Raw genomic sequence first — 113,821 nt, forward strand, 5'->3', positions numbered from 1 at the left:
GGCCAGCCTGAAGGCGAAAGGTTACGATATCGAGACCGCCATTATGGACGTCACCGACACCAAACGGGTGGCGGAGGTGGCGAACGATCTCGTTGCCCGCCACGGCAGGGTCGACGTCCTCGTCAACAATGCCGGAATTGCCCGCAGCGAAACGCCGGCTGAGACGGTGACCGACGAGCACTGGCTCAATGTCATCGACGTCAACCTCAACGGCACCTTCTGGTGCTGCCGCGAGTTCGGCAAGCACATGCTCAAGGCCAAGAGCGGCGCTATCGTCAATGTCGGCTCGATGTCCGGCTTCATCGTCAACAAGCCGCAGGAGCAGTGCTTTTACAATGCCTCGAAGGCCGGCGTGCACCATCTGACCAAGTCGTTGGCCGCCGAATGGGGCGCCCGGGGCATCCGCGTCAATGCGGTGGCGCCGACCTATATCGAGACGCCGCTCAACGCCTTCGTGAAAAGCAACGCCAAGATGTACGACGCCTGGATCGGTGGAACCCCCATGGCGCGGATGGGGCAGGTCGAGGAGATCGCCTCGGTCGTCCTGTTCCTGGCATCCGAGGCTGCCAGCCTGATGACCGGCAGCATCGTGCTGGTGGATGGCGGCTACACTTGCTGGTAGGCTTGCGTCAAGACTGACGGAAGCGACCGGGAGCGACAATGCCGCGAGCGTATATCGGCGTCGACGTAGGGACCACGAGCACGCGGGCAGGGGTGTTTGACGAAGCGGGAACGCTGCTTGCGACCGCCAGGCATCCGATTCGGATCTGGCACGAGGCCGGCGACATCGTCGAGCAGTCGTCGGAAGATATCTGGGAGGCCTGCGTCAAATCGGTACGGGCGGCGATCGCGGAAGCAGCGATTGCGCCTGAGAGCGTCGGCGGCATTGGTTTCGACGCAACCTGTTCCCTGGTGGTGCTCGATATCAGGGGCCAGCCGGTTACGGTCAGCGCCTCCGGCGAGGCGCAGCGCAACGTCATCGTCTGGATGGATCACCGTGCCATCGCGGAGGCGCGGCTGATCAACGAGACCGAAGACGCCGTGCTGCGCTATGTCGGCGGCTCGATCTCGCCCGAGATGGAGATGCCGAAACTGTTGTGGCTCAAGCGGCACATGCGTGCGAGCTTTGACGCCGCCGGGCATTTCTTCGATCTGGCGGACTATCTGACCTGGCGCGCCACCGGATCGCTGCAGCGCTCGACCTGCACCGTTACCTGCAAATGGAACTACCTCGCGCATGATGGCGGCGGCTGGAGTGCCCCGTTCTTCAAGCGCATTGGCCTGGCCGACTTCGTCAGCGAGAACTACGCCCGCATCGGCACCGAGATCGTCGCACCCGGCACACGGCTCGGTGCTGGTCTGACCCGCGAGGCCGCCGCCGATCTCGGCCTGTCCGCAGGCATTCCGGTTGGTGCTTCCTTGATCGATGCCCATGCCGGCGGCATCGGCGCGATTGGCGGCCGTGACGGGTCGGGCGGAACGACCGATGTCACGGACCGCCTGGCCTACATCATGGGGACGTCGGCCTGCATCATGGCGACGACGAAGGACCCCTGCTTTGTGCCCGGCGTCTGGGGTCCTTATTATTCGGGCATGGTGCCGGACTTCTGGCTCAACGAGGGAGGGCAGTCGGCCGCCGGCGCGGCGATCGACCATCTCCTGAACTCGCATCCGGGACACGCGAAGGCGAGCGCGGCGGCGAAGACCGAGGGTGTCGACCTCATCGAGTTCCTCGAACGCCGCATCATCGCGCGTGCCGGCGATGCCAGCCGCGCAGCGCTGCTCGCCCGCGACGTCCACGTGCTCCCCGAATTCATCGGCAATCGCTCGCCTTACGCCGATCCCGATACGCGCGCGGTGATCGCAGGCCTTGATCTCGACACCGATGTCGGTTCGATGGAACGGCTGTTCATCGCGGGTCTGTGCGGGCTCGCCTATGGGCTCGCGGAGGTGATCGAGGCCTTTGCCGCACATGGCGTGCATGCCGGCATCATGATCATGGGCGGCGGCGCCAGCCGCAGCCCGCTGGTGCGGCAGATCATGGCTGATACCACCGGCCTCACCGTCGCGTTGCCCCAGACGAAGGAGCCGGTGCTGCTGGGTGCAGCGATGCTCGGCGCGGTCGCCGGTGGCGCCTATGCCTCGATCGGCGAGACCATGGCAAAGATGTCGGCGCTCGGGCGCAAGAGCGAGCCGACGACGCCTGAAATGGCGGCGTTTCACACGAGGAAGCGCGAGGTATATAAGCTGCTGCGCGACGTCGATCGCAGCAGCCGCGCGGCGATGCGCGATATCGTCAAGGGTTGAGGGACATGCTGATTTCCTGCGGCGATGCGCTGATCGATTTCGTGCCGACGAGAAACGCGGAGGGACGCGAGGCCGTGATGCCGGCGGTTGGCGGCTCCTGTCTCAACGTTGCGATCGGGATGGCGCGGCTCGGCGCTCCGACGGGTTTCGTCGGCGGCATCTCGACGGACATGTTCGGACGCATGATCGCGGAGCACGCCGTGGCGTCGAACGTCGATCTGGGTCTCGCCACCCGCGGCGATCATCAGACCACGCTGGCCTTCGTGCGCATCGTCGCCGGCGAGTCCAATTACGCCTTCTATGACGCCGAGACCGCGACGCGGAATTGGAGGTTTCTGCGTGGGACCATTCCGTTCAATAAGGTGGCGGCTGTCCATGTCGGCTCGACCACGCTGGTCAACGACCAGGGCGCTGCCGAAACGAAGGCTCTGATTGCGGATGCGAAGGCCTCGTCGACGATTTCCTTCGATCCGAACTGCCGGCCCAACCTTGTCAAGGATAAACCGGCCTATCTCGCACGAATGAATGAGTTCGCTGCCAGCGCCGATCTCGTCAAAATGTCAGACGTCGACTTCGCCTATCTTTTCGGCGAAGAGTCGTATCAACAGCGCGCGAGCGCGATGTTGGGGCGGGGTCCGAGCCTTGTCGTGGTCACCCGCGGCAACAATGGCGCCATTGCCTGGCATGCAAAGGCCGGGCAGATCGAGGTCGAGGCGCCGAAGATTGAGGTCGCCGACACCATCGGCGCCGGCGACACCTTTCAGGCTGCCTTGCTGTTCGCGCTTTACAAGCAAGAGCGTATCGCCCGGGCGCAATTGAAGGACATCGGCCCAGACGAGCTCCGCCGCGCGCTGTCCTTTGCCGCCAACTGCGCCGGCCTGACCTGCACCCGCCCCGGTGCCGATCCGCCCTGGAGCCACGAGATCAGCTGGAGCTGGTAGTCCGCGCGATTCCCGGGATGTCCCGGCGGATTGCGGCCATGCGTCCGCCGAAATGGACAGGTGAGTTGCGCGCTGGCAAGGTCCGCACATCCTGACGCGAGCCTGTCCTGATGAGCGACGACCTCTGTTTCCTCTCTGCCACGGAACTGCGCGAACGTATCACCCGCAAGAAGGTGTCGCCGGTCGAAATCACCACCGCGGTGCTCGCGCGCGCCGAAGCGTTGCAGCCCGAGCTGAATTGCTTCATCACATTGTGCGGCGACGAAGCGATGGCCGCGGCGCGCGAAGCCGAGCGCAAGGTCATGTCTGACGAGCCACTCGGCTTGCTGCATGGGCTGCCCGTCACCGTCAAGGACATCGTCAACACCAAGGGGGTGAAGACGACCTTCGGCGCCGTTCCCTACAAGGACAATGTGCCCGCCGAGGATGCTGTCGCGGTCGCAAAGCTGCGCAGCGCAGGTGCGATCCTGATCGGCAAGACCACGACGCCGGAGTTCGGGAGCAAGTGCCTGACCGACTCGCCGCTGTTCGGCCGCACCCGCAACGCCTGGGACGCGCGGCGCTCCTCCGGCGGCTCCAGCGGCGGCGCGGCGGTGGCCGTGGCGAGCGGCATCGCGCCGCTGGCGATTGCCACCGACGGCGGCGGCTCGACGCGGATTCCCGCGGCCTGCAACGGCGTGGTCGGGCTGAAGCAGAGCAATGGCGTGATCGCGCACAGTCAGGCGCTGGATGCGTTCGGAAACCAGACCTATGTCACGCCGACCACGCGCACCGTCGCGGACACCGCGCTGATGATGCAGGCAATGGCCGGCGAGGATGCCTGCGATCCCTGGTCGATTGGCGTGCCCGTGCCCGACTTCATCGGCATGGCCGCCCCGCGCGGCGATCTGCGCGGACAAAAGATCCTGTTCTGCGCGTCGCCGCCGGGCCGACCCGTGTCCTCGGATGTGACCACGGCCTTCAGGGCGAGCCTTGATCGCCTCGCGGGTCTGGGCGCGGAGCTCGAGGAGTTTTCGGGCGAGGGATACGACGTCGAGCCGATCTGGCGCGCTATCAACCACACCGTCTGGCGCTCGCGATTTTCAAAGCTGGTGGCCGAGCATGGTGACGTCCTCAGCGAAGCCTTCGTCAAGCAAATCGCGTTGGCGACTGATGTCAGCGGCGTCGACTACCAGGAGGCGATGTTCGCGCGCACCGCGTTGTTCCGTCGCGTGCAATCCCTGCTTGCGCGCGGGCACCTTCTGGCGATGCCAACCCTCACCCGCACCGCACTGCCGATCGACCAGGACCTGTTCGGCCGGATCGAGATCGACGGCCAGCAGTTTGACAGCGTCCGGCCGCACTGGTTCCCCTGGACGATGCCGTTCAACATGACCGGCCACCCCGCGATCAGTCTACCCTGCGGTTTTGGTCGCGACGGAATGCCGATTGGGCTCCAGCTCGTGGGCCGCTTCCGGGGCGACGCGGAATTGCTGCACGTCAGCGCGCTGTTTGAGGCCTCGTCCAGTCTCCTGTCCCGTCGGCCGGCCTAGGAGGGGACGATGGGCCGCAAAGGGCTTGCGTCCGGCGTCCGGACATGTTGATCGTGCCGCGGATGAGCCCTGAAGCTGAGCGCGCATGAGCGTATTTGTCCTCCGACGTGTCCTGACATTGCTGGCGACGCTGGTCGGCGCATCCGTCATCATTTTCCTGGTGTTGGACGCGCTGCCGGGTAATGCCGCGCAGATGCTGATGGGTGCCGATGCGTCGCCCGATGCGGTGCGCGCGCTCACCGTCAAGCTCGGGCTCGATCAGCCGCTGGCGGTTCGTTATCTGCATTGGATCACGGGTCTCCTCGTCGGCGATCTCGGCAACTCCTATGTCTACGGCACGCCGGTCGCGAGCCTGATCGCGGAACGGCTGGTGCTGACCGTTCCGCTCGCAATCATGTCGATGCTGATCACGGTGGTGCTGGCGCTCTCGGCCGGCATCTACACTGCCGCCAACCATAACAAGCTCGGCGATGTCGGGGTGATGTCGCTAACCCAAATCGGCATCGCGCTGCCGAATTTCTGGTTCGCCATTCTCCTTGTGCTGCTGTTCGCCGTTCGGCTGCAATGGCTGTCCGCCGGCGGTTTTGCCGGTTGGGACGACGGCATCTGGCCCGGCGTCAAGTCGCTGCTGCTGCCGTCGATCTCATTGGCTGTGGTGCAGGCCGCCATTCTTGCCCGTGTCACGCGGTCTGCGGTGCTGGAAGTGCTGCGCGAAGACTTTGTCCGCACGGCGCGCGCGAAGGGGCTCGGCAGGCGCGAGGTGCTGTGGAGCCATGTGCTGCGCAATGCCATGATTCCTGTCATGACAGTGATGGGCTTGCAATTCGCCAATCTGCTTGCGGGCACGATCGTGATCGAGAACGTGTTCTACCTGCCGGGGCTTGGCCGCCTGATCTTCCAGTCGATCGCCAACCGCGATCTGATCGTGGTGCGCAACTGCGTGATGCTGTTGGCGGCCATGGTCGTCATCGTCAATTTCGTGGTCGACGTGCTCTATGCCTTCATCGATCCTCGCATCAAGGTGCACGACCTGTGAGTGCGCCCCTGACCACCTCTGCCGACGCAACGGTCGCAACGCAACCCTTGTCGGCCCAGACGTTCTGGGGTCGCGCGCTGCGGCACCCCAGCTTTGTGATCGGCGGCGCGCTGAGCCTTTTGGTGGTCATCTCCGCGCTGCTTTCGCTGGTCTGGACACCGTGGTCGCCCTATGAGATCGACATCGCCTCGAAACTCCAGCCGCCGTCGGCGGCGCATTGGCTGGGCACCGATACGTTCGGTCGCGACATCGTATCGCTGTTGCTCGCCGGCGCGCGCTCGACCATCCTGGTCGGCGTCATCGCCGTCAGCATCGGTCTGACCTTCGGCGTCTGTCTCGGCCTGATCGCATCGGCCAAGCGCGGCTGGACCGAAGAGATCATCATGCGCTTCTCCGACTTCACTTTCGCCTTTCCGGCCGTGCTCTCGGCCATCATGCTTGCCGCGGTCGCGGGTCCAGGCATGGTGACCTCGATCATCGCGATCGGTATCTTCCAGATCCCGACCTTGACCCGGCTGACGCGCGGTTCGGCAAACGCGGTCTGGGCGCGCGAATTCGTGCTGGCCGCGCGCGCGTCAGGGAAGGGCGCCTTCCGCATCACCGTCGAGCATGTGCTGCCGAACATCCTGTCGATCCTGATCGTGCAGGCGACCATCCAGTTTGCGCTGGCCATTCTCGCCGAAGCCGCGCTGTCTTATCTCGGCCTCGGCACGCAGCCGCCGCAGCCTTCATGGGGCCGCATGTTGAACGATGCGCAGACCATGCTGTTCCAGTCCCCAATGCTCGCGGTGTATCCCGGTGCTGCGATCGCAGTCGCCGTGCTCGGCCTCAATCTGCTCGGTGATGGATTGCGAGATTTGCTTGATCCCAGACTGGCGCGGGAGCGGTGACGATGGTTGATCCCGCAACCCTGATCGAAGTCGCTGGTCTCGGCGTCCGTCTCAACACCAGCCGCGGTCCGGCACAGGCGGTCCGCGGCGTGAGCTTTGCGCTGAAACGCGGCGAGACGCTCGGGCTCGTCGGCGAATCCGGCTGCGGCAAGTCGGTTACGGCGCTGTCGCTGATGGGGCTGCTGCCTGACAGCGCCGTTGTCAGCGGCAGCATCAAGCTCGATGGACGCGAGCTCGCGCGCCTCCCGGACGCGGATTACTGTAAGCTGCGCGGCAACCGCATCAGCATGATTTTTCAGGAGCCCATGACGGCTCTGAACCCGATGCACACGATCGGCCATCAGGTCGCCGAGCCGCTGCGGCGTCACAAGAATTATTCCACAGCCCAAGCGCGCAAGGAGGCGATCGCCTTGCTCGACCGCGTCGGGCTGCCCGATCCGGCCAAACGTATCGATGCCTATCCGCATCAGTTCTCCGGCGGCCAGCGCCAGCGCGTCACGATTGCGATGGCGCTCGCCTGCGAGCCTGATCTCTTGATCGCAGATGAACCGACCACTGCGCTTGACGTTACCATCCAGGGCCAGATTCTCGATCTCATCGCCGATCTCGTCGAAGAACGCGGCATGTCGATGATCCTGATCTCGCATGATCTCGGCGTCATCGCCGAGAACGTGCAGCGCATGATGGTGATGTATGGCGGCACCGTCGTCGAGAGCGGGCCGACGGACCAGGTGTTTCGCCGCATGGGCCATCCCTACACGCAGGGCCTGTTCCGAGCGCGCCCGCGGCTCGGCGCGCGCAGGGGGACGCGACTGACGACGATCTCGGGCACGGTGCCGGAGCTCGCCGATCTGCCTGTCGGTTGCACATTCGCCGATCGATGTCCGCTCGTGATCGACGCGTGCCGGGCGGCGCTGCCGCCGATGGTCGAGGTCGGACCGCTGCATGGCGTGCGCTGCATCAGAACCGATGTCTCCATGGCTGCGAATGTCGGGGCGCTGTCCGCATGACCGCAGCGCCCCTTCTCGACGTGAGGAATCTCGAGCAGCGCTACACGCTGCCGCGCGAAAGTCTGTTCCGCCCGCCCGGGCAGGTCCGTGCCCTCAACGGCGTCAGCGTCCAGGTTGAGGCTGGCAAGAGCCTCGGCATCGTCGGCGAGTCCGGCTCCGGCAAATCCACGTTCGCGCGCGTGGTGATGGCGCTGGAGCGGCCGACGGCGGGCGAGGTCACGCTGCTCGGCCGCGATCTCAATCGCATCTCTCCCGACGAATTGCGCCGCGCCCGGCGCGATTTCCAGATGGTGTTCCAGGACCCTTACGGATCGCTCGATCCACGCCAGACCATTGCGCGCATCGTCGCCGAGCCGCTCACCGTGCTCGACGACGCCGACCGCAGGATGTTCCGCGCTCGCGTCTCGGCGGTGCTGAAGCAGGTCGGCTTGCGCGAAGCGGACATGGACAAATATCCGCACGAATTCTCCGGTGGCCAGCGCCAGCGCATCGCGATCGCGCGCGCGTTGATCACGCAACCGAAACTGATCGTCGCGGACGAGCCGGTCTCCGCGCTCGATGTTTCCGTCCAGGCGCAGGTCCTGAACCTGATGCAGGACCTCCAGGAGCAGTTCGGGCTGAGCTACATCCTGATCAGCCACGACCTCGCGGTGGTCGACCATCTCTGCGACGAGGTCGCGGTGATGTATCTCGGCCGTATCGTCGAGCAGGGGCGGCCTGAGGATCTGTTCGAGCACTGCGCACATCCCTACACGCGGGCGCTGCTGGATGCCGTGCCGCGGGCGCGTGCCGGTGGCGGCCGGCGCCGGCGCGGGGCCCAGGCGATCGCCTCGCAATCGGCGGTCGCGACGGGGTGCCCCTATGTCGCGCGATGTCCGCACGCCGACCAGCATTGCCGCGAGGTTCCGCCCTTGCTACGCAGGGTGGGCGAGGGACACCTTGCCGCCTGCCACAAGGCGGAGGCCGTGATGGCATCGCCGCAGGCGGCCATGGAAGGTTAATGTCGGCTACAGACTTGGCGTAGCCTCGAGAAGCAGAAGAAGGCCCGGGAGTTAGGCATGTTGAAGAAGCTATCGATCGTCGCTTTCGCCGCAGCGCTGGCCGCGGCGCCGCTGCCGGTGCTGGCGCAGAGCAAGAAGGACAGCGTCGTCATGGGCATGACGCTGGAGCCGCCGGGGCTTGATCCCACCAACGCAGCCGCCGCCGCAATCGCCGAGGTCACGCTTTACAACATCTACGAGACCCTGACCAAGATCAACGAGGACGGCTCGGTCTCGCCGTTGCTCGCCGAGAGCTGGACCGCATCGCCCGACCTGAAGACCTACACGTTCAAGCTGCGCAAGGGCGTCAAATTCCAGAACGGCGAAGCCTTCGATTCCGCCGCCGTCAAATTCTCGTACGAGCGCAACGCGGCCGCGAACAGCACCAACAAGGACAAGAGCCTGTTCCAGGCTTTCGAGAAGGTCGACGCGCCCGACGCCGACACGATCGTGCTCACGCTGAAATATCCGGAGCCGAACCTGCCGTTCCTGCTGGGGCAGGCGAGCGCCTCGATCGTCGAGCCGAAGAGCGCGGCCACCAACGTGACGCAGCCGGTCGGCACCGGCCCCTACCAGCTCGGCGCCTGGGTCAAGGGCTCCTCGCTCACGCTCAACAAATGGGCCGACTATCGGGGCGCCTCGGCGATCAAGCTCGCGAAGGTGACGATCCGCTTCATCTCCGATCCCGCCGCTCAGGCCGCGGCTCTCCTGTCGAATGACGTGGATGCGTTTCCGCGCATCGCAACCCGCGTTGTCGCCCAATTCAAGGCCGACCCGCGCTTCACGGTGCTGGTCGGCGGCTCCAAGGCCAAGACCATCGTCGCCATCAACGAGAAGAAGAAGCCGCTCGACGACGTGCGCGTGCGCCGCGCGATCCTCGCCGCGATCGATCGCAAGGCGATCATCGACGGCGCTGTGGAAGGTTTCGGCACACCGATCGGCAGCTTCTACACGCCGGGCTCGCTCGGCTATGTCGACACCACAGGCATCAACCCTTACGACCCCGAGAAGGCAAAGAAGCTGCTGGCTGAGGCCGGCGTGACCACGCCGCTCGAGCTCAGCCTGAAGCTGCCGCCGCCACCTTATGCGCGGCAGGGCGGCGAGATCCTCGCAGCCCAGCTCGCCAAGGTCGGCATCGTCGCCAAGATCGAGAACGTCGAATGGGCGCAGTGGCTGTCGCAGGTGTTCGCGCCCAGCGGCCCCCACAACTACGATCTCACCATCGTCTCGCATGTCGAGCCGTTCGATCTCGTCAAGCTGACGGAGCCCGACTTCTACCTCGGCTACAACAACGACGCGTTCAACGCGTTGTACAAGCAGATCGTATCGACCCCCGACGAGGCCGCCCGCGCAAAGCTGCTCGGCGATGCCCAGAAGATGCTGGCGACCGACGCGGTGGCCGGCTTCCTGTTCCAGCCGCAATGGCCGACGGTGATCAACAAGAAGCTGAAGGGCGTCTGGAAGGAAGTCCCGCAGTTCGAGAACGATTTCTCGGCCTGGTCCTGGGAGTAGGGCCAGTCGCTGAAGTCAGATCCAACACCAATGACCTCTCCCTGATCGGGAGAGGTCTTTTTTTGGGACGCATCAAAACAGAATCTGCAAAACAACCCCATGCACCGTAGCCGGGGGTCAGTTCTTTCAAGGACTTGCGCGACCGACCCGGATATTTGCGTAAAAACCGAAATATTTCTTGATCCGTCGGGCAAAACACTGGCATGATGCCATCATTGCAGTCGGGGTGACCGGGGCGCGAGATCGCGGGCGGCTCTCGTCAATGGTCGCGTCCAGCCATGCCACGTCCTTCGAGTTGATGCCGTCCGATCCGGCCCGTCCGCGTGCCGAGCAGAAGGCCGGCTGCGAAAGCCATGAGAGCGCCGACCGCCAGGGGCACGACGCGCGCCAGGGGGCCGTCGACGACGACCGCACGATCGTCCGCCTCCGCGCCGAAGCGCCCGCGCGTGCGGTGCAAAGACCGAACCGAATGCATCAGATTGTCGGGGCGTTCGGACCCCACGGGCTTGGGCGTTTCCTGCGCCGAAAACGCCACCTTCGCAAGATAGCGGTCGAGCCACGCCGGAAGCACGGTATTGCCCAGGATGACCTTGAGCGTGCTGAGTCCGATCCAGTATTCGCGGCCGGGACGGAGGACAGCCTGATAAACCGCATTCGCGATGACTTCCGGCTGCACCACCGGCGCGACCGGACGAGGTTCTCGCGGCATGTGGGTTCGCGCCCAGTCGAATTGCGGCGTGTTGACCGCGGGCAGCTCCATCATGGTGAGCCGGATGCGGCTCCGGTCGTGGATCAACTCGGTCCGCAATGAATCGGTGAAGCCGCGGATGGCGTGCTTGGCGCCGCAATAGGCCGATTGCAGCGGGATGCCGCGATAGGCCAGTGCGGACCCGATCTGGATGATGTGCCCGCGATCAGCCGGCCGCATGTGACGCAGGGCCGCCATCGTGCCATGCACGAAGCCGAGATAGGTCACCTCTGTGACGCGGCGAAACTCCTCGGCGGTCATCTTCCATACCGGCGAGAACACCGTGACCATGGCATCATTGATCCAGACGTCGATCGTCCCGAACGTCCGGACGACGCGGTCCGCCGCAGCGGTCATTGCGTCCGCGTCGGCGACGTCGGACGGCATGGGCAGCGCCGTTCCACCCATCTGCTCGACCTCGCGCCGGGTTTCCTCGAGCGCCTCCGCATCACGCGCGATCAGGCCGATGCGCCAGCCGTCGCGGGCGAAGCGATGCGCGATGGCCCGCCCGACGCCCGCCGAAGCTCCGGTGATGACGACGACCCGGCCCGAGTGAAGTGGCACCATGCTCATGATCTGTGCACCTCCGTTGAACGTTGATGGAGTGAGGTTCGCCGTGGGACGGCGGCGTCCCCGTCGCGCCAGAACGCGAATGCGGTCCGCGGTCCTGCAGGCGATCGCTTGAATCGTCAGTGACGGATTGGCACCTCCGACCGTCGGAAAGACCGAGCCGTCACAGATCCACAAGTTCGGAATGTCCCAGCTGCGACAGTCGGCATCGACGACGCTGGTCCGGGCGTCGCTCCCCATGCGCGCGGTTCCGTTGAGGTGGCAGGTATCGTCGTCCTGGATCCATATGTCGTGTGCATCGATCGCCTCCAACGCGCGGCCCATGAACTTGAGGGAGTGATCGATCAAACGCTTGTCGTTGTCGCACCAGGAATAGGTGATGCGGGGAATTCGTAAGCCATACTGGTCGACCTCGTCGGCCAGGGTGACCCGATTGGATTCCTGCGGCAGCATCTCGCCGACGATCTTGAGACCGACCACGTGGTTGTAGTCTTTCATGGCCTCGACCAGGCGCTCCCCCCAGAGCCCGCGAGCGCTGAACAGCGTGTTCGCCCAGAGCTGCGGTAGCGGGCCCTGGCTCATGTAGGAATAGCCGCCGAAGAAATCCTTGCCCTTGTCTTCGTAGTTCCAGTGCTCGGTAATGGCGAGCGACGGCGGCCCCTTGTAGGAGCGCACCTCGTGCTCCAGCCGCCCCCACACCGCCTGATTGGATTGCGCCATCAGGTTCTTTCCGACCAGGCCCGAGCTGTTGGCGAGGCCGTCCGGAAAGCGGGACGTCGCGGAATTCAAGAGAAGCCGGGGCGTTTCGATGGCATAGCCAGCGACCACGACGTTGCGGGCACGCTGAAAGCGCCATGCGCCGTCCCGATGATAGTGAACCCCGGACACGAGCCCCGACGGCTCGACCTCGACGCGACCGACCATCGCGAGATCGCGGATTTCCGCGCCCGCGGCGATCGCGCGCGGAATCCATGTGACCAGCGCGCTCTGCTTGGCGTTGGTCGAACAGCCGGTGACGCAGAAGCCGCGATAGACGCAAGGATGGGCCAGACCCCGGGGCGCCGACAGCGTCGCGAGCGGCGTCTCGGTCCATTGGATGCCCAGTGCCTCGCAACCCTTGGCCAGCGCTCGCGCCGCGCCGTTCAACGGATGGGCGCGGTAGGGGTAGCGCGGACGCGGCGGGCCCCAGGGATAGGTCACCGGACCCGATATCTTCAGGGCCTGCTCGACCTCGGTGTAGTAGTCCCACATCTCGCGCCAATCGAGTGGCCAGTCGGCGCCGTAGCCGAGCAGGGTGCGCGACTTGAACCATTCGGGGCGGAAGCGCAGCGAGACCATTGCGAAGTGCACCGTCGAGCCGCCCACGGCCTTGCCGCTGTTGTTGCTGCCGAGATGGAGCGGATTGGCGCCATCGACGATGCGGTCATCGGTCCAGTAAAGCTTGGTCTGCTCGGATTCGTCGGAGGCGAAATCCTCCAGCGGCCTGAAATAGGGGCCGGCGTCGAGGGCGACGACGGAGAAGCCGTATTCGGCAAGCTTGCAGGCGAGCGTTCCTCCGCCTGCGCCGGTCCCGACGATGGCAAAATCGACCGGCTCGCTCTCGCGGTATTGCCGCATCGGTATCCAGCCGCCTGGACGGAACACGTCCGGCGCCCGGCCATCGTGCGCCCGCGGCGCATGGAGGGGATCATCGGACACGGCGATTGCTCCGGCGGGCTGTGGCATCATTCCCGTCTTTCGCCTCGGCCGCTTCCCAGGGATCGCGCTCGTCGAGACCGAGGCGCACATAACCGCGCGGGCTCGCAGGGCCGCCCCAGCCGATCTCGCTCCAGGCGGTCGGGTGAGCGTAATAGGCGAATACGATGTCCCGCCCCATGCGCGCCTTGAAGAAGACGTCGCAGCGCAAGCCGCCCCATTCGGGCGCTTTCAACTCGCCGCATTGGGCGGCGCGCAGCAGCTTACCCTGTAAGGCTTCGGGCAACTGCGCAAAGCGCTTGCCGTATGCCGCGGCGGCCTCGGCGTTCAGCGCCTTCAGGCCGAGACGCCAGGCTTCGCCGTCCCGGGGCATATCGGGCACGCGAAACCCGTCCATGATTCCGTCGTGCAGCTTGCGGTCGACCAGCGCGGCAATCGGCACGGGCGGACGATCGGATGGCTGCGGAACGATGCGGCTCGCGATCGCCACGACGGTCTCGTATTCGTCGGGTGTGAAGAAGCGTGGTTCGGGCGCGATCGACAGCCGCCGCGTGATGACCTCGCGCGTCTTGTCGTTCCAGGATGGTCCCGACAATTTGGCGAGAACGTCATATTCGGGATAGCGGTCGCGACTGTCATGCATCGGGATGCGCCCTCATGAGACCGAGTGCGGCAAGGCCGGCCAATGCGAGGCCGGCGAAGCTCGGCGGCGCGGGGATCGGCGGTCCGTTCAGGATGTTCTGACTCCAGTTGCGCCAGCCGCCCATGTTTCGTGACACGCCGTATGCGTGGAAGCCGACACCGGCCACACCCATGGCCGTCAGCACACGCATCCACCAGCGGGTGAAGCGATGCGTCCCGCCGGAACCGCTCCCGGCCGCCGACAGCAGCAGCGCTGCGCCGATCGGCGGCAGCGTCACCGGCAGAAGCATGAAGGGGTTGTGATAGGCGCCCCGGAAATGCAGCAGGCCGGCCTCGCCGGTGGTGCCGAGCAGGCCCGCACTCGCCACCGCGGCGATCGTGCGTCCCGCCGGCAGACCGAAGATGCGCGGCCGCGTTCGGCTCGCCTCCCGCACCCGTTCGGAACAGAAGCCGAGCAGGCCCGAGAGCAGGATCGCCATCGGCGCGCCGATCGGCGCACCGTAAAACAAATTCTGCCAGCTGAAGCCGCCCACGCGCTTGCCGACGTTGTAGAGATGGAATCCGGAACCGACCAGCCCGGTGGCTGCCGCCAGCAGGTAGGTCGCGTCGCGCGCCTTGTGGGCGAGCGGACGCATATCGGCCGTGCCGTGCAGGCTCGTCGCCAGGGTCAGCGCCGAAACTGCAAGCGGGGTGTACATGGCCTTGTTCTTGAACGAGCCGCGGTAATGCTCGACGCTGGAATCGGCGAGCACGGAGGCGGCGAGCGTTCCCGCGGCCCGGTTGAGCTCCCGCGCTGTTTTGACCGTTGCTGCGCGGCTGGCACGAATGCGACGCGGCGCGAGGCGCGAGCCGGAGCTGCGAGCCGGCGCGGCTGCCGAAAGCAGTGAGACAAGCGCCATGCCGGATGCAGCGATCCCGGCCAGAGCAATCAGATTGCGCTCCGCGGGAAGCTTCATGCGGCCTCCGACACGGCGTAAGCGGCGGCATCGCTCCGCTTGAAGACCAACCCGTTACCCGGCACCGTCAGATCGGGGGCGATCCGGCCATCGCGCGGCTGCGGCGCGCCGTCGAAAAACATGCGCTCGATCCGGACATGGTCGTGAAACCATTCGAGATGGCGCATGCGGGGGGCAGCACAGGCAACGGCGAGATGCAGCGCCGGCGCGCAGTGACCGGAAAGGTCGACGTGAAAGGCGTCACACAGCGCCGCAATCCCGAGAAAGCCGGTGAAGCCGCCGCATCGGGTCGCGTCCGCCTGCTGCACGTCGACGGCACCGGCCGCAAGCATCGCGCGCACATAGTCGACAGTGTAGGCATATTCGCCGGCCGCCACGTCCATTCCATCAGGAGCGTGCTGCCGCACCATGGCCAAACCAGGCAGATCGTCCGACGACACGGGCTCTTCGAACCAGCTGACGCCCTGTTCACGGAAGATGTGCGCCAGCCGGATCGCCTGCCTGGGGGTGCAGGCGCCATTGGCATCGACGAACAGGTCCGCATCGCCGATCGCGCGCCTGGCCACCGCGACGCGATGTGGGTCCCGGTCCGGCTCGGAGCCGATTTTCATCTTGACGTAAGCGCAGCCGTCCTGCGCGACCCAGCCGCCGAGCTGATGCTCCAGCTCGTCGTCGGAATAGGTGGTGAAGCCGCCGCTGCCATAGATCGGAATGGAGGTGCGCCGCGCGCCGAGAGCAACGACGAGCGGCAGCGCGAGCAGACGCGCCTTCAGATCATGCAGAGCGGTATCCACCGCGGAGATGGCCGTCGCCGCAAGGCCCTCACGTCCCAGATTGCGGACTGCGCGCTGCATCGCCTCGAAACAGGCCTGCGGCGCCAGGGCGTCCTTGCCCGCGATCACCGCGGCGAGCGTGTCCCGGATCAGCGGCGCAATGCTGGCACCGGCATAGGTGTAGCCGAGGCCAACCTGCCCTCCGCCCTCGACCTCGACAAGCACGAGGGTGGTGGAATTCCAGGCGATGGTGCCGTCCGCCTCGGGGCGATCGGTCGGCACCGTGTACGCCTGCGCGCGCACGCTCCGGATTGGGACCTCGCACAGCATCAGTCTTTTCCGGGCAGAACACCCGTCAGCAGCTCTTTGGCGCTGTTCTTCAGCACGCTTCCCAACTCTGGCTCGGACGGGATCATGCTGACGAAATTCTTGGCGTCCTTCAGGGTGATGTGCGGCGGAAGCGGCGGCACGTTGGGGTCGGTATAGGCTTCGAGGATCACAGGCCGATCGGACGCCAGCGCTTCGTCCCAAGCCGCACCGACGCGATCGGGATTGTCGACGAAGATACCCTTCAGGCCGAGCAGCTCGGCGTAGCGATGATAGGGAAAATCCGGAATGCTCTGGGTCGACTCGGTCTTTCCGGCACCGAGCTGGATGCGCTCCTCCCACGTCACCTGGTTGAGATCACGGTTGTTGAGCACCAGCACGATCAGCCGCGGGTTCGACCAGCGTTGCCAGTATTTGGAAATGGTGATCATGACATTGAGGCCGTTCATCTGCATCGCGCCGTCGCCCATGCAGGCGATCACGGTGCGCTCAGGGTAGGCCATCTTTCCCGCGAGCGCGTAAGGCGTGCCGGCGCCGAGCGAGGCAAGGCCGCCGGACAGCGACGCTTTCATGCCGCGCCGCATCTTGAGATCACGGGCGTACCAGTTGGCGACGGAGCCCGAATCCGCGGTGATGATGGCGTTATCAGGCAGACGCGGCGACAACTCCCAGAACACCCGCTGCGGATTGAGCGGTTCGGCGGAATTCATCGCTCGTTGCTTCAGCGTGTCCCACCAATCGGCCATGCCTTTCTCGATGTCGCGCCGCCAGGACGACGGCTTCTTCTGCGTGAGCAGCGGCAACAATGCGCGCAACGTCGTCGCGCTGTCGCCGACCATGTTGACCTCCATCGGATAGCGCAGACTGAGCCGGCTGCCGTCGATGTCGATCTGCACGCCGCGCGCATCGCCCGGCTCGGGCAGGAATTCGCTGTAGGGGAAAGCGGAACCCACCATGAGGAACGTGTCGCAGTTCTTCATGAGATCCCAGCTCGGGCGCGTTCCCAACAGCCCGATCGAACCGGTGACAAACGGCAGATCGTCGGGCACCGCGGCCTTACCGAGCAGCGCCTTGGCGACGCCCGCCTGCAGGCGCTGCGCGACTTCGATCACCTCGTCCGTTGCATCGAGCGCGCCCGCACCGACGAGCATGGCAACCTTGCTGCCGGCATTGAGGACATCAGCAGCGGCACGAAGCAAAGCCTCGTCCGGCAGCTTCGCCGGCCCGGCATAACCGACGCCCGTGTGGGTGGCGCCATGCGCCACCGGCGGATCCTTGTAGTCGAGCTCCTGCAGATCGTTGGGCAGGATCACGCAGGTGACCGCGCGCTTGGTGTTGGCGATGCGTACCGCGCGGTCGATCAGATGGCGAACCTGTTCGGGAACGCTGGCCATCGCGACGTATTCGGTCACGCCCTGGAATAAGGTCTGGAGATCGACCTCCTGCTGATAGCTCGCGCCGATTGCGCTCCGCGCCTGCTGGCCGACGAGCGCGACCACGGGAACGTGATCCATCTTGGCGTCGTAAAGCCCGTTGAGCAGGTGAATCGCGCCAGGGCCCGACGTCGCGTAGCAAAGCCCGACTTCGCCCGTGAACTTGGCGTGGGCCGAGGCCATGAAGGCTGCCATCTCCTCATGGCGAACCTGCACGTACTCCATTTTGTCCTTGGCCTTTTCGAGGGCGACATCGAGGCCGCCCACCCCGTCGCCGGGATAACCGTACACGCGCTTCAAACCCCATTCGGACAGGCGATGCCAAACATAGTCGCTAACATTCATCGGAAAGGTTCCCGTATGTCGATCGGCGATGACCGGTTGGATATCAAGTCAAACGGGAAGCAACGTCGAATGTTGCAGGCTAAATGATTGTTTAGGTTCACGAGCGGCCGACAGCCGACAGATGCGGCCAGGCAAACGACGCCCGCTCCGCCACGCGAATGGAGTCACGTCACCGCAGGACAAAGCCTTTGCTTCCGCGAATTCATGCTGCGCGGAGTGCGATGGTTCCTAAAGAGGTGAGATAAAGCCTGAGATCGTCGGGGCCGATCTCGTCGATGCGAACGCGGAGGAGAAGCGGCTCGTCGAGAAGCGGCTGAAGTCGATGTTCCGTCCGAAAGGTCGAAAAACATCGCGGCGCATGGTCCGGAAACGATGCGCCGCTGCTCGCTCACGCCGCCTTCGACTCGACCTCGCTGATCCAACTGCGGGCCAGCGTCACGTCGGCTTGCGACAGCTGATGCCCTGCTGGAAGCACCTTATGGTCGACGCGCGCTCCTGCTTCGGACAACAACGCCGCAAGCTTTGCCGAATTGCTCGCAGGCACGATCGGATCAGCCTGCCCGGACAGCAACAGAACAGGCTCGCCGTTGAGCCCGGCCCTAGTTGGTTCCGAGAACGGCACCATGGCCCGCAGCAGGATCGCGCCGGCCAGCACATCCGGCTGCAGCAGCAGCAGCGCGGCGGCGATGTTGGCGCCGTTGGAGAAGCCGACTGCAATGGGTGCGGGGATGCAGTAGCGCTCACGTGAATGGGCGATGAATTCGCCGAGTTCGACCGTGCGCCGGCGCAAATCGTCCTCGTCGAACACGCCCTCGGCGAGGCGACGGAAGAAGCGCGGCATGCCGTGCTCGAGCACGCGGCCGCGCGGCGAGAGCAGCGCCGAGCCCGGTGAGATCATCTTGCCGAGCCCGAGCAGGTCGTTCTCGTCGCCGCCGGTGCCGTGCAGCAGCAGGAGCGGAGGGGAGCCCGCGCTGGTCGCGGGCTCGAAACGATGGATGAAGTCGGTCATGCGGCGGTCTCTTCCAGGTTCGGCAGCACGCCCTCGATCTGCTTGCGATGCTGTTCGAGGAAAACAGGCAGCTTCAAATCGCGTCCGAGCGTCTCGACGGGCTCGTCTACGGCGAAGCCGGGGATATCGGTTGCGATCTCGAACAGCACGCCGCCGGGCTCGCGGAAATAGATCGAGCGGAAGTAGTTGCGGTCGCGCTGCTCGGTCGGATGCAGGCCATGATTGCTCACGAGCTTTTGCGCCATCTTGCCCTGTTCGGCATCGTCGGCGGCGCGGAAGGCGATGTGGTGCACCGAGCCGCCACCCTGATGCCCGCGCAAAAAGCCCTTGGCCTCGTAGATGTCGACGACGCTGCCGAGGACACTGCCTTGGGCATCGCCTGATGCCTTGAAGCGGATTACCGAGCCTTCGCGCCCCGTCTCCTTGAAGCCGAACACGTCGGTGAGGACGGCAGCCGTCTTCGCCGCGCTGTCGAGCAGCAGGGTCACGCCGTGGAAGCCACGGATCGCGTGCTCGGCCGGTACGTCGCCATTGCTCCAGCCGGGCTCGTTCTCTGCGCCTGATATGCCGACCAGCGCGAGCGCCATGCCGTCAGGGTCGGTGAACGGCAGCACGGACTCGCCAAAGCGCTTCTCAAGCGCCTCGTAAGCGATGCCCTTTTCGATGAAGCGCTGCGTCCAGTAACCGAGCGAGCGCTGCGGCACGCGGAACGCGGTCTGATGGGTCTCGCCGACGCCGCGGCGCCCGGGCGACACGCCGGCCCAGGGAAAGAAGGTCAGGATGGTGCCGGGGCGGCCGGTCTCGTCGCCGTAATAGAAATGATAGGTGCCGGGATCGTCGAAATTGACCGTCTTCTTGACGAAGCGCAGGCCGAGATCCCTGGTGTAGAATCCGAAATTGCGGATGGGATCGCCGGCGATCGCGGTCACGTGGTGCAGTCCAGACATTGTCGTCCTCCAACTCAGGGAGCGGTCTTGCTCTGGGTGGAAATATCGTTCCGCTTTGGATTGGAGACAATCCATGCAAATATGACGTCTATGTCTATGATTTGGAAACAATCGGGACCGACCCTTGGATAAGGTCGCCAGCCTCCGCGCCTTCGTGAAGGTGGTCGAAAGCGGTAGCTTTGCCGAGGCGGGGCGGCAATTGCGGCTATCGCGCTCGGCGATCAGCAAATACATCGCCGACCTCGAGGAGAGCCTCGGCGTCCAGCTCCTGAACCGGACCACCCGCCACGCCAGCCCGACCGAGAACGGCCAGCGCTATTTCGAGCGCGCGGTCGTGATCCTCTCGGAGATCGAGGCCGCCGATCAGGCGGTGACGCAGGCGCAGTCGTCGCCGCGGGGACTGTTGCGCGTCAACGCGCCGATGTCATTCGGCACGATGCGGCTTGGGCCGGTGCTCGCGGACTTCATGGAAGCGTTCCCGGAGCTTCAGCTTCAGATCGTGCTCAGCGACGACCTGCTCGATCCCGTCCAGGACGGCTTTGACGTGACGCTGCGGATTGCGGAATTGGAATCGTCGAGCCTGATCGCGAGGAAAATCATGCCGGTGCCGCGCATGATCTGCGCCTCGCCTGATTATCTCGCGCGTCACGGCACGCCAGGGCATCCGCAGGATCTTCGTGAGCATGCCTCGCTGACCTACGGCTTCCTCCTGACGGGCAATCAGTGGAAGCTTACAGGCGTCGATGGCGACCACTGGATCCAGCCGGCCTGGTCGCTCTGCGTCAACAATGCGGAGGTGCTGCGCGATGCCGCGATCAAGGGCAGGGGACTCGCGCTTCTGCCTGACTTCATTGCGGCGGAGCCTTTGCGGAAAGGCGAGCTGCGGACGGTGCTGGACGATTATTCGGCACCGCCGCTTTCGCTCTATGCGGTCTATCCGCCGACGCGACATTTGTCGGTGAAGGTGCGGCTGTTCATCGATTTTCTGGTGGCGCGGTTTGGGCGGGAGGAGATGGGCTCAGCGAACGCGCGCGCTAGCTGACCGAACGCTGCCCTGCGGGCGCGCTTGCTGACGACCTGGCTGATCCCCGCGTATTTGAGCCACGCTCTCGTGCTGCGCGCCACGTCGGCGGTCACGACGATGATCCGCGGCATCGGTTGCAGCGGAAGCTGTCGATCCGGACGGTCTCTGCGGAGTGATGCGTGCGATCTGACTAGCGCCGTAGCGTGAATTCGCCCGCACCGCGCCGGTGTTCCCACTTCGCCCGTTCGAGCTCGGGCTGGTCGCACTCCTCCTCGGGATAGCCGATGCAGAGATAGGCGATGAATTTCCAGGCGGCGGGCACGTCGAGCACGCCGCGGATGTGCTCGGGATTGAGGATCGAGACCCAGCCGAGTCCGATTCCCTCGGCACGCGCGGCGAGCCACATCGCGGTGATGGCGGCGACCACGGAATATTCGGTGGTCTCCGGCATGGTCATGCGGCCGAGGCCCTGGCCGATGTCGCTGGCCTTGTCGGCGAACACGGCGAGATGGCCGGGAGCCTGTTCGAGGCCCGAGAGCTTGAGCGCCGCGTAGCGGCCGGCGCGCTCGCCGGAGTAGCAGCTGAGCGCCTCGGCGTTGCAGGCCTTGAAATCGTCGATCACAGCGCGCCGCCGTACCGCATCATCGACGATGACGAAGCGCCATGGCTGGCTCAGGCCGACCGAGGGCGAGAGGCAGGCCGTCTCGATCAACCGCTCCATGGCGCCGCCTGGCAATGGATCGCTGCGAAAGCGGCGCACATCGCGGCGCCACACGAACAGCTCGCGCAAGTGCTGGCGGAAGGCGTCGTCGAACGCGACCATGATCTATCCTCCCGTGTGAAGGAAGGCTGCGGCGACCAGCAGGATCAGGATCTCTCCGACCTGTTCGAACGCGCCGAGGATATCGCCGGTCTGTCCGCCGATCTGACCGATGGCGAGCCGCGTCAGGATCAGTCCGGCCAGCGACAGCAGGACCAGGCCGACCAGCGCCTTGGCCGGCCCGAGCGCCAGCGCCAGCACAAGGGTTCCAACCGCGAACGCGATGGCCACGCTGCGGCCCGGCGGCGATCCCGCGCTTGCCGACAATCCGTCTGGCCGCGCCGGCGGCACGAGCGACATGAACGCAGGCACGCCCGCGCGCGCCGCGGCATGGGCCGAGACGAGCGCGAGCATCACGGCCCACGGAGTGGCGATCGCGGCAAGCGCGCACCAGCGCAGACCGAACGACAGGATCAGCGCGCAGACGCCGTAGCTGCCGATCCGGCTGTCGCGCATGATCGCGAGCTTGCGCTCACGCGTCCGGCCGCCGCCGAGGCCGTCGGCGGTATCGGCGAGCCCGTCCTCGTGGAGCGCGCCGGTGATGAGCGCCGTCGTGCCGAGCGCGAGCAGGGCGGCCGTGCCTGGTGTCAGTCCCAGTCTGCTCGCGAGCGCGTAGACCGCGGCGCCTGCAACTCCGACCATCAATCCCGCAACCGGCAGCGCCCAGGTCGCGCGCGCGACGGCGCCGTCGCTGGCAGGCTTCGGCGAGGTCACCGGCACGATCGTGATGAAGGACGCCGCGATCCTGAGATCGGCGACGAGGTCTTTCAAAATGTGGGCGGGCGGCATCATTTCAGTTTCATCGGCAGGCCGGCAACGACGAACTCGACCTCGTCCGCAACACCGGCGATGGTCTGGTTCATGATGCCGGCGGCGTCGCGATAGCTGCGCGCCAAAGCGTTGTCGGGCACGATGCCGAGGCCCACCTCGTTGGTGACGAGGACGACAGGGCTTTTGAGCCGGGGCAGGGTGGCGGCGAGTTCACTCACCTCGTGCTCCCAGCCGCGTTCAGCATGCATCAGGTTGGAGAGCCACAACGTGAGGCAGTCGACGAGCCGGGCGCCGGCGCCATCGGTTGCGACCAGCGCGGGCACGAGATCGAGCGGCACCTCGCGTTCGATCCAGTCGGTTCCGCGCCGTGCGCGATGTTGCGCGATGCGCGCGTCCATTTCCGCATCGAGCGCCTCGGCCGTCGCGAGATAGACGGGTTGCCCGGGAAAGGCCCGCGTGCGCGTTTCCGCGCGCCTGCTCTTGCCCGATCGCGCTCCGCCCGTGATCAAGATGACGGCCATGAACTCTCCTGTTGGCCTGACTAATCACCAAACGCGGCCGAAGACAAAGCCGAAATCAGGCGGCGAGGGGCTTGCGCTCGCCCCGCGCTTTGCGCAACAGGGGCGGGACAGGAGGCAGGCGTGGGTTTTGCGGGTGCGATGGTGGTGGCGATGGCGGTAGATGCCCTCACGGGCTGGCCGTCGCCGCTATTTGCACGAATCGGCCATCCCGTGACCTGGTTGGGCCGGCTCATCGCTGCCATCGACAGTGGCTGGAATCGCGCGTCCGATCCGCCGGGCCTCCGCCGCGCGGCAGGCGTTGCCGGCGCGCTTCTGGTGATTGCGATGGCGCTTGTGCTCGGTTGCGTGCTCCAGTCCGCGCTTTCCCCGGGCTGGATCCAGATCGTGCTGGTCGGCATCCTGGCCTGGCCGCTGGTGGCGCTGCGCTCGCTGCATGATCACGTCGCCGCCGTCGCTGATCCTCTGCTGGGCGGTGACATCGCTGCGGCGCGCGGAGCCGTGTCGCGCATCGTCGGCCGCGATCCGGCTGCGCTCGACGAGGCCGGTATCGCACGTGCGGCGATCGAGAGCCTCGCCGAAAACGCCTCTGACGGCATCGTCGCGCCGGTGTTCTGGGGCGCGCTGTTCGGCCTGCCGGGAATCCTCGGCTACAAGGCGATCAATACGCTGGACTCCATGATCGGCCATCGCAGCGAACGCCACGAAGCGTTCGGCTGGGCCGCCGCCCGCATCGACGATGTCGCCAACTTCGTTCCGGCACGCCTGACCGGCTTTCTCTTCGTGCTGCTCGCGCCGCGACGATCGGAGGCGCTGTCCTGCATGACGCGCGATGCGCGGCGCCATCGCTCGCCCAATGCCGGCTGGCCGGAGGCGGCGATGGCCGGCGCGCTCGGCGTGCGCCTCAGCGGCCCGCGGATCTATCACGGCTGCGCGACCGATGAGCCCTGGCTCAACGAAGGCGCGCGCGATCCGCAGGCCTGCGACATCATCGAGGGACTGAGGGTCTATCGCCGCGCCATGGTGCTGCTCGCGGGCGTCCTTGCGATCCTCGCCTTCGCGTGAAAGAAGAAGGCATGCGCGAGCACGGTGGAAATCTCGATCTGGCCCGGCAGCGTTTCGGCGGACGCGCTGAAGACTGGATCGACCTGTCGACCGGGATCAACCGGCGGCCTTATCCCGTGGGCGAGATATCAGCACATCATTGGCAGGCTCTGCCGTCGCGTTCCGAGATCGAGGCCCTGCACCAGGCGGCTCAACGTGCCTATGGCACGATCGCGCCAGTTGTCGCGATGGGCGGTGCGCAAGCCGCCATTCAACTGCTGCCGCAGCTCGCGCCGCGCGGACGGGCGCGCATCCTCGGGCCGACCTACAACGAATATGCCCCTGTGCTGTCGGCCGCGGGATGGGAGGTCGAGGACGCCGGTGAACTCGATGCGCTCGCCGGCGCGAGCCTCGCCATCGTCGTCAATCCCAACAATCCCGACGGGCGCCGTGCCGCGCCGAAGGAATTGCTCGCGCTTTTGCCGCGCGTCGGTCATCTCGTCGTCGACGAGAGTTTTGCCGATGCTGTTCCCGAGCTCTCGCTCGCTTCGGAAGCGGGGCGGCCGGGGCTCTTGATCCTGCGCTCGTTTGGAAAGTTTTATGGGATTGCCGGCCTCCGGCTCGGCTTCGCGATTGGCCATGCGACTGACATCGCCAAGCTCGCGGCAGCATCGGGTCCGTGGCCTGTGTCGGGCGCGGCGATCGCGATCGGCTGCCGCGCCTTGCGCGATGACGCCTGGGCCAAGGCGACGACGGTGCGGCTTGCGCAGGATTGCGCGCGCCTCGATGAGATGGCGCAAGGGCAGGGCTGGCGGCTCGCCGGCGGCGCGCCGCTGTTTCGTCTCTACGAAACGCCTGACGCAATGGCCGCGCAGGGGAAGCTCGCGCGCCGCCAGATCTGGTCGCGCGTCTTCGCGCAAAATCGGACCTGGTTGCGCCTCGGTCTTCCGGGCGTCGAGTCCGAATGGATGCGCCTCGCCGGAGCCTTAGCGCGCTAGCGCGAGCAGGCCTTCGACGCCGAGATGCCTTTCGATGTGATCGGCCAACGCATCGAGCGCGCTCTCGACCCGGGCGCCATACGGGTCCTCACCCGCGGGAATGTCGAGCCCTGCAAGGAATGCCTTGCGAAAGGCGTCCGACGTGAACAGGCCATGCAGATAGCTGCCTTGCACGCGCCCATCGCGCGAGATCGCGCCTTCGAGCTCGCCATTCAGCTTGGCGAATGGACGCGCACGATCAGCCCCGTCGGTACGGCCGATGTGGATTTCGTAAGCGTGGATCGGTTGATCGGTCGCCGCGTGCACAGCCGCGACCCGTGTCAGCGTCTTCTGCGGGCTCATCACCGTTTCCACATCCAACAGCCCGAGGCCCGGCGTGTCGCCCGCGGGTCCTTCGATGCCGTCGGGATCAGCAACGCTGCGTCCGAGCATCTGGTAGCCGCCGCAGAGGCCGAGCACATGGCCACCCCTGCGGTGATGCGCGAGCAGGTCGATGTCCCAGCCCTGCGCGCGCAGGAACGCGAGGTCGCCACGCGTGGACTTCGAGCCGGGGATGATGACGAGACGCACGTCGCCCGGTATCGCTTCGCCCGGACGCACCATCACGAGATCGACTGAAGGCTCGAGCTTCAGCGGATCGAGATCATCGAAATTGGCGATCCGCGACAATGCGAGGCAGGCGATCTTGCGCTGGCCCGGCTTGCGGGCATCGCTTAGGCCCAGCGCATCTTCGGCCGGCAACTCGCCGGCCCGTGCGAACCACGGCAGTACGCCAAAGCCGCGCCAGGCGGTCCTTTGCTCGATCAGTCTGTAGCCGTCATCGAACAGCGTGGGATCGCCGCGGAACTTGTTGATGACAAAGCCCTGGACCATCGCGGCATCATCAGGTTCGATGACCGTCTTGATGCCGACGAGCTGGGCGATGACGCCGCCACGGTCGATGTCGCCGACCAGCACCACGGGCACGCCGGCCTTGCGGGCAAAACCCATATTGGCGATGTCGGCCTTGCGCAGGTTCACCTCGGCCGGGCTGCCGGCGCCTTCGACCAGCACCAGATCGCTGCGCGCCTTCAACCGCTCAAAGCTCTCCAGCACCGCGTCCATCAGCTGTGGCTTCATCGCCGCATAGTCGCGCGCGCGCGCGGTTGCGATGCGCTTGCCATGCACGATGACTTGCGCGCCGACATCGGTCTCGGGTTTCAGCAGCACCGGGTTCATGTCCGTGTGCGGCTCGACGCCCGCGGCGAGCGCCTGCAGCGCCTGGGCGCGGCCGATCTCGCCGCCATCGACGGTGACGGCGGCATTGTTGGACATGTTCTGCGGCTTGAACGGGAGCACGCGCAAGCCGCGCCGCGTAAACGCACGCGCGAGGCCGGCGACGATGAGCGACTTGCCCACGTCCGAACCGGCCCCCTGGATCATCAGCGCGCGTGCCGTCACGTTCAGAACTCGACGCCGGCCTGCGCCTTGATGCCGGAGCGGAACGGATGCTTCACCAGCGTCATCTCGGTAACGAGGTCGGCGATCTCGATCAGCTCGTCCTTGGCGTTGCGCCCGGTGAGCACGACATGCGTCATCGGCGGCTTCGACGTCTTGAGGAAATCGACGATTTCGCCGATGTCGAGATAATCGTAGCGCAGCGCGATGTTGATCTCATCGAGCACGACCATGCGCAGATTGGAATCGAGAATCAGCTCCTTTGCCTTCTCCCAGCCGGCGCGCGCAGCCGCGATGTCGCGCGCGCGGTCCTGCGTCTCCCAGGTGAAGCCTTCGCCCATGGCGTGGAACTGGCACAGTTCGCCGAAATGGCCGGTGAGCAGGCGTCGTTCGCCGGTATCCCAGGCGCCCTTGATGAACTGCACGACCGCGCAGGGGAAGCCATGAGCGACGCAGCGCACGATCATGCCGAAGGCGGAGGACGACTTGCCCTTCCCGGCGCCGGTGTGGACGATGATGAGCCCCTTTTCGCCGCTCTTGGTCGCCATGATCCTGTCGCGGGCGACCTTGATCTTCGCCATTTTTGCGGCGTGCTTCGCCTCGTTCTTCGCGTCTGTCTTGGCGTGGGTCTTGGCGTCTGTCTTGGCGTGGGTCTTGGCGTCGGTTTCGTCGGCCGTTTGGCTATCCGGTTCAGGCGTCATCTGACAGGGTCCTTCGGCTTGACAAGAGGCGGCCGGGGGCAAATGGTGGCCCGGCGTTGGTTCCTGTCCTATGACAGGCGAAGAGGGAATGCGATAGGGTCCGAATCGGCAAGATTGGGTCCAAAATGCAGCCGCCCCCGCGACCGTGACCGGAGAGATGCCCAAAGCCACTGACCCCCAGGGGATCGGGAAGGCGGGGATCGAAGGGCAAAGCCCTGCTCCGCAAGCCGGGAGACCTGCCAGCGCGGACGATTTTTGGACCGGCGGACGGGGTGTTCCGCGACGGGGAAACGAGCCTTCGCAAGAACGGTTCGTGGGCCTCTTCGCCTCCGGCTGATACTTCTGGAAGAGGCGATGACCGTCACACTGCATGTCTGCATCACCTGTCGCGCCGGCCAGACGCTCGGCGAAGGCGAGGTTACGCCCGGCAAGCGTCTGCATGGCGCGATCCTCGAGGCCGGTGTTCCCGACGGCGTCAAACTGGTTCCCGTCGAATGCCTCTCTGCCTGTAGCCAGGGTTGCTCGGTCGCGCTCAGCGCGCCCGGCCGCTGGTCCTATGTGTATGGCCGGCTCTCGGATGCCAACGCGCAGGAGGTCGTTGCCGGCGCCGCCGCGTATGCCGCCGCGCCAGATGGCCTCGTGCCCTGGCGCAGCCGGCCTGAAATCTTCCGCAAGCAATCGCTTGCCCGCATTCCCCCTGTTGTCACGTTGCCGGAGGCCGCCGAATGAACTCGCTCGCAAAAGTCCCGGTGACCGTCGTCACCGGCTTTCTCGGCTCCGGCAAGACGACGTTGATCCAGCATCTGCTCGGAAATCCCGGAGGCAAGAAGCTCGCCGTGCTGGTCAACGAGTTCGGCAGCGAGGGGGTCGACGGCGAGATCCTGAAGTCCTGCGCCGACGAGAACTGTCCGGAAGAGAACATCGTCGAGCTCGCCAATGGCTGCATCTGCTGCACCGTTGCCGACGATTTCATTCCGACCATGGAGAAGTTGCTCGCTCGCCCCGTGAAGCCCGATCACATCCTGATCGAGACCTCGGGCCTGGCATTGCCGAAACCGCTGCTGAAGGCATTCGACTGGCCCGAGATCCGCTCGCGCATCACCGTGGACGGTGTGATCGCGCTCGCCGATGCCGAGGCTGTCGCCGCCGGCCGTTTTGCACCGGACCCGGATGCCGTCGAAGCGCAACGCGCGGCCGACGGGAATCTCGATCACGAGACGCCGCTGTCGGAGGTGTTCGAGGATCAGATCGCCTGCGCCGACATCGTGCTGCTCACCAAGGCCGATCTTGCGGGTGCTGCGGGCATTGAAGCCGCCAAGGCCGCGATCACCGCCGAGATGCCGCGCCGCGTGCCGATGCTGCCCATTACCGATGGTGCGATCGACGCACGCGTCATCCTTGGCCTTGGCGCCGCCGCCGAGAACGATCTCGCCGCGCGTCCCTCGCATCACGACGGCGAGGAGGAGCACGAGCACGACGATTTCGCCTCTCTCGTGATCGATCTCCCTGAGATTGCTGACGTCGATGCGTTGCTCGCATCGGTCCAGAAGCTGGCGCGCGAGCAGAACGTGCTGCGCGCCAAGGGCTATATCGCGGTCGCGGGCAAGCCGATGCGGCTGCTGCTGCAAGCGGTCGGCGAGCGCGTGCGCCACCAGTTCGACAGGCCCTGGGGCGCAGGTCTCAGGCAATCAAAGCTCGTCGTGATCGGCGAGCACGGCGATATCGACGAGGCTGCGATCAAGGCGGGATTGGGAGTCTGATGCACGTCGTCTTCCGCGAGAGCCGCGGTCTGGAGGAGACCGCGACGCCAAGGGACATCGGCCAGGACCCGGCCGATCTCGTGGTGCTCTCGTTCTCGGATTCCGACCTTGCCGCCTTTGCAGCGGGCTGGCGGCGTGGCCGTGACAGCCTGCCGTCGTTGCGGCTCGCCAATCTCGCGGAACTACGTCATCCGCTCTCGGTCGACACCTATATCGAGCGCACGCTGTCGCAGGCGCGTGGCATTCTGGTGCGCTTGATTGGAGGCGAGTCTTATTGGCCCTACGGGCTCGCGGCACTCCAGCAACTGGCAAAAGATCGCAATATCGTGCTCGCCGTGCTGCCGGCCGATGGCCGCGACGATATCAGGCTCGACGCTTATTCGACTTTGCCGGTCTCGACGCTGCGCCGGCTCAAGGTGCTGTGCGACACCGGCGGTCCCGTTGCGGCGCAGGCGGCGATTGCGCAGCTTGCGCTGGCCTCGGGTCTCTATGCCGGGCCCGTCGTCGGCGAAATGACCGTGCCAGAGATGGGCTTTTACGATTCCGCGCGAGGCGTGATCGCCGCCGTCCCGAGCGGGGGGAAGCCGTCCGCGCTGGTGACGTTCTATCGCTCTTACCTCACTGCCGCGGACACTGGGCCGATCGACGCGTTGATCGCTGCGCTGCGCGAGAAGGGGTTTGACGCCTATGGCGTGTTCGTCACCTCGCTGAAGGCCGCGGGCGTCGCTGACTGGCTGCGAGACCATCTCGCCAGGAATCCTCCTGCCGCGATCGTCAATGCGACGGCGTTCTCGGCGAGGGGCGACGACGGCACGACGCCGTTCGATGCCGCGCCGTGCCCCGTGTTCCAGGTCGCGCTCTCATCGGCGCAGCGCGAGGACTGGACGGAGTCGCTGCGCGGCCTGTCGCCCGGCGATCTCGCGATGCATGTGGTGCTGCCGGAGGTCGACGGCCGCCTGTTTGCGGGCGTGGCGAGTTTCAAATCGGCCGGGATGCGCGATCCCGATCTGCAGTTCTCGCATCTGGCTCATCGGCCGGATGAGGAGCGCGTGAGGGCCGTTGCGGCACGTGTTGCGGCCTGGCATCGCCTGGCCGAGAAGCCCGCTGCGGAGAAGCAGCTGGCGATCGTGCTCTCGAACTATCCGGGACGACCGCACCGGATCGCGCATGCGGTTGGTCTCGATGCGCTGGCCTCGGTGGAAGCCTTGGCGTCTGATCTTGCCGATGGTGGCTTCAACCTTTCGCCCGTCGGAGCGCTTGGCGAGACGCTGGTCAAGCAAAAATTGACGTGGAGCGTTGCCGACTATCGCGCGGCGCTTTCGCGCCTGCCGCAAGCCTTGCAGGACGATCTCGCGCGAGCCTGGGGCGCGCCGGAGAACGATCCGAGCTGCCGTGACGGCGGCTTCCACTTCGCTGCGATCCCGTGCGGCCGATCGATCATCGCAGTCCAGCCCGAGCGCGGCGATGCGGCTACGCGCGATTCCGACTATCACGATCTCGCCCGCACACCGCGCCATGCCTATGTCGCGTTCCATCTCTGGCTCCGCGGGCAGGGGATTGATGCCGTCGTCCATATGGGCGCGCATGGCACTCTGGAATGGCTGCCCGGGAAATCCGTGGCGCTGTCCTCACACTGCTGGCCGGAGGCGCTGGTCGGCGATCTGCCCGTCATCTATCCCTTTATCGTCAACGATCCCGGCGAGGCCGCGCAGGCCAAGCGGCGCATTGGTGCCATCACCATCGGCCATCTGCCGCCGCCGCTGGAACAATCTGCCGTGCCTGACGGCTTGCGCCGGCTCGAACGTCTGCTCGACGAATATTCGACCGCCGATGGTCTCGATCCCGCGCGTCGCCAGCGCCTGATCGCGGCGATCCGCGAGGAGGCGCGTGCGGCGGGTCTCGAAGACGATCTCGGCCTGGATGCTTCGGCCGCACCGGCTGAAGCCATCCCTCGCATCGACCGCTTCGTCTGTGATCTCAAGGAAAGCCAATTCGGCGACGGCCTGCATGTATTCGGCCGCGGCGCCTGCGGTGACGCCGAGCGGGATGCGCTGTGCGCGGCGCTTGCAGGCCAGCGCATCGCGTCGGGCCCGGCAGGCTCGCCGTATCGCGGGCGTCAGGACGTCATGCCGACGGGGCGCAATCTCTTCGCCGTCGATCCCCGCGCGGTGCCGACATCGTCGGCGCATGCGCAGGGGATCAAACTCGCCGAAGAGCTGCTGCGCCGTCACCTGCAGGATCACGGCGATTGGCCGAAGGGTCTGGTCGTCGATCTCTGGGGCTCGGCCACCATGCGCACCGCGGGCGAGGAATTCGCGATGGCGCTGCATCTCGCCGGTCTCGCGCCGCGCTGGGATCATGCCTCCGGACGCGTCACCGGCTACGACATCATCGCGCCGGCCGAGCTCGGCCGTCCCCGCATCGACGTCACGCTGCGCGTCTCGGGCCTGTTCCGCGACGTCTTCCCGGGCCTTGCCCAGATGTTCGAAGCCGCCACCGAGGCGCTCGCATCGCGCGAGGAGGGCGAGGCGAATCCCTATCGCCACCGCGCCTCCCGCGTGTTCGCGCCGCGTCCCGGACAATACGGCGTCGGCCTTTCGGCGATCCCCGATGCCTTCTCGCCCGAGACGCGCGATGCCGCCGGTGAAGCCTGGCTGTCGGCCTCGTCCTGGGCGTTTTCCGCCGATGGCGAGATCAAGCCGGATCGCGCGGGCATCGAGCAGCGGCTCGCGTCCGCCGATGCGTTCGTTCACCTCCAGGATCTGCCGGAGACCGATCTGCTGCTCGCCGCCGACTATGCCGCGCACGAGGCCGGCATCGCCGCGGCGGCGGCGCATCTCGGCGCAGCAGGGCCATCGCTCTATCACCTCGACACCACGCGCCCCTACGAGCCGCACGCGCGTACGCTGACGGAAGAAATCTCCCGCGTCGTGCGCGCCCGCGCTGCCAATCCGGCCTGGATCGCCGGCATGATGCGGCACGGTTTTCGCGGCGCGGCGGAGGTCACTGCGACGCTGGAGCACATGGCGGCCTTCGCCCATCTCGCCGGCGCCGTACCGCCGCATCTGTTCGATCTGTATTATGACGCGACGCTCGGCGATGCCGATGTCCGCGCCTTCATGGCGCGCGAAAACCCGTCGGCGCTCGCCGCGATGCAGACCTGCTTCACCCGCCTGCACGAGGCTTCGCTCTGGCGAACGCGCCGCAACTCGATCGCGGCCGCGCTGAAGGAGGCGTCATGAGCGTGGCGTCAGTGAAGGGCTGGTGCCCCGGCGCTATCAGGCCGATGCAATCGGGCGACGGGCTCGTGGTCCGCGTGCGCCCGTTCGGCGGTCGAGTCGACGCGGAACAGGCCGCCGGGCTCGCGCGTCTCGCCGAGCGCCATGGCAATGGTCTGATCGACGTGACCAGCCGAGCCAATCTCCAGATCCGAGGCGTCAGCGAGAGCAGCCATCGGCGGCTGCTTGATGGTCTCGCACAGCTGGCGCTGCTGGACCCTGACGCCGACACCGAATCCCGGCGCAATATCCTGGTCACCCCGTTCTGGCGCCGCGGCGACGAGACCCAGGCGCTTGTCGCGGAGCTCGAAGAGGCGCTGGCGGACTCTGCGCTCGCGTTGCCGACGAAATTCGGCTTCGCCATCGATGACGGCACCTCGCGCGTGCTCGCGGGCAATTCCGCCGATGTGCGGATCGAGCGCGACGCGGCAGGCGGTCTCATGGTGCGTGCCGATGGCGCAAGGTTCGGCCGCTGCGTCGCGCGCGGCGAAGCGGTGACCACCGCACTTGCTGTCGCTCGCTGGTTTATCGCCTCCGGCGGACGCGGGCGGATGGCAACGCATCTTGCCGCGGGCGCAAAACTGCCTGAGGCGCTACGTGGCGAGGCGGAGCCGGCGCCGATCATGGCAGCTGTGCGCCCCGGTCTCTATCCGCAAGGGGCGATGGTCGGGATCGCCTTCGGGCAGGTGCCGCATACGACGCTCGACCAGCTCTCCGGCTGCGGGCATGCGCTGCGGATGACGCCGTGGCGGATGGTCTTGAGCGAGGGCAAGCGGACGATGCCGTCAGCCTCGGGCCTCATCACCGAGGCTGACGATCCGGCGCTGCGCGTCATCGCCTGCAGCGGCGCGCCGCGCTGCCGCGAGGCCCATGCCGATACCCGCGCGCTGGCCGCGGCGCTCGCGCCTGATATCGGGGCAGCTGCCCAGCTGCATGTCTCCGGCTGCGCCAAGGGCTGCGCCCATTCCGGCGCGGCCGCGATCACGCTGGTGGCGACGGCGACCGGGTTCGATCTCGTGCGCGGCGGCTCGACCCGCGACGTGCCTATACTGCGTGGGCTCGACCGCGACGACATGATCAGCGATCCCTCCATCCTGATGCGGGGCCACTGATGCCGCATGCTTACGAGACGGACGGCGTTGCGATCTATCGGCAATCCTTTGCGACCATCAGGGCCGAGGCCGATCTGGGGCGCTTCACAGCCGACGAAGAACAGGTCGTGGTGCGCATGATCCACGCCGCCGGCATGGTTGGTCTCGAAGCGCATATCCGCTTCACGCCCGGCATGGCGACCGCGGCGCGCGCAGCCTTGCAGAAGGGCGCGCCGATCCTGTGCGATGCGCGCATGGTGTCCGAAGGCATTACGCGCGCGCGACTGCCCGCGGCCAACGCGGTGATCTGCACGCTCGGCGAGGAGGCCGTTCCTGCGCTGGCGCAGTCGATGCGCAACACGCGCTCGGCCGCGGCGCTGGAACTGTGGCGCCCGCATCTCGACGGCGCGATCGTCGCGATCGGCAATGCGCCGACGGCGTTGTTTCATCTGCTCAACATGCTCGAGGACCGCGACTGCCCGCGGCCAGCGGCCATCATCGGCTGCCCGGTCGGCTTCGTCGGCGCGGCCGAATCCAAGGCCGCGCTGATGGCCGATCCACCCGTGCCGGCGCTGACGGTCGAAGGCCGCCTCGGCGGCTCCGCGATCACGGTCGCTGCCGTGAACGCGCTGGCGAGCCGGAGCGAATAGAGATGGGACGCATCATCTGCTGCGGTCTCGGACCCGGTGATCCCGATCTGATGAGCGTGCGCGCCGATCGTACCGTGCGCGGCGCGAAGCACGTCGCCTATTTCCGCAAGAAGGGCAGGCCGGGCCAGGCGCGGCGCATCGTCGAGGGGATGCTGGCTGCCGACGTCACCGAATATCCCATGGAATATCCGGTGACCACGGAGATCGCCTTCGATGGCCCGGAGTATGTCCAGCTGCTATCAGGCTTCTACGATGAATGGGCCGAGCGCCTGGCGCGGCTCTCGCGCGCAGTCGACGTCATCGTGCTGTGCGAGGGCGATCCTTATTTCTACGGCTCCTTCATGCACCTGCACACGCGCCTGCAGGGCCGCGTCGAGATCGAGGTGATCGCCGGCATTCCCGGCATGGTCGGCTGCTGGAACGGCGTGGGACAGCCGATTGCGCTCGGCGACGACGTGACGACGGTGCTGATGGGCACGCTCGCCGAAGAGGAACTCGAGCGGCGCATGCGCGATTCCGATGCCCTCGTCATCATGAAGACCGGCCGCAATCTCGCGAAGGTGCGCCGCGCGCTTGCATCCGCGGGCCGGCTGGACGATGCCTGGCTGGTCGAGCGCGGCACCATGCCTGGCGAGCGCGTGGTGCGGCTTTCCGAGATCGATACCACTGAGTGTCCTTACTTCGCGATCGTGCTCGTGCACGGTAAGGGCCGGCATCCGGCCGCCGCCGAATGAGTGGCACGCTCACCATCGCGGGCCTCGGCCCTGGCAGTGACGCGCTGGTGACGCCGGAGGTCTCGGCCGCGCTTGCTACCGCGACCGACATCTTGGGCTATGCGCCTTACGTTTCGCGCGTGGCGCCGCGGCCCGGGCTCACCCTGCATCCGTCCGATAATCGTGCGGAACTTCAACGGGCCGCCGAGGCTCTGCGGCTCGCGGCCGATGGCGGCGAGGTGGTTGTCGTCTCCTCCGGCGACCCCGGCGTCTTCGCGATGGCCGCTGCCGTGTTCGAAGCGCTCGAACTGGCGCCGCAATATCAGGACCTGCCGATACGCGTGCTCCCGGGGATCACCGCGATGCTGGCGGCGGCGGCGCGCGCCGGCGCGCCACTCGGCCACGATTTCTGCGCGATCAACCTCTCCGACAATCTCAAACCATGGGCGGTGATCGAGAACCGGCTGCGGCTCGCCGCGGAAGCTGATTTTTCGATCGCGATGTACAATCCCCGCTCGGCGAGCCGGCCGGATGGATTTGGTCGCGCGCTCTTGGTGTTGAAGGAAGCCGGCTGTGGTGAGCGCCTTGCGATCTTCGCGCGCGCGATCAGCGCTGCCGACGAAAAAATCGTGACGGTTACGCTAAACGATGCGACGCCGGAGATGGCCGACATGCGCACGCTTGTCATCGTCGGCAATTCGCAGACGCGCCGCGTCGGTCGCTGGGTCTATGCGCCGAGGCAGGTCCGATGATCGAGCCATTGCATCACCTCGGCGACGCTCTCGACCCGCAGCCGCTCGGGCAATTGCGGCCGCGAGATCATGATCACGGGCAGGCCAAGCCTGCGCGCGGCGTCGATCTTGGCGCGGGCGCCGTCGCCGCCGGAGTTGCGGGCGACGATCCATGCGATGCCGCGCGTGCGCAGCATCTCCAGCTCGCCCTCGAGCGTGAACGGCCCGCGCGATACGATGACATCGGCGGCGAAGGGCAGGGGCGCCTCCGGCGGATCGACGAACCGCAGCGTGTAGGCATGCTGCGGCCTGGCGGCGAACGGGGCGATGTGCTGGCGGCCGATGGCGAGGAAGACGTTTGCCGGCGCTTCGGGCAGCGCAGCCGCCGCAGCATTGACATCGCTGGCCTCAATCCAGATGTCGCCGGGCGTCTTGCTCCAGGGCGCGCGCTCCAGCGCGATCAGCGGCGTGCCGGTCTCAGCGCACGCTTCGATGGCGTGACGGCTCATCTCGGCCGCGAAGGGATGCGTCGCGTCGATCACATGGGTGATGCGTTCGCGCTTGATGTAGCCGGCAAGCCCGCTCACGCCGCCAAAACCGCCGATGCGGGTCGGCAGCGGCTGATCCGCCGGGACCCGCGTGCGGCCACCATAGGAATACACGGCGTCAATGCCCACGCGCGCGATCTCCGCGGCGAGCACGTTCGCATCGGCAATTCCGCCCAGAATGAGGGCGCGAATCATGGCTGAGTCCTTGGCTGATCCCTGGCTGAGCATCATCGGTATCGGCGAAGATGGCCTTGCCGGGCTGCCGGACGCAAGCCGAAAGGCGCTCGCCAACGCGGAAACCGTGTTCGGCGGCGAGCGCCATCTTGCACTTGCAGACGTAGGAAGCCGCGGCCGCGCGTGGCCGGTGCCGTTCGATGCCGACATCGTGTTGAGCTGTCGCGGCCGGCCGACGGCGGTGCTCGCCTCCGGCGATCCCTTCTGGCACGGCGCCGGCGCGGGCCTCGCCGAGAAGCTCGGCAGCGACGAGTGGATCGCATATCCGGCGCCATCGACCTTCTCGCTCGCGGCCGCGCGGCTGGGCTGGCCGCTCGAGTCCGTCGTCTGTCTCGGGCTCCACGCCGCGCCGTTCGAGCGTCTGATCGCCCATCTGGCGCAAGATGCGCGGATCATTTGCCTTCTGCGCGACGGAAAGACGGTCGGCGAACTGGCGAAATGGCTGACGCAACGAGGATGGGGTGCCTCGCTCGTATGGACCCTCGAGGCGCTTGGCGGCCCGCGCGAATACATCGAGCGGCACCGCGCCGATCGCTTTGCCGAGGATATTGCCGGCAATCTCGTTGCGGTGGCGGTCCTGGCGATAGGCGGGCAGGGGATTCCCCGCAGCTCAGGTCTTCGAGACGATCTCTTTGTCCATGATGGCCAGATCACCAAACGGCCGGTACGCGCGCTCGCGCTCTCCGCGCTGGCGCCGCGCCCCGGCGAGCGCCTATGGGATATCGGCGCCGGCTCAGGCTCGATCTCGGTGGAGTGGGCGCTGTGCGGGGGGGCGGCGACTGCGATCGAGGCGCGCGAGGATCGCGTTGCGAACATCCGCAGCAATGCGGCGGCGTTCGGGCTGACGCACAGGATCACCATCATCACGGGAACGGCGCCCGAAGCACTTACCGCGTTGGAGGCACCCGATGCCATCTTCGTCGGCGGCGGCCTCGATCGCGCGATGTTCGATGCGATCTGGTCGCGTGTTTCACCGGGCGCGCGGCTCGTCGCGCATGCCGTGACGCTGGAGACCGAGGCGCTGCTCGGCGGATTGCACCGGCAGCATGGTGGCGAGTTGATGCGGGTCGAGATCGCGCATGCCGCTCCGCTCGGCCGTTACCGCTCGTGGGAGGCGGCACGGCCGTTGCTGCAGTGGAGTACGGTCCGATGAAAATCGCCGGGCTCGGATTCAAGAGAGATGTGACGCTGGCCTCGTTGCGCGAAGCGCTGCTGGCAGCCGGCGGTCCCGAAGGGCTCACCGCTGTGGCTACTGTCAGCGAGAAGGCCGATGCGGAGGCGTTGATACTGCTTGCGCTGGAATGCGGCGTGCCGATCAAGGCGGTACCGGCCGACATATTGGCTCGTATCGACACGCCGACGCAATCGAAGCTCGTCACCGAAAAATTTGGTACGGGATCCGTCGCCGAGGCAGCGGCGCTCGCTGCCGCCGGCCCGCACGCGCGATTGATCGGGACACGCGCGATCTCGCAGGATCGCACCGCGACGGCTGCGATCGCGGAAGGAGACGGCCCATGACGGTGCATTTCATCGGCGCCGGACCGGGCGCTCCGGACTTACTGACGCTGCGTGGCCGGGACTTGATCGCGGCCTGTCCGGTTTGTCTCTATGCGGGATCGCTGGTGCCCGAAGGCGTGTTGGCGCATTGCCCGCCAGGTGCGCGCATCGTCAACACGGCGCCGCTGTCGCTCGACGATATCATCGCCGAGATCGGCGCGGCGCACGCGCAGGGCAGGGACGTCGCGCGGCTGCATTCGGGCGATCTCTCGATCTGGTCGGCGATGGGCGAGCAGCTTCGCCGGCTGCGCGCGCTCGGCATTCCCGTCACGATCACGCCGGGCGTGCCGTCGTTCTCCGCGGCCGCCGCCGCCCTCGAAGCCGAGCTGACCTTGCCTGGGCTCGCGCAGTCGGTCGTGCTGACCCGCACGCCGGGCCGCGCCAGTGCGATGCCAGAGGGCGAGAAGCTTGCCGCGTTCGCCGCAACGGGCGCGGTGCTCGCGATTCATTTGTCGATCCATCTGCTCGACCAGGTCGTCGCCGAGCTCACGCCGCACTACGGTGCCGGCTGTCCAGTCGCCATCATCTGGCGCGCGAGCTGGCCGGACCAGCGCATCGTCCGCGCGACGCTGGCAACGCTCGATGCCGCCGTCGGTACGGAGATGGAGCGCACCGCCTTGATCCTGGTCGGCAAGACGCTTGGCGCTGCGGAGTTTGACGAGAGCCGGCTCTACGCCGCCGACTACGATCGGCGCTATCGCCCGATCGGTGCCGAGCCGCGCTTCCCGGAGGCATCGTGATGGCGGCGGGCCTCGTCATATCCGCGCCAGCGTCCGGCGTCGGCAAGACCACGCTGACGCTCGCGCTGGCGCGCGCCTGGCGCAATCGCGGATTGAAGGTGCAGTGCTTCAAGAGCGGCCCCGACTATATCGATCCCGCCTTCCATGCCGCGGCCACGGGCCGTGCCTCCGTCAACGTCGACAGCTGGGCGATGGACCGCGCGACCATCGCGCATCTCGTCAGCCGCGGCAGCGATGCGGACATCGTGCTCGCCGAGGGCTCGATGGGCCTGTTCGACGGCGTTGCCGTGCGCGGTGTTTCCGGCACCGGCGCCACCGCTGACATCGCGGAGATGCTGGGCTGGCCGGTGGTTTTGGTGATCGATCCCTCGGGACAGGCGCAGACGGCGGCGGCGATCGCGGCGGGCCTGCGCGATTACCGCGCCGGTCTGCGCCTTGCCGGCGTCGTGCTCAATCGTGTGGCGAGCCCGCGCCATGAAGAGCTCGTGCGGCGCGCGCTCAACGACGTCGGCATCGCCGTCTTCGGCGCACTGCCGCGCCATGCCGAGATCAGCCTGCCGAAACGGCATCTCGGCCTGGTGCAGGCCGAGGAGCAGGCGGAGATCGGCAAGCTGATCGACGAGGCCGCGCGCTTCGTCGCCGAGCATGTCGATCTCGATGCGGTGCTGCGCTCGGCTGCCGACCGGTCGGTGCGATCAGCCAGCGATGGTCTGAACGTGACGCCGCCCGGCCAGCGCATCGCGCTTGCCCGCGATGCCGCATTCTCCTTCGTCTACCCGCACATGCTGGAAGCCTGGCGCGCGGCCGGCGCGGAGATCTCGACATTCTCGCCGCTCGCCGATGAAGCGCCGGATGCGGGCGCGGATGTCTGCTGGCTGCCCGGCGGCTATCCCGAGCTTCATGCCGGCAAGATCTCCGCCAATGCGCGCTTCCACAACGGCCTACGTGCCTTCGCCGAGACACGGCCGGTGCACGGCGAATGCGGGGGGTATATGGTGCTGGGCACCGCTTTGACCGATGCCGAAGGTATCCGTCATGAGATGACGGGTCTGCTCGGACTGGAGACGAGCTTTGCCAAGCGCCGCATGCATCTGGGCTATCGTCTCGCCACGCTCTCAGCGCCGATGCCGGGGCATCAGGCCGGTGCGCGGCTGCGCGGGCATGAATTCCACTATTCGACGATCCTCGCCCAGCCTGATACGCCGCTGGCGGTGGTGCACGACGCAGCCGGTGCGGTCATCGCCGAGACCGGCTCGCGGCGTGGCCACGCCACCGGCACGTTCTTCCATCTGATCGCGGAGGACCGGTGAGCGGCTTTGTCTCCTTCGTCTCCGCCGGCCCCGGCGATCCCGAGCTTCTCACGGTCAAGGGCGCCGCGCGGCTGCGCGAGGCCGACGTCGTGCTCTATGACGATCTCGCCTCCGGCGCGATCCTCGACCTGGCGCGGCCCGGCGCCAATCTCTTCGCGGTCGGCAAACGTGCAGGGCGGCCTTCGACCAAGCAGCACCACGTCAATCGGCTGCTGGTCGATTATGCCGCCACCGGCGTCCGCGTCGTGCGGTTGAAGTCGGGCGATGCCGGCATCTTTGGCCGGCTCGAGGAGGAGCTGGAGACGCTGCGCGAGGCGGGCATCGGCTACGAGATCATTCCCGGCGTCACTTCGGCCTGCGTGGCCGCCGCGCAAGCCGGCATTCCCCTGACGCGTCGCCATACCTCGCGCCGGGTGCAGTTCGTGACCGGGGCCGATGTCACCGGCGAGCTGCCGCCGAATCTAAATTGGGCGGCGCTGGCCGATCCGGATGCAACGACGGTGGTCTATATGGGCCGACGCACCTTTCCGGCGCTGGTCTCGAAATTGATCGAGCACGGTCTGTCACCTGCCACTCCGGCACTGTTCGCGGAATCGCTTGGCCGCGCCGACCAGCTGATAGTGCGCACCACGATCGCCGAACTGGCCGCGCAGCTGGCGCGCGGCGGCGCGGCGTCCACGGCGGCCGTCATCATGTTCGGCGCGCTGGCGGGGGGCGGATCATCATGATGACCCTCTCGCTGATCGGCATCGGTTGCGGCGATCCCGCGCAGCTCACGCGCGCGGCTGTTCACGCCATCAATGCTGCCGATCTTGTCCTGATCCCGCGCAAGGGCACCGCGAAGTCTGATCTCGCTGATCTCAGGCGAACGATTTGCGCGGACGTGCTCACCACTGCCACCACGCGCATTGCGGAATTCGAGCTTCCCGTGCGCGACGCGCTCGAAGCCGACTATCGCAAGGGCGTTGACGATTGGCACGATGCGGTCGCCGCCACGTGGTCGCGGACGATAGCCGATCATCTCGGCGGTGACGGCAAGGTCGCGCTGCTGATCTGGGGTGATCCGTCCCTCTACGATTCCTCGCTGCGTATTGCGCGGCGGCTCGCTCCCCAGCCGACCATTGAGGTCGTGCCGGGTATCACCTCGATCCAGGCGCTTTGCGCGGCGCATGCGCTGCCGCTCAATGACATCGGTGAGCCCTTTCTGGTCACGACGGGACGGCGCCTGCGCGAAGGCGGCTGGCCTGAAGGCGTCGATACGGTCGTTGTGATGCTCGACGGCGGCACCGCGTTCCAGTCGCTCGATCCTGACAGAATTCAAATCTGGTGGGGTGCCTATCTCGGCATGGCCGATCAGATCATCATGTCCGGCGCGCTGGCCGATATTGGTCCGCGCATCGTGGCGGCGCGGCAGGATGCGCGCGAGCGGCACGGCTGGATCATGGACTGTTATATTCTCAAACGCAGGCCATAAGCGAGGCAGCATGCTCCCTGAATGGATCACTCAAAACTGCCCTGAGCCATCAGCTGTTCATCGCGATGCGGCGATCGCGCGGCAGGCGCAACTGACAAAGCCGACGGGCGCGCTCGGCCGACTCGAGCAGCTCGCGATCGAGCTTGGCGGTCTGCAAGCGACCGAACGCCCCCGCGCGGCACGCGTGCCGATCATCATCTTCGCCGGCGATCACGGCATTGTCGCCCAGGGCGTGTCGGCCTATCCGCAGGCCGTCACCATTGCGATGATGGCGAATTTTGCCTCGGGCGGCGCTGCGATCTCCGTGCTGGCACGCGAGCTCGGCTCGACGCTTGAAGTTGTTGACGCGGGAACGCTGGCGCAAGAGCCGATGCCAGATATCGTCACGGACAAGCCGCGCCACGGCACGCGGGATTTCAGCATTGAGCCTGCGCTGACGCTCGCCGAGCTGGCATTCGCCTTCGAGGCCGGTCAGCGCGCAGTCACGCGAGCGAAGGCCAATCGACCCGATCTCCTGATCTTCGGCGAGATGGGTATCGGCAACACCACGACGTCTGCGGCGATCGCCGCAGGCCTGCTCGGCATCAGCGCCGAAGAGATCGCAGGCCACGGCACCGGCGTCGATGCGGCGGGGCGCGTGCACAAGGCGCGCGTGATCGATGCCGCGATCGCGCGTCATGGCGTGGCCGGCGCGGCGCCCGAAAAAATCCTGTGCGCCGTGGGCGGTCTCGAGATCGCGGCCATATCCGGGGCCATCATCGCGGCCGCGCAAGCGCGAATTCCCGTGCTGATCGACGGGTTCATCGTCTCGGTAGCGGCGCTCGCGGCGGTGCGGCTGAACCCGTCGTGCCAGCCGTTCCTGCTGCCGTCACACCAGTCGGCGGAACAGGGGCATCGGCTGGTGCTGCGGGCGCTGAACGTGCAGCCGCTGATCAGCCTCGATCTCCGGCTCGGCGAGGGGTCGGGCGCCGCGATCGCCCTGCCGCTGGTGCGTTCGGCCTGCGCGCTGCACAATGACATGGCGACGTTCGCGCAGGCCAATGTGCCGGACAGAGCTAGCTGACTTGCTGATTGACTGACACAACCCGCCATCCGGTCGCGAGCCGGTCGATCCGGGTCAGTGACAGCGGATCGATCACGAAGCGCAAGGCTGCTTGCGGCGAGAGATCGAGGGCGATGCAGAGGGCGGCGCGGATGGTGCCGGAATGCACGACGAGCGTTGCGGGGCCGGCACCTATCGGCGCAAGCCCGAGCCGGACGCGCGCGACCTGATCCTCAAAACTCTCTCCACCTGGTGGCCGTCGGCGTGCCGGATCACTCCAGAACTGCGCATAGGTTTCGCCCCCGCTGGCTGCGAGCTCGTCATGCCGGCGGCCGGTCCAGCCGCCAAAATCCTGCTCGCCGAATTCGGGCATCAGTTCAGGCTCAAGCCCCAGCGCCCGCGCCGTCTCGACCGTGCGGCGCGCCGGGCTGGCATAGCTCGCCGCCTTCGGCGGCAGAAGACGGCGCAGCGCCTCGAGCTGCGCGCGATCGTCGAGATCGGCCGGAGCGTCGGCCGCATGGATGGTCCCCGCGACACCGTCGACGCGGGCATGGCGTATCAGCCAAAGGAAGGTCTCGCCTTCCATGCAGATCTCCCAGGGAAGCTCGCCGCCGCGGCAATATCGCCGCATCCGGCACATTGACTCTGTCTTCGCCGTAATCCTAGATGGCGGTGACGGTTTCCCCGAAAGGGGATGAAAAGGGAATGCGGTGCGGGGACGTTGTCCCCAATGCCGCAGCTGCCCCCGCAACTGTAAGCGGTGAATCCTTCGTCGAAAAGCCACTGGGTCCTCGGTCCCGGGAAGGCGACGAAGCGGTCACGACCCGCGAGCCAGGAGACCTGCCGTCAGCCGTGGTCACACGCGAAGATGTCGGTCGGGGAGTACAGACATTCGGCTTCATCGGAAGGCTGACAGCCTGATGGTGGGACCTTGGTTCGCGGTGACGTGCCACTGACGTCACACCGAGGTCCAGGACCGTGTCTTCCATCCGTATTGTACGACCACGCCGCTTTCTGCTGGCGTCCGCCGCTCTCACATCTTTCGCTACCATCGACATGACGGCTGCCCTGGCGCAGCAGGCCCGCGAGCCCCTGCCGCCCGTGGAGGTGTCGCCGCCGCAATCGCGCAAGCAGGCCAAACCCAATGGCCAAAGTGCAGAGAGCGCGCGCCGTAGGGCCGTGCGGCGACCCTCGACCGCGTCGACCGCGTCCAAGCCGGTCGTGCCGAATTCCGCAGCGCCAACGCCACTCAACAGCAACGCGGTCGCGGAGAGCGCTTCGCGCCTCGGCCTGACGGTGCGCGAGACGCCGGCAACCGTCGAGGTCATCCGCGCCGAGACCATCCGCGAGCAGGGCTACCGCACCGTCTCCGACGTCGCGCAAGGCGCGGTCGGGGTCACTGCCGGAGACAATCCGGCCGAGCCGTCCGCGTTCTCGATGCGCGGCTTCACCAACAGCCAGATCAACACGCTCTACAACGGCATCAAGATCGGTCCGCAGAACATGACCTCGCGGATCATGGACACGGCCAATCTCGAAGCCGTGGAAATCCTCAAAGGTCCGGCCTCGCTGATGTCGGGCGAGGGCGCCGCAGGCGGCGCCATCAATTTCGTGAGCAAGCAGCCGCGCACGGGGCAGATCCAGAACGAAGCAGACTTTTCGTTCGATTCCTTGAATTCCTTCCGTACGCATTACGGTTCCGGGGGTAGCACCAACGTGCAGGGTCTGGACTACCGTTTCGACGTCAGCCGGTCCTCGCTCAACGGCTTTGCCGACGACACCAATACCAAGACACTCGACGTCTCCGGCCAGCTCAATGACCGCATCTCCGACACCCTCAAGGTCTGGGGGGCGATCGAGTATCGCGAGGACCGTTCCAAAGCCTATTGGGGCGCGCCGCTGGTGTCGGCGACCTTCAGCGGTTCGCACGCGACGAGCGGCATCGTCTCCGGCAGCTATTTCAACAGAACCGACCTTGGGGCCGTCACGATCGATGACCGTACCTTCAATACGAACTACAATGTCCTCGACGATAGAAACGTTGCGCAGGAAGTGTGGCTGCGCGGCGGTTTCGAGCTGAAGCTGGCGCCCGACCTGACGCTGAAGAGCCAAGCCTACGGCTATGACGCCGAGCGCAGCTGGTTCAACAACGAGATCGAGGCGTTCAATTCCACAAACAACCAGGTCTATCGCGAGCGCTTCTATGTCGCGCACAGCCAGCGCCTCGTCGGCAACATCACTGATCTGGTCTGGGACGCCAACATCGCGGGTTTCGACAACCGCATGGTCACGACGCTGTCGTCGAGCTACCTCGACTTCGTCCGGCCGGGCGCGGCAAACTTCCCGAACGATTTTGTCTCGCTGGTCGATCCCGACCGCGGCCTCTACGGCTTACTCACGACGCAGCAGCAGACAGCGCGGATCGACAACGAGGCGCTGTCGTTCGAGGACCGGCTGAAGCTGACGCGGACCTTCTCGCTCATCGGCGGCCTGCGCGTCGAGCATATCGGGCTCGATCGCAACTCGACCGACGTCAACGGCCTGGAGAAGGCGAGCTTCCCGTTCACAAAGGACTGGGCGCCCGTCACCGGTCGCATCGGCTACACCTGGGAAGCCGTTCCCGGCCTGACCTTTTTCAGCCAGTACGCCACCGGTGCCGACATCTCGGCCAACAACATCTTCTTGCTCACGCCGACCCAGAATCTGGATCTGACCACCGCGCGCACCTACGAGACCGGTGTCAAGCACGTGTTTTGGGACAACAGGGCGGAGTGGTCGTTCTCGGCCTACGACATCCTGCGCAAGAATGTCTATGCGGCGGCCGGCGGCATGACGCTCAACATCGCGGGGCGGCAGGAGTCCAAGGGCGTCGAGCTCGCCGGATCGATCCGCCCAATCGAGCCTTTGCATCTCTGGGGCAACGTCGCCTATGTCGATGCGCGCTATGCCGATTATGATTTTGCCGGCGGCTCGTTCTCCGGCAACACGCCGCCGAATGTGCCGCGCGTCGTCGCCAATGCGGGCGCATCCTGGCGCTTCGCGACGCCGTGGCCCGTGGAGCTCGGCATCGTCGGCCGCCATGTCGGCGACCGCTACAACAGCGATGCCAACGCCGTGACCATGAATGCCTACACGGTCGGCGATCTCTACGCCTTCGTCGACGTCCCCAAGACGGTCTTCTCTGCCGTCGACCAGGCTCGCCTGGCCTTCCGAATCCGCAACTTCACCGACAGGCGCTATGCGATCTGGGGTGACCCGTTCTATCCCGACCAGGTCCTGCTGGGCGCGCCGCGAACCTACGAAATCTCCGCGGCTTTCAAATGGTAGGGCGCTGACCGCATGATGGGCGCGATCGTGCTCTTGCACCGCTGGCTCGGGATCGCATTCTGCCTCCTGTTCGCGATGTGGTTCGCGAGCGGGATCGTGATGCACTTCGTTCCGTTTCCGTCGCTGACGGAAGCGGAGCGGTTTGCAGGCCTGGCGCCGGTCGAGCGCACAGGGCCGATCATGGCGGTTGCCGACGCGGTGGCCGCCAGCGGGATCGCCGAGGCCACGCGCGTTCGCCTGATCCAGCGCAGCGACGGGCCGGTCTATGTCGTATCAGGGCCGTCGCATCTGCGCGCAGTCCGCGCATCCGATGGGGCCGATGCATCGGTGGAATCTGCGGACCTCGCGCTCGCTATCGCCAGGGATCACGCCCGCAGCCGCGGCCTCGATGCTGTTCACGCCGTGGTTGTCGCACGCGCCGATTACGATCAATGGAGCGTGCCGAACGGCCTTGACCGGCACCGGCCTCTGTTCCGCATCACGCTCGGCGATGCTGCCGGAACCGAAGTGTATGTCTCCTCACGCGCGGGCGAGGTCGTGCTGGATACGACGCGCCGCGAGCGTGGCTGGAATCTTGTCGGCAGCGTGCTGCACTGGATCTATCCCACGGTGCTTCGCAGCAACTGGGCGCTGTGGGACCAGATGGTCTCGTCGATGTCGCTGATGGCCCTGATCGCGGCGATGTCCGGGGCGGTACTCGGAATTCTCAGGATCCGAATTCACAGGGACAGAACTCACGGGCGCCTGATCCCTTCGCCTTATCGCGGATGGCACGCCCTGCATCACGTCGTCGGTCTCCTATCGACCGTTTTCCTGTTGACCTGGATCTTCAGCGGCTGGCTCTCGATGGATCACGGCCGGCTGTTCTCGCGTGGGCACTTGACCGCAGCCGAAGTCGGCCTGGCGAACGCCGGGCCGGACTGGCGCGCGGCTCCAACGCTTGATCGGCAGCCGCTGTCGACTCCAGCCCGTGAAGTCGAATGGTTTGCTTTCAATGGCAGCGTCTATCGGCGCGACCGGATCGGACTTGGCAGGCAGAGCTTGATCAAACCGGGCGAGCCGGCCCGCTATCGGCAGACGGCGTTCCTGGATGGGCGGGACGTTCTCAACCTGACGGAGCGCCTGGCGGCAGGCTGCGGCGTGCCCTCCATTCTTGCCGACAACGACGACTATCCCGCTCGGTCCGCCGTCCCCGGAGCCCCGGTCTACCGTTCCCGCTGTGGCGGTCTCTGGTTCGACATTGACGGCGCCGACGGCAGTATCCTGCAACGGCTCGATGCCTCGCGACGGGCCTATCGCTGGGCCTACGGCGCGCTCCATACGTTCGACTTTCCCATTCTGATGGCGCATCCGCGCGTCCGCGATGTCCTGATCGTCGGGCTCTGCGCGCTCGGGCTGCTGTTCTCCGTCACTGGCATCGTGATCGGCTGGCGGCGCCTGCGCCTGTCGATCTGAGCCGCCCCTTGCGCATAGCTTCCGCGCTCGGCTGCGGAGTCATTGATCCCTTTCCGCCGGCCGCCTTTCAGTGTAGCTCTGCGCCCACCTAAGCGGCAGCCGTCAGTCGGGCCGCCGCAATCATGCAGGAGAGCCATGTACCCGAAAGTTCAGATGTTCATCGCCGGCGAGTGGACCGACGGCACTTCCGGCAAGTCGGAGGACGTCCTCAATCCCGCAACCGGACAGCCGATCGGCAAGACCCCGCACGCCTCGCGGGCGGACCTCGATCGCGCCCTGGAAGCCGCCAGGTCCGGCTTCGATATCTGGCGCAAGACCTCGCCTTTCGACCGCTACAAGCTGATGCGCAAGGCTGCGGACATCATCCGTTCGCGCGCCGCCGACATCGCGCCCGTCATGACCATGGAACAGGGCAAGCCGGTCGTGGAAGCGCAGGGCGAGACCATGCTGGCCGGCGACCTCATCGACTGGTTCTCCGAGGAAGCCCGCCGCGCCTATGGCCGCATCGTGCCGCCGCGGATGGGCAACGTCTCCCAGCTCGTGACCAAGGAGCCGGTCGGTCCGGTCGCCGCGTTCACGCCCTGGAATTTCCCGATCAACCAGGCGGTCCGCAAAATCTCGGCTGCTCTCGCCGCCGGCTGCTCGATCATCGTCAAGGGCCCGGAAGAAACGCCCGCCAGCTGCATGGAGCTGGTGCGCGCCTATGCCGATGCCGGCATTCCCCCCGGCGTCGTCCAGCTGGTGTTCGGCGTGCCCTCGGAAGTCTCGGAATATCTCATTCCGCATCCGATCATCCGCAAGATCAGCTTCACGGGCTCGACCGCGGTCGGCAAGCATCTGGCCGCGCTCGCGGGCCTGCACATGAAGCGTGTCACCATGGAACTCGGCGGCCATGCGCCGGCGATCGTGTTCGCGGACGCTGATCTCGACAACGCGGCGAAAATCCTGTCGACCAACAAGTTCCGCAACGCCGGCCAGGTCTGCGTTTCGCCGACGCGCTTCCTCGTGCACGAAAGCGTCTACCAACCCTTCGTCGACAAGTTCGTCGCCGCGGCCAGGGGCCTCAAGGTCGGCAACGGCCTCGACAAGGACACGCGAATGGGGCCGCTGGCCAATCCGCGCCGTGTCGATGCCATGGAAGGTCTGGTCTCCGACGCGGTTCAGCATGGTGCCAAGATCCAGGCCGGCGGCAAGCGTATCGGCAATGAAGGCTTCTTTTTCGAGCCGACCGTCATCACCGACGTGCCGCGCGAGGCCCGTATCATGAACGAGGAGCCCTTCGGACCTCTTGCCCCGATTACATCCTTCCGCAGCTATGACGAAGTCGTGGCCGAGGCGAACCGTCTGCCTTATGGCCTGGCGGCCTATGCCTACACCACCTCGACCAAGACGATGCAGGCGATCGGCGCCGACATCGAGAGCGGCATGGTCTCGATCAACCATCATGGCCTCGCGCTGCCCGAGGTGCCGTTCGGCGGCATCAAGGATTCCGGCTACGGATCGGAAGGCGGCCTCGAGGCGATCGAAGGTTATCTCAACACCAAGTTCGTGACCCAGGCGAGCGCGTAAAGCCCGCACCACGTTCATTGCAAGGCGCGTCACGGCATGCCGTGGCGCGCTTTGTTATGTCGCGGTCACGGCACGTGCGGACAGGGTGACGAGGCACATCATCGCGGCCAGCATCCAGAACGCCATTGGCAGGCCCACGGCGTGGGCGACAAAGCCGATGCCGGCAGGACCAACCAGAACACCAGCATAGCCGGCGGTCGTGATCGACGCCACCGCAAGCCCCGTAGGCATTGCGGTCTGCCTGGCGGCGCGCCGGAACAGCACCGGCACGAGATTCGAGGCGCCGAGACCGATGAGCAGAAAGCCGGCGATGGCGATCGCCGCGCCCGGTGCCAGCAGCAGCACCGCAAGGCCCGCGACCGCGAGCAGGCTTCCACCGACCAGCGTTGCACGGTCGCCGACACGCGCGACGACGACGTCGCCACCAAGCCGGCCTGATGTCATCGCGATCGAGAACACGATGTAGCCGATGCCGCCTTGCGCCGCGCTGACGAGGCCCTCGCCGATGACGAGCAGCGCGCCCCAGTCGAGCATCGCGCCTTCGATCAGGAAGGTGATGGCCGCCAGCAGCGCCAGCAGCAGCACGATGCCATGCGGCAGCACGAACAAAGGTCCGTCCGGCGCTTGTGACGAGCGTCGCAGCAGGCGCGGCCAGGCGAGCGCCATCGCGATCAGCATCAGGACGGAGCACATTAAAGTGCATGCGAGCGGGCCAAAATGGAACGACAGCAGCGCCGTCATCACCGCCGAGCCGGCAAACCCGCCGATGCTGAAGAGGGCGTGAAAGCCCGACATCAACGGTACCCCTGCCGCACGCTCGACCTCGACGGCATGGATGTTCATGGCGACATCGATGGAGCCGAGCGCCGCTCCGAATGCGAGCAGGGCAAGCGCCAATGTCACGGGCGTGCCGGCGACGACCAGAAGGGGCAAGACCAAAGCGAGGCCGATCCCGCCCGCGATGACGATCGGCTTGGTGCCGTGACGGGCGCTCAAGAGGCCGGTGGCGAGCATCGCGACGACCGAGCCGATGCCGAGGCTGAGCAGCAGCAGCCCGAGGAGGGCGTCACCGACGGCGAGCCGCTCCTTCGCGAACGGCACCAGCGGCGCCCAGCATGCGAGGCCGAAGCCGGCGACCAGGAACGAGAGGCGCGTTGCGAGCCGCGTCGCCGGCCGGTCGGCTGATGTCATCAACGAAACTCCGGGAGGGAAACGCGCGCGATTGCGGCGCAAGCGGGTGCTTAGATCATCAACCAAGAACGAACGCCAGAGTTCCGCCCGTGGCACGCGTTGACGAATTGTATCGTTGCATGTCAGCCATAATCCCTTCCGGTCCCGTCCGGGTGGCGGGCGTGCGGGGCGGGCAGCTTGGCGCGTTAGGAGTTGTGAGGAGTTGCAAGCATCCTCTAAAAAGGAGCACAACTTGTGACTTGCTCTGGGCCGCGACGCCGGCGCTATCTTCCAGGGCGCGGACGCCATCGGGCGACCGAACAAGCAAGGAGAACGACATGATCCGCAAGGCAAAAGCAGTTTGGCAGGGCACTGGCCGCGATGGCACCGGCCATCTGTCGAGTGAATCCGGCGTGCTCGCCGAGACGCCATATTCGTTCAAGACGCGCTTTGAGAACGAGAAGGGCACCAATCCCGAGGAATTGATCGCAGCAGCGCATGCCGGCTGCTTTACGATGGCGCTGGCCTTCGGTCTTCAACTCGCGGGCTTCACGCCGACCGAGCTATCCACCGAGGCCGCGGTCACTCTCGATCCCGAAGGAAAGGGATTCAAGATCAGCAAGTCGGCGCTGACCTTGCGCGCCAAGGTGCCGAACCTCGACGACGCCGGTTTCGCTCGCATTGCCGGCGAAGCCGAGAAGAACTGTCCGGTGTCGAAAGTGCTGAACGCCACAATCACGCTCGATGCCAAGCTGATCTGAGCGAACCCTGCGAACCGTTACCAGGACTTATTGCTCAGGACTTGCCAGCGTCGACCCGATGAAGGCAAAGTCCTGGGCGATACGCGGAGCAAAAGGAACCCATCACATGACGACAGAACGCGCAGTTTTGGCCGGAGGCTGCTTCTGGGGCATGCAGGATCTCATCCGCAAACAGACCGGCGTTGTCTCGACGCGCGTCGGCTATACCGGCGGCCGGGTGAAGAACGCCACCTATCGCAATCATGAAGGTCATGCCGAAGCGATCGAGATCATGTTCGATCCGGCGAAGACCAGCTTCCGGACCATGCTGGAATTCTTCTTCCAGATCCACGATCCCACCACGATCAACCGTCAGGGCAATGATCTCGGGACGAGCTACCGCTCCGCGATCTTCTACACGTCGGACGAGCAGAAGCGCACCGCCGAAGATACCATTGCCGATGTCGACGCGTCGGGTCTATGGCCCGGCAAGGTGGTGACGGAAGTCGCGCCAGCCGGCGAGTTCTGGGAGGCCGAACCCGAGCATCAGGATTATCTCGAGCGCTATCCCGACGGATACACCTGTCATTTCATCCGGCCCGACTGGAAGCTGCCGCGACGCGCGACCGTTGCGGGAGGCTAGGGACCAGCCGGACGTCGGAGTTCGACGATTCTGAAGACGAGGGAGGGACGCAATATGCTCAAAGGCATCAATCCGCTGCTCAATGCCGACGTGCTCTACGCCTTGCGCGCGATGGGGCATGGCGATCGCCTGGTGGTATGCGATACCAATTTTCCCGCTGACTCGATCGCGCGCCAGACCGTGTTCGGCGAATTGCTTCGTATCGACAATGTCAGCACTGCGAAGGCCATCGAGGCCATTCTTTCGGTGATGCCGCTCGATACGTTCGTCGAGGATGCCGCGATTCGAATGGAAATCGTCGGCCAGCCTCAGGAGGTGCCGCCGGTGCAACGCGAGGTGCAGTCCGCGATCGACCGCGCCGAGGGACGCTCCTGGCCGCTGGTCGGGGTCGAGCGCCATGCCTTCTATGAGAAGGCCAAAGCGGCGTATTGCGTGATCGCCACCGGTGAGCGCCGCTTCTACGGCTGCTTCCTGTTCTCCAAGGGTGTCATCGCGCCGGACGCAGAGTGACCTTCATCTCGCGGATCGGCGAACTTAAACCAGGGCCGCAGCGCCGGGTGTTCGCTCGGTCGTTTCCGCGTAGTTGCGATCGACGACCCGCAGCGTCTGCAGCACCATGCCGTCGACGATCGCCGCCGACTTGCTTGGACGGACATATATCGCGGTGGATTTGAGCAGCCACGGCAACACCGCCTCCTTGAGCCGCTCTTCGTAGGCGCTGCGCATCATGTCGAAGGCCTGCAAGCCGGGACCGGCCAGGACGACGTGATGCGGTCGCAGCACCGATATCGTTGCGGCGACGGCCTCGGCGAGCGCGTTGCCGGCCTGCCGGAATAACTGCTCGAGGTGGGGATCGCCGTTCCGTGCCCTGTCTCGCAGCAGGGCCATCTGTGCCTCCGATGGCTGTTGCGAGATCGCGGGGGGCAGGTCGATAAAGGTACGAGCGTCACGGTAGAGCGCGTAGTCGGCGAGATGAGCCTCGATGCAGCCCCGCTGACCGCACCGGCATTGCGGCCCGTTCGGCGCCAATTTGACATGGCCGATCTCGCTGCTGGCGCCGACGCCCCAACGTGCTTCACCGTCGACGACCACGCCCATCCCGACGCCGTGGCCGACCATGATCGTTGCCGCCACGCCCTCCGCCAGTATCGGTTCGACCGCCGCGAGAGCCAGCGCAACCGGGACGGCGTCGTTTGCCGTCACGACATCGGCCCTGAACAGCTTGCGGATCGGCGTCGCCAGATCGACGTCGGTGACCGACAGCGCGGGACTCCATAGCTGGCGGCCCGTGTCGGCATTGACGATGCCCTGCAGCGCAATTCCGATTCCCAGCAATCTATTCCGCGGGGTGTCCGTCGCGCCCAGCATGGCATCGATCTGCGCGATCACGATCTCGCAGAGAGCATCTGCGCCGAGTGCGCGGGTCTCGAGTGCGAGCCGCGATTGTGCCAGGCCAGAGCCACTGAAATCCGCCATCAGGGTCTCAATCAAGTTCATGCGCAGCGAGACCGCGATGATACGGCCGAACTCCGGATTCAGCGTCAGCTGTATTGCCGGTCGGCCGCGACGACGACCATTCAGGCCGTCCGGGTCGTCCTCGTTGGCATCATCCGGCCCGGACATCGCCGCATCCGTTTCGGACAGCAGATCCTCCGCCAACATTCGCGATGTCATGGCTGAAATGGCCGGGAAGCTCAGCCCCGTATTTCGTGCAAGCTCCACGCGCGGCATCGGCCCCTGACGCCGCAAGGCTTCGATGAGGCGGCCGCGATTCGATACGCGGGAAAGACTCGAGGCCCGCGCCGGCTTTGGCTCATCGTCCATTTGTCATCCTTTAATTCATCTATTGAAATTATCTCGCGTATTCGACTTTCGGTGCACGCAGTGCGATGCCGTCGTCGCACGGAAGGCAGGCCTCATTTTACCGCGATGACCCTTGCTGCGGGAAGCTGTCATGAAAATCACGCTTGACGAGCCGATTTCTGCTTCTTAATTTATTCACGCTAAAAATAAAATAAAGGCGCAACAAGCGCCGGACGTCAACCCCGGATATCGGCATGACGAAAGGGAGGTGCATATGAACAGTTCACTGAAGAAATGGATTCTGCCGTTCTGCGCGAGCGCAGCTGTGCTCGCGATGACCGCCAGCGTGACCCAGGCCCAGCAGAAAAAAACCATCGCGCTGGTGACCAATGCCGCGGCCGATTTCTGGACGATCGCCGGCCGGGGGCTCGAGAAGGCTCAGAAGGAGCATCCGGAATACGATATCCAGTTGATCGTCACCAACGATGCGACCGCGGCGGGCCAGCGGCGCGAACTGGACGACCTGCTGGTGCGCGGCGTCGCCGGCATCTCCATCTCGGTCGACGATGCACCGCACGCAACCGAAGAACTCAACAAGGTCGCGTCTCAGACCATATTGATCACCACGGACAGCGACGCGCCGCAAAGCAAGCGTCTCGCCTATATCGGCACCGACAACGTTGCGGCCGGGCGCCAGGCAGGCGAGGAGATCAAAAAGGCGCTCCCGAACGGCGGCAAGATCGCGTTGTTCGTCGGAACCATGGACGCCGACAACGCCCGCGAGCGGGTGCAGGGCATCAAGGATGCGATCGCCGGCACGAAGGTCGAATTGGTCGACGTGTTTACCGACCAGGTGGACTCCGCCAAGGCCAAGGCGAACATGGAGAACGTGCTGGTCAAATATCCCGATATTGCGCTGCTGTCCGGGCTGTGGAGTTACGAAACGCCGCTGATCTACGACGCGGTCAAGGCGGCCGGGAAAGCCGGGAAGGTCAAGATCGTTGGCTTCGACGAGGACCAGCGCACGCTGCGGGGAATCTCCGACGGCACCATCGAATCGACGGTCGTGCAGCAGCCGTACGAATTCGGGTATCTCTCCGCCACCAACATCATCAAGACGTTGAACGGCGACAAGTCCTGGATTCCGGCGGATAGCAAGCTGATCGTCCCGACCAAGGTGATCAACAAGTCCAACGTCGCGGAGTTCTCCGCACAGATGAAGGAATTGCTCAAGAAGTGAGTGCTTCGACATCCGGCGGTCAATGGCCGCCGGATGTCGTGCCGGAGGAAACGCCGGATGGCGGAGATGCTGCTGGAGCTTGCTGGGATCGGCAAAACCTATCCCGGCGTCAGGGCCCTCGACGATGTCAGCCTCTCGGTGCGCCGTGGCGAGGTGTTGGGCCTGATCGGCGAGAATGGCGCCGGCAAGTCCACGCTGATGCGCGTGTTGGGTGGTGTGATCGCTCCGACCCAGGGCGTGATCCGCGTCGGCGGCGTCGAGTACGGTCAAATGACCGTGCGCGAGGCGACGCGGGCCGGCATCGCTTTCGTGCATCAGGAACTCAATCTGTTCGAGAATCTCGATGTCGCAGCCAATGTGTTCATAGGCCGCGAGAAGCTCATGGGCGGCCGGCTGAAGCTGGTGAACAACGCACAGATGCGGGCCAGCGTTGCCCCGCTGCTGGCGCGACTCGGCGCCGATTTCGCGCCCGATACGCTGGTCGACAATCTGTCGATCGCGCAGCGGCAGATGGTAGAGATCGCGAAGGCGCTCTCGATCGACGCGCGCGTGATCATCATGGACGAGCCGACCTCCAGCCTGACGATTTCGGAGACCGAGCGGCTGCTGGAGGTGATTGCCGATCTGAAGGCGCACGGCATCTCGGTCATCTACATCTCTCACCGGCTGGGTGAGATCATGACCTGCGCCGACCGCGTCGTGGTGCTGCGCGACGGACGCACCGTGGGAGAGTTGGCGCGAAACGAACTCAGCCATGCCGCGATGATCCGGCTGATGATCGGCCGTGATCTGAAGTCGCTGTACACGCCGCCGAAGCGGGCGCCGGAAGCGGGCGGCTGTGATATCGCCAATCTTGTGACCGCCGCTTTTCCCGACAGGCAGATCAGCTTGTCCGTGCGTCGGGGCGAGATCCTCGGTCTCGCCGGGCTTGTGGGTGCCGGCCGCACCTCGCTTGCTCGCGCCGCTTTCGGCATCGACGCGATATTGGGCGGCGAGATCAGGATCGACAATGCGCGGGTCACTGTGGCCTCCCCGCGAGATGCGATCAGGCACGGGATCTATCTGGTGCCGGAGGACCGCAAGAAGTGCGGGCTCGTGCTGGAGCTGCCGATTCGCGAAAACATGACGTTGGCGAACTTGTCGAATTACGCGCGCATGTGGCTGATCGATGGAGCTGCCGAACGCAAGGTCGCGAAAGAACAGGCCAAAAGCCTGTCCATCAAGGCGCCGAGCGTCGACATCGAGGCGGTAACGCTCTCCGGCGGCAATCAGCAAAAGGTCGTGCTGGGCAAGTGGCTCTCGATGAAGCCGCGCGTGATGTTCTTCGACGAGCCGACCCGTGGCATCGACGTTGGTGCCAAGAGCGAGATTTACGCCTTGATGCGCGACCTTGCCGATCGAGGCGTCGCGATTGTGATGATTTCGTCCGACATGGAAGAGGTCATCGGCGTTTCCGATCGGGTGGCGGTGATGCACGAAGGGGGTATCAGCGGCGTGCTGGAGCGAGATCAGTTTAGCGAATACAACGTGTTGCGGCTAGCGATAGGGCAGACGCTGGAAATCACGGAAGGTGCCGCGACATGAAGAAGGAACTCTGGCTCTTCCTGCTGCTGGCGGTGATCTCCGTGATCACGGGCATGATCAATCCGGCCTTCCTGTCGCTTGTGAACCTGTTGAATTTGGCCAATCTGATCGGCCTGTTTGGCGTGTTTGCGCTCGGCGAGGGGCTTGTCATCATCACCGGTGGCATTGACCTTTCACTCGGCTCGATGTTCGCGCTCCTCGGCGTCGTTTTCGTCGATCTTCTGACGACGTACCAGGTTCCCTGGCCCTTGGCGTTGCTGGCCGTATTGCTGGGCGGACTGGTGCTGGGGGCTATCCAGGGGGTCCTGATCACACGGTTGAAAATGCAGCCCTTCATCGTGACCTTGTGCGGGTTGCTGATCTACCGCGGGGCCGCGCGCTACTACACGACCGACTCCACGCGAGGCTTCGGCTACGGTGACGAAGCCGCGACCCTGAGCAACATTGCTTCCGGCAATCTTGGGGGCATCCCGAATACCTTCATCCTCCTGATCATCCTTGCGCTGGTCCTTGGGGTGCTGCTGCACCGCTCGGTATACGGACGCTGGCTCTACGCCGTCGGCAAGAATGAGGAGGCGGCGCGCTTCTCGGGCATCAACACGGATTTCGTGATTGCGACCGCCTACATCATCAGCGGTGGTCTGGCCGGTATCTCGACCGTGATGTTCGTGTTCTACACCAACTCGGTCTCGCCGAGTTCCTTCGGCAATTTCTACGAACTCTATGCGATCGCCGCTGCCGTCCTGGGTGGGTGCAGCCTGCGCGGCGGCGAGGGCTCCATTCTCGGAATCGTGCTGGGGACGGCGTTGCTGCAGGTTCTGCAGAATCTCGTCAATATCCTCGGCATTCCCAACTCGCTGAACTTCGCGGTCATGGGGTCGGTCATTCTGGTCGGTGTGCTGGCAGATCGGCAATTGCAGAATCGGCGACAGCGCAAAATGGCGCTCGCCAGCCTGGCGCGGACGCCACCGAAAACGACGGTTTTGCAGGGAGAACCGAGCGCGCCACGCGGGTAGCTTGATCGCACTCGGGCTACTTGGGCTATTAGCGCTCGCCGATCTCACCGGCTTGGCGCGGCGATCCCCTCAGACCCAGCCGCCATCGACGACATAGTGCTGGGCTGTGCAAGCGGAGGCCTCATCGGACGCGAGGAAGACGGTGAATCTCGCGACCTCGTCCGGCACCAGCCGGCGCTTCAGACACTGTCGCTGCTGCAGCTCGATCTCGCCTGCCGGCGTCATCCATTTCTCGAGCTGGCGCTCGGTCATGATCCAGCCCGGCGCGATCGCGTTGACGCGGATATTGTAGGGGCCGTAATCGCGCGCCAGCGAGCGCGTCAAGCCGATCACCCCTGATTTGCTGGCGGTATAGGCGGCCATGCCGCCTTGTCCGGCCATCCACGACACCGATCCGAAATTGATGATGGCGCCGGCGTTCGCGGCTTTCATGTCCGGCAGCACGGCTTGCGATGCAAAGAACTGGTGCTTCAGATTGACTGCGACCCGGTCGTCCCAATATTCCGGCGTCATCTCCTCGGTGTTGTGCCGTTCGTCATGCGCCGCGTTGTTGATGAGGATGTTGATCGCGCCGTGCGCCTCCCGGGCTTTCACCACGCCGGCGCGCAATGCGGGGATGTCGGTCAGGTCGACCTGCTGGAAATGCGCAGCCAGTCCCCGGTCTGACAGTTCCCGCGACAGGCGGTGGCCCTCGTTGGTGTTGATGTCGAAGAACACGACCTTGGATTTCTGCTCGGCGAAGCGTCGAACGATTGCAGCACCAATTCCCGCGGCGCCCCCGGTGACGAGCACGACCTTGTCGACGAGGTCGGAATAGATCGCAGCCATGGGCACCTCTTCGTTTGTCAAGGGCGGCGCGATAGCTGCCCGATTCTTTTCGGGACCTTAGTCGTTCCTTCCGCGAGGTGCTAGGTCCTGCAGCGGCCTGGCTCATGCCGCAAATCGACGCGCGGCACGCGCCGAAGTCAAACTTCAATCGAAGGAACGAGAACACGGCTCAGAACCGCTTCGCCATCTCGGCGAGGCGGCGGTGGGCGGAATCGCGGGCCGCGCGGATCGCTTCGGCCGGACCCGCGGTCGGTCCGATCGGCACGAAGCGCACGTCACTGACGCCGATGAAGCGGAGCGCTTCGCGCAAATAGGGCGTTGCCATGTCGATGCGGCCGCGGTTCATGCCGGTGGCGAAGTCACTGCCGGAGGCGAGAATGACGATCGTCGGCCGGTCCTTCAGCAGCGGAAGATAGCCTTGCGCCGGGTCGAAACGAAACGTCAGGCCGGGCTGGATGACGACGTCAAACCATTGCTTCAGCTTGTAGGGGATGCCGAAATTCCACATCGGCGTCGAGATCAGCACGCGCTCTGCCAGCGCAAAGCGCAGTGCCATCCGCTCGGCCTCGGCAAAACCATCCCGCTGCGCGTCATTGAAGGCTTCGCCCTTCATGCGCGCGTATTTGGCCTGAACGATGGGACCGACAAATTCCGGCATGCGCTCGCGCCAGAGATCGACGACGTCGATGTCCCAATCGGGCCGGGCTTGGCAGAAGCCGTCGAGGAATATCCGCGCGCCCGCGCTCGACTCGGAATCGGCACGTGGCGAGCAGGAGAGGTGCAACAGCTTCGCCACCGCTCATCCCAGCGCTCTGATGACGGCATCCGCGCGGGTCACCACGGCCACGTTTTGCATGGCAAAGTTGATCGAGGCGGAGTGCCAGTCGGCATTCATGGTCGAGCAGCAGTCCTCCGGCACGATCATGAAATAACCCTTGTCGGCGCCGGTGCGCGCCGTGTGCTCCACCGACATGTTGGTCCAGGCGCCGGTATTGATGATCATGTCGCGGCCGGTGGCTTTCAGGATGGTCTCCAGCCGCGTGCCTTCCCAGGCGCTCATCCGCATCTTCTCGACCACGAAATCGCCGGGACGCGGCTCGAGGCCAGAAACCGGCGCCGCGCCCCAGCTTCCGCGCACCATGGCCTTGCTGTCGACGAGCCCTTCGAACAACGGCGCGTTCAGCGTCACGCCGGGCGCGCCGGGCTCGACCACGAACCAGACGTGGATGATGGTCACGCCGCGGGCTCGCGCAGTTTCCGCAAGGCGGCGGACGTTTTCGATCACGTGCTGCTGCTTGGCATGGCCCGGCGCGCCCGAGTCGGCGAACGCGCCGCCATCCATGATGACGTCGTTCTGCAAATCCTGGATGATCATGGCGCAGCGTTGCGGATCGAGCCGCAGCTCGCCGTCGGCAAGGAGGGGAACCGCAGCCGCCGGGCCTGCGCTCGTGGTTCCTCCGTGACTGCGCCTGCCGCTCATATAGGGCTCATGGCGTGGGCCGGTTTTTGTCGGGATGGCATAGACCGAATGCGTCGAGGTCAGATAGAGCGTGCGGAAATCCGGGCCGCCCCAGGCGAGGTTGGCAACGAGTTCGGGGACGCGGACTTTTCCGAGCAGCTCGCCGTGCGGCGAGTAGACCCAGACGCCACCGGGGGCGGTGACCCAGACATTGCCGTGCTGGTCGCATTTCATTCCGTCGGGCAGGCCGGGCTCCAGCTCCGACCGGATGCCGCTCGCGAACACCCGCGGATTCGACAGCGTGCCATCGGTGTTGACGTCGAACACGCGGACCAGCGCCTGAACGGTGTCGTTGACATAAAGCAGGCGTTCGTCGGGTGAGAAGCACAGCCCGTTGGGCTGGTCGAACAGGTTGCGCTCGACCACGAGCCTCGGTTCGCTGCCGGGTACCACGCGATAGACGCCCTGGAAGCCGAGCTGGCGCGGCCGCTCGACGCCATAGACCGGCATGCGCCCGTACCAGGGATCGGAGAAATAGATTGCGCCGGAGGAGTGCACGCAGACGTCGTTGGGGCTGTTGAGCTCCTGTCCGCCAAAGTGCGAGGCCAGCACCTCCCGGCGTCCGTCCGGCCGCTCGCGGATCAGCGACGAGGTCGCGTGCTCGCAGACGATCAGGTTGAGTTCGGCATCGTAGGTCATGCCGTTGCACTTGTTGGAGGGGCGCTTGACCTCGGCGACGCCCCGCCGCGCATCCCAGCGCCGACGCACGTCGCCGGGCATATCCGAGAACAGCAGATAGTGATCGACCGGATGCCAGATCGGGCCTTCCGTGAAATCAAAGCCCGTTCCGACCTGCGCGACCGGCGCGTAGGGGTCGATCAGCGTTTCGAATTCGGAGCGCAAGGTGACATGGGTCATCGGTCGGCCCTCACATCGTTTTCAGGCAGGAAACCAGTTGCGGGCGGGCAGGGACTGCACGACCGGGCCCGGGACCTGGTCGTGAAGCCGGCCTACGACGTTGCCGCCTTCGATCTTGGCAGGGCGATCGTGTACCGGCAGCAGATACCGCGAATTGCTGAGCAGCTTCTTGATCGAGGCCTTCTCGGCGCGCTTGCTGGTGCCGTGATTGCCGGTGGTGCGCGGCTCCGCGTCGTGGATCTCGTTGAAGGGCGTGACGATCTGGTCGTTGAAGTCGTAGATGACATCGCCGCAGATGGTGGCGATGCCGTCGGCGGTCTCGACGATGATGTTCATCGAGCCCTCGGTGTGGGCGTTGGCCGCGTCGCAGTAAACACCGGGCATCAGCTCGACGGGCCCGGTGATTTCGAGGTCGAGGAAGCGTAGCGCACTCTTGGTGTGCAGGCGGTCGATCAGGTGCTTGATGTCTGGCGCCGGGTATTGCGGATGCATCAGCCCGGAGACGGAGTATTCGAGTTCCTTGCGGTTGAGCACGACGGTCGTATTCATCGGGAACAGATCGTCCTTGCCGGCGTGATCGATGTGCAGATGCGTGTGACAGACGAAACGGACGTCGCCCATGCGCACGCCGTGGCGGGCGAGCTGGTTCTCGATCATGTTCTCGTGGTACTGCAAGCCGCGCATGCCGAGCGTCTCCATGATCTGGTTGGAGCGGTAGCCGGTGTCGACCACGACAGGATATTTGCCGCCGAGGATCAAAAAGCCCAGCGTGAGGACGCGGCGGGTGCGGCCGCAATCGCGGCCGAGCACGAGGAAGCTCGATTCCAGCTCGATATCGCCATAGTCCAGGATCTTGATCTCCAGCGCCATTCGTTTCGCTCCCTGTGCTGTCTTTATCTGCTAAAGCCCATAGACGCGCGTTGCGGTGCCTCGGAAGATCGCGGCCTGCTGCTCGGTGGTGAGTGGTGCGACGGCCGCGCGAAACGCGTCGACGAGTTCGCGATAGCTGGTCCATAATTTCTCGATCGGGAAATTGGAGCCGAACAGGCAGCGCTCGGCGCCGAAGATCGCGACGGTATCCATGACCACCATAGCGATATGCGCGGGGTCGTTGCGGTGAATGAAAGTGCCGAGTCCGGACAGTTTTGACACGACGTTCGGGCAGATTGCGAGCCGGGCCATCCCGGCGCGCCACGCGGCGCGACCCGCCGGCGACAGGTCTTCGAGCATGCCGGCATGCTGAAGGATGAAAGTCACCTTGGGGCAAGCCTCCGCAAGCCGGGCTGCGTCAGGCATCTGCGGCGTGAACACCTGGAGATCAAAGCTCCAGCCGTAGTCGGCGAGGTGCGCAACGTTGCGGCGGACCATGGGATCGACACAGAGGTCGGGCTTGGCCGCGAAGCGATAGAGCGGGTTCTCGTGCCAGTGCAGCTGCATGCGCACGCCACGCAGCAGCGGATAGCGCTTCAGCCGGTCGAGCTGCGGGCGCACGTCATCGACAGCGAAATTGGCATAGGCGACGATGCCGTGCGGCCAGCCATGCTCGTCGGCGGTCTGCTGCACCCAAGCCGCCTCGTCCTCGAAACGGTCGTTGGCCCAGTTGGTCTGGACGTAGACCGAGCGGGTGACGCCGCTGCCTGTGAGGTCATCGAGATATTCCTGAATCGGATAATCGCGCCTGATGGCCTCGTAGGGTCCGAAGATGCGCGGCTGCATCGGGCCGGCCAGCCAGGGCAGGTCGGCCTGCCGCCAGATGTGATGATGGCCGTCGACAATCCCGGTCACGCAACTCTCCTTCGTCCCAGTGCCAGTACATGCGCGACGATGGACGCGGTGGATCCACCATCGACGAGATCGTCGACGAAGCGCTCGACGGCAACGAGTGCTTCTGTCTGCGGACGGAACCCCGGTCCTGTCGCGAGCGGGGTCAGCCAGCTCACGCGCCAGGCCCGCCGCGACAGTTTTGCCACGGCATCGCGCAATGCATCTGGCTCGCCGCGCTCGAGCCCATCCGAGACGACAACGACCGCGGCCCCGCGTGCGTAGCCGCCGAAGCGGGGCACGGCGAGGAAGGCCTGCAACGCGTCGCCAATGCGGGTGCCGCCGTCCCAGTCGCTGACGAGATGGGCGGCCGCATTCAGGGCCTGCTCTCGGCGCTTCAGCCGCAGCGCGCGGGTGACGCGGGTCAGCCGCGTGCCGAACGTGAACACCTCGACATTGGGGGCCGCCTGCATCAGCGCATGCGCCAGCTTCATGTTCTCCTCGGTGCGGCTCTTCATCGAGCCGGAGACGTCGATCAGCAGCAGGAATTTTCGAGCCCGCCGGCGCCGCTTCATGTGGCCGAGCCGAAGGATCTCGCCGTCGCTGCGGACGGAGTCGCGCAAGGTGCGGCGGAGATCGGCGAAAGCCCCGCGGCGTGCGCGCATGCGGCGGTGGCCGCGTCGCCGCGGCAAACGGCGGGGAGCCTCGCGCGAGAGGCGGCGGAGCGCACCGTTGGTGGAGAGCTGTGCGAAGCGGCGCTCGACCAGCGCTTCGGTGCGCGTCGCGGTCAGGCCGGATTCGTTGGCGTCGTCGGAGAGGAGTGGCTCCTGCTCGCCGCGGCCTTCCTCCTGCAGCCGGACGGTCTCGTCGTCCTCGCCATCGTCGGCGTGCTCGATGGCCTCATGACCGCGAAAGTGCAGATCGAACAGGCGGTCAAAGGTCACGCGCCGCTCGGGCGGCGGGGCGAGGGTGGCCAATGCGGCTTGCCTGATATCCCCGAGGTCGCGGGGCCCGAGTAGCTCGATCGCGGTCAGGAACGCGGTGGTCTGCTCCGGCGCGACGGCAAAGCCATTGGCGCGCATCAGAGCGACAAAGGAGACGAACGCGCGCGCGGCCTGCGGCAGTTGAAGCTCGGTGCTCATGCAGTCACCTCCGCGAGCATGGCGTCGAGCCGCGGCGAGATGAAGTGCAGATCCTCCTCGTCCTTCAGGGCTACGCCGATCGACCGCCTGAACGCATCCGGCCAGCGCGCGCCGCCCTTGTGAAGGAGCGTCGCGGCTTCGGCCCAGTCGACGGCTTCGGCGATTCCGGGCGCCTTGCTCAACGGCTCGCGCCGAAGCCTGCCGACAGCGGCGACGACGGCGCGGGCGGTGGCTTCGGCAACACTGGAGGCCCGCAGCATGACGATCCGGGCCTCGCGCTCTTCGCTGGGATAGTCGATCCAGTGATAGACGCAGCGGCGACGCAAGGCCTCGTGCAAATCGCGCGTCCGGTTCGACGTCAGAACCACCACAGGGCGCTCGGCGGCGCGCACCGTGCCGCGCTCGGGGATGGAGATCTGGAAGTCGGAGAGGAATTCGAGCAGGAACGCCTCGAACTCCTGGTCGGCGCGGTCGATTTCGTCGATCAGGAGCACGGTGGAATCTGGCGCACGCAGCGCCGCCAGCATGGGACGCTCGATCAGGAACGTCTCGCCGTAGATGTCGATGGTCTCGTCGCCGGCCTGGCGGATCGCGAGCATCTGTCGCGGATAGTTCCACTCGTAGAGCGCGGCGGAAGCATCGATCCCCTCGTAGCATTGCAGGCGGATCAGGCGGCGGCCGAGCACGGCGGCGATGGCCTTTGCGGCTTCGGTCTTGCCAACCCCCGGCGCACCTTCGAGCAGCAGTGGCTTGCCGAGCGCAAGGCCAAGATAGGATGCGGTCGCAAGGCCGTCGTCGGCAAGGTAATAGGCCGCGCGCAGCGCCTTCTCCAGCGCCTCCGGGCTGTCGATGCCGACGATGTTGCTGCGGACCGCCATCAACGAGACCTCTAGCGCCGCGCTTGCGGCCGCGCGCCGCCTTGCGCCTTGATCGCACGCAGCACTTTTTCAGGCGTAATCGGAAGATCGTCGATGCGGACGCCGACGGCGTTGAAGATCGCATTGGCGACGGCCGGCAGCACGGGATTCGCGCACATCTCGCCGGGACCCTTGGCGCCGAACGGCCCGTCGGGGGCAGGACGCTCCAGCACGGCGATGTCGTGCGGGCAGATGTCTCCGGGACCGGGCATCAGATATTCGACGAAGTCCCGCGGACCATGCACCGGCTCGGGATAAGCAGGCTCCGTCGTCTCGTAGAGCGCGTGGCTGATGCCCATCCAGGCGCCGCCGACGAGCTGCTGTTCCACGAGGCGCGGATTGAGTGCGCGGCCGAGCTCATAGGCTGAATCCATCCTGATCATCGCGACTTCGCCGGTCTCGTCGTCGACATCGACCTCGGCGACGAGGCAGGCGTGGGCGTAGCAGGTCGCGGGCGACATCTCGCCCGTCTCCGGATTCACTTCGGAGAGCGGCACCAGGAAGATGCCGCGGCCCGAGATGGTCTTGCCCTGCTTGAATTGCGCGGCGATGGCGACGTCCTTGGTCGAGATCGAGCGATGCGGCGCGCCCTTGACGTGAATGTTGCCGCGGCCGTCGGTCTCGAGATCGGCGGCGTTGACCTCCAGCTCTTCGGCCGCGGCCTCCATCATCACGCCGCGCGCTTCCCGCGCCGCCGCCATCACGGCGTTGCCGACGCGGTGGGTGCCGCGCGAGGCGAACGAACCCATGCAGTGCGGGCCGGTGTCGGAGTCGGCTGTATCGACATAGACGTCCTCGACCGGCACGCCCAGCGTCTCCGCGCAGATCTGCCGCGTCACCGATTTCATGCCTTGTCCGAGATCGATCGACGACAGCGCCACCGTGAATTTGCCGCTCGGGTTTGAATGCACCAGCGCTTGGCTGGGGTCGCCGCCGAGATTCATGCCGATGGGGTAGTTGATCGAGGCCATGCCGCGTCCGCGATGCCGGGTCATCTAGCGCCTCCTGGTGCCGAAGACGGAGGAGAAACGGGTGGCGCCGTGTGAAGGCGCAGCCGGCCGCGGCGAGGGCGGCGGAGCAGGAGGTGGCGGTTCGCGCGGAGGTTCGCGGGTCACGGTCGGCGGGAGCCGATCGTAGCTGGTGCGCTGCTGCGCCGGCGCCATTGGTCGTGCGCGGGAAGAGTCCGTCGGGGTCGGCGGAATCACGGCGCGGCTTCCGCCGCCGTCCTTGCGTGACGACGCTCGCCTGAATTCGTCACGAAGCGGCCACTTGGCCTTTTCGGCCGCGACCTGGACGCATTCGATCAGCGCCGTGTTCTTGGCCTCGCGCCGGTGCGCCTTCATGTCACCGTCACGATAGGCGTTGAGGATGCGGAATTCCATCGGATCCATGCCAACGAGATTTGCCAGCTTGTCCATTTGGCACTCGATGGCAAAGTCCATCGCGGTGACGCCAAAGCCGCGCATGGCGGTCGCCGGCGTGCGGTTGGTGAAGACGCAATAGACGTCGCCATAGACGTTCGGGATGGTGTAGGGCCCCGGCAGATGCGCGGCGCATTTCACCGCGGCGTAGCTCGACAGCCGCGTATAGGCGCCGCTGTCGAAAAGCGCGCGGATCTTGCGCGCGACGATGCGGCCGTCGCGCATCACGCCGTCCTTGATGTAGATGCGCTCGGCGCCGCGCGGGGGGCCGTACTGCATCTCCTCCTCGCGCCCGAACACGTAACGCACCGGCTTTCCGGTCAGCATCGCGCCCAGAATGGCGAGCGGCTCGGTCAGCGTGTCGACCTTGCCGCCGAAGCCCCCGCCGACGGTGCCGCCGATGAAGTGGAAAGTGTTGGAGGGCACGTCCAGAATTTTTGCGCAGGTGTCGACGGAGAAGAACAGCGCCTGGGTTGAGGTGTAGACGACATAGCGGCCATTGGTATCCGGCGCGGCGATCGCCCCGTTGGTCTCGGTCGGCGCGTGCTCGATCGGCGACATCTGGTAGCGCTGTTCCAGCACGTGATCGGCGGTCGCCAGCGCCGCATCGGCGTCGCCGAAACGCAGCCGCTGGTGATCATAGGTCTCGTGATAGGTGAAGGTGTTCTTCGGGTAGGTCTCATTGACGACGGGCGCGCCGGGCTTAAGTGCGTCCTCGACGTCGAACACCGCCGGCAGCGGCTCGTAGTCGATCTTGACCTTGGCGACCGCCTCGAAGGCGTCTCGCTCACTGTCGGCAACGATGGCAACAACAGGTTCGCCCTTGTAGCGGACCTTGTCGACGGCCAGCGATGGCTCGTCGTCCTTGCCGAAATTGATCAGGCTGAGCAGCGTGTTGAGATTCACCGGCACGTCGGTGCCACGGATGATCCGGCGCACGCCGGCGGAGCGCTCGGCTTCTGACGTGTCGATGCGGCGAATTCGTGCATGCGCCTGCGTCGATCGCACGACCTTCAAATGCAGCATGCCTTGCAATTTGTGGTCGTTGAAGTAGCTTGACGTGCCCGTGACATGCCCGAGCATATCCTGGCGTTGCGTGCCCCTGCCGATTTCCTTCAAGTTATCGTCGCGCTCGTCGGCGAAGATGTCCTTGCGCAGTTCCAGCATGGTCGCGTTCCCTTACGCGCTGACTCGGCCGCCGGCGGCGGCGAGGATGGCATTGATGATCGGCTCGTAGCCGGTGCAGCGGCAGATGTTGCCGGAGATGGCCTCGATGACCTCGTCGCGGCTCGGCTGTGGATTGCGGTCGAGCAGGGCCTTTGCGGCCATCAGCATGCCCGGCGTGCAATAGCCGCACTGCGCGGCGAAATTGTCGGCGAAGGCGCGCTGGAGCGGGTGCAGATTCGGGCCCTGCTTCATACCGTCGAGCGTTTCGACCGAGCGTCCAGCCACGGTCTCCGCCAGCGTCAGGCAGGACAGGTGGAGCTCGCCGTCGACAAGCACGCTGCATGTGCCGCAACCGCCCTGGCCGCAGCCGAATTTCGGAGTCATGTCGCCGATCAGCTCGCGCAGTGCGACCAGCAGGTTGGTACCGCCATCGACGAAAATCGCTACGTCCTGGCCGTTGTGACGAAATTGCAGGGGGATTTTCGACATAGGCTCTATTCCTGTCCCGACAGCAGACGGCGCAGATGTACGCCGACGATCTCGCGGCGATACCAGGCGCTGCCGAGCGCGTTGTCGGAGGGCGTTGTTCCCTCGGTGGCAGCGGATGCCGCGGCGGCGATGGTCGCGGCATCCAGCGAGCGTCCCTCCAGCGCACGCTCGGCCGCGCGGGCGCGAATTTGGGTGGGGGCCATCGAGCCCAGCGCGATCCGCGCGCCTGCGATGCGTCCGCCTGAGATCGGCAGGTATGCGGCCAGCGTGATGACCGAGCCGCCCTTCGGCTTGATCCGGGCGATCTTGCGATAGCGGAAGGCCTCGGTGCCGGCAGGCCGGGTGCAGGAGACGGAAAGCACGAGTGTGCCGGCCTGCCGGTCGCGCGCCTGCAAGAATGCCTCGATGGGGATGTCGCGCGCGCCGAACCCGCCTGCGACGGCCACGGTGGCATCGAGCGCCAGCAGCGCGACGGTGAAATCGCCATAGGGATTGGGCGCGAACAGATTGCCGCCCACCGTCCCCATGTTGCGCACGGCGGGGCCGCCGATCGAACGGGCGGGGGCATGCAGGAAGCCGAGGTCGCGTTCGGCGAGGACGCGCGCGAAGGTGACGCCGGCGCCCAGCGTGATGCGAGGGCCGGAGGCATCGATCCTGGTCAGCGCCTGGTCCTGGGCGCGGACCACGGTTGAGATCGACACATCGCCCTCATTCAGCGCCCGCATCACCAGCGTGCCGCCGCCGAGATATCGCGCGGTGCGGTCCGAGGACAGCGCCCCGGCCGCCTCGCTGGCGCTCGCAAACGTCTTCACTGTCACGGCCATCTAGGCGGCCTCCTCGAGATGCCGGCGGATCGCTTCGAACCCGGCCTGATAAATGTCCTCCGCAACCATGTGGGTGATGCGGTCTCTGTCTTCCGGCCTGGTGGTGAAACGCGACTCCCAGTGCCAGAAGGTGCGGTCGCCGTCGGTGACCGGCAACAAGCGAACATGGGCGACGTAGTTGAACATCGGGATCGGGGTGTCGAGCAGACAGTAGCTGAAGCTCTGCTCGAGATCCGACAGCGCCAGCAATTGCTCGCGTAGCTCGGCGCCGTCCTTGAGCCTGAAGCGCCTGACGCAGCCGATCTTGTCGGAGGAATGCGCGCGCTCGATCGAGGAGGTCGCAACCGCCGGGTGCCAGCGATCATGCCCGTTGAAATCGCGCAGCACCGACCACGCCGCATCGGTCGGCGCGTTGAGAACGGTGCTTTTGACGATATGCGGCACCAGAGTCAGCCTCCAAACACGCGCTTCAGCGCATCGAAGCCGCCCTGGAACACGCCGGCGCCGATATGGCCGACGAGATCGGTCTCGCGCTCCGGCGCGCAGTCGAACTCGGCGGTCCACTCCACGAAGGTCTGGTCGCCGTCGGTGACGGGCGTCAGCCGCAAGGTCGCGACGTAGTTCTCGACGCCCATCGGGGATTCCAGGATCGAATAGGTGCAGAACATGTCGTAGTCCGAGAGGCCGAGCAGCTTCTCGCGGATACGGTCGCCGTTGCGTAGGCGAAAGTCCCTGACGCATCCGATCTTGTCGGAGGGCTCACCGCCCTCGATGCGGCTTTCGGCGATCGCGGGATGCCAGTTCGGCATTCCGTTGAAGTCGCGCACCCGCGCCCAGACGCGGTCGTTGCGCGCGTTGACGACGGTGGAGACGTAGACGCGGGGCATGGGTCAGACCTCAGCTCTTCTTGCGCGGACGGCGCTCGGCCGACGGCTCGCCGCCGCCCTCGGCAGCGGGCGGGGACGTGGCCTGCTTCTCGCCGCCGCCTTTGCGCGCGGACTCCTTGATGCCCTGCATGTCGCGGGCTTCTCGGATCAGGCCCGGCATCTTGGCGAGGCTGCCGCCTTCGACCCCGATGTCGGACAGGATGGAGTCGATCAGCGGCGCCTGGACGCGATAGCGCAGCGCCGAGTCGATGACCTCGTCGGTAGCGCTGCGGCCGCCATTGCCGCCGTGGCCATTGCCGTTGAGGCCGTCGACCTGGAGGATACGGATGCCCTCGATCTTCTCCATCGGCTTGACGCTCTCGCGCACGATGCCCTCGATCCGGTCGAGCAGTTTTCTACGGAACAGCGAGTAGCGGGCCTGATCGGTGAGCACGTTCTCGGCCTCGTTGAGCATCCGCTGCGCCTCGGCCTCGACCGCCGCGCGCACCCGCTCGGCTTCGGCGGCGATCCGGGTTTCCTCGGCCTGCTTCTCGGCGAGCAGCACCTCGACCGTCTTGCGGCGCTTTGCGATCTCGCTCTCGCGGGCGGTAATGACGCGCTCGCTCGCTTCCGTGGCTCGCATCCGCGCCTCCTCAGCCATTGCCTTGGCGGCGGACTCCTCCAGCGACTTCTGGTGAATGGCGATCGCCTTCTCCATCAAAACAGTCTCGACCTCCTTCTCGCGGTTGACCTCCAGCTTGCGCAACTCACGCTCGCGGCCGATACGGGCCTCATCCAGTCCCCGGTCGGAGGCGATGCGCGCGCGCTCCACTTCCTCGCGGGAGGCGATCTCGGCCTCCTGCAACGACTGGACGCGGGCGACCTCCAACTGTTCGATCGCGCGGCGGCGCTCGAGCCGGGCGGCTTCGAGAGCCTGCTCGCGCGAGACGTCGGTGGTCTCGACCTCCTTGCGGGCGACGATCTCGGCCTGTCGCACCTGGCGGTCGGCGTCGATTCGCTCGGACTTCTTGGCGGAGAGAGCGATGACGCGGTCTTCGTCCGCAATCTCGATCGCCTTCTTCTGCTCGATATTGAGCACCTCGCGCTTCTTGGACGAGTTGATCCGCTCGGCCTCCAGCGCGAGATCCACCACGATCCGTTGGCGCTCGATGGCATCGCGCCGCTTCAGTTCGGCGGCTTCCAACACGCCGGCTCGCTCGATTTCGAGCGAGCGTGTATCGCGCTCGGCCTGGATACGCTCGGCTGCCACCGCCTTCTCCTGGGCGATGCGCGCCGCCTCGATCGCCTCGCGGGAGGCAATGTCGGCTTCCTCGACGGCCCGGTTGCGGGCAATCTCCAGCGATCGGACGCGTTCCTCTTGTGCGATGCGCGAAGCTTCGGTGGTCTCGCGCGCGGCAATGCCGGCGACTTCGAGGGTCTGGTTGCGCTCGATCTCTAGCTGCCGCGTGTTCTGCTCGGCAGCGATGCGCTCGGCAGCGAGCGTCCGCTCGCGGGCGATGCGGGCGGCCTCGACCGCGCGCTGCGCTTCGATCTCGGTCTCCTGGATGGTGCGGACCTGCTGGATCTCCAGGGCACGGGTCCGTTCGTCGGAGGAGATGCGCTCGACATTGACGATCAAGGTCTGGGCGATGCGGGCTTTTTCTGTGGCTTCGCGGGCGGCGATCTCGGCCTCGTCGACGGCGCGGGTGCGCTCGATCTCGCGGCGGCGGGTCTCCTCTTCGTTGGCGATCCGGGCATCGGTCACGACGCGGTCCTGCTGGATACGGGCCTTCTCGATCGCCTCCCGGGCCGCGATCTCGGCTTCCTCGACAGTGCGCATCCGCTCGATCTCGCGCTGGCGGACCTCGCGCTCTGAGGCGATCCGCGTCGTATCGATCGAACGCTGGTTGGCGATCCGGGTCTTCTCGATCTCTTCGCGTGCCAAGAGCTCCTTTTCCTCGATGGTGCGGGTGCGCTCGATCTCCTTCTGCCGGGTCTCGCGCTCCGAGGCGATGCGGGCTTCCGCAATCGCTTGCTCGTTGGCGATCCGGGAGCGCTCGATGGCTTCGCGCGCGGAGATCTGGGCCTGCTCGGCCTCGGTCTCGCGCAGCGCGCGCTCGCGGGCGACCTCGGTGCGCTGAAGCGCGCGGCGCATCTCTATGTCGCGTTCCTGCTCGAGGCGCGCTGTCTCGCTTTCGCGCTCGATCTCGAGTGCCTGCCGCTCGGCCTCGAGATTGCGGGTGCGGATCTTGATCATCGAGTCCTGCTCGATGTCGTTGCGCAGCTTGCGTCTGGCCTCGATGTCCTCCATCAGCCGGGTCAGACCCTCGGCGTCGAAGCGGTTCGAGGGGTTGAAGAATTCGAGGTCAGTCTGGTCGAGATCGGTGATGGCGACGGATTCGAGCTCAAGGCCGTTCTGGGCGAGCGCCTCGGCGGCATTGGTCTTGACGCGCGCGACATAGTCGCCGCGGCGCTCGTGCATTTCCTCCATGGTCATTTCGGAAGCGACCGAGCGGATCGCAGAGATGAACTTGCCGGCCAGCAAGGCGTGCAGCTGCTCCGGCTCCATGGTGCGGCGTCCCAAGGTGGCGGCTGCGATCGAGACGGCGTCGCGGGTCGGCTGCACACGGACATAGAAGTCGGCTTCGATGTCGACGCGCATGCGGTCGCGGGTAATCACGGCGTCTTGCCGCGAACGCACGATGCCCATCGGCAGCACGTTCATGTTCACAGGCGTGTAGTCGTGGATGAAGGGCAGCACGAAGGCGCCACCATTGATCACCACACGCTCGCCGAGGAAGCCGGTGCGGACGAATGACACCTCCTTGGAGGAGCGGTGGTAGAGCCAGTTCACGATGTAGACGCCGACCACGATCACGATAACAGCGACGATCAGCCAGAGGATGAGCTCGCCGACCAGGATCCCTGACATGTTTCCCTCCCTCAATCTGACAGGCGTTATCGCGCGCCGATCGCCTTGAATTGACGTACCTGCTCCGTCAACGCCCGCTCCACCGGCAGCCGCTCCATCGAGGAGGCGCCGTAGAAGCCGTGGCAGTGGCGGGTGTTCTTCATGATGAAATCGGCGTCCGCCGGATCCGCGATCGGACCGCCATGAGCCAGCACCAGAATGTCCGGATTGACGCTGAGCGCGGCCGAGGCCCAGGTGTCGATCCGAGCTGGGCAGTCGTTCAGCTTCGGCGCGGTCTGGGCCCCGACCGTGCCGCCGGTGGTCAGCCCGAGATGGCAGACGATGATGTCGGCGCCGGCGATCGCCATCGCCGCGGCTTCCTTCTCGCTGAAGACATAAGGCGTCGTCAGCAGGTCCTTCTCACGCGCCTTGGCTATCATGTCGATCTCCAGCGCGTAGGACATGCCGGTCTCTTCGAGATTGGCACGGAAGATTCCGTCGATCAGACCAACGGTCGGAAAGTTCTGCACGCCGGCAAAGCCGAGCGCCTTGAGCTGATCGAGGAACATATCCATGTCGCGGAACGGATCGGTGCCGTTGACGCCGGCCAGCACCGGCGTCTTGCTGACCACGGGCAGCACCTCGCCGGCCATCTCGACCACGATGGCATTGGCGTCGCCATAGGGCATCAGCCCCGCGAGCGAGCCGCGACCCGCCATGCGGTAGCGGCCAGAATTGTAGATCACGATGAGATCGACGCCCCCGGCTTCCTCGCACTTGGCCGACAGGCCGGTGCCGGCGCCACCGCCGACGATCGGCTCGCCACGCTTCGCCATCTCGCGAAATCGCCGCAGAAGTGCTGCGCGTTCAAACCGGGCCATCGGTCACCTCGCTCCTCTCCGGCGCGCCCCGGCGCGTCCGAACAGCGTTCGGAACGCGGCTGTGATGGTCGAGGCGAACTCGGGATCGTTGATGTTCTGCTTGACGCGGATGAGCTGGCGATTGCCGTTCCCGCGAACGGTGCGCTCCAGCGCGCGGAACAGGGCGGCATCGGCCTCCTGATCCCAGAAGGGCTGGCCACGGGCATCGAGCGCGGAGACACCGCCCTCCGGCAGGAAGAAGCGCACCGGCCCGTCCATCTGGTTGAGCCGTTCGCCGATCCAGCGGCCCATGCGCTCGTTTTCTTCCACGGTCGTCCGCATCAAGGTCACCTGCGGATTGTGGACGTGGAATTTGCGTCCGCGATAGCGCTCGGGGATGGTGTCGGGCGCGCCGAAGTTGACCATATCGAGCGCGCCCACCGAGCCGATATAGGGCGCGCGGGTGCGGATAATCGCGCCGAAGCGATCCTCGGTTGCCGGAAACACCCCGCCCATCAGAAGGTCGCAGATCTCCGTCGTGGTGAGATCGATCACCCCGGCGAGCTGGCCGGAATCGACGAGCTTCTCCATCGAACGGCCGCCGACGCCAGTGGCGTGGAAGACGAGACATTCGAAGTCATCGCGCAGATCGGCCGTGATCTTCTGCACCGCGGGTGTGGTGACGCCAAACATGGTGATGCCGACCGACGGCAGCCCGGCGCTTGCTGCTCGCTCTATGGTCTCACGCCGATCCAGCCGTGCCTTGACCATGCCGGCGACAGCATTGGCGCCATTCGACAGCACCGCGCGCGAGATCGAGTTGAGGCCCTGCACGTCGGTAACAGAGTACATCATGGTGATATCGGCCGGACCGACATAGGGCGCGACATCGCCCGAGGCAACCGAGCAGACGATCAGCTTGGGCACGCCGACGGGAAGGACGCGCATCCCGGGCGCGACCAGCGACGCGGCGCCCGAGCCGCCGGCCGAGATCACACCGGCGATATTGCCTTGGCGCTTGACCCAGTTGGCGAAGGCCTCAGCCATCGCGGTGACGGCAGCACCCCGATCGGGGCCGAACACCGCCGCGCCGCCGCGACCGTGGTTCAGCGCGATCTCCTGGGCCGAGACATCGCAGGTTGCGTGCTTGCCGCTGGTGGAGACGTCGACGAGCCGCGTGCGCAACCCGCTCTCGGCGATGATGTCCCTGACAAAGCGGAGTTCCGTTCCCTTGGTGTCGAGCGTGCCGACGACCAGCACCGCGGGCGGTCCCGACGTCTGCGCCGTCACCGGCTCGCGCTTTCGCCGCGCGGTCTCGTCGAGGCGCGCGACTTGGGTCGAGAGCGTCCGCGCGGCGGCTTCGATGCGGCCAATCGGGACGGGCTGTGACCAGCGGGTCGGCGGGCTCGGATTGGAGACGTAGACCCGGATCGGACCGCTCGTGCGTGCAGGTTGTGGGGCTGCCTTGGTCTCGCCGCCCGCGGCCGGCGCATCGATGTCGGGGTCGAGCTCGGCATGCAGTCCGACACCAAGCAGGCGCTGCTGTAGCTCGCGGTCGGCGGACAGGCGCACCGAGTCGATGATCCGGTTGATGCGCCCATTGACCATGATCGCGACGTTGCGCGAAATCGCGGTGGCGACGCCGATGTTCTGCTCGATCACGAGGACGGACATGTCGCCGTCCTCGCCAAGCTGCAGCAGCATTTCCTCGACCTGGGCGACGATGACGGGCGCGAGGCCCTCGGTCGGCTCATCCATGATCAGCAGCTGCGGATTGGTCAAAAGCGCACGCGAAATCGCGAGCATCTGCTGCTCGCCGCCGGATAGTTGGCCGCCGCCATGATCCCGGCGTTCGGCGAGTCGCGGGAAAGTGTCGTAGATGCGCGCGACGGTCCAGGCGCCGGAGCGCATGCCGCCGGCAAGGCGAAGATGTTCGTCGACGCTTAGCGAACGCCAGAGCCGGCGGCCTTGCGGCACGTAGCCGACGCCGAGCCGCGCGATGTGCGCCGGCGGCCGCCGCGTGATGTCTTCACCGCGGACGCGGATCGAGCCGCCGCTCACCGGCACCAGGCCCATGATCGCCTTGCACAGCGTTGTCTTGCCCATACCGTTGCGGCCGACCACGGAGAACACGCCGGCGTCCAGCGTGAGGTCGACACCCTGCAGCGCGTGCGAATGGCCGTAATACACGTCGAGGCCCCGAACCTCGAGGGCGGCGGGGGCGCGGCGGGCCTCATTCATGGCCGCCTCCGAGATAAAGCTCCTGCACCTCGGGGTCGGACTGGATCTCCTCCGGCAGGCCTTCCTTGAAGATGCGGCCATTGTGCATCATCGTCACGCTCTCGACGACGCGCAGCGCTACGTCCATGTCGTGTTCGATGATGATGTAGCCGATATGAGCCGGCAGCGAGGTCAGGATCTCCACCAGTTCGGCGCGTTCGGTCGGCGACAGGCCGGCGGCCGGCTCGTCGAACAGCACGAAGCGCGGCGCGCCGGCGAGGGCCAGCGCGATCTCGAGCTGGCGCTGCTGGCCGTGTGCGAGTTCAGCGACGCGCTGGTCCTTCACGGCCGCCAGGTGCACGGCTTGGACCAGTCCGTCGGCCGCGTGCATCAGCGCGTCGTTCTGCCCCGGACGCAGGAACGAGAACCGGCCGCGCGAGACGCCGCGGCAGGCGAGATAGACATTGTCCTGCACGGTGAGGCCGGGAAACAGCGCAGAGATCTGATAGGTTCGTCTGAGGCCGCGGCGGATGCGCTCATAGGGCGGGTAGTGCGTGACGTCTTCGCCGAAGAAGCGGATTGTGCCGGAGGAGGGCGGGAAGTCGCCGGTGATGCAGTTGAACAGCGTGGTCTTGCCGGCGCCATTCGAGCCTAGCACGGCGCGCCGCTCGCCGGGACGCACGGTGATGGTGACGTCGGTCAGCGCCGCCAGAGCGCCGAACAGCCGGGTGACGCCGCGCAGCTCGAGTGCTGCACCCGATCCAACGGCGGAAAGGCGTTGCGCGACGCTATCCATGACCGCGCCCTCCGCTCGGGAGATCCGCCCGAGGACGCTGGTTCTGCCGCCAACGCTGCCACAGGCCGATCACGCCGTCCGACGACCAGAACACGATGGCGAGGAAGCCGAGCCCGATCAGTAGCCGGAAGCGGTTGCCGTCGAGCCCGATCTTGACCAGGAAGTCGAGCGCAAACGTGCGCAAGAGCACGAACACCAGCGCGCCGATATAGGGGCCGATCGGGCGGGTAATGCCGCCGACGACGGCAATGATGAGGATGTCGATGCAGGCGCCGACGCTCACCGAGCCCGGCGAGATCTGGCGATAATTCCACACTTGCAGCACGCCGGCGAGGCCGGCGATGAAGGAGGCGACGGCGTAAGCCGCGACGCGGTGGGCATTGACGTTGAAGCCGAGGGCGGCCATGCGGCGCGGATTGTCGCGCACGCCCTGTAGCGCCAGGCCGAACGGCGCGCGGGACATGTAGCCGACCGCGAAATAGCAGAGCGCGGCGACCGCGAGCACGACATAGTAGAAAGGAACGTCGGCCCGCCAGTCGACGCCCCAGAAATGCGGTGTCGAGACGTTGTTGATGCCGGTGTGGCCGTTGAAGATCGCCCAGTTCTGATTGGTGAAGTAATAGAACGCAGCTCCGATCGCGAGCGTGATCATGATGGTGTAGATGCCCTCGGTGCGCACCGCGAGCGCGCCGCCGAGCGTTCCGAAGATGGTCGCGAGCGTCACCGCCATCGGCACCGCCAGCCACCACGGCCAGCCCAGGCTGATATTGGCGTTGCCGCTGACGCCGAACACCGCGACCATGTAAGCGCAAAAGCCCGCGATGGTGAGCTGCATCAGGCTGACCATGCCGCCATAGCCGGCGAGCAACATCAGGCTGAGCGCGATGGTGCCGAGGATCAGCGTGGTCGCAAAGATCTCGATCAGGAAGAAGCCGTTGGCAATCAGCGGCATGATCAGGAGGATGGCCGCCACGATCCAGGCCGCGGGATTGTTGACGTCGGGCCAGCCACGCACGGACGGACGATGTGCCGCGGTGGCGGGCTTGTGAACCTGAATGCGGGCATCGTGGGTGACGGACATCTCAGCGCCTCGCCAGCAGGCCCTGTGGCCGAAGCGCAAGCACCAGCACCATGATCAGGAAGGTCACGACGATGGCGTAGGTCGGGATGTAGACCGAGCCGAGCTGCTCGGCGAGGCCGATGATGAGCGCGCCGAGCGCCGCCCCGGGGATTGAGCCCATGCCCCCGACGATCACGACCACGAGCGATGCGAGCAGGAAGCGGATGTCCTCGCCGGGCGAGAGCGACTGGAAGGTGCCGCCCACGACGCCCGCGATACCGGCAAGGCCGGCGCCGAGCGCGAAGACCAGCACGAAAACGATCTGGATGCGCACGCCGGTTGCGGCCAGGATGTCGCGGTCGTCGACGCCGGCGCGGATGATCATGCCGATCCGGGTGCGGTTGAGCGCCAGCCACATCGCGATGCCGATGATGACGGAAGCCAGGAAGATGACGAGCCGCACCAGCGGATAGCGCAAATAGACCGGCTCGCCCGAGGATTTCACGGCGGTGATGAGCGGCAGCTCGATCGGGCCGATCAGCCAGGTCGGAGTCTGGATCTGGTAGAAGTCGCCACCACAGGCCCACAGCATGAGATCGGCGAACACGATGGAGAGCCCGATCGTCACCATGGTCTGGCGTAAATCCTGTCCCTCCATGCGGCGGAAGACCAGCACCTGGAGCAGGACGCCGACCAGCGCCGTCAGGACAAAGGCCACGATGAAGGAGAGGATCCAGGACCCGGTCGAGGCGCTGATGGCGTAGCCGACATAGCCGCCGAACAGATAGAGCGAGCCGTGCGCGAGATTGACGTTGCGCATCAGGCCGAAGATCAGCGTGAAGCCGCTGGCCACGAGGAAATAGAGACCGCCGAGCGTGATGCCGTTGAACAGCGCGTTCAGGAACACCCGCTTGCGACCGATGGCTTCTTCAAGGCCGGGCGGCCACACCGCGAAGATCAACCAAAGTGCCACTGCGATCGCAATGATGACGACAAGTGCCCAGGCGGGATGACGCTCCACAAAGCGGGTCATGGCGTCGCCTCGCTCCGTTTGCGACGGTCGCCATCACACCTCGGATCCAGGTCAGACAGCCCCGTGCAGGCTGCGTACCTCGCCATGGATTTGCGTCCTCCCGGGACTGAAGCGATCCTCTTGCCGGGATCGCGTTCCACCCATCCTAGTGGGACGGCGCGGGAGGCACTTGATCGTGAGTATCTTTTCGCGCGCCCGTCAGCCGCGCAAAACCTTGGCCGCGCGGCGATAATCGGTTGGCGCCATGCCGACATTGGCAGCAAAGAAGCGGGTGAAGCCGCTCTGCGAGGAGAAGCCGAGATCGAAGCCGATATCGGCGATCGGCGCTTCGCTCGCGACCAGCGCCTCAAGCGCCTGCTCCATCATCAGCGTGTTGAGATAGAGGTGAGGGGTAACGCCGGTCTGGGTGCGGAATAGCCGGTAAAAATGCGGTCGCGACAACCCGGATTCGCGTGCGATGGTGTCGAGCTCGATTTCAGCGCCAGGGCTCTCCGACATCATCTTGATGCACTTGCGCACGCGAAAATCGGTAACGGAACCGTTGGCGCGTGGATCGCGCGCAAGTTCGGCCTGCTGCCAGCTTTCATCGTAGCAGACGTCGATCAATCGCCGCAGCTCGCCGTCGAGACTGTTCAGCGAGGGTGCGCCGCACACAAGGGCGGCGGCGTGTCTGATAAGCTTGTCCAGAGCGACCGATCGCCGGAATTGAGTGCGCCCGAAGCGCAAGCGTTCGGCGCCCGGCGCATCGGGGGCGAACCACTCCGGATTGACATAGAGCACGAAGAAAACGGCGCCGACGTCAAGGTCTGACGGCAGGAAATTATGCGGCTCCCACGGATTGACCGCGACGACGGAACCTTCAGCCAGTTCGTAACGTCCATCGTTGACATCGATGCATGCGGCACGGCCCCCGACATGGAAGATCAAATGACCTTCGCGATGCGCGTGGATGTTGAAAGGGCGGTTCAATTGGTAGACCGTCGCCCGGCCGAAGCGGCCGTGGAAGACGGCGAGCGCCCGGCTCATGCCTTCCCCTCCCTGGAGCTTTTTTCTTTTTTACAGCCTTCAACAACCTGGGAGAGAATGCAAGAGCGCGCGATCTCCGCGCTTTGCAAATCTCTCCCATCAGTCTCAGTGTCGCAGTAGGATTACGTCAGTACTTCTTACATTCTGGCACTGTACGGCTTGGCAAACCGATCTTGGCGAACACTGCAGGGTCGTAGCCCAGTGTCTGGTTGACGTTCGGGATCACCTTCACGACCTTCGAGAACAATGCGCCCTTGCCGTCGTCGACGACCTCGGTGACGAAGTTGGTGCCGATGGCCTGGCGGTTCGCGTCGAGCTTGATCTTGCCGTTGGGCGCGTCGAGCTCGATCTTGGCGAGGGCTTCCTTGTACTTGGCCTGATTATTCGACAGGTCGCCATTGACCTGACGCAGCGCCAGGATCAGCGCCATGGTCGAGCCGTAATAGTTGGTGGCGAGCAGCGATGGGCTGGGGAAGCGCTTGTTGGGCGGGAAGGCGTCCTGATAGTCCTTCACGAACTTCTGCCAACCCGGATCTTCCCAGGTGTCGGCCTGGCCGCTCGCCGCCAGCGTGCCGACCAGCGCTTGCTTGGCATTGCCCTTGGACGACAGGATGGTCTGGTCGATCATGATCGAGCCGCCCATCAGATGCGCCTTGCCGCCGGCCTGCTGGTACTGGTTGAGGAAGTTGACGGCGTCGGCGCCGCCGAGCCCGAGATAGATGGCATCGACGTCATCAGGCAGCGCTGCAATCACCGAGGCAAAGTCCTTGGTGCCGAGCGGCACCCATTGCCGGTTGGTCACCTGTCCGCCGGCACCGCAAAACTCGAGCACGAGGCCGAACACCTGCGTGTAGATGAAGGAGTAGTCCTCGCCGACGGTTGCGATCTTGCGATAGCCCTTGGTTTCATAGGCATATTTGCCGAGACCCACCTGCCACTGCGCGCCGTCCATGTTGTAGCGGAAGAAGTTCGGAGCCGGATCGACATAGGTCGTCTCCTGGGCGCCGGAGGCCGCATTGATGAACGTCAGCTCCGGATGGGTCTTTGCAAAATTCTTGACCGCGATGCCTTCGTCGCCCGAGAGCGGCGACAGCAGGATCTGCACCTTGTCCTGTTCGATCAGCTTTCGCACGGCACGGACGGCGGAGTCCGGTGTCGCATCGGTCGAGGCGATGACGAATTCGAGCTCCTTGTCGCCGACCTTCTTGCCGAGCACGTTGAGTGCTGTCTGAAAGCCGCGGATGCCATCCTCGCCGAGCACGGTGTAAGTGCCTTCGAGCGTCGCGGTGACGCCGACCTTGATCTTCTCCTGCGCGAAGGCGGTACCCGACAATAACAGGCTGCTCAACGCGATCAGTCCTAGACTGCTTTTCAACATTGGTCTCCTCCCTGGGGCGTTCTTGTCGCTGTTTTTTCCCGCTCCCCGCGCGTCCGCCGCGCGCTGCGGCGTCCTGGCGAGGCGACGGTTCTTCGACGGCTTCTTGGGATGAAGGCTAACCGAACTCGGATGCAGCGCACGCGTTGGAGCCCTGCGCGGCTTAACGGGCAGTCTCATTTTGAATGGTGCATTGCAAATCATCCCGCGGTGCAATCGCACGCAGATCGGACAACGCCACGAAGTTACGCGCCCCCACGATCGCGGTGCAGCAGTGGCTGTCCGTCGCGCGCACATGTTCGTTCCGGGAGCAGAGTAAATAACTGAAATTGGACGGCTATGCGCGTCCTACGACACTATCGGGAATCCTGCAGGAACTATCCGGGAGAGCTGCAATTGTCAGGCCGGAAGGGATTTGGAGGAGGACTGAAATGAGCCAATTAATCTATTTGATCGGCCTGATCGTAGTGATCCTGGCAATCTTGTCGTTTTTCGGATTGCGCTGAGGGCATCGACCATGACGATCGAAGCCCCCACACTCGTCGAAGACGAAGCGCTGACGATCTCCGAACAAGGGCGATATATCCAATGGACGCCTGTTGTCGCCGGGGCTTTCGCTGCGACGGCATTCGGCTTCGTTCTGGTAACCTTTGGCGTCACGATTGGACTTGGCGTCAGCTCGGCCTCGCCGACATGGCGAGATGCGTCTGCCGCGCTCTCGCTGCTATCCGGACTTTATCTGATCCTGCAAGCGATCGTCAGTTTTGGCCTCGGCGGCTACATCGCAGGGCGCGTTCGCCGCGGGGTGGTTGCAACGAACCCCACGGAACGGGAAGCGCGCGACGGGCTGCACGGGCTCACGGCATGGGCGCTTGCGGTCCTGCTGGGCGCGACGCTGGCGGGTATCGTGAGCGCTGCCACGGTGAACCGCCTGTCTTCGTCCGCGAGCGTGGGCAACAGGACGACCGCCGAGCCGCTTCTGAGCTACGAACTCGATCGGCTGTTCCGTGCGCCACGGCGAGCGGCAAATGTTGATATGACCGGCGAGCGCGCCGAGGCTGGTCGAATCCTCATGACGTCGTCGAGCCATAGCGGTGTCGCTGCGGACGACCGAACCTATCTGGTCCAGCAGGTCCAGGCGCTGACCGGATTGCCGGCCGGTGATTCCGAACGGCGCGTCGATCAGGCGATTGCGAACGCGAAAACGGCGATCTCTCACGCGCGCCGCAGCACGGTCATTCTCGCGTTCTCATTGGCTGCTGCCACACTGCTCGGCGCCATCAGTGCGTGGGCCGCAGCCGTCGCCGGTGGGCGACACCGGGATGGCGAACCGCTCCCGGCGTGGATGGCATTTCCTGATCACTTCGAGCCAAGGAAAACGGCGGTGCCTTAGCGCAAAGCCGCCGTTCCGCCGCAGCTGACCGGATGACGTATCGCTATTGGTCGTGAATTCCGCCGAAATGGCTGAAGACCTCGAAGTCTTGCCCGCGTGCGATGCCGATCAGCGTGATGCCGCTGGCCGCGGCCGTGCGTATGGCAAGCGCCGTTGGTGCCGAAACTGCAACGATGAATCCAGCGCCGATCGCGGCAGTCTTCTGGACCATCTCGACCGAGATCCGGCTCGTCAGGATGACGGCACCCGAATGCCCCGGTATTCCCGTTGCGGCGAGGGCGCCGGCGAGCTTGTCGAGTGCATTATGGCGGCCGACGTCTTCGCGGACGATCATGTCGTCGGCGTCAGGCTGGAAAAATCCGGCGGCATGGGTCGCGCGGGTCGCCTTGCCCAGGATTTGTGATGCGGCGAGGGTCTCGACCGAGCGACGAATGTGTTGCGGCGTGAGATCGATATGCCGCTCGAGGCGCCGAACCTTCGCACTGACTTCGCGCAAGCTTTCGATGCCGCACAGGCCGCAGCCGGTCGGCCCGATCAATCGCCGCCGCCGCTCTTTCAGCTGTCGTCCAGCCCTCGGCCGCAGCCATAGACGCAGCTCGATTCCGTCGGGGCCGGGAACCACCGTGAGTTCGTTGATCTCTCCCAAATCCTCGATGATCCCCTCGGTCAGGCTGAAGCCGATTGCGAAGTCGGCGAGATCGGCAGGCGTCGCCATCAGCACCGCGACGGTCGTGCCGTCGTAGACCAGTGCGATCGGGCTCTCCTCGGCGACCGAGCGGTGGCCGAGCATGTGGCCTGATGTGAGCCGAAGCATGTTGACGGAAGATGGGGAGGCGCGCAGGCGATCGCGCCAGTCGATTTGCGAGCCGTGCATGATTGTTCATCCTAGCGACGGTCTATCGACGCGCGGCGCGCGCCATGGTTCCGAAAGCTTAGGAACCAGCGATTGTTTCTCATGTTTTGCGAAAGGGGCTTGCAGCTGAAGGGCCCGGCATGCGGCAGAAAGCAAAAGTCGAGACTTACGATGCTCCGGCCGGCGGCTGGGGATCGGTCAACGCAGTCGTTCACATTCTCACGCAGGAAGAAGTCGCGATCCTCGGCAGCGAGATCCTGATGAAGCAGAACAAGCCGGGCGGCTTCATGTGCGTGAGCTGTTCCTGGGCCAAGCCCGCAAGTCCACATCCATTCGAATTCTGCGAGAACGGCGCCAAGGCCACCGCGTGGGAAGTCACAGGCAAGACGGTCACGCCGGAATTCTTCGCCCGGCATACACTGTCCGAGCTACGAACCTGGTCCGATCATCGACTGGAAGAGCAGGGGCGGCTGAGCCATCCGATGCGCTACGATTCGGGCAGCGACAAATACGTCCCGGTCGAGTGGAGCGATGCGTTTCGCGACATCGGCGCCGAGTTGAACAAGCTCGATCCGCATTCCGTCATCATGTACACGTCCGGCCGGGCCTCGCTGGAAGCCAGCTACATGTACCAGCTGTTCGGCCGGATGTACGGCACCAATAATTTCCCCGATAGCTCCAACATGTGCCACGAGACCACGTCCGTGGCGTTGCCGCAGGTGATCGGGGTGCCGGTCGGCACCGTGCAGCTGAAGGATTTCGACCACACCGACTGCATTTTCTTCTTTGGACACAACACAACGACGAATGCCCCGCGGATGCTGCATCCGCTCCAGGAGGCAGTCCAGCGCGGCGTCCCGATCGTGACCTTCAATCCGCTCCGCGAGCGCGGACTGGAGCGTTTCGTCAATCCTCAAAACCCGCTTCAGATGATCGCGGGAGGCACACGCATCAGCTCGCAATATCATCAGGTCCGCGTCGGCGGTGACGCCGCGGCGATATCTGGGATTTGCAAATGGGTGATCGACGCGGACGATCGCGCCGTCAAGTACGGTGAGCCGCGGGTGGTCGACGCCGATTTCATCGCGCAGCACACCTCCGGCTTCGAGGAATTCGCCGCGTTCTGCCGCGGCCAGGACTGGAACGAGATCGAGCGGGCGTCGGGCCTCACGCGGTCGGCCATGCTCGAAGCCGCGAACGTCTATATGAAGGCCAACGCCGTGATCGCTAATTACGGCATGGGCGTCACGCAGCACAAGCACGGCGTCGAGACCACGAAGATGATCGTGAATCTGCTGCTGCTGCGCGGCAACATCGGCAAGCCGGGAGCAGGCATCTCGCCGATTCGGGGCCATTCCAACGTCCAGGGCCAGCGGACGGTCGGCATATCCGAGAAGACGAAGCTCGTCCCGCTCGACAAGCTTGCGGAGCTCTACGGGTTCGAGCCGCCACGGTGGGACGGTCTGTCGACGGTGGATGCCTGCGAGGGCATTTTGAAGGGCGATGTCCGTGGCTTTGTCAGCCTGGGCGGCAATTTCGTGCGCGCAATTCCTGACCGCTCGCTGATGGAGCCGGCTTGGTCGGGTCTGCGGCTGTCGGTGCAGATCGCGACAAAGCTCAATCGCAGCCACATCGTGCCCGGCGAGGTGACCTATCTGCTGCCATGCCTCGGCCGGATCGAGATCGATGAGCAGGCCAGCGGCGCCCAGGCCGTGTCGATGGAGGATTCCACGGCCTGCGTTCACGGCTCACGGGGCCAGCGCAAGCCGGTGACCGAGCACGCCCTGTCCGAGCCGGCGATCATCGCCGGTCTCGCCAAGGCAACCCTCAAGCCGAATCCCTGGGTCGAGTGGGACGCCTGGGTCGCCGATTATTCGCTCATAAGGGACGCGATCGAGCGGACCTATCCCGACCAATTCAAGGATTTCAACCAGCGCATGTTCGAGCCCGGCGGCTTTCCGCGGCCGCTGGCGGCGCGCGAACGCAAATGGAAGACGCCGAACGGCAAAGCCAATTTCACCGTTCCCAAGGCGGCATTCGCGCCCCCGGGAGAAAACGATGGTGTCTATGAACTGATGACGATGCGCGCCGACGGACAGTTCAACACGACGATCTATACCGAGGACGACCGCTTCCGCGGCATCCAGGGCAGCCGTTACGTCGTGCTGATGAATCCCGCGGACATGGAGGCGGATGGACTGAAGGCGGGCGACACTGTCACGCTGGTCACGGAGGCCAATGACGGTGTGGAGCGCAGTCTCAGCGAGCTCCAGGTCGTGCCCTACGGTATCCCGGGCCGGAGTCTTGCCGGCTACTATCCCGAATGCAACGGGCTGATCCCGCTATGGCACTACGCAGAGGGCAGCAAGGTGCCGGCCGCAAAATCCGTTCCGGTGCGACTTTTCAAGGACATGGTGCCCGAGATCATCGAGGGCGGAGAGATGCCGATCTCGGCGACGTAGCCGGGACCGGAACGTGTTCGCAACGTCACGAAGCGGGGATTGAAATGAAATCGAAGACGTTCAACGACGGCGCGGAACGAACCTTTGTCCTGATTCTGGACCAAGGGGAGGAGGCCTTCAGATCGATCACGGAATTCGCCGAACGCGAGAAGATCACGGGCGCCTCGATATCGGCGATCGGGGCGTTCTCGCAGGCGAAAGTCGGCTGGTTCGATTTCGCGGCCAAGACATACAAGCCGATCGAGGTCCGCGAGCAATGCGAGGTGCTGAGCCTGCTGGGCGATGTCGCTCAAGGCGATGACGGCAAGGCCAGCGTGCACCTTCACGCCGTGCTCGGCTTGCAGGACGGCACTGTGCGCGGAGGCCATCTGCTGTCGGGATCGGTGCAGCCGACACTGGAGGTGACGATCACTGAGGCCGTGGTTCATCTCCGCCGCAAGAAGCGACAGGACCTTGGGATTGCGCTGATCAGCATCTAGTCCGGAAGGTCCGGGAGGCTGCCTTGATCGACGGGCTTGTCACTGATGTTCCGGTGGCAGACGAAGAGGGCGGTCGCGTCGTGCCGGCCGGCTATCCCGTTCAGGCCGTCGATAAGGGGGCTCGGCGCCGCCGCGGACGAGGTACGGCCCCGCTCGGGCAATTAGGAACATCCAAATCCGGCTTACGTTGCCTGCACGGGCCTGATGGATGTCCCATGCAGCGCAGAACATTTCTGGCACTCGCGGCCTGGCTTGTCGGCACGACGTCCCTGACGCGCGCGACCGTGATCCACAATCACGTGCCATGGTCGCCCCATCCGAACTCGCCGCCGGAGATCGTGCGGCTGGGTCCTTGGCAGTTCTTCACTCTGGATGAAGCCCGCGCGATGGAAGCGATCGTCGATCGCATCATTCCGCCCGATGCGGAGACGCCCGGCGGCAAGATCGCGGGCTGCGCCGTCTTCATCGATCGCCAGCTCAAGGGGCCGTATGGCTCCAACGAGGGGCTTTACACGCTTGCGCCTCACACCAAAGGCACCAAGGAGCAAGGCTCCCAATCGGCGCTGACCCACGCCGAGTTCTATCGCAAGGCGCTGGCCGCGCTCGACAAGCATTGCAAGTCAACGCAGGGCGGCAAGTCCTTCGCAGAGCTCGATGCCGCCGCGCAGGATGACGTGCTGCGCAAGATCGAGTCGGGCGAGGTCAAGTTCGAGACGGTCGACGCTCAGGGCTTCTTCTCGGCTCTGCTGAAGGACGTCCCGGAAGGTTTCTTTTCCGATCCGATCCACGGCGGCAATAACGACATGGTCGGCTGGAAGATGATCGGCTTTCCCGGCATCCGCTACGATTATCGCGACTGGGTCAATCGTCACAACGAGCGCTACCCGTATCCCCCCGTCAGCATCGCCGGGCGGGCCGACTGGACCCCTGCAAAATCGTGAGCGGCGCACATGGCTCGTAAGCTCCCGCGCAAGGACGTTGTCATCATCGGGCTCGGATGGACCGGTTCGATCATGGCCTATGAGCTCGCCGATGCCGGGCTCGACGTGATCGCGATCGAGCGGGGTCCCTGGCGCAACACGGCGACCGACTATCCGCCGGGCTACGCGGCCGACGAATTGCGTTATCGCATTCGTCATGAGCTGTTCCTGAGCCCAAGCCAGACGACCTTCACTTTCCGGAACAAGACGAGCGAGGCGGCGCTGCCGATCCGAAGCTGGGGGGCGTTCATGCCGCCGAACGGCGTCGGCGGGGGCGGCGTGCACTGGAATGCGGAGACATGGCGCTTCCTGCCCTCGGACTTCGTGCTGAAGACGCATTTGACCGAACGCTATGGCGCCGGTTTTCTGCCTGATGACATGACCATCCAGGATTGGGGCGTGACCTATGATGAGCTCGAGCCGCACTACGACCGGTTCGAATATCTCTGCGGCACGTCCGGCCAGGCCGGCAACGTCAAAGGCAAGATCATGGAGGGTGGCAATCCGTTCGAGGGGCCGCGCTCGCGCCCCTATCCCAACCCGCCGCAGGACCAGCCGTTCGGCCATACGCTGTTCGGCAAGGCTGCGCGCGAACTCGGCTACAAGCCGTTTCCGCAGCCCTCCGGCAACATGTCGCGGCCGTACCAAAATCCTCTCGGCGTACGCCTCGGACCATGCACCTATTGCGGCTTCTGCGAGTGGTTCGGGTGCGGCAACTACTCGAAGGCCTCGCCGCAGACCACGGTGCTGCCGGCGCTGGTGCGGAAACCCAACTTCACGGCGCGTGACAACAGCGAGGTCACGCGGGTCAACGTCGACCACTCCGGCAAGCGGGCCACCGGGGTGACCTTCGTCGATGCCTCAGGTGATGAATGGGAGCAGCCGGCTGATCTCGTCGTTCTCTCGGCCTACACGATCTTCAACGTCCAGCTGCTGCTGCTGTCGGGCATCGGCAAGGCCTATGATCCCGCTGCCAATACCGGCGTGATCGGCCGCAATTTCACTCACCAGACCATCTCTGACGTCGTCAGCTTCTTCGATCCGGCAAAATTCGTCTTCAACCCGTTCATCGCTTCCGGCGCGATCGGAATGTGCATCGACGAGTTCAATGGCGACAATTTCGATCACGGTCCACACGGTTTCGTCGGCGGCGGCTACATGGGGATTGTGCAGACCAACGGTCGGCCGATCGAGACCACGCCCGTGCCGCCGGGCACGCCGCTGTGGGGCGCCGAGTGGAAGAAGGCCGTCAAGGAAAACTATCAGAGCGCGATCAAGCCGGGGACCGGCGTGCACGGCAGCATGTACAGCTACCGCGACGTCTATGTCGATCTCGACCCCACCTACAAGGACCGCTTCAGCCGGCCGCTCGCGCGGATCACGATGGATTTCCACGATAACGAGATCAAGCAGAACAAATTCCTGACGGACAAGTTCGCCGAGATCTTTCAAACCATGGGCGCAAGGCAGGTCCACAAGGAATACCGCAAGGCGCCCTACGACATCACCAAATACCAGACGACGCATCTTTGTGGCGGAGCGATCATGGGTACGGATCCCAACACCAGCGCACTCAACCGCTACCTCCAGAGCTGGGACGTGCCGAACCTGTTCGTGACAGGCGCGAGCGCGTTCCCGCAAAACGCCGGCTACAATCCGACCGGAACGGTCGCGGCGCTCGCCTATTGGGCCGCCGATGCGATCCGCTCCAAATATCTCAAGAACCCGGGGCAGCTGATCAATGCGTAGAGCTGCGCAACTCGCCTTGGTGACGCTGACGCTTGCTGCCGGCGTCGGTCAGGCCACGAGTGCGGGCTTGCAGGACTTTGCCGCCGTCGAGCGCGGACGTTATCTGGCCGCCGCCGGCGATTGCGGGAGCTGCCATACGGTCCCGGGCAGCGACCATCCTCTGAGCGGCGGCCGTCCCATCGAAACGCCGTTCGGCGTGCTGGTCGCCCCCAATATCACGCCTGATCGGGAGACCGGGATCGGCGCGTGGAGCGACGAGGAGTTCGACGCGGCCGTGCGGAAGGGAATGCGCCGCGACGGCAAGCGGCTGTACCCGGCCATGCCATATCCCTATTTCGCGCGCATGACACGGGAGGACGTCAAGGACATCCGCGCCTACCTCGCGACGTTCGAGCCAGTCCACAATCCCGTCACCGTCAACCAGCTGCCGTTCCCGCTGAACCAGCGGATGGCGATGATGGTGTGGGACAAGCTGTATTTCACGCCGGGCGAGTTCTGGGAGCGGGCGGACAAGTCGAAGCAGTGGAATCGCGGCGCTTATCTCGTCGAAGGCCCCGGCCATTGCGGCGCCTGTCATACGCCGAAGACGGCTTTGGGCGGCGACAAATCCGGCAAGCGGCTCCAGGGTTACACGCTGCAGGGATGGGTCGCGCCTGACATCACCAGCGGGCAGGGTCCGCTTGCCGATTGGTCGATCGACGATCTCGCGCAATATCTCAAGACCGGGCACAACCGCTTTGCGGCCGCAGCCGGCTTGATGGGCGAAGTGGTCGAGCTCTCGACGTCCCGGCTCAGCGACGACGACACCAAGGCGATGGCCACCTATCTGAAGGATGTATCGGGACCGAAGCCTGCGGCGGACAGCTCGGCCGATGCCCATGTGATGTCCGCCGGCGGCGCGATCTATCAGGACCTCTGCTCGGCCTGCCACAAATCGGACGGGTCTGGCGTTCCCAATCTCATTCCGAACCTCAACCTCGCCGCGACCGTCAACACGGGAGATCCGACGACGGTGCTGCGCGTGATCCTGCAGGGCGCACAGAGCGTGGCGACAGACAAGGAGCCGACAGGTCCCGCCATGCCTGCCTTCGGCTGGCAATTGAATGACGCGCAGGTCGCGGCGGTCGCGACCTATGTCCGCAACCATTGGGGCAAGGCGCCGCCGGTCAGCGAGGCCGAGGCGAAGAAGGAGCGGACGGCGCTCGATGCGAGGACGAACTGACCGTCAGGTCCGGGTCAGGAAATCCATTGAACCAAGGTAGAGAAGTATCCCCAGCCAGAACAGTCCGGCGCCGGCAAAGACGAGTGTGAGGCCGCGCCGATGCCACAGCTCCATGAAGATGGTTGCGACGAGACCTGCCTTGATGGTAGCGATCGTGAGGGCCACGACGGCATTGCCCGCTCCGAGCGGCACGTAGGCGAGCGTGATCGTCAGCGCCAGCAACGCGAGCAAACCAAGCCAGGCTCCGATCAGGGCAAGCGGTGGTCGCCAGTCGGTCATGGTGTCGACCTTCCGGGCAGGTAGATCAGCGCGAACAGGAAGATCCAGACCACGTCGACGAAATGCCAGTACAGCGCTGCGCTGTGCAGGGCCGTGTGGTGACGCGTCGTCGGCGCCTTCCGGCAAAGGGTTGCAAGCGTGATCAACAGGCAGATCCCGATCAGCATATGCAGGGCGTGGATAGCCGTCGCGATGAAGTAGAAGATGAAGAACAGCTGGACGCCATTGGCCAGCGGTCCGGCGAAGACGAAGTCGATCCCGGGGACGAGATGCTCGTCATATTCCTTGCTGTACTCGATCCCCTTGAGCACGATGAAGATCAGCCCAAGGCAGGCAGCGCCAATGAGTAGCCATGTGACGATCCTTGCTGTGGCAGGCGAGAAGATCTCAACGGCCCATGCCACGAGAAAGCTCGATGTCAGCAGGACGGCCGTGTTGGCCGTTCCGATCACGATCTCGGTGTGCCGGCCGCCCTCGGCGAAACCTTGCGGCAATGCGTGCCGGTAGACGATATAGGCGAGGATCAGCCCGCCGAACAGAAGAACTTCGGTTGCGATGAACACCCACATGCCGAGTTCGGCCGTGTGATCGCGGTGAGGTATCGAAGCGTATTGCGGAGCAACGGCGGAGCTATCACGCATTCTGCGGCTCCGCCTGGAAGGCCTCGTTGTATTGATACGGGTCGCGTGTGACCACGGGCTGCGTCGTAAAGTTGTGTTCGGGGGGCGGCGAGGAGGTTTGCCATTCCAGGCCGGGCGCGTCCCAGGGGTTTGCCGGCGCGCGTTTGCCAAAGAATGCGGAGTAGCCGAGGTAGAACAGCGGCATCAGATAGGCGACGGCCAGGATTGTGGCGCCTCCGGATGACAGCACGTTCCAGACCTGGAACTCCGGGGGATAGACGTGGTAGCGCCGCGGCATGCCCTCCGCGCCGAGGATGAACTGCGGGAAGAACGTCAGATTGAAGCCGAAGAAGATCAGGACCGCGGCGGTTCGCGCCCAATATTCCGAGTAGAGCCGGCCGGTAATCTTCGGCCACCAATAGTGCAAGCCGCCGAAATAGGCCGTCACCATGCCGCCGACCATGATGTAGTGGAAATGCGCGACCACAAAGTAGGTGTCGGTCGCGTGCACGTCGTAGGCGAGGCAAGCCAGGAACAGGCCGGTGAGACCACCGACCGTGAACAGACCGATGAACCCGAGCGCATAGAGCATGGGCGCGTCGAAATGGATCGAGCCTTTGTGCAGGGTCGCGGTCCAGTTGAAGACCTTGATGGCCGAGGGCACCGCGACGATGAAGCTCATGAAGGAGAACACGAGGCTCGCAACCAGCGACTGGCCGCTGACGAACATGTGGTGGCCCCACACCAGGAAGCCGACCGCGGCGATGGCGAGGCTGCACCAGGCCACGAACTTGTAGCCGAACACCTGCTTGCGGGAGAAGCACGAGATCAGTTCGTTGATCACCCCCATGCCCGGCAGGATCATGATGTAGACAGCGGGATGCGAGTAGAACCAGAACAGATGCTGGAACAGCAGCGGGTCGCCGCCGATCCTGGGATCGAAGATGCCGACGCCGAAAAAGCGTTCCGTCGCCATCAGCAGCAGCGTGATCGCGAGCACCGGCGTGGCCAGCACCAGGATGACCGACGTCGCATAGAGCGACCACAGGAACAGCGGCAACCGGTACCAGGTCAGCCCAGGTGCGCGCAGGCGATGGATGGTGACGATGAAATTGAGGCCGGTCAGGATCGACGAGAAGCCCGCGATGAAGACGCCCGCAGCCGCGACGATCACGTAGCTGTTGGAATAGAGCGTGGAGAACGGCGTGTAGAAGGTCCAGCCGGTATCGACGCCGCCGGCGAAGATCGCGAACAGCGTGGTGCAGCCGCCGAGCATGAAGATGTACCAGCTCATCAGATTGAGCCGGGGAAAGGCGAGATCGCGCGCGCCGATCATCAACGGGACAATGAAATTGCCGAGCGTGTTGGGAATCGACGGGATCAGGAAGAACCACACCATGATGATGCCATGCATGGTGAAGAGGCGGTTGTAGACGTCGGAGCTGACGAGATCGGCCTGGGGCGTCGCAAGCTCGATCCGGATCACGGTCGCAGCCGCGCCGCCGATGAAGAAAAAGACGATCAGGCTCGCGAAATAGAGGATCGCGATCCGCTTGTGGTCCGTCGTCAGGAACCACGAGCGCAGCGTGAAATCGGCGGTGAGATAGTTTGGGTCGCTCATGATGGATGTCCTGCGAGCGATTTGATGTAGATCACGAGCCGCAAAAGCTGATCTTCGCTGACCTTGCCCTCGAACGAGGGCATTACAGGTTGATAGCTTGCGACCACCTGGCTGCGCGGCATCAGGATGGAGTCCCGGATGTATTTATCATCCGCGATCACGGTGGTGCCGTCAGAGAGCGGCACCGGCTTGCCGTAGACGCCTTCGAGCGGGGGCGCGCGGACTGTGCCGCCGCCGCCGTGGCAGCCGCTGCAGCCAAGCTCGCGGAAGAGCTGGCCGCCCTCGCTTGCGAGCGGGCTCGACGGCGCTTGCTGCGTCAGCCAGTTGGAGAAATCGGTCGGCTCCATCGCCACGACCTCGCCGATCATGCCGGAGTGGTCGGTGCCGCAATATTCGGCGCAGAACAGGTGATAGTGGCCGGGCTTGTCGATCTCGATCTCGAGGTCCTGGTAGCGGCCGGGAACGACATCATGCTTGAGACGAAGGGCGGGGATGTAGAAGCTGTGAATGACGTCCTGCGACGCCATCACCAGGCGGATAGGGCGCTTCACCGGGATATGCAGCGCGTCGATCTCCGCCTGGCCACCAGGATGCTGCGTCTTCCACATCCACTGTTTCGCCACGACGAACACGTCGTGCTCGTCGCTCTGCGTACGATAAATCTGGAAAAAAACGCTGGCTCCCCAAACGAAGAGGCCGAGGAAGCAGACGAACGAGGCGGCGGTCCAGCTCACCTCCCAATGCCAGCTCTTCTTGACGCGATGGTTCCTGTCGGTCCGGTTGCCCGCGCGATAGCGCGCGCAAAATAGCGTCAGCAGAAAGAACAGCAGGCCGACGACCAGTGCGCTCGCAATCAACAGGCCAGTGAACAGCAGATCGACGTCGCCGCTGTGCGGCGAGAGCCCGGGTTGCCAGAACGGAATCCATTGGCGCCACATCTAGCGGGACCTTCGGAGCGCACTCATGGAGACGGCCACCCCGGCAGTCCCCTGCGCAGGAGAATGTCGATCGCGCGGTCGATCGGAATGCGGACTTCGCCCCGGGTTTTGTCGGTCCAGCCGTAACCGCGCTCGATCTTCGCTTGCCCATCGCGCATCGCCTGCAGCGTCGCCCGAGGCGCCTCGTCGAGGGGCGGCGCGTCGGAGCTCAAGGCCGGACGACTCGCGGGCGTGATGGGTTTTGTGGATAGCGGAAACATCATCGGCAGCACGAGCGGCGTGACTGCGACGAAAGTCGCAAGACCTGCCGCCAGCCAGCCGACGAGGCGGAGTCCGACGTCCGACCGCTCGTAGTCGAAGCGTTTGCTGTCCGACATGCTGCCGCCCTCGATTGACGGGTGACAATGCTGCGAGGGGAATTGCGTTCCTACTTAGGAACCAATGTGCGAGGGCTCGATTGATGAGCCGACAGCTCGCCATCGGGGTCGCAGCGAGGATGGTGCAAATATTCTCCCCTGTGGCGGACACGTGGTTACGCCTGTTCCTGATCGGCGGCCTGTCGCTCGCCGGCGGCAGCATCGTGGCCGCCGTCGGCTTCGCGCATTCGGCGTACATGACCGAGACCGATATCCGTCCGCATCAGCCGGTGCCGTTCAGCCATCGCCATCATGCCGGCGAACTCGGCATCGACTGCCGCTATTGCCACGGCAATGTCGAGTCCGGGCCGCAAGCCGGCCTTCCACCGACCGAGACCTGCATGACATGTCACTCCCAGATATGGACCAACGCGTCGATGCTGGAACCGGTGCGGAAGAGCCTCGCCGACAACACGCCGATCCGGTGGACACGCGTCGCGAAGCTGCCTGACTACGTGTTCTTCCGCCACGACATCCATATCGCCAAGGGCGTTGGCTGCGAAAGCTGCCATGGCCGTATCGACCGGATGGCGCTGACCTATCGCGCAAAGCCCTTCACGATGCAGTTCTGCATCGATTGCCACCGTGATCCGGCGCCGCATCTGCGTCCGCCGGATCACATCACCGACATGGCGTGGACGCCGGCCGCGAATGTGCGCAAGGAGGGCGAGACCATCGCCGCTCATGAAGGCATTCGCGTCGGTGAGCTCACGCATTGTTACGTGTGCCACCGATGAAGCGCAGCATTGATCATCGACCGGCGGACGGGCCGCGCGTGTGGGCAGGCATCGAGGAACTGTCGGATGATCCGCGGTTTCAGGCCTTCATCGAGGCGGAATACCCTGTTGTCCACGAATTCTCCAGGACCGCGCGCCGCGAATTCCTCAAGCTGATGGGCGCTTCCTTCGCGCTGGCGGGGCTGACCGGTTGCGAGAAGAGCTCGTTCATTGCAGCGCTGCCTTATGTCGACCAGCCGCCGAGCGAGACGATCGGCCTGCCGCGCTACTACGCGACGGCCGTGCTGCTCGATGGCTACGCGCAACCTGTCATCGCCACGGCCCATGCCGGGCGTCCGACCAAGCTCGACGGCAATCCGGGGCATCCGGCAACGCAGGGCCGCAGCGACATCTTCATGCAGAGCGCTGTGTTGCAGCTCTATGATCCCGACCGCACGGCTGCACCCACCCGCCATGGCGAAGCGGTGAGCTGGGCCGATGTCGAGTCCGCCATGGGCGTAATGCGCGAAAACTGGCGCGCCGGTCAGGGTGACGGCGTCAGGTTGTTGCTCGGACCCACGACCTCGCCGACTTTGCTGCGGCAGATCGATGCGTTCCGGGCGCAGTTTCCGAAAGCGCGCGTCCACACACATGCCGCTACGGGGCATGAGGCGAGGCGACAGATCACCGCCGCGGTTTATGGTCAGGCACTCGACCTGCACTATGTGCTCGGCGAGTGCGACGTCGTCGTCGACCTCGACGATGACTTTCTGGGGCCCGGGCCCGATCAGGTCCGTCACGCGTTGGGCTGGTCGCAGGCGCGCCGGCGATCCAGCGACCGGCCGGGCAATCGGCTGTTCGTGGCCGAGAGCGTGCCGACGGCGACCGGGGCGATGGCCGGTCAGCGGCTGATCGCTGACGCCAGGCGGATGCCTGTTCTCGCCGAAGCGCTGGCCAGTGCGCTCGGTATTGCCGGCGCATCGAAGCCGGATCTCTCCGGCGCGGAAGCCGGCTGGATCGCGCGCATCGTGGCGGCTTGCAAGGACCATTCGGCGCGCTCGCTGTTCGTCTCGGGCTTGAGCGGCGGCGCGGCCGCGGCGCTCTGGGTTGCGCGGATCAACCAGCAGCTCGGCAATGCCGGCGAGAGGCTGAAGCTGACCGCGCCGATCGCGGGCCCGGCCGACGCGGGAACGCTGGCCGAACTCGTCTCCGACATCCAAGCGGAGCGCGTCACCTCTCTCCTCGTGCTCGATTGCAATCCCGTCTACAGCGCGCCCGGTGAGCTCAATGTCGGCGACGCCATCAAGCATGTTCGCTCCTCGATTCATCTTGGCCTGCACCGGGACGAGACGGCTGCGCTCTGCGAATGGCAGCTGCCTCTTGCGCATCCGCTGGAGTGCTGGAGTGATGCGCGCGCCGTGGACGGCACGGCGACGATCCTCCAGCCGGTGATCTCGCCATTCTACGACGTCAGATCCGCGCATTACGTTCTGGCAAAGCTGCTTGGGGAGGTTGACGAGACGCCGGATGCCGCAATCCGCCAAACCTGGCAGCCGAGCTTCGGCGACGCATTCGAGACGCGATGGAAGCAGGCGCTGCATGATGGTTTCGTCGCTGGTGCGGCCCAGTTCATCACCGCGTCGCCTGCGAGCGATGCGCCCGCGCCCCCAAAGACGACCGGGGAGCTCGACATCGTGTTTCAGCCGGACCCCACGGTCTGGGACGGCCAGTTCGCCAATGTCGGCTGGCTTCAGGAGCTTCCGAAGACGCTGACGACGGTGACCTGGAGCAACGTGATCGCGGTGAGTCCTGCGCTTGCGAAACGCCTCGCGGCCGCCAACGGCGATCATGTCGAGGTCACCGTCGGCGAGCGTCATGTCGAGGGGCCGCTCTGGATCATGCCGGGCCAGGCCGACAACACGGTCGCGCTCTATCTCGGCTACGGCCGGACCCGGGCGGGACGGGTGGGTGACAATCTCGGATACGACGCCTACCAGGTGCGGCCCGCTGCTGCAGCGTGGCTGGCGCAGGGGCGCCTGCGCAAGCTTGCGACCCGCGAGGAACTCGCGGTGACCCAGCTGCATCATCGGCTCGAGGGATTTGATCTCGCGCGCGAGATCAGTCCGGGCCAGGTCGAGCGGGCCAAGCCGGCGCAGGCCAGCCTTTATCCGCCCTGGCCGTCGTCGAAGAACGCCTGGGGCATGGTGATCGATCTCGACAGCTGCATCGGCTGCAATGCCTGCGTGACGGCGTGCACGGCCGAGAACAACGTGCCCGTGGTCGGCGCGGATCAGGTCCGGGCCGGCCGTGAGATGCACTGGCTGCGGATCGCCCGCTACTACACCGGCGATGTCAGCGATCCCCACAGCTTCTTCGAACCGGTCCCGTGCATGCATTGCGAGGACGCACCTTGCGAGATGGGCTGTCCGGTCCACGCCACGACGCACAACTCCGAGGGCGTCAACCAGATGGTCTATAACCGCTGCATCGGCACGCGGACCTGCTCGAGCTATTGTCCCTACAAGGTGCGGCGCTTCAATTTCTACGACTATCGCTCGCCCGCCGATTCACCCGAGCATGCTGCCCACAATCCGGACGTGACCGTGCGCGCGCGCGGCGTCATGGAGAAATGCACCTATTGCACCCAGCGCATCGAGGCGGCCCATGTCGCCGCCGACAAGGAGAACCGCCCCATACGCGACGGCGAGGTGGTCACCGCCTGCCAGCAGGCGTGTCCCACCAAGGCGATCGTGTTCGGCGACATCAACGACCCGAATTCGGAAGTGTCGCGGCTGAAGCGCGACGGTCGCCATTACGTGCTGCTCGAAGAGCTGGGAACGAGGCCGCGCACGACCTACCTGGCGCGCTGGCGCGACGATGAGACGGAATCGAGGCAGGGATGAGCGAGCAATCCGACATCCTGCCGAAGCGCCAGAGCATCGGCGGCATCACCGATCAGCTCACCGGCATTCCCCTGCATTTTCCGGCGGACCGGCGCTGGATGATCGCGATGTCGGTCGCAGGCGCGCTGCTGCTGTTGCTGATGGTCTCGGTGCTCGAGCTGTTCACCCGCGGCGTCGGGATCTGGGGCATCAACATTCCCGTCAACTGGGCCTTCGCCATCCACAACTACGTCTGGTGGCTCGGCATCGGCCATGCCGGCACGCTGATCTCGGCGCTGCTGCTGCTGACGGGCAGCGAATGGCGCAACTCGCTCAACCGTTTCGCCGAGACCATGACGCTGTTCGCCGTGGTCTGCGCCGGCATCTACCCGATCCTGCATCTCGGCCGGCCCTGGTACGTCTACTGGATGTTTCCCTATCCGGCGACGATGGGCGTGTGGCCGCAATTCCGCAGCCCGCTGGAATGGGACATCTGGGCGGTGCTGACCTACCTGACGGTCTCGCTGGCCTTCTGGTACACCGGCCTGATCCCTGATCTCGCCGCCGCCCGCGACCGCGCAACGCGGCGCGGCTGGCAGATCTTTTTCGGCATCATCGCGCTCGGATGGCGCGGCTCGGCGAGGCACTGGCAGCGCTGGCAGCAGACCTATCGGCTGACGGCAGGACTTGCGGTGCCGCTTGTCGTGTCGGTTCACAGCGAGGTCTCGCTGCTGTTTGCCGCGGGGCAGATCCCGGGCTGGCACTCGACGATCTTCCCGCCTTACTTTGTCCTCGGCGCGGCTTTCTCGGGCTTCGCCGTCGTCTCCATCATCGCGGTGTCGTTGCGCTCGTGGTTCGGGCTGAAGAATCTCGTGACCGACGACCATCTCGATCTGCTCGGAATGGTCCTGCTCGCGACCGGCCTGATGACCGGCTACGGCTATGTCTTCGAGGTGTTCGACGCGCTCTATTCCGGTGAGCCGCACGAGCTGCAAACGCTGGCCGACCGCTTTGCCGGCGCCTATGCCTGGACCTATTGGGGCGCGGTCGTCCTCAACTTCATCCCGCTCCAGGCGCTGTGGCTGCGCAACGTGCGGCGGAGCGGGTGGATGCTGCTGCTGATCTCGGCGTCGGTCGTGGTCGGAATGTGGCTCGAGCGCTACATGATCCTGGTCACCAGCCTCTATCGCGATTTCCTGGTTTCGTCATGGAGCCATTTCACGCCGAGCTTCTGGGACTGGTCGACTTATTTCGGCACGATCGGCCTTTTCCTGGTGCCGTTCCTCATCGCCATCAGGCTCGTTCCCATGATCTCGATCTTCGAGAGCAAGGAGCTTCTCCACGAGGAGAAGGAGGAGCAGCAGCATGGCTAAGGGGCTCTATGGCGCATTGGCCGAGTTCAGGACTCCGGACGACCTGCTGGCGGCGACGCGGAAAGCGCGGGAAGCCGGCTACCGCAGCCTCGACGCCTTCACGCCGTTTCCGGTCGAGGGCCTGGACCGCATCCTGCGATTTCCGCGGCCGACGATCTCCTTCGTCGGACTTGGCGGAGCGATCGCCGGCGCAACCACCGCGCTCGCCATGCAGTTCTTCACGAATTACGACTACCCGCTCAATGTCGGGGGACGGCCGATCTATCCGATATCGGCCTTTGCGGTCGTGACTTTCGAGCTCACCATTCTGTTCTCGGCGCTCGCCATGCTGGTCGGGATGCTGTGGCAGAACGGGCTGCCGCGGCTCAGCTATCCCGTGTTCAACGGCGAAAGGTTTCACCGTGCCAGCAAGGACCGCTTCTTCCTTTGCGTCGGCGCTGACGATGCGAGGTTCGAGGCGGGCGAGACGTTGGCGTTTCTCAGCGGGACCGGCGCGCTGTCGGTGGAGCTGGTGCCGGAATGAGCAGGCTTCTGGTCATCGTCGCGCTTGCCGGTCTGCTCGCCGCCTGTGATCAGAACATGGACGAGCAGCCGCGCTACAGCGAATATTCGCGCGCGCCGCTGTTTCGCGGCGGCGTGCTGCGGCCGCCGCCGGCGAACACCGTCGCTCGCGACGATCTGGACCGGGAGAAGGCGGCTCATACCAGGCCTGCGCTTTCGGCCGCGCTGCTCGCGCGGGGACGCGAGCGCTTCGGCATATTTTGCCAGCCCTGCCATGGCGCCGGCGGTGACGGAAACGGCATCGTCGTCCAGCGCGGCATGCCGCGGCCGACGAGCTATCACGACGACCGGCTGCGCAACGCGGAAGACCAATATTTCTTCGACGTCATCACCAACGGCCATGGCGCGATGTACTCCTATGCGGCCCGCGTGCCGCCGGCGGATCGCTGGGCGATCGTCGCCTATATCCGCGCGCTTCAGCTCAGCCGTCACGCCTCGCTCGACGACGTGCCAGCGGACGAGCGCGCCAGGCTGGAGAGCCGGCCATGAGAATGTCCAGCAGCCCAAGAAGCGTGGTGGCGGTGGTGTCGGGCCTGGTCCTGATCGCGGGATTTGTGATCGATGCCAGGTCGACCGCTTCAGCCTATCTCGTCGCCTGGAGCGCCTGGGGTGCCATTCCGATCGGCGCACTTATTGTCTTCATGACCAGCTATCTGGTGCGGCGGCGCTGGACCGAGACGCTGCATCCGGTCTTCGTCGCGACATCAGGCATCCTGCCTGTCGCCGCGCTGACGTTCATTCCGGTCCTGCTCTTCATGAAGGAGATCTATCCCGCCATCGCGGATGGATCCTCATTGCCGCCGTTCAAGGCGCACTGGTTCGTGCCGTGGTTCTTCGTGCTGCGGACGGTGCTCTATTTCCTGATCTGGATTGCGCTCGCCCATTGGCTCCGGCGCGCCTGGCGCCATGACGAGGCCATGGTCCGCGCCGCCTCCGTTGGAGCGATCGCATGGACTCTCACCGTATCGTTTGCCGGGGTCGACTGGTTCGAATCGCTGCAACCGGAATTTCACTCGTCGATCTACGGCCTCATCGTACTCAGCTTCCTGCTGGTGAACGGAACGGCCTTCGTGATCGCAGCCGGCTTGTTGTCGACGCAACAGATCGGCCCGAGCCGCGGCTACAGCGGACTTCTGCTCTCGGTGCTGCTGCTGTGGTGCTACCTCCATGCCATGCAGTACATCGTGATCTGGTCGGGCAACATTCCCAAGGAGGTCACCTGGTATCTGGTGCGATCCCAGCACGGGTGGCAGTTCGTCCTGGCGGCGCTCTCATTCGGGCAATTCGTCTTCCCGTTCTGCGCGATGCTCAGCAGCCGGGTGCGGTCGGACCCGCATTGGCTGCTGGCGCTGTGCGGGTTGACGCTCGCCATGCGCTGGCTCGAAGCCGCAATTCTGATTCTGCCGGCCATTCACGGCCTGTCCCTGACGGTCACCGGCGCGATGTTGATTGCGGCAACGCTGTTCCTCGGCGCGGTGTTCTGGCTGGCGTTCGACGCTGATCTCGCGCGGTCTGCAGAACCAGAGCCTTTGGGCGCTATCTGGTGGCGTGCTCGCGCCGCAGCAGCAGGCCGATCAGCAGGGCAAGGACGATGACACTGAGTGACGACGTCGCGATCAGCAGCCGCCGCGCCGCGAGCGTATAGGTGCCGCTCGCGGGATCGAAGCCATAGCAGAGCAGATGGATCTGGTCGGTCCATCCGCCGACATGCCCCTGGCCCGCTTCGACCAGGGCAAGACGCAGGCTGGCGGCATCGACCGCGAGAGCCGAGAGCGCGCGCGAAATCCGCCCGTCCGGCGTCACCACGAAGGCCGCGGCGGGGTGGGCATATTGGTCATGCTCGCGATCATAGACGGGCTGCACGCCGAACGCGCCGGTGAGAGCGCCGATCTCAGTCGCTGCCGCGCGCAAAAACGCGCTGTGCTCGGCGAGCCCGCCCCTTGGGCTGAGCTGCGCATTCTTCATCGTCAACGCCTGGGCGGCCGTGTCCTTGGCATCGAAGCCGGTCACGATCAACCGGAAGTCCTTGCCGGCGCTCAAGCCCGTATCGGCCAGCGCGTTCGAGACGATCGAGATGGCCGGCCCGCACAGCGTTTCGCAGGTGTAGTCGGCCAGGATCCAGACGGTGGGGACGCCGCCAAGCCAATCCTGCAGCGGTGCGCGGCGATCGTTGATGTCGTTCATCTGGATCTGCAAAGGCAGTTGCGCATTCGTGGGACGCGCGAGGACGGCCTGCTCGAGCTGCGAGGCGGTGAGGGCTTGGGTCGCCACGGGCATCGCGATCCATGCGACGAGCGCGACGATCCATCCAGGGGCCCGCGCACGGGCTCGTCTTCCGGGCACATCATCAGAGCATTGGGCGGGCAATGTGTGCATCCCGGGCGATCGGTGCGGGTGAGGCGGGTGACCAGAAACGGCTTGCAGCTATCCGCGTCAGGCAATGCTCACCCGAGAGCTTGGTTCCTGGGCGGCCACCGGCAGCTACAATAGGGCTGCCGGATTCACATAACCTAATGCATGAAGCAGAGAGACCCGTCAAAATCCCGGCGGGACCCTGGGGTGAATGACGATGGATCGCGTCGAAAAAATTTTCGTCGGGACGGCGATTACGGGCTTTCTCATTATGCTCGGGGCAATCATATGGATGACGTTAAGCTAGCGGGCAGGGCGGCCTCGGCGTTGCGCATCACCCTGCCATATCTTGCGGTATTCATCTGCATCGCGGTCGCCGCGTGGCTGACCTGGAGCAGGCTGCTCTAGGCCAGACCGGTTGGCCTCGACGATGCGCGTCACATCTGCCGGGAGCTGATCAATGCGCCGAGCCCGCGGATCATCGCCGCAACATCAACAGGCTTTTCCCAGAGCAAGACATCGTGGAATTCAGGTGCAATGCTGACCTTGTCATAGCCCGTCGTGAACACGAAGGGTACGTGACGCGCCCGGAGCTCCTGCGCGATGGGAAAGGCCATTTCGTCGCGAATGTTCACGTCGAGCACCGCACCATCGACGATCGAGCCATCATGGAGGATGCGCAGCGCATCCTCCAGCTCGCCGACCGGTCCGGCGACTTCGGCGCCGAACGATCGAAACGCACGACTTATGTCATCGGCCAGGAAGTATTCGTCCTCCACGACGAGAATACGGCGTCCCGAGAGGGGCGCGCGCTCGCGGAACAAGGTTGCGGATGCCAACATGTTTCCTCCAGCGCATGAAAGACCATTGGAACATACGGCGAAGGGCCGCCTTGGTGCAAACGAAGCATGCGATGGCGGGTTCCCGATGAGCAACCGTGACATCATTGTAATCGGTGGCTCCGCCGGCGCCACCGCACCCCTGAAGCAAATTCTGGCGGCGTTGCCCCTCGACTTGCCGGCGGCGATCTTCATCGTCCTGCACATTCCAGCCCAGGGCATCGGCATCCTGTCCACGGTTGCCGCTGCGGCCGGGAGGCTGCCGGTGCATCAGGCCGTCGACGGGATGACCTTCGAGCGCGGCCATATCTATCTGGCCGCACCCGACCACCACCTCTTGCTATCAGGAGATCACCTCCAGCTCGGACGCGGTCCGCGCGAGAACATGGTCCGTCCGGCGATCGACGCCCTGTTCCGCTCCGCGGCGGTGCACCACGGTCCCCGCGTGATCGGAATCGTGCTGAGCGGCTTGCTGTCGGACGGCGTTGCCGGGCTCCATGCCATCAAGCGCTGCGGCGGGATGGCCCTGGTCCAGGATCCCGCCGACGCGATCTCGCCCGAAATGCCGCAGCGCGCCCTGGAGGCAACGATCCCCGATCTCTGTGTCCCCGCTGCAAAGCTCGGCGACGTGCTGTCTGATCTTGCCCGGGAGGAGCCGGGTAGTGCGCTCCCGGTGGCTCCCGACATCCGCCTGGAGGTCGAGATCGCGGCCGGTGAAAGGATCGGAGCCGGAAGCCTCACCAAGATCGCCGACCCCGCGGCGCTGACCTGTCCCAGTTGCGGTGGGGTGCTGTCCGCCGTGAAGGGCGGCCACCCGATGCGGTTTCGCTGCCAGGTCGGCCATGCCTATACCGCCGACGCGCTCGCCAAGGAGCAGGAGGGACAGGTCGATGAAGCCTTGCGGGTGGCGCTGCGGATCATCGAGGAGCGTGCTGAGCTGGTGCAGCGCATGGCGGACGATGGGCGGCGCAGCGGCCGCGCCGCAGTCGCCGAGATGTACGATGCGCGCGCCGCCGAATATCGCGAATATGCCGACATGATCCGGCGGGTCGTGCTACACTCATTCGACCCGGCGATCCGCCCGCGAGCGACCTGAGGCATCACCATGGCCACCTCCCTTGCCGAGCGGACGGAGCAGCTCCACGTTGAGCAGCGCCTTCTTGTCAAGGCGGATGGCGACATCGACGAAGGTTGGTTGCGGATTCGCAGCCAGGAGGATCTGGTGCGCGAGCTCCGGGCCGGCGGGCATGACACACGGCAGGCCGAAAGGCTGGTTGATCTGCTCAAGCAAACCTTGTTGGAATGGGAGCGGCACCGCACCTTGATCGTCCAGCGGGTCAACTACCTCCAGCGCGAGGTCGATTCCCTGGCGCCCACGGCCGGTTGATCGGGGCCGGATTGCGTCGTCGAATATGGCAAGCAATTCCCGCCATTCAGCTGTTGGGATACCTTGAAATTCTGCTATTCCATGAGCTTGGGATCCGCGATCCCGGAGAGCGAAAGTAGCGTCTGATATGGATGAAGTCGGCAAAGCGCCGGGAGACGGGGAGCGTCAGGTCAAGGCCCCATTGATCATTGGCGTGGGTGCGTCGGCCGGCGCAATCGACAGCATCGAGCGCTTCTTCGGAAAGCTGACGCTGGGCGACGACCAGGCCATCGTGCTGGTGCTTCAGAATCGTGAGGCGCTCTCCGACCAGCGGCTGCATGCCGTCATCCAGCGTGCCGAGGGAGCCCAACTCTCCAATATCACCGACGGGATGACGCTCGAAGGCGGGACGATCTATCTCAGCCCCATGGCCATGATCACCACCATCCACGGTGGCCGCCTCGCGGTGCGGAAGGCGGAGCAGGGGCCGGGCGAACGGGCCACCATCGACAGCTTCCTCGTGTCGCTGGCGGAGGAGCGCGCCGAGCAATCCATCGGGGTGCTGCTCAGCGGAACCGACGGCGACGGCACGTTGGGCGCAGCCACCCTGAAGGATCACGGCGGCCTGGCAATCGCGGAAAAGGGCGCCGACGAGGATTCCAAGCATCTGGCCGACAGCAGCAACCCTGCAGCCATCGCCGACTATGTGCTGTCGCCTGAGGACATTCCCGAGCATATCCAGGTCTACGCGCGCCATCTGCGGCGCCTGGAGGAGAAGCAGGGTTTCGACGAGGTGCTGGCGGCCGCCGCGAGCTCGCTGTCACGCATCGCCGACATCCTGCGCAACAAGACCGGCAACGATTTCCACGGCTACAAGCAGAACACGTTTCTGCGCCGAGTTCAGCGCCGCATGCAGGTGGTGCAGATCGATGAGATCACCTCCTATGTCGATTTCCTGCGCAACGACAAGGACGAGGCGCAGAACCTCTTCAACGATCTTCTGATCGGCGTCACCGAGTTCTTTCGCGACAAGCGCGAATTCGAGGTTCTCGAGACGCAGATTATTCCGAAGATCTTCGAGAACAAGGGAATCGGGCAGCAGGTCCGTGTCTGGGTGCTCGGCTGCGCCACCGGCGAGGAAGCCTATTCGATCGGCATCCTGTTGCGGGAGCATATGGCGACGCTGGACTCTGCTCCGCAGGTCCAGATTTTCGCCACCGATATCGACGGAAGGGCGCTTGCGACCGCACGTGTCGGACGCTACCGCACCAATATCGAACAGGACATGACCCCCGAGCGCCTGGCGCGCTGGTTCGTCCGCGAGGGCGATACTTATTGCGTGGTCAAGGAACTCAGGGAGATGTGCATCTTCTCCCAGCACAACGTGATCAAGGACGCGCCGTTCTCGAAGCTCGATCTGGTCTCCTGCCGCAACTTGCTCATCTATCTGAACGCAGAGCTTCAGAACCGGGTCATCCCGCTGTTTCATTTTGCGCTGCTGCCGGACCGCTACCTGTTCCTCGGCAATTCCGAAAACGTGACGCGACATCCGAAGCTGTTCGCGCCCGTCGATCGTCGCGCCCGCATCTTCAGGAAGCTCGAGACCGGTACGCGGCTGCCGCCCGAGTTTCCGATTTCGACCGCGGCGGGTCGCGCTCCGGTCGAGGTGCCGCCGATCCGCTCCTTCGGTCCCGACGTCGGGCTGGAGCGCCGTGCGCAGCGGATCGCCGAGCGCTATGCGCCGGCCTATGTGATCACGGACGACAATTTCCAGATCCTGCACTTTTCCGGCCGCACGGGGCGCTATATCGAGCCGACGGCGGGCGCCGCCTCGCTCGATCTGCTTCAACTCGTGCATCGCGACCTCCGGCTGGAATTGCGGACGACGCTGAGCCGCGCCGCCGAGACCAACGAACCCGCTCATGCCGAGCAGATCCAGCTTGGCGTCAACGGCCATAGCGTGCTCGTCGACATCACGGTCGAGCCGATTCAGGACGGCGCCGGCGGTCACCGAAACTTCGTCGTCCTGTTCAAGGACGGTCCGGCGCGCGGCCTGGAAGCAAGCGATGGCAATGCCGGCAGCCTGGTGCGAACCGAGCATGTCGAGCGGCTCGAGAGCGATTTGCGGGCAACCCGTGAACGTCTCCAGGCAACGATCGAGGAGCTCGAGAGCACCAACGAGGAACTGAAATCCTCGAACGAGGAATACCAGTCGCTCAACGAAGAGCTGCAATCGGCCAATGAGGAACTCGAGACCTCGCGCGAGGAATTGCAATCGGTCAACGAGGAGCTGACTACAGTCAATGGCGAGCTGGCCCACCGTGTTCAGGAGCTGACCCGCGCCACCAGCGACTTGAAGAATTTTCTGGAAAGCACGCAGATCGCGACTGTCTTCCTGGACAACGATCTGCGCGTGATGAACTTCACGCCCGCGATCACCCAGATCCTGCATCTGGTGGAGACCGATACCGGCCGCCCCATCGCGCACATCAAGGCGCGCATTCCGATCGAGGAGCTCTACGATGACGTGCGTCGCGTGCTGCGCACGCTGGCCAGCGCCGAGCGCGAGCTGACTGCGCCGGACAGCGGCACGCGGTATATCGTCCGCATTCTGCCCTATCGCAGCATCGACAATTTCATTGCCGGCGTGGTCATCACCTTCATCGAGGTCACGGCGATCACGCGCGCGGAAGAGCGGCAGCGCCTTCTGCTCGCCGAGCTTCAGCATCGCGTGCGCAACACGCTCGGCGTTGTCAGGTCGATCGCGCGCCGTTCCGCAGAGACGAGCTCGACCGTCGAGGAATATTCAGCACATCTCGACGGCCGGCTGAACGCCTTTGCGCGGACGCAGGCGCTGGTGACGCGCGATCCCGAGGGCGGCGTCGATCTGGAATATCTCGTTGTCGAGGAGCTTCTCGCGTATAACGCGCGCGAGGGCGAACAGATGCGCGTGTCCGGGCCGGCGGTCCGTTTCCAGCCCAAGGCGGCGGAGACCTTTGCACTTGCCATCCACGAACTGGCCACCAATGCGCTCAAATATGGTGCGCTGGGCCAACCCTCGGGACGCCTGGAAATTTCCTGGCGCATCGACGAAGCGTCGACCCCGCCGCAACTGTTGTTCGACTGGCGCGAGCGGGGTGGGCCGGCCGTGGCGCAGCCGGCACGCAAGGGTTTTGGTTCGGAGCTTCTGGAGCGCACTTTGGCGTTCGACCTGAAGGGGCACACGACCATGTCCTTCAACGGGGCGGGGCTTCACTGCCAGATCGCGATTCCACTGACCAAGAGAACCTTTCACACGCCTTCGATGGACGGCTGATGCGCTCCCACGGCACCGATGGAGGTCTTGCACATGCGGTGATCCGCCGCCTCAATGTGTTGCGGCCCCTGTCCGAGGAAGCGGTCGCGGCGCTCGAGCACGCTATTCTCGAAGGTCTGTTTCGGGCGGGGCCGGGCGAGGATCTGGTTGCCGAAGGCGATCCGGTCGACAGCGTCCGGGTCGTGCTCTCGGGCTGGCTGTTCCGCCACAAGACGCTCGAGGACGGCCGGCGGCAGATCGTCAACTTCATCCTGCCCGGCGAGACCTGCGACGCCCATGCTTATCTGCTGCCGACGATCGACCATTCGATCACCACGGCCACGGCGGTTTCTTACGCCGAGATCAAACGCGCGCGTTTCGAGAAGCTCATAGCGAACGAGCGAACGCTTGCCGAAGCCTTCATGTGCGAGACGATATTGAACAATGCGATCCAGCGCGAGTGGGCGATCAATCTCGGACGTCGTGTCGCACTGGAGAAGGTCGCCCATCTGTTCTGCGAAATCTACGAGCGGCTTCGCCCGGTCGGACTGGTCGACGGTACTTCGTGCAGCTTCCCGATAACCCAGATGGATCTGGCCGACGCAACCGGGCTTTCCGTCGTCCACCTCAATCGTACCATCCAGGAACTGAGGGCGTCCGGGCTGATCACGCTGCGGGAGCGGACTCTGACGATTCCGGATCTGGATGCACTCAAGAGCGCGGCGCTGTTTTCACCGGGCTATTTGCAGCTCTACCGGTGAAGCTGATCGAGAAGCGTTTTCCACTCGCCACATTCGCCGAGGCCTTCAGCACCGCGTAAATTCACGCGGCGTTAACCTATGGAAATGCGGGAACCCGCGGCCGCACCCGAAGCTGCATCGGTCCGGGGCCTTTCGACTGACGTCACATCAGCCCGGGCGCCTGACCTCCAGATGGGGAGAATGATGATGCGGAGCGTCAAACACTATCGCGCCTTTCAAATTGATCCGGACGGGCATGTGTTCGGCTGCATCAATCTTGTCTGCGGTGACGACGAGCAAGCCAAGCGCGAAGCAGCTGCGCTCGTCCTCGTCCACCGCATCGAGCTATGGCGGCTCGACAGCCGCATCGCCCAGTTCGATCGTCCCCAGGAGATCGCCCGGCAAGAGGCACCTTTGGACGCTTAGGAACCGCGCGCGGCAATTCGGGTTGGTCGGATCGGACCAATCGATCGAGGACCCAGCATGGCGGATCCAGACGTTCGCAAGGGGATGCCGCCCGTCAAGCTGTCGCGTGAGGAATTCGAAAGCCGCTACAAGAGCCAGTTCGTCGATCCTGCCTTCGCTCCGCTCGCTCACGAACTCGACGCAATCGTCGGCGCCGCCTGGGATGCCTATAGCCATTCGCGCAAGGCGCCGATGACGCGCAAGGCGGGCGCAGGCTTTGCTGATCCCGACTACGATCTCGCCGTCGACTGGCTGGCCGCGCGCGATGCCGTCCTCGAAGCGCAGCGGCGGCACGACGATGCCGGAGCGACGCCGCGCATTCTCGTCATCAACGGCTCGGCGCGCAGCGAGCACACCTGTCCCGGCGAGATGTCCAAGACGTGGCGGATGGTCAAGCTCGCCGAGCCGGTTTTCACCGAGATGGGCTTTGCCGTCGACATCCTCGATCTCTCCCGCCTGACGTCCGAGTTCGGCAAGCACATTCATCCCTGCAAATCCTGCGTCTCCACCGCCATGCCGCTCTGCCACTGGCCGTGCAGTTGCTATCCGAACTATTCGCTGGGCCAGACCAGCGACTGGATGAACGAGATCTATCCGCTCTGGGTTGCCGCGCATGGCATCCTGATCGTGACGCCGGTGAACTGGTATCACGCGCCGGGCGGTCTCAAGGCGATGATGGATCGGCTGGTCTGCGCCGACGGCGGCAATCCGGACCCGACATCGACGCACGGCAAGAAGGCCGCCGAAGCAAAGGCGCTGGAGCTGAAGGGCTGGCCCTATCCGCGTCATCTCGCCGGCCGCCATTTCGGCCTCATCGTTCACGGCGACAGCGTCGGCGCCGAGGGCGTTCGCCGGACGCTGTCCGACTGGCTGACCGACATGCATCTGATCTCCACGGGCCGCTTCGGTGAGATGGACGGCTACGTCGGCTACATGGAGCCATATGCGACCTCTCACCGGGAGCTGGACGAAGATCGTGCGTTTCAGCAGGAGGTGCTGAATGCAGCCAAGACGCTTGGCCGCGCTGTGAAGCTCGCCCGGAGCGGGCAGCTGTTGGAACCGGGTGCCGGTCTCGAAGAGCCGGCCCCGAAATGACCGCCTGAAAGGACGACGAATGCTGGAAGAGAAGCTCAGGGAAGCCATCGTCGGAGAGCTCAAGCGTCAGGCGGCCAACCGGCCGCAGGCGCTGAAGGTCGAGGGCTCTGCGGAAGAGCTGATCGTCAACGGAAAGATCGACTTGGCCGACCTCGTCATGGTGATCGTCGGCTCGGTCGCCGGCGGCCCATAGCGCTAAAGCATCGCCTTGAGCTTCAGCGCATCGGCAGGGGCCGCGCTCTTCTGGTCGTTGTCGAAATAGACATAGACGTCGCAGCCTTGCCGCTTCCAGGATGTGATGCGCCGCGCCCATTGCGTCAGCGTCGAGCGGCCATAGTGGCCGTAATAGCGTCCGCCCGGCCCGTGGCCGCGCACATAGACGAAATCTGCCGTGCGCTTCCAGGGCGCCGGTGCATCGTGATGGTCCGACAGGCAGAGCGAGATGTTCTGGTCAGCGAGCATCCTGAGAATGCGGGGTTGGTACCAGCTTGGGTGTCGAAATTCGAAGCTATAGCGGCGCTTCTTGGTGAGCAGCTTGAAGAACGATGCGAGCCTGTCGGGATTTGCCTCGAACCGGGGCGGCAACTGAAACAGGATCGGTCCGGCTTTGCCGCCCAAAGAGGAGATGCGATCCTCCAGCAATGCGAGGCTGTTTTCGCTGGCGTCGGACAGGCGCTTCCAATGCGTGATGAATTTGGATGCCTTCCAGGTGAAGACAAAATCCTCATCCGTCTGATCCCGCCATGCCTTCACGGCTTGCGGTGTCGGTGTCCGGTAGAACACGCCGTTGAGCTCGGTCGTCTCGAACCGGCTGGCATAGTAGCGAAGCTGCTCTTTCAGAGGCAGGCCATCCGGAAAGAAGGGACCGCGCCATGAATCGTAGTGCCAGCCGGAAGTACCGATCAGTACGCGTGACATCTCTGATAGCCGCTGTTGGTCGCGGTCGATCGAGCCGAGTCTCCTGCGAACAACGCCCTCGGCCGTTAGCGCCGCTTGGTCGCGCGAGCCTTGGTCGCGCGGCGATTATAGGGCGAACGATTGACCGGCTTGAGCGAGATACCTTCGCGTTGCGCCTTGCTGCGGATCGCGGCGATCGGGCGCTGAAGCTTGATGCTCATGACGCCGGTGGGCGTATTTCCCTTCGCGAGCTGCCGCAACATCTTGACGTCGGCCGTCGACCACGGCTGACGCGAGCGACGCTTGTACGAAGGGTTTGCTTTGCGCGGTCCCTTCTTGCCGATCGGCGAGCCGGGCCGCTTCCAGGTTGCTGTGCGTGCCATGTTGATCCTCCTGGAATCCTAAAGCACGAATCAGGGGGTTGGTTCCGACATCGGCTGCGTGCGCCCACGAAGCCGTCCGCGATCACAACTCTATCCTGCGGCCGAGTTCGACCAGCGCATTGCTGGGCATCTGGAACCGATCCACGGCATGTGCGGAATTGCGAACCATGAAGCCGAACAGGCTCGTTCGCCAGCGCGACAGCAGTGAGCTGCCGGGGCGATTGACCGGATCGTATCGCTCGACATAGTAGGTGGGCCGCTCCCAGGCGGGCAGCCCCTCGCGTTTTGCCTGTGCGATGACGGAGGGAAGATCGGGAATCTCGACGAAGCCGAAACGGACCATCATGTGCCACACGCCTTCGCCGAGCTGCTCGCATTTGACGCGATCGGGCGCGCTGATGCGCGGCACGGCTTCGAAACTGACGGTGAGGGCGATCACGGTCTGATGCAGCGACCGGGTCTGTCTCACGTAATTGACGATCATCGGCGGCACCCCCGTGCCAAGGCGCGTCAGGAACACGCCGGTCCCCGAGATCCGCGCGATATTTTCCTCGGCGAGCCGGGTGATGAATGCTTCGATTGGCTCCGAGCGCGCGGCATTCCGGCGATGCAGCCTGGCGACGCCGTCGTGCCAAACGAGCATGGCGGTAAACACCAGCGCACCGAAGGCGAGGGGTATCCATCCTCCGTCCAGGATCTTGAGCAGGTTGGCTCCCAAGAATGCCAGATCGACGATGCCGAGGGCACCGGCCAGGGCGATCGATCGCCAGATGCTCCAATGCCAGCGCGCGTGCATGACTGCGAACAAGAGCACCGTGGTGAGCACCATGGTGGTGGAGACGGCGGTCCCGTACGCACCCGCAAGACGGTCCGAGCTGCCAAATCCGATCGTGAGCGCGATGGTCAGGATCATCATGGTCCAGTTCACGAACGGAGCGTAGATCTGACCGTATTGGTCGGCGGAAGTCTGGAAGATCTGGACGCCCGGAAACCAGCCGAGCTGCATGGCTTGCCTGGTCATCGAGAACGAGCCGGTGATGATGGCCTGGCTCGCAATGATCGTCGCCAGCGTTGCAAGAAGGACCAGCGGGTAGACCGCCCAGGCCGGCGCCAGCAGGAAGAAAGGATTGCCGTCATTGTTTGGCGCATCGACGAAATTGCCGACTTGCCCGGCATAGTTCAGGACCAGGCCCGGGAGCACGATGCTGAACCAGGCGAGCCTGATGGGGGCCCGGCCGACATGTCCCATGTCAGCATAAAGCGCCTCGCCGCCGGTCAGGGCGAGAAACACGCCGCCAAGCAGCGCGAAACCGACGCGGCCGTGATCGAAGAGCAGCTTGATGCCGTAGCTCGGGTTGAGTGCGGCCAGTACACCGACGTGACGGGCGATGCCCAGCAACCCGAGCACTCCCATCGTGATAAACCAGAGCAGCATGATCGGGCCGAATGCCCGTCCGACGATTGCCGTGCCGCGGCTCTGGAGCGCGAACAGCCCGGTGAGGATCGCGACCGCGATCGGCATCGTGTACGGCTTGAAGACCGACGTCGCCACGTTCAAGCCTTCGACGGCACTCAAGACCGAGATGGCCGGCGTGATGATGCCATCGCCGTAGATCAAGGCGGCGCCGAACAGCCCGGCCATGATCAACCAGCGCCCTCGACGCGACCCGCGTGTCCCCGTGATCGCCATCAGCGCCAGGATGCCACCTTCGCCGTGATTGTCGGCGCGCATGACGAAGAGGCCGTATTTGATCGAGATGGTGATGATCAGGGCCCAGATGATCAGCGACAGCGAGCCGAGCGCTGCCTCCGCGGAGAAGTCCTGGCCCATGATCTGCCTGATCGTTTGCAACGTATACAGGGGGCTCGTGCCCAGATCGCCGTAGACGATCCCGAGTGCAAGCAGGATCGTGGAGGGACTTGGCGATCGTTCGACGCGAGCTTGGGGGGAACCGGTCCCGCCGGTTTTGGCGCAAAGAGCTGATGTCGAGGTGCTAGACATCAGGCCGAACGGGATCGTTCGGATGTTGTGTCGTGATCCACCGGATTGAATCGGTCGCTGGGCATGACCGGTTAACGCGCGCCGCCGGGATTGTTCCGATTCACTGGCGGAGTTCCCATCGTGCACGGTGCAACGTGCGGCCGACCTACAGGCGGACGGCTTCACCGCTGCGAACGCTCTCGTCCGCGGCAAAGACGATGCGCAGTGAGTTGATCGCGTCCTCGTGATGTTCGGACAGGTCGATCTCGCCGCGGATCGCCCCGAGAAACAGCCGCTGCTCGCGCTCGCAGAGCTCCTGGTGGTGGGGTTCGTCGGCTGTCGAGAGGAGTTCGTCAGGCCTTGCGAAACGCCCCCCGGGGCTACGAGCCGCGTAATGAATACGAAGCGCGTTGGTCTGGGTATGGGTGTCGTGGTCCGCCGAACTCGCAGCCGGCCCGGTGCTCTCCTTCGCAACGATCGACACGCTGCCGTTCGGCCCGATGATGTCCTTCACGAAATGAGCGGTCTCGCTCATCATCGGTCCCCAGCCGACCTCGTACCAGCCGACCGATCCGTCGTCGAACACGATGTGAAGATGGCCGTAATTGTGCATGTCGGGCGCGATCTCGTCCGTGAGCCGCGCCCCGACGGCATGGACCATGACAGGACGCGCGCGCGTCACCTGGCACATGATGTCGACATAGTGGACGCCGCAATCGACGATCGGCGAAGTCGACAGCATGAGCTTCTTGTGGACCTCCCAGAAGGAGCCGTCCGATTGCTGGTTGAGGTTCATGCGCAGGACGAGCGGCTTTCCGAGCGTACGGCCGATCTCGACGAAGCGCGACCATGACGGGTGGACGCGCAGGATGTAGCCGATCAGCAGCGCCCTTCCGCTCGTCCGCGCGGCGTCGACCACGCGCCTGGCTGATACCAGGGTGTCGGCGAGGGGCTTTTCGCAGAACACATGCGCGCCGGCCGCGAAAGCCTGAAGCGCCATGGCGGCGTGATGTTCGGTGTAGGTACAAATCGCGACGGCATCCGGACGCAGCGTCGCGAGAGCCTCGTCGTATCGTTCGAAACGCGGCACACCGGGAAACTCGCCCTCGAGGTCGTGGCGCTCGGCCGCACGGGAGGTGCAGAGGCCTGCGAGCTCGAAGCCTTCGATCGCTCTGTAGGCGCGGGCGTGGCTGGTTCCCATGGTGCCGAGGCCAACGACGAGAACGCGAACTCGCTGTTCGGTCGAAACGGTTGGCGAGGGCATGGCTCAAATCCTTCAGTCGAAACAATGCCAGGTCGATCCGTGAATCAGGAATTGCCAGCAGATGGGCTACCCTCGATCCAGGTTTGGAGCACGCGCAAGTCGTCGCCGAGATGCACGAGGCTCGCCAGACATCCGGGCGCGATGCGGCCGAGCTCGGTTTCACGCCGCAGAAATGTCGCCGGAACGCGCGACGCCATTGCGAGGGCATCGGCGAGATCGAGCCCCACGACATTGACTGCATAGCGCACGGCCCCGTCCATTGTCAGAACCGAACCGGCGAGCGTTCCGTCGTCGAGGCGCAGGCAGCCGTCTGCGCACGTCACGCGGCGGCCCTGGAGATCGAAATTGTCGGGTCCACCGGCGGCCGGCGGCATCGCGTCGGTGATCAACATGAACCGATCGTGCCGCTTGGCGGCAAGGGCGACGCGCAGGTTCGCCGCGTGGACATGATGGCCATCGGCGATGATGCCGACGAACGCTTCGTCGAGATCGAGCGCGGCACCAACCATACCCGGCTCGCGTCCGACCGGCGCACTCATCGCATTGAACAAATGGGTGAACGCGCGCGCGCCCGCGCCGACGGCGGCGCGCGCCTCCTCGTAGCTCGCTTCCGAATGGCCGAGCGAGACGAGCACGCCGTGCCCGGCGAGTTCGGCGATGCTTTCCACGCTGATCCGATTGGGTGCGAGCGTCAGCATGACCGCGCCGCAATTCGCGTTGGCGATCGTCGTGACGTCGCTGGCCTCGAGGCTGCGGATGTATTTCAGCTCGTGCGCGCCCTTGCGGCGCGGGTCGAGGAACGGCCCTTCCAGATGGATGCCGAGGG

At 65.1% G+C, this 113,821-nt stretch carries 104 protein-coding genes, 1 pseudogene and 2 riboswitches (2 of these 107 running past the window's edge); of the genes and pseudogenes, 54 read left to right on the forward strand and 51 right to left on the reverse strand.

What is annotated here, in order from left to right; translation table 11 throughout:
• The 9 genes from ACVIIW_RS22485 to ACVIIW_RS22525 all read left to right on the forward strand — a co-directional run.
• Positions 1-622: the 3' portion of an SDR family NAD(P)-dependent oxidoreductase gene (locus ACVIIW_RS22485; protein WP_456702721.1), read on the forward strand. It extends 152 nt beyond the left edge of the window; only the last 622 of its 774 coding nucleotides appear in the window; its start codon lies off the left edge, out of view; the stop codon is at positions 620-622.
• A gap of 38 nt (positions 623-660) precedes the next feature.
• Positions 661-2,307 (forward strand): FGGY-family carbohydrate kinase, encoded by a 1,647-nt coding sequence (locus ACVIIW_RS22490; RefSeq protein ID WP_456702722.1) that lies wholly within the window; start codon positions 661-663, stop codon positions 2,305-2,307.
• 5 nt (positions 2,308-2,312) lie between these two features.
• A complete protein-coding gene (locus ACVIIW_RS22495; RefSeq protein ID WP_456702723.1) occupies positions 2,313-3,248 on the forward strand; it encodes a carbohydrate kinase family protein in 936 nt (311 codons plus the stop codon).
• A 110-nt stretch (positions 3,249-3,358) separates the two neighbouring features.
• Entirely contained in the window at positions 3,359-4,780 is a 1,422-nt protein-coding gene (locus ACVIIW_RS22500; RefSeq protein WP_456702724.1) for an amidase, read from the forward strand.
• Between the two features lie 85 nt (positions 4,781-4,865).
• Positions 4,866-5,816 (forward strand): ABC transporter permease, encoded by a 951-nt coding sequence (locus ACVIIW_RS22505; RefSeq protein ID WP_456702725.1) that lies wholly within the window; start codon positions 4,866-4,868, stop codon positions 5,814-5,816.
• Entirely contained in the window at positions 5,813-6,706 is an 894-nt protein-coding gene (locus tag ACVIIW_RS22510; protein ID WP_456702726.1) for an ABC transporter permease, read from the forward strand. Before ACVIIW_RS22505 ends, ACVIIW_RS22510 begins: the two co-directional genes overlap by 4 nt.
• Positions 6,707-6,708: 2 nt before the next feature.
• Positions 6,709-7,716, forward strand: coding sequence for an ABC transporter ATP-binding protein (locus tag ACVIIW_RS22515; RefSeq protein WP_456702727.1), 1,008 nt, complete (start codon positions 6,709-6,711; stop codon positions 7,714-7,716).
• Positions 7,713-8,717: an ABC transporter ATP-binding protein gene (locus tag ACVIIW_RS22520; RefSeq protein WP_456702728.1), complete on the forward strand. Its 1,005-nt coding sequence runs from the start codon at positions 7,713-7,715 to the stop codon at positions 8,715-8,717. Before ACVIIW_RS22515 ends, ACVIIW_RS22520 begins: the two co-directional genes overlap by 4 nt.
• 57 nt (positions 8,718-8,774) lie before the next feature.
• Positions 8,775-10,268 carry an ABC transporter substrate-binding protein gene (locus tag ACVIIW_RS22525; RefSeq protein WP_456702729.1) on the forward strand — a complete coding sequence of 498 codons (1,494 nt, stop codon included), beginning with the start codon at positions 8,775-8,777 and terminating at the stop codon, positions 10,266-10,268.
• Positions 10,269-10,527: 259 nt separating this feature from the next.
• Here ACVIIW_RS22525 and ACVIIW_RS22530 read toward each other — a convergent pair whose 3' ends face one another.
• From ACVIIW_RS22530 to ACVIIW_RS22565, 8 genes and pseudogenes are all read right to left on the reverse strand, one after another.
• Positions 10,528-11,589: an SDR family oxidoreductase gene (locus tag ACVIIW_RS22530; protein WP_456705231.1), complete on the reverse strand. Its 1,062-nt coding sequence runs from the start codon at positions 11,587-11,589 to the stop codon at positions 10,528-10,530.
• A gap of 57 nt (positions 11,590-11,646) precedes the next feature.
• A pseudogene (locus ACVIIW_RS22535) lies at positions 11,647-13,284 on the reverse strand (GMC family oxidoreductase); the annotation flags it as partial.
• Complete coding sequence (locus tag ACVIIW_RS22540; protein ID WP_456702730.1) at positions 13,274-13,924, reverse strand: gluconate 2-dehydrogenase subunit 3 family protein; 651 nt, start codon at positions 13,922-13,924, stop codon at positions 13,274-13,276. The pseudogene ACVIIW_RS22535 and the gene ACVIIW_RS22540, both read right to left, overlap by 11 nt.
• The gene (locus ACVIIW_RS22545) at positions 13,917-14,879 is read right to left on the reverse strand and encodes a hypothetical protein (protein ID WP_456702731.1); all 963 of its coding nucleotides are present in this window, start codon (positions 14,877-14,879) and stop codon (positions 13,917-13,919) included. The genes ACVIIW_RS22540 and ACVIIW_RS22545 overlap by 8 nt, the downstream gene beginning before the upstream one ends.
• Complete coding sequence (locus ACVIIW_RS22550) at positions 14,876-15,982, reverse strand: enolase C-terminal domain-like protein (protein ID WP_456702732.1); 1,107 nt, start codon at positions 15,980-15,982, stop codon at positions 14,876-14,878. Before ACVIIW_RS22550 ends, ACVIIW_RS22545 begins: the two co-directional genes overlap by 4 nt.
• The gene (locus ACVIIW_RS22555; RefSeq protein ID WP_456702733.1) at positions 15,982-17,757 is read right to left on the reverse strand and encodes a thiamine pyrophosphate-requiring protein; all 1,776 of its coding nucleotides are present in this window, start codon (positions 17,755-17,757) and stop codon (positions 15,982-15,984) included. The genes ACVIIW_RS22550 and ACVIIW_RS22555 overlap by 1 nt, the downstream gene beginning before the upstream one ends.
• Before the next feature lie 388 nt (positions 17,758-18,145).
• A complete protein-coding gene (locus ACVIIW_RS22560) occupies positions 18,146-18,766 on the reverse strand; it encodes an alpha/beta hydrolase (protein WP_456702734.1) in 621 nt (206 codons plus the stop codon).
• The gene (locus ACVIIW_RS22565; RefSeq protein WP_456702735.1) at positions 18,763-19,713 is read right to left on the reverse strand and encodes a ring-cleaving dioxygenase; all 951 of its coding nucleotides are present in this window, start codon (positions 19,711-19,713) and stop codon (positions 18,763-18,765) included. Before ACVIIW_RS22565 ends, ACVIIW_RS22560 begins: the two co-directional genes overlap by 4 nt.
• Before the next feature lie 124 nt (positions 19,714-19,837).
• Between ACVIIW_RS22565 and ACVIIW_RS22570 the strand changes: the two genes are divergently transcribed.
• The gene (locus tag ACVIIW_RS22570) at positions 19,838-20,755 is read left to right on the forward strand and encodes a LysR substrate-binding domain-containing protein (protein ID WP_456702736.1); all 918 of its coding nucleotides are present in this window, start codon (positions 19,838-19,840) and stop codon (positions 20,753-20,755) included.
• A 172-nt stretch (positions 20,756-20,927) separates the two neighbouring features.
• On the opposite strand, the gene bluB is transcribed toward ACVIIW_RS22570, so the two are convergent.
• The 3 genes from bluB to cobU are packed head-to-tail and all read right to left on the reverse strand — an operon-like array spanning position 20,928 to position 22,849.
• On the reverse strand, positions 20,928-21,560 hold the full coding sequence (gene bluB, locus ACVIIW_RS22575; RefSeq protein ID WP_456702737.1) for a 5,6-dimethylbenzimidazole synthase: 633 nt from the start codon (positions 21,558-21,560) through the stop codon (positions 20,928-20,930).
• Positions 21,561-21,563: 3 nt separating this feature from the next.
• On the reverse strand, positions 21,564-22,349 hold the full coding sequence (gene cobS / locus ACVIIW_RS22580) for an adenosylcobinamide-GDP ribazoletransferase (protein ID WP_456702738.1): 786 nt from the start codon (positions 22,347-22,349) through the stop codon (positions 21,564-21,566).
• Complete coding sequence (gene cobU / locus ACVIIW_RS22585; RefSeq protein ID WP_456702739.1) at positions 22,346-22,849, reverse strand: bifunctional adenosylcobinamide kinase/adenosylcobinamide-phosphate guanylyltransferase; 504 nt, start codon at positions 22,847-22,849, stop codon at positions 22,346-22,348. Before cobU ends, cobS begins: the two co-directional genes overlap by 4 nt.
• Before the next feature lie 120 nt (positions 22,850-22,969).
• On the opposite strand from cobU, the gene cbiB reads away from it, so the two are divergent.
• On the forward strand, positions 22,970-23,911 hold the full coding sequence (gene cbiB / locus ACVIIW_RS22590; RefSeq protein ID WP_456702740.1) for an adenosylcobinamide-phosphate synthase CbiB: 942 nt from the start codon (positions 22,970-22,972) through the stop codon (positions 23,909-23,911).
• A gap of 11 nt (positions 23,912-23,922) precedes the next feature.
• Positions 23,923-24,888 (forward strand): threonine-phosphate decarboxylase CobD, encoded by a 966-nt coding sequence (gene cobD, locus ACVIIW_RS22595; protein ID WP_456702741.1) that lies wholly within the window; start codon positions 23,923-23,925, stop codon positions 24,886-24,888.
• Here cobD and ACVIIW_RS22600 read toward each other — a convergent pair.
• Positions 24,877-26,310, reverse strand: coding sequence for a cobyric acid synthase (locus ACVIIW_RS22600; protein WP_456705232.1), 1,434 nt, complete (start codon positions 26,308-26,310; stop codon positions 24,877-24,879). The two genes, cobD and ACVIIW_RS22600, sit on opposite strands and share 12 nt — an antisense overlap.
• Positions 26,311-26,330: 20 nt before the next feature.
• On the reverse strand, positions 26,331-27,026 hold the full coding sequence (gene cobO / locus ACVIIW_RS22605; RefSeq protein WP_456702742.1) for a cob(I)yrinic acid a,c-diamide adenosyltransferase: 696 nt from the start codon (positions 27,024-27,026) through the stop codon (positions 26,331-26,333).
• A gap of 40 nt (positions 27,027-27,066) precedes the next feature.
• Positions 27,067-27,284: riboswitch (cobalamin riboswitch) on the forward strand.
• 96 nt (positions 27,285-27,380) lie between these two features.
• Between cobO and ACVIIW_RS22610 the strand changes: the two genes are divergently transcribed.
• The 7 genes from ACVIIW_RS22610 to cobJ are packed head-to-tail and all read left to right on the forward strand — an operon-like array spanning position 27,381 to position 35,270.
• Positions 27,381-27,755 (forward strand): DUF1636 family protein, encoded by a 375-nt coding sequence (locus ACVIIW_RS22610; protein ID WP_456702743.1) that lies wholly within the window; start codon positions 27,381-27,383, stop codon positions 27,753-27,755.
• Positions 27,752-28,786: a cobalamin biosynthesis protein CobW gene (gene cobW / locus ACVIIW_RS22615; protein WP_456702744.1), complete on the forward strand. Its 1,035-nt coding sequence runs from the start codon at positions 27,752-27,754 to the stop codon at positions 28,784-28,786. Before ACVIIW_RS22610 ends, cobW begins: the two co-directional genes overlap by 4 nt.
• Entirely contained in the window at positions 28,786-32,028 is a 3,243-nt protein-coding gene (gene cobN / locus ACVIIW_RS22620) for a cobaltochelatase subunit CobN (protein ID WP_456702745.1), read from the forward strand. Before cobW ends, cobN begins: the two co-directional genes overlap by 1 nt.
• Positions 32,025-33,176: a precorrin-3B synthase gene (gene cobG, locus ACVIIW_RS22625; RefSeq protein ID WP_456702746.1), complete on the forward strand. Its 1,152-nt coding sequence runs from the start codon at positions 32,025-32,027 to the stop codon at positions 33,174-33,176. Before cobN ends, cobG begins: the two co-directional genes overlap by 4 nt.
• Positions 33,176-33,805 carry a precorrin-8X methylmutase gene (locus tag ACVIIW_RS22630; RefSeq protein ID WP_456702747.1) on the forward strand — a complete coding sequence of 210 codons (630 nt, stop codon included), beginning with the start codon at positions 33,176-33,178 and terminating at the stop codon, positions 33,803-33,805. The genes cobG and ACVIIW_RS22630 overlap by 1 nt, the downstream gene beginning before the upstream one ends.
• Before the next feature lie 2 nt (positions 33,806-33,807).
• Positions 33,808-34,539, forward strand: coding sequence for a precorrin-2 C(20)-methyltransferase (locus tag ACVIIW_RS22635; RefSeq protein ID WP_456702748.1), 732 nt, complete (start codon positions 33,808-33,810; stop codon positions 34,537-34,539).
• Positions 34,536-35,270, forward strand: coding sequence for a precorrin-3B C(17)-methyltransferase (gene cobJ, locus ACVIIW_RS22640; RefSeq protein WP_456702749.1), 735 nt, complete (start codon positions 34,536-34,538; stop codon positions 35,268-35,270). Before ACVIIW_RS22635 ends, cobJ begins: the two co-directional genes overlap by 4 nt.
• Here cobJ and ACVIIW_RS22645 read toward each other — a convergent pair.
• Positions 35,246-35,992 carry a cobalt-precorrin-6A reductase gene (locus ACVIIW_RS22645; RefSeq protein ID WP_456702750.1) on the reverse strand — a complete coding sequence of 249 codons (747 nt, stop codon included), beginning with the start codon at positions 35,990-35,992 and terminating at the stop codon, positions 35,246-35,248. The genes cobJ and ACVIIW_RS22645 overlap by 25 nt on opposite strands.
• A gap of 10 nt (positions 35,993-36,002) precedes the next feature.
• On the opposite strand from ACVIIW_RS22645, the gene cbiE reads away from it, so the two are divergent.
• The 7 genes from cbiE to cobT are packed head-to-tail and all read left to right on the forward strand — an operon-like array spanning position 36,003 to position 42,175.
• A complete protein-coding gene (gene cbiE, locus ACVIIW_RS22650) occupies positions 36,003-37,184 on the forward strand; it encodes a precorrin-6y C5,15-methyltransferase (decarboxylating) subunit CbiE (RefSeq protein ID WP_456705233.1) in 1,182 nt (393 codons plus the stop codon).
• A complete protein-coding gene (locus ACVIIW_RS22655) occupies positions 37,181-37,549 on the forward strand; it encodes a cobalamin biosynthesis protein (protein ID WP_456702751.1) in 369 nt (122 codons plus the stop codon). The genes cbiE and ACVIIW_RS22655 overlap by 4 nt, the downstream gene beginning before the upstream one ends.
• On the forward strand, positions 37,546-38,328 hold the full coding sequence (gene cobM / locus ACVIIW_RS22660; RefSeq protein WP_456702752.1) for a precorrin-4 C(11)-methyltransferase: 783 nt from the start codon (positions 37,546-37,548) through the stop codon (positions 38,326-38,328). The genes ACVIIW_RS22655 and cobM overlap by 4 nt, the downstream gene beginning before the upstream one ends.
• A complete protein-coding gene (locus ACVIIW_RS22665) occupies positions 38,328-39,638 on the forward strand; it encodes a cobyrinate a,c-diamide synthase (RefSeq protein ID WP_456702753.1) in 1,311 nt (436 codons plus the stop codon). The genes cobM and ACVIIW_RS22665 overlap by 1 nt, the downstream gene beginning before the upstream one ends.
• Entirely contained in the window at positions 39,635-40,366 is a 732-nt protein-coding gene (gene cobA / locus ACVIIW_RS22670) for a uroporphyrinogen-III C-methyltransferase (RefSeq protein ID WP_456702754.1), read from the forward strand. The genes ACVIIW_RS22665 and cobA overlap by 4 nt, the downstream gene beginning before the upstream one ends.
• Positions 40,363-41,112, forward strand: coding sequence for a precorrin-6A synthase (deacetylating) (gene cobF / locus ACVIIW_RS22675; protein ID WP_456702755.1), 750 nt, complete (start codon positions 40,363-40,365; stop codon positions 41,110-41,112). Before cobA ends, cobF begins: the two co-directional genes overlap by 4 nt.
• Before the next feature lie 10 nt (positions 41,113-41,122).
• On the forward strand, positions 41,123-42,175 hold the full coding sequence (gene cobT, locus ACVIIW_RS22680; protein WP_456702756.1) for a nicotinate-nucleotide--dimethylbenzimidazole phosphoribosyltransferase: 1,053 nt from the start codon (positions 41,123-41,125) through the stop codon (positions 42,173-42,175).
• On the opposite strand, the gene ACVIIW_RS22685 is transcribed toward cobT, so the two are convergent.
• On the reverse strand, positions 42,168-42,740 hold the full coding sequence (locus ACVIIW_RS22685) for a histidine phosphatase family protein (protein WP_456702757.1): 573 nt from the start codon (positions 42,738-42,740) through the stop codon (positions 42,168-42,170). The genes cobT and ACVIIW_RS22685 overlap by 8 nt on opposite strands.
• A 73-nt stretch (positions 42,741-42,813) precedes the next feature.
• A riboswitch (cobalamin riboswitch) is annotated at positions 42,814-43,016 on the forward strand.
• Between the two features lie 116 nt (positions 43,017-43,132).
• Between ACVIIW_RS22685 and ACVIIW_RS22690 the strand changes: the two genes are divergently transcribed.
• The 3 genes from ACVIIW_RS22690 (at position 43,133) to ACVIIW_RS22700 (ending at position 48,505) form a co-directional block, all read left to right on the forward strand.
• On the forward strand, positions 43,133-45,481 hold the full coding sequence (locus ACVIIW_RS22690) for a TonB-dependent receptor domain-containing protein (protein ID WP_456702758.1): 2,349 nt from the start codon (positions 43,133-43,135) through the stop codon (positions 45,479-45,481).
• A gap of 12 nt (positions 45,482-45,493) precedes the next feature.
• Positions 45,494-46,936, forward strand: coding sequence for a PepSY domain-containing protein (locus ACVIIW_RS22695; protein WP_456702759.1), 1,443 nt, complete (start codon positions 45,494-45,496; stop codon positions 46,934-46,936).
• Between the two features lie 135 nt (positions 46,937-47,071).
• A complete protein-coding gene (locus ACVIIW_RS22700) occupies positions 47,072-48,505 on the forward strand; it encodes an NAD-dependent succinate-semialdehyde dehydrogenase (RefSeq protein ID WP_456702760.1) in 1,434 nt (477 codons plus the stop codon).
• Positions 48,506-48,559: 54 nt separating this feature from the next.
• On the opposite strand, the gene ACVIIW_RS22705 is transcribed toward ACVIIW_RS22700, so the two are convergent.
• Positions 48,560-49,696 (reverse strand): MFS transporter, encoded by a 1,137-nt coding sequence (locus ACVIIW_RS22705; protein ID WP_456702761.1) that lies wholly within the window; start codon positions 49,694-49,696, stop codon positions 48,560-48,562.
• Positions 49,697-50,013: 317 nt separating this feature from the next.
• Between ACVIIW_RS22705 and ACVIIW_RS22710 the strand changes: the two genes are divergently transcribed.
• From ACVIIW_RS22710 to ACVIIW_RS22720, 3 genes are all read left to right on the forward strand, one after another.
• Positions 50,014-50,436 (forward strand): OsmC family protein, encoded by a 423-nt coding sequence (locus tag ACVIIW_RS22710; protein ID WP_092226615.1) that lies wholly within the window; start codon positions 50,014-50,016, stop codon positions 50,434-50,436.
• A gap of 106 nt (positions 50,437-50,542) precedes the next feature.
• The gene (gene msrA, locus ACVIIW_RS22715; RefSeq protein ID WP_456702762.1) at positions 50,543-51,058 is read left to right on the forward strand and encodes a peptide-methionine (S)-S-oxide reductase MsrA; all 516 of its coding nucleotides are present in this window, start codon (positions 50,543-50,545) and stop codon (positions 51,056-51,058) included.
• Between the two features lie 54 nt (positions 51,059-51,112).
• Positions 51,113-51,568, forward strand: a complete 456-nt coding sequence (locus tag ACVIIW_RS22720; RefSeq protein ID WP_456702763.1) for an RbsD/FucU family protein — start codon at positions 51,113-51,115, stop codon at positions 51,566-51,568.
• Positions 51,569-51,592: 24 nt separating this feature from the next.
• On the opposite strand, the gene ACVIIW_RS22725 is transcribed toward ACVIIW_RS22720, so the two are convergent.
• Positions 51,593-52,882 carry an ROK family protein gene (locus ACVIIW_RS22725; protein WP_456702764.1) on the reverse strand — a complete coding sequence of 430 codons (1,290 nt, stop codon included), beginning with the start codon at positions 52,880-52,882 and terminating at the stop codon, positions 51,593-51,595.
• A gap of 253 nt (positions 52,883-53,135) precedes the next feature.
• Between ACVIIW_RS22725 and ACVIIW_RS22730 the strand changes: the two genes are divergently transcribed.
• The 3 genes from ACVIIW_RS22730 to ACVIIW_RS22740 are packed head-to-tail and all read left to right on the forward strand — an operon-like array spanning position 53,136 to position 56,701.
• Entirely contained in the window at positions 53,136-54,101 is a 966-nt protein-coding gene (locus tag ACVIIW_RS22730; RefSeq protein WP_456702765.1) for a sugar-binding protein, read from the forward strand.
• 57 nt (positions 54,102-54,158) lie between these two features.
• Positions 54,159-55,685 (forward strand): sugar ABC transporter ATP-binding protein, encoded by a 1,527-nt coding sequence (locus ACVIIW_RS22735; protein WP_456702766.1) that lies wholly within the window; start codon positions 54,159-54,161, stop codon positions 55,683-55,685.
• Positions 55,682-56,701, forward strand: a complete 1,020-nt coding sequence (locus ACVIIW_RS22740; protein ID WP_456702767.1) for an ABC transporter permease — start codon at positions 55,682-55,684, stop codon at positions 56,699-56,701. Before ACVIIW_RS22735 ends, ACVIIW_RS22740 begins: the two co-directional genes overlap by 4 nt.
• Before the next feature lie 69 nt (positions 56,702-56,770).
• On the opposite strand, the gene ACVIIW_RS22745 is transcribed toward ACVIIW_RS22740, so the two are convergent.
• The 21 genes from ACVIIW_RS22745 to ACVIIW_RS22845 form a co-directional block, all read right to left on the reverse strand.
• Positions 56,771-57,529, reverse strand: coding sequence for an SDR family NAD(P)-dependent oxidoreductase (locus tag ACVIIW_RS22745; protein ID WP_456702768.1), 759 nt, complete (start codon positions 57,527-57,529; stop codon positions 56,771-56,773).
• Positions 57,530-57,698: 169 nt separating this feature from the next.
• Positions 57,699-58,325 carry an FMN-dependent NADH-azoreductase gene (locus tag ACVIIW_RS22750; RefSeq protein WP_456702769.1) on the reverse strand — a complete coding sequence of 209 codons (627 nt, stop codon included), beginning with the start codon at positions 58,323-58,325 and terminating at the stop codon, positions 57,699-57,701.
• A 3-nt stretch (positions 58,326-58,328) separates the two neighbouring features.
• On the reverse strand, positions 58,329-59,906 hold the full coding sequence (locus ACVIIW_RS22755; RefSeq protein ID WP_456702770.1) for an isochorismatase family protein: 1,578 nt from the start codon (positions 59,904-59,906) through the stop codon (positions 58,329-58,331).
• Between the two features lie 21 nt (positions 59,907-59,927).
• On the reverse strand, positions 59,928-60,776 hold the full coding sequence (locus ACVIIW_RS22760; protein WP_456702771.1) for an N-acyl homoserine lactonase family protein: 849 nt from the start codon (positions 60,774-60,776) through the stop codon (positions 59,928-59,930).
• A 30-nt stretch (positions 60,777-60,806) separates the two neighbouring features.
• Complete coding sequence (locus ACVIIW_RS22765; RefSeq protein WP_456702772.1) at positions 60,807-61,691, reverse strand: amidohydrolase family protein; 885 nt, start codon at positions 61,689-61,691, stop codon at positions 60,807-60,809.
• Positions 61,688-62,809, reverse strand: a complete 1,122-nt coding sequence (locus tag ACVIIW_RS22770) for a vWA domain-containing protein (protein ID WP_456702773.1) — start codon at positions 62,807-62,809, stop codon at positions 61,688-61,690. The genes ACVIIW_RS22765 and ACVIIW_RS22770 overlap by 4 nt, the downstream gene beginning before the upstream one ends.
• A complete protein-coding gene (locus ACVIIW_RS22775) occupies positions 62,806-63,687 on the reverse strand; it encodes an AAA family ATPase (protein ID WP_456702774.1) in 882 nt (293 codons plus the stop codon). The genes ACVIIW_RS22770 and ACVIIW_RS22775 overlap by 4 nt, the downstream gene beginning before the upstream one ends.
• Before the next feature lie 11 nt (positions 63,688-63,698).
• Positions 63,699-64,721, reverse strand: a complete 1,023-nt coding sequence (locus tag ACVIIW_RS22780) for a xanthine dehydrogenase family protein molybdopterin-binding subunit (protein ID WP_456702775.1) — start codon at positions 64,719-64,721, stop codon at positions 63,699-63,701.
• Positions 64,722-66,314, reverse strand: a complete 1,593-nt coding sequence (locus ACVIIW_RS22785) for a xanthine dehydrogenase family protein molybdopterin-binding subunit (protein ID WP_456702776.1) — start codon at positions 66,312-66,314, stop codon at positions 64,722-64,724. It abuts the gene before it with no gap.
• A gap of 12 nt (positions 66,315-66,326) precedes the next feature.
• A complete protein-coding gene (locus ACVIIW_RS22790) occupies positions 66,327-66,803 on the reverse strand; it encodes a (2Fe-2S)-binding protein (RefSeq protein ID WP_456702777.1) in 477 nt (158 codons plus the stop codon).
• Between the two features lie 5 nt (positions 66,804-66,808).
• Positions 66,809-67,627 carry an FAD binding domain-containing protein gene (locus ACVIIW_RS22795; RefSeq protein WP_456702778.1) on the reverse strand — a complete coding sequence of 273 codons (819 nt, stop codon included), beginning with the start codon at positions 67,625-67,627 and terminating at the stop codon, positions 66,809-66,811.
• Positions 67,628-68,071: an SRPBCC family protein gene (locus ACVIIW_RS22800; RefSeq protein ID WP_456702779.1), complete on the reverse strand. Its 444-nt coding sequence runs from the start codon at positions 68,069-68,071 to the stop codon at positions 67,628-67,630.
• A 5-nt stretch (positions 68,072-68,076) separates the two neighbouring features.
• A complete protein-coding gene (locus ACVIIW_RS22805) occupies positions 68,077-68,514 on the reverse strand; it encodes an SRPBCC family protein (RefSeq protein WP_456702780.1) in 438 nt (145 codons plus the stop codon).
• A gap of 10 nt (positions 68,515-68,524) precedes the next feature.
• The gene (locus ACVIIW_RS22810) at positions 68,525-71,425 is read right to left on the reverse strand and encodes a flotillin domain-containing protein (protein ID WP_456702781.1); all 2,901 of its coding nucleotides are present in this window, start codon (positions 71,423-71,425) and stop codon (positions 68,525-68,527) included.
• Positions 71,426-71,451: 26 nt separating this feature from the next.
• The gene (locus ACVIIW_RS22815; protein WP_456702782.1) at positions 71,452-72,285 is read right to left on the reverse strand and encodes a phosphoenolpyruvate hydrolase family protein; all 834 of its coding nucleotides are present in this window, start codon (positions 72,283-72,285) and stop codon (positions 71,452-71,454) included.
• 3 nt (positions 72,286-72,288) lie between these two features.
• Complete coding sequence (locus ACVIIW_RS22820; RefSeq protein ID WP_456702783.1) at positions 72,289-74,505, reverse strand: Tm-1-like ATP-binding domain-containing protein; 2,217 nt, start codon at positions 74,503-74,505, stop codon at positions 72,289-72,291.
• Positions 74,498-75,280, reverse strand: coding sequence for an ABC transporter ATP-binding protein (locus ACVIIW_RS22825; protein ID WP_456702784.1), 783 nt, complete (start codon positions 75,278-75,280; stop codon positions 74,498-74,500). The genes ACVIIW_RS22820 and ACVIIW_RS22825 overlap by 8 nt, the downstream gene beginning before the upstream one ends.
• On the reverse strand, positions 75,273-76,361 hold the full coding sequence (locus ACVIIW_RS22830; RefSeq protein ID WP_456702785.1) for a branched-chain amino acid ABC transporter permease: 1,089 nt from the start codon (positions 76,359-76,361) through the stop codon (positions 75,273-75,275). The genes ACVIIW_RS22825 and ACVIIW_RS22830 overlap by 8 nt, the downstream gene beginning before the upstream one ends.
• A gap of 1 nt (position 76,362) precedes the next feature.
• The gene (locus tag ACVIIW_RS22835; RefSeq protein WP_456702786.1) at positions 76,363-77,373 is read right to left on the reverse strand and encodes a branched-chain amino acid ABC transporter permease; all 1,011 of its coding nucleotides are present in this window, start codon (positions 77,371-77,373) and stop codon (positions 76,363-76,365) included.
• A 198-nt stretch (positions 77,374-77,571) separates the two neighbouring features.
• Complete coding sequence (locus ACVIIW_RS22840; protein ID WP_456702787.1) at positions 77,572-78,399, reverse strand: AraC family transcriptional regulator; 828 nt, start codon at positions 78,397-78,399, stop codon at positions 77,572-77,574.
• A gap of 127 nt (positions 78,400-78,526) precedes the next feature.
• Positions 78,527-79,777, reverse strand: coding sequence for an ABC transporter substrate-binding protein (locus ACVIIW_RS22845; protein ID WP_456702788.1), 1,251 nt, complete (start codon positions 79,775-79,777; stop codon positions 78,527-78,529).
• Between the two features lie 514 nt (positions 79,778-80,291).
• On the opposite strand from ACVIIW_RS22845, the gene ACVIIW_RS22850 reads away from it, so the two are divergent.
• Positions 80,292-81,167, forward strand: coding sequence for a hypothetical protein (locus tag ACVIIW_RS22850; RefSeq protein WP_456702789.1), 876 nt, complete (start codon positions 80,292-80,294; stop codon positions 81,165-81,167).
• A gap of 43 nt (positions 81,168-81,210) precedes the next feature.
• Here the strand turns inward: ACVIIW_RS22850 and fdhD are convergent, their stop codons facing one another.
• Positions 81,211-81,981 carry a formate dehydrogenase accessory sulfurtransferase FdhD gene (gene fdhD, locus ACVIIW_RS22855; protein ID WP_456705234.1) on the reverse strand — a complete coding sequence of 257 codons (771 nt, stop codon included), beginning with the start codon at positions 81,979-81,981 and terminating at the stop codon, positions 81,211-81,213.
• 179 nt (positions 81,982-82,160) lie between these two features.
• Between fdhD and ACVIIW_RS22860 the strand changes: the two genes are divergently transcribed.
• The 5 genes from ACVIIW_RS22860 to ACVIIW_RS22880 all read left to right on the forward strand — a co-directional run bounded on the left by ACVIIW_RS22860 (position 82,161) and on the right by ACVIIW_RS22880 (position 88,912).
• Complete coding sequence (locus tag ACVIIW_RS22860) at positions 82,161-84,482, forward strand: FdhF/YdeP family oxidoreductase (RefSeq protein WP_456702790.1); 2,322 nt, start codon at positions 82,161-82,163, stop codon at positions 84,480-84,482.
• A 44-nt stretch (positions 84,483-84,526) separates the two neighbouring features.
• Positions 84,527-84,961: a PPC domain-containing DNA-binding protein gene (locus ACVIIW_RS22865; protein ID WP_456702791.1), complete on the forward strand. Its 435-nt coding sequence runs from the start codon at positions 84,527-84,529 to the stop codon at positions 84,959-84,961.
• Between the two features lie 215 nt (positions 84,962-85,176).
• The gene (locus ACVIIW_RS22870; protein WP_456702792.1) at positions 85,177-85,902 is read left to right on the forward strand and encodes a gluconate 2-dehydrogenase subunit 3 family protein; all 726 of its coding nucleotides are present in this window, start codon (positions 85,177-85,179) and stop codon (positions 85,900-85,902) included.
• 9 nt (positions 85,903-85,911) lie between these two features.
• Positions 85,912-87,690, forward strand: a complete 1,779-nt coding sequence (locus ACVIIW_RS22875) for a GMC family oxidoreductase (protein ID WP_456702793.1) — start codon at positions 85,912-85,914, stop codon at positions 87,688-87,690.
• Entirely contained in the window at positions 87,683-88,912 is a 1,230-nt protein-coding gene (locus tag ACVIIW_RS22880) for a c-type cytochrome (protein ID WP_456702794.1), read from the forward strand. Before ACVIIW_RS22875 ends, ACVIIW_RS22880 begins: the two co-directional genes overlap by 8 nt.
• A 3-nt stretch (positions 88,913-88,915) precedes the next feature.
• Here the strand turns inward: ACVIIW_RS22880 and ACVIIW_RS22885 are convergent, their stop codons facing one another.
• Genes ACVIIW_RS22885 through ACVIIW_RS22905 form a run of 5 tightly spaced genes read right to left on the reverse strand, consistent with a single transcriptional unit; the run spans position 88,916 to position 92,747 of the window.
• Positions 88,916-89,191: a cytochrome C oxidase subunit IV family protein gene (locus ACVIIW_RS22885; RefSeq protein WP_456702795.1), complete on the reverse strand. Its 276-nt coding sequence runs from the start codon at positions 89,189-89,191 to the stop codon at positions 88,916-88,918.
• The gene (locus ACVIIW_RS22890; RefSeq protein WP_456702796.1) at positions 89,188-89,832 is read right to left on the reverse strand and encodes a cytochrome c oxidase subunit 3; all 645 of its coding nucleotides are present in this window, start codon (positions 89,830-89,832) and stop codon (positions 89,188-89,190) included. The genes ACVIIW_RS22885 and ACVIIW_RS22890 overlap by 4 nt, the downstream gene beginning before the upstream one ends.
• Positions 89,825-91,432, reverse strand: a complete 1,608-nt coding sequence (gene ctaD, locus ACVIIW_RS22895; protein ID WP_456702797.1) for a cytochrome c oxidase subunit I — start codon at positions 91,430-91,432, stop codon at positions 89,825-89,827. The genes ACVIIW_RS22890 and ctaD overlap by 8 nt, the downstream gene beginning before the upstream one ends.
• Entirely contained in the window at positions 91,429-92,370 is a 942-nt protein-coding gene (locus tag ACVIIW_RS22900) for a cytochrome c oxidase subunit II (protein ID WP_456702798.1), read from the reverse strand. Before ACVIIW_RS22900 ends, ctaD begins: the two co-directional genes overlap by 4 nt.
• A 23-nt stretch (positions 92,371-92,393) precedes the next feature.
• Positions 92,394-92,747, reverse strand: a complete 354-nt coding sequence (locus ACVIIW_RS22905; protein ID WP_456702799.1) for a hypothetical protein — start codon at positions 92,745-92,747, stop codon at positions 92,394-92,396.
• Positions 92,748-92,866: 119 nt separating this feature from the next.
• Between ACVIIW_RS22905 and ACVIIW_RS22910 the strand changes: the two genes are divergently transcribed.
• From ACVIIW_RS22910 to ACVIIW_RS22935, 6 genes are read left to right on the forward strand one after another with little or no spacing between them, the layout of a single operon-like run.
• The gene (locus tag ACVIIW_RS22910; RefSeq protein ID WP_456705235.1) at positions 92,867-93,523 is read left to right on the forward strand and encodes a cytochrome c3 family protein; all 657 of its coding nucleotides are present in this window, start codon (positions 92,867-92,869) and stop codon (positions 93,521-93,523) included.
• Positions 93,520-96,405: a TAT-variant-translocated molybdopterin oxidoreductase gene (locus ACVIIW_RS22915; RefSeq protein WP_456702800.1), complete on the forward strand. Its 2,886-nt coding sequence runs from the start codon at positions 93,520-93,522 to the stop codon at positions 96,403-96,405. The genes ACVIIW_RS22910 and ACVIIW_RS22915 overlap by 4 nt, the downstream gene beginning before the upstream one ends.
• Positions 96,402-97,757: an NrfD/PsrC family molybdoenzyme membrane anchor subunit gene (nrfD, locus tag ACVIIW_RS22920; RefSeq protein ID WP_456702801.1), complete on the forward strand. Its 1,356-nt coding sequence runs from the start codon at positions 96,402-96,404 to the stop codon at positions 97,755-97,757. The genes ACVIIW_RS22915 and nrfD overlap by 4 nt, the downstream gene beginning before the upstream one ends.
• A complete protein-coding gene (locus tag ACVIIW_RS22925; RefSeq protein WP_456702802.1) occupies positions 97,750-98,280 on the forward strand; it encodes a DUF3341 domain-containing protein in 531 nt (176 codons plus the stop codon). The genes nrfD and ACVIIW_RS22925 overlap by 8 nt, the downstream gene beginning before the upstream one ends.
• Positions 98,277-98,807, forward strand: coding sequence for a c-type cytochrome (locus ACVIIW_RS22930; protein WP_456702803.1), 531 nt, complete (start codon positions 98,277-98,279; stop codon positions 98,805-98,807). The genes ACVIIW_RS22925 and ACVIIW_RS22930 overlap by 4 nt, the downstream gene beginning before the upstream one ends.
• Positions 98,804-99,913 (forward strand): hypothetical protein, encoded by a 1,110-nt coding sequence (locus tag ACVIIW_RS22935; RefSeq protein ID WP_456702804.1) that lies wholly within the window; start codon positions 98,804-98,806, stop codon positions 99,911-99,913. The genes ACVIIW_RS22930 and ACVIIW_RS22935 overlap by 4 nt, the downstream gene beginning before the upstream one ends.
• On the opposite strand, the gene ACVIIW_RS22940 is transcribed toward ACVIIW_RS22935, so the two are convergent.
• Positions 99,855-100,589, reverse strand: a complete 735-nt coding sequence (locus ACVIIW_RS22940) for an SCO family protein (RefSeq protein WP_456702805.1) — start codon at positions 100,587-100,589, stop codon at positions 99,855-99,857. The two genes, ACVIIW_RS22935 and ACVIIW_RS22940, sit on opposite strands and share 59 nt — an antisense overlap.
• A 518-nt stretch (positions 100,590-101,107) precedes the next feature.
• Entirely contained in the window at positions 101,108-101,512 is a 405-nt protein-coding gene (locus tag ACVIIW_RS22945; RefSeq protein ID WP_456702806.1) for a response regulator, read from the reverse strand.
• Positions 101,513-101,597: 85 nt separating this feature from the next.
• On the opposite strand from ACVIIW_RS22945, the gene ACVIIW_RS22950 reads away from it, so the two are divergent.
• The 7 genes from ACVIIW_RS22950 (at position 101,598) to ACVIIW_RS22980 (ending at position 108,663) form a co-directional block, all read left to right on the forward strand.
• Positions 101,598-102,605, forward strand: coding sequence for a chemotaxis protein CheB (locus ACVIIW_RS22950; RefSeq protein ID WP_456702807.1), 1,008 nt, complete (start codon positions 101,598-101,600; stop codon positions 102,603-102,605).
• Positions 102,606-102,614: 9 nt separating this feature from the next.
• Positions 102,615-102,896, forward strand: a complete 282-nt coding sequence (locus ACVIIW_RS22955) for a hypothetical protein (protein WP_456702808.1) — start codon at positions 102,615-102,617, stop codon at positions 102,894-102,896.
• Between the two features lie 127 nt (positions 102,897-103,023).
• Positions 103,024-106,191: a CheR family methyltransferase gene (locus ACVIIW_RS22960; protein ID WP_456702809.1), complete on the forward strand. Its 3,168-nt coding sequence runs from the start codon at positions 103,024-103,026 to the stop codon at positions 106,189-106,191.
• Positions 106,191-106,931, forward strand: coding sequence for a Crp/Fnr family transcriptional regulator (locus ACVIIW_RS22965; RefSeq protein WP_456702810.1), 741 nt, complete (start codon positions 106,191-106,193; stop codon positions 106,929-106,931). The genes ACVIIW_RS22960 and ACVIIW_RS22965 overlap by 1 nt, the downstream gene beginning before the upstream one ends.
• 186 nt (positions 106,932-107,117) lie before the next feature.
• Positions 107,118-107,336, forward strand: a complete 219-nt coding sequence (locus ACVIIW_RS22970; RefSeq protein ID WP_456702811.1) for a hypothetical protein — start codon at positions 107,118-107,120, stop codon at positions 107,334-107,336.
• A 57-nt stretch (positions 107,337-107,393) separates the two neighbouring features.
• Complete coding sequence (locus ACVIIW_RS22975; protein WP_456702812.1) at positions 107,394-108,470, forward strand: flavodoxin family protein; 1,077 nt, start codon at positions 107,394-107,396, stop codon at positions 108,468-108,470.
• Positions 108,471-108,489: 19 nt separating this feature from the next.
• Positions 108,490-108,663, forward strand: a complete 174-nt coding sequence (locus tag ACVIIW_RS22980) for a hypothetical protein (protein ID WP_456702813.1) — start codon at positions 108,490-108,492, stop codon at positions 108,661-108,663.
• Positions 108,664-108,665: 2 nt separating this feature from the next.
• Here ACVIIW_RS22980 and ACVIIW_RS22985 read toward each other — a convergent pair whose 3' ends face one another.
• The 5 genes from ACVIIW_RS22985 to nagA form a co-directional block, all read right to left on the reverse strand.
• Positions 108,666-109,388: a DUF72 domain-containing protein gene (locus ACVIIW_RS22985; RefSeq protein WP_456702814.1), complete on the reverse strand. Its 723-nt coding sequence runs from the start codon at positions 109,386-109,388 to the stop codon at positions 108,666-108,668.
• A gap of 65 nt (positions 109,389-109,453) precedes the next feature.
• Positions 109,454-109,750 carry a hypothetical protein gene (locus ACVIIW_RS22990; RefSeq protein WP_092226563.1) on the reverse strand — a complete coding sequence of 99 codons (297 nt, stop codon included), beginning with the start codon at positions 109,748-109,750 and terminating at the stop codon, positions 109,454-109,456.
• 82 nt (positions 109,751-109,832) lie between these two features.
• Complete coding sequence (locus ACVIIW_RS22995) at positions 109,833-111,659, reverse strand: potassium transporter Kup (RefSeq protein ID WP_456705236.1); 1,827 nt, start codon at positions 111,657-111,659, stop codon at positions 109,833-109,835.
• Positions 111,660-111,897: 238 nt separating this feature from the next.
• Positions 111,898-112,995 (reverse strand): Gfo/Idh/MocA family protein, encoded by a 1,098-nt coding sequence (locus ACVIIW_RS23000; protein ID WP_456702815.1) that lies wholly within the window; start codon positions 112,993-112,995, stop codon positions 111,898-111,900.
• Between the two features lie 44 nt (positions 112,996-113,039).
• Positions 113,040-113,821, reverse strand: partial view of an N-acetylglucosamine-6-phosphate deacetylase gene (nagA, locus tag ACVIIW_RS23005; RefSeq protein WP_456702816.1) — the 3' portion only. Its footprint extends 358 nt past the window's final position; only the last 782 of its 1,140 coding nucleotides appear in the window; its start codon lies off the right edge, out of view; the stop codon is at positions 113,040-113,042.

The organism is Bradyrhizobium sp. USDA 4449 (assembly GCF_054056275.1).

Bases quoted from the DNA above. Each gene is read 5' to 3' on its own strand.
- ACVIIW_RS22875 (WP_456702793.1), top strand. From the start codon at position 85,912: ATGGCTCGTAAGCTCCCGCGCAAGGACGTTGTCATCATCGGGCTCGGA.
- ACVIIW_RS22530 (WP_456705231.1), bottom strand. From the start codon at position 11,589: ATGAGCATGGTGCCACTTCACTCGGGCCGGGTCGTCGTCATCACCGGA.
- ACVIIW_RS22755 (WP_456702770.1), bottom strand. From the start codon at position 59,906: ATGACCCATGTCACCTTGCGCTCCGAATTCGAAACGCTGATCGACCCC.
- ACVIIW_RS22880 (WP_456702794.1), top strand. From the start codon at position 87,683: ATGCGTAGAGCTGCGCAACTCGCCTTGGTGACGCTGACGCTTGCTGCC.
- ACVIIW_RS22815 (WP_456702782.1), bottom strand. From the start codon at position 72,285: ATGGCCCGGTTTGAACGCGCAGCACTTCTGCGGCGATTTCGCGAGATG.
- ACVIIW_RS22955 (WP_456702808.1), top strand. From the start codon at position 102,615: ATGGCCACCTCCCTTGCCGAGCGGACGGAGCAGCTCCACGTTGAGCAG.
- ACVIIW_RS23000 (WP_456702815.1), bottom strand. From the start codon at position 112,995: ATGCCCTCGCCAACCGTTTCGACCGAACAGCGAGTTCGCGTTCTCGTC.
- ACVIIW_RS22945 (WP_456702806.1), bottom strand. From the start codon at position 101,512: ATGTTGGCATCCGCAACCTTGTTCCGCGAGCGCGCGCCCCTCTCGGGA.
- ACVIIW_RS22745 (WP_456702768.1), bottom strand. From the start codon at position 57,529: ATGGCTGCGATCTATTCCGACCTCGTCGACAAGGTCGTGCTCGTCACC.
- ACVIIW_RS22795 (WP_456702778.1), bottom strand. From the start codon at position 67,627: ATGGCCGTGACAGTGAAGACGTTTGCGAGCGCCAGCGAGGCGGCCGGG.
- ACVIIW_RS22970 (WP_456702811.1), top strand. From the start codon at position 107,118: ATGCGGAGCGTCAAACACTATCGCGCCTTTCAAATTGATCCGGACGGG.
- ACVIIW_RS22725 (WP_456702764.1), bottom strand. From the start codon at position 52,882: ATGGACGATGAGCCAAAGCCGGCGCGGGCCTCGAGTCTTTCCCGCGTA.
- fdhD (WP_456705234.1), bottom strand. From the start codon at position 81,981: ATGCTTCGGCTCACATCAGGCCACATGCTCGGCCACCGCTCGGTCGCC.
- ACVIIW_RS22600 (WP_456705232.1), bottom strand. From the start codon at position 26,310: ATGATCCAGGGGGCCGGTTCGGACGTGGGCAAGTCGCTCATCGTCGCC.
- ACVIIW_RS22890 (WP_456702796.1), bottom strand. From the start codon at position 89,832: ATGCGTGATAGCTCCGCCGTTGCTCCGCAATACGCTTCGATACCTCAC.
- ACVIIW_RS22935 (WP_456702804.1), top strand. From the start codon at position 98,804: ATGAGAATGTCCAGCAGCCCAAGAAGCGTGGTGGCGGTGGTGTCGGGC.
- ACVIIW_RS22695 (WP_456702759.1), top strand. From the start codon at position 45,494: ATGATGGGCGCGATCGTGCTCTTGCACCGCTGGCTCGGGATCGCATTC.
- ACVIIW_RS22525 (WP_456702729.1), top strand. From the start codon at position 8,775: ATGTTGAAGAAGCTATCGATCGTCGCTTTCGCCGCAGCGCTGGCCGCG.
- ACVIIW_RS22655 (WP_456702751.1), top strand. From the start codon at position 37,181: ATGAAAATCGCCGGGCTCGGATTCAAGAGAGATGTGACGCTGGCCTCG.
- cobJ (WP_456702749.1), top strand. From the start codon at position 34,536: ATGAGTGGCACGCTCACCATCGCGGGCCTCGGCCCTGGCAGTGACGCG.
- ACVIIW_RS22975 (WP_456702812.1), top strand. From the start codon at position 107,394: ATGGCGGATCCAGACGTTCGCAAGGGGATGCCGCCCGTCAAGCTGTCG.
- cobM (WP_456702752.1), top strand. From the start codon at position 37,546: ATGACGGTGCATTTCATCGGCGCCGGACCGGGCGCTCCGGACTTACTG.
- ACVIIW_RS22810 (WP_456702781.1), bottom strand. From the start codon at position 71,425: ATGTCAGGGATCCTGGTCGGCGAGCTCATCCTCTGGCTGATCGTCGCT.
- ACVIIW_RS22915 (WP_456702800.1), top strand. From the start codon at position 93,520: ATGAAGCGCAGCATTGATCATCGACCGGCGGACGGGCCGCGCGTGTGG.
- ACVIIW_RS22860 (WP_456702790.1), top strand. From the start codon at position 82,161: ATGCGGCAGAAAGCAAAAGTCGAGACTTACGATGCTCCGGCCGGCGGC.
- ACVIIW_RS22825 (WP_456702784.1), bottom strand. From the start codon at position 75,280: ATGGATAGCGTCGCGCAACGCCTTTCCGCCGTTGGATCGGGTGCAGCA.
- ACVIIW_RS22820 (WP_456702783.1), bottom strand. From the start codon at position 74,505: ATGAATGAGGCCCGCCGCGCCCCCGCCGCCCTCGAGGTTCGGGGCCTC.
- bluB (WP_456702737.1), bottom strand. From the start codon at position 21,560: ATGGTCGCGTTCGACGACGCCTTCCGCCAGCACTTGCGCGAGCTGTTC.
- cobD (WP_456702741.1), top strand. From the start codon at position 23,923: ATGCGCGAGCACGGTGGAAATCTCGATCTGGCCCGGCAGCGTTTCGGC.
- ACVIIW_RS22735 (WP_456702766.1), top strand. From the start codon at position 54,159: ATGGCGGAGATGCTGCTGGAGCTTGCTGGGATCGGCAAAACCTATCCC.
- ACVIIW_RS22850 (WP_456702789.1), top strand. From the start codon at position 80,292: ATGACGATCGAAGCCCCCACACTCGTCGAAGACGAAGCGCTGACGATC.
- ACVIIW_RS22985 (WP_456702814.1), bottom strand. From the start codon at position 109,388: ATGTCACGCGTACTGATCGGTACTTCCGGCTGGCACTACGATTCATGG.
- ACVIIW_RS22960 (WP_456702809.1), top strand. From the start codon at position 103,024: ATGGATGAAGTCGGCAAAGCGCCGGGAGACGGGGAGCGTCAGGTCAAG.
- ACVIIW_RS22910 (WP_456705235.1), top strand. From the start codon at position 92,867: ATGGTGCAAATATTCTCCCCTGTGGCGGACACGTGGTTACGCCTGTTC.
- ACVIIW_RS22780 (WP_456702775.1), bottom strand. From the start codon at position 64,721: ATGACCCGGCATCGCGGACGCGGCATGGCCTCGATCAACTACCCCATC.
- cobF (WP_456702755.1), top strand. From the start codon at position 40,363: ATGATGACCCTCTCGCTGATCGGCATCGGTTGCGGCGATCCCGCGCAG.
- ACVIIW_RS22555 (WP_456702733.1), bottom strand. From the start codon at position 17,757: ATGAATGTTAGCGACTATGTTTGGCATCGCCTGTCCGAATGGGGTTTG.
- ACVIIW_RS22710 (WP_092226615.1), top strand. From the start codon at position 50,014: ATGATCCGCAAGGCAAAAGCAGTTTGGCAGGGCACTGGCCGCGATGGC.
- cobW (WP_456702744.1), top strand. From the start codon at position 27,752: ATGAACTCGCTCGCAAAAGTCCCGGTGACCGTCGTCACCGGCTTTCTC.
- ACVIIW_RS22830 (WP_456702785.1), bottom strand. From the start codon at position 76,361: ATGTCCGTCACCCACGATGCCCGCATTCAGGTTCACAAGCCCGCCACC.
- cobG (WP_456702746.1), top strand. From the start codon at position 32,025: ATGAGCGTGGCGTCAGTGAAGGGCTGGTGCCCCGGCGCTATCAGGCCG.
- ACVIIW_RS22630 (WP_456702747.1), top strand. From the start codon at position 33,176: ATGCCGCATGCTTACGAGACGGACGGCGTTGCGATCTATCGGCAATCC.
- ACVIIW_RS22515 (WP_456702727.1), top strand. From the start codon at position 6,709: ATGGTTGATCCCGCAACCCTGATCGAAGTCGCTGGTCTCGGCGTCCGT.
- ACVIIW_RS22925 (WP_456702802.1), top strand. From the start codon at position 97,750: ATGGCTAAGGGGCTCTATGGCGCATTGGCCGAGTTCAGGACTCCGGAC.
- ACVIIW_RS22900 (WP_456702798.1), bottom strand. From the start codon at position 92,370: ATGTGGCGCCAATGGATTCCGTTCTGGCAACCCGGGCTCTCGCCGCAC.
- cobN (WP_456702745.1), top strand. From the start codon at position 28,786: ATGCACGTCGTCTTCCGCGAGAGCCGCGGTCTGGAGGAGACCGCGACG.
- ACVIIW_RS22545 (WP_456702731.1), bottom strand. From the start codon at position 14,879: ATGAAGCTTCCCGCGGAGCGCAATCTGATTGCTCTGGCCGGGATCGCT.
- ACVIIW_RS22905 (WP_456702799.1), bottom strand. From the start codon at position 92,747: ATGTCGGACAGCAAACGCTTCGACTACGAGCGGTCGGACGTCGGACTC.
- ACVIIW_RS22835 (WP_456702786.1), bottom strand. From the start codon at position 77,373: ATGACCCGCTTTGTGGAGCGTCATCCCGCCTGGGCACTTGTCGTCATC.
- ACVIIW_RS22490 (WP_456702722.1), top strand. From the start codon at position 661: ATGCCGCGAGCGTATATCGGCGTCGACGTAGGGACCACGAGCACGCGG.
- ACVIIW_RS22790 (WP_456702777.1), bottom strand. From the start codon at position 66,803: ATGTCGAAAATCCCCCTGCAATTTCGTCACAACGGCCAGGACGTAGCG.
- ACVIIW_RS22845 (WP_456702788.1), bottom strand. From the start codon at position 79,777: ATGTTGAAAAGCAGTCTAGGACTGATCGCGTTGAGCAGCCTGTTATTG.
- ACVIIW_RS22565 (WP_456702735.1), bottom strand. From the start codon at position 19,713: ATGTCTGGACTGCACCACGTGACCGCGATCGCCGGCGATCCCATCCGC.
- ACVIIW_RS22775 (WP_456702774.1), bottom strand. From the start codon at position 63,687: ATGGCGGTCCGCAGCAACATCGTCGGCATCGACAGCCCGGAGGCGCTG.
- ACVIIW_RS22885 (WP_456702795.1), bottom strand. From the start codon at position 89,191: ATGACCGACTGGCGACCACCGCTTGCCCTGATCGGAGCCTGGCTTGGT.
- cobO (WP_456702742.1), bottom strand. From the start codon at position 27,026: ATGACGCCTGAACCGGATAGCCAAACGGCCGACGAAACCGACGCCAAG.
- ACVIIW_RS22930 (WP_456702803.1), top strand. From the start codon at position 98,277: ATGAGCAGGCTTCTGGTCATCGTCGCGCTTGCCGGTCTGCTCGCCGCC.
- ACVIIW_RS22950 (WP_456702807.1), top strand. From the start codon at position 101,598: ATGAGCAACCGTGACATCATTGTAATCGGTGGCTCCGCCGGCGCCACC.
- ACVIIW_RS22965 (WP_456702810.1), top strand. From the start codon at position 106,191: ATGCGCTCCCACGGCACCGATGGAGGTCTTGCACATGCGGTGATCCGC.
- ACVIIW_RS22540 (WP_456702730.1), bottom strand. From the start codon at position 13,924: ATGCATGACAGTCGCGACCGCTATCCCGAATATGACGTTCTCGCCAAA.
- ACVIIW_RS22610 (WP_456702743.1), top strand. From the start codon at position 27,381: ATGACCGTCACACTGCATGTCTGCATCACCTGTCGCGCCGGCCAGACG.
- ACVIIW_RS22840 (WP_456702787.1), bottom strand. From the start codon at position 78,399: ATGAGCCGGGCGCTCGCCGTCTTCCACGGCCGCTTCGGCCGGGCGACG.
- ACVIIW_RS22705 (WP_456702761.1), bottom strand. From the start codon at position 49,696: ATGACATCAGCCGACCGGCCGGCGACGCGGCTCGCAACGCGCCTCTCG.
- ACVIIW_RS22520 (WP_456702728.1), top strand. From the start codon at position 7,713: ATGACCGCAGCGCCCCTTCTCGACGTGAGGAATCTCGAGCAGCGCTAC.
- ACVIIW_RS22645 (WP_456702750.1), bottom strand. From the start codon at position 35,992: ATGATTCGCGCCCTCATTCTGGGCGGAATTGCCGATGCGAACGTGCTC.
- ctaD (WP_456702797.1), bottom strand. From the start codon at position 91,432: ATGAGCGACCCAAACTATCTCACCGCCGATTTCACGCTGCGCTCGTGG.
- ACVIIW_RS22785 (WP_456702776.1), bottom strand. From the start codon at position 66,314: ATGCTGGAACTGCGCAAGGACATCTTCGCCGACGAGCGCGACGATAAC.
- ACVIIW_RS22500 (WP_456702724.1), top strand. From the start codon at position 3,359: ATGAGCGACGACCTCTGTTTCCTCTCTGCCACGGAACTGCGCGAACGT.
- msrA (WP_456702762.1), top strand. From the start codon at position 50,543: ATGACGACAGAACGCGCAGTTTTGGCCGGAGGCTGCTTCTGGGGCATG.
- ACVIIW_RS22760 (WP_456702771.1), bottom strand. From the start codon at position 60,776: ATGGCGCTGGAGATCAAGATCCTGGACTATGGCGATATCGAGCTGGAA.
- ACVIIW_RS22495 (WP_456702723.1), top strand. From the start codon at position 2,313: ATGCTGATTTCCTGCGGCGATGCGCTGATCGATTTCGTGCCGACGAGA.
- ACVIIW_RS22865 (WP_456702791.1), top strand. From the start codon at position 84,527: ATGAAATCGAAGACGTTCAACGACGGCGCGGAACGAACCTTTGTCCTG.
- ACVIIW_RS22700 (WP_456702760.1), top strand. From the start codon at position 47,072: ATGTACCCGAAAGTTCAGATGTTCATCGCCGGCGAGTGGACCGACGGC.
- ACVIIW_RS22770 (WP_456702773.1), bottom strand. From the start codon at position 62,809: ATGAGCACCGAGCTTCAACTGCCGCAGGCCGCGCGCGCGTTCGTCTCC.
- cobU (WP_456702739.1), bottom strand. From the start codon at position 22,849: ATGGCCGTCATCTTGATCACGGGCGGAGCGCGATCGGGCAAGAGCAGG.
- ACVIIW_RS22685 (WP_456702757.1), bottom strand. From the start codon at position 42,740: ATGGAAGGCGAGACCTTCCTTTGGCTGATACGCCATGCCCGCGTCGAC.
- ACVIIW_RS22665 (WP_456702753.1), top strand. From the start codon at position 38,328: ATGGCGGCGGGCCTCGTCATATCCGCGCCAGCGTCCGGCGTCGGCAAG.
- ACVIIW_RS22635 (WP_456702748.1), top strand. From the start codon at position 33,808: ATGGGACGCATCATCTGCTGCGGTCTCGGACCCGGTGATCCCGATCTG.
- cobT (WP_456702756.1), top strand. From the start codon at position 41,123: ATGCTCCCTGAATGGATCACTCAAAACTGCCCTGAGCCATCAGCTGTT.
- ACVIIW_RS22990 (WP_092226563.1), bottom strand. From the start codon at position 109,750: ATGGCACGCACAGCAACCTGGAAGCGGCCCGGCTCGCCGATCGGCAAG.
- ACVIIW_RS22730 (WP_456702765.1), top strand. From the start codon at position 53,136: ATGAACAGTTCACTGAAGAAATGGATTCTGCCGTTCTGCGCGAGCGCA.
- ACVIIW_RS22505 (WP_456702725.1), top strand. From the start codon at position 4,866: ATGAGCGTATTTGTCCTCCGACGTGTCCTGACATTGCTGGCGACGCTG.
- ACVIIW_RS22980 (WP_456702813.1), top strand. From the start codon at position 108,490: ATGCTGGAAGAGAAGCTCAGGGAAGCCATCGTCGGAGAGCTCAAGCGT.
- cobS (WP_456702738.1), bottom strand. From the start codon at position 22,349: ATGATGCCGCCCGCCCACATTTTGAAAGACCTCGTCGCCGATCTCAGG.
- ACVIIW_RS22550 (WP_456702732.1), bottom strand. From the start codon at position 15,982: ATGCTGTGCGAGGTCCCAATCCGGAGCGTGCGCGCGCAGGCGTACACG.
- ACVIIW_RS22805 (WP_456702780.1), bottom strand. From the start codon at position 68,514: ATGCCCCGCGTCTACGTCTCCACCGTCGTCAACGCGCGCAACGACCGC.
- ACVIIW_RS22560 (WP_456702734.1), bottom strand. From the start codon at position 18,766: ATGACCGACTTCATCCATCGTTTCGAGCCCGCGACCAGCGCGGGCTCC.
- ACVIIW_RS22740 (WP_456702767.1), top strand. From the start codon at position 55,682: ATGAAGAAGGAACTCTGGCTCTTCCTGCTGCTGGCGGTGATCTCCGTG.
- ACVIIW_RS22720 (WP_456702763.1), top strand. From the start codon at position 51,113: ATGCTCAAAGGCATCAATCCGCTGCTCAATGCCGACGTGCTCTACGCC.
- ACVIIW_RS22870 (WP_456702792.1), top strand. From the start codon at position 85,177: ATGCAGCGCAGAACATTTCTGGCACTCGCGGCCTGGCTTGTCGGCACG.
- nrfD (WP_456702801.1), top strand. From the start codon at position 96,402: ATGAGCGAGCAATCCGACATCCTGCCGAAGCGCCAGAGCATCGGCGGC.